This is a genomic window from Streptomyces sp. HSS9-12 (genome assembly GCF_054963655.1).
The window spans coordinates 57,672-145,053 of record NZ_JBUEGC010000008.1 but is presented as its reverse complement, the minus strand read 5'-3'; the positions used below and the strand labels follow the sequence as shown (position 1 = coordinate 145,053).

Genomic DNA, 87,382 nt, shown 5'->3' with positions numbered 1-87,382 from the left:
GACCGCGGCGGCCACGTCCGGGTCGAGCTCGTGCAGGGATTGGTTGAGAAGGGTCATCGGCGGTCTCCTTGTGTGGGGGCGCAGTGTGCGGCGTACGCGTCGGCGGACAGAGCGTCGGCGATGTCGACGCGCGGCTTGACCGGTCAACCGGCCGTGCCGCCAGGTGCTGGTGGGGCGTCAGTCGGTGCCGGTGCGGGCCAGTTGGGCGTCCGCGGTGAGCAGGCTGAGCCCCTCGAGCAGTGGGCGGCTCGCGGACACGCTGAGCTGCAGCCGGGCCGCGGCGACCGTGTTGCGCAGCAGCCACACGTCGGTGATCGGACCGACGCCGCCCGGCACCGGGGTGATCGCCTGAGCCTTCGCGGCGACCGACGGGAAGTCCAGGTCACCCACCAGGCAGACCCGGCCGGTCTCCGGGTCCATCACCGGATTGATACCGACGTCCACCGCGATCACACCGTCCTTGACGTGTTCGCCCTGCACCAGCCCAGGCACGCCGGTCGCCACGATGAGGATGTCGGCCATCCGAGTGTGCTGGTAGAGCAGGCCGGATGAGTAGCTGTGCACGTCGCAGGACAGGACGGTCGCGCCGCGCTCCATCGCCAGGGTCAGCGCGGGCTTGCCGACGTTGGCCGACCGCCCCACCACAACCACGTTGCTCCGCTGGTACACCTCCGCCGGGTCACGGCCCGACTCCAGGAGATGGCGGTCGAGCAGGTGGAACGCCGAGGCCGGGGTCGAAGGCACGAACCGGGGTCTGCCCAGGGCCAGCAGGCCGGCGTTGACCGGGTGCACCGCCTCGATGTCCTTGAGGGGGTCCAGCGCGCGGTAGAGCGCCGCCTCCGACACCTGCGGCGGGAGCGGGCGCAGGATCAGGATCCCGGACACGCGCGGATCCGCGTCCAGCTTGCCGACCGCCGAGATGGCGTCCGCCTCCGTGACCTCCGGCGGCAGATGCTCCCGTACGTAGTGGACCCCCAACTCCTCGGCCAGCCGCCGCACTCTGCGCTCGTAAGCGTGCGCCGGGTAGCTGTCCCCGGCGACCACCGTGGCCAGGCCTGGCCGTGCGCCCTGCGCCACCAGCGAACGCACCTCGGCGGTGAGGGAATCGTGGAGGTCGCGGGCATATCCGCGACCATCAATGACAGGTGCGCTCATGGTGTACTCCCCGTCGCTGTGGTCACCGCCTGGCGCGCCACCTCAAGACACCCCTCGGCGCGCTCCGTCCAGGTTGCGTCGAGCCCGCCCAGGTCGCGGTTGATCCACACGATCCGCGCGGCCGCCCGGGTCGCTCCTTCGGCCAGCAGGGCCCCCGCCTGCGCGTCACCGCTCAGCCGCGGGTTGCCCTCGACCGCGGCCCGTGCCGCCAAGGCCGCGATCGCGGCCGCCTTCTCGGCGATGCGCAGCGGGACCTCCGTGGCGGTCAGGACGGCCTGCCCGATCCGCTTCTGGCGGTCAGGGCTGCCCCGGGGCAGCCGCACCGCCTCGAGCACGGCGGCGTAGGCGACGCCGTCGGCATCGGCCAGCGAGAGCACCTCCGCGCGCAGCCGGTCGGCGTGCGCGGCGACCTCGCTTTGCGCGCCGTCGGAGAACCGGACGGCCATGGTGGCCAACGCGGCTGCCGCCCCCGCGGTGAGGGCGGCAGCCGCGCCCGCCGAAGGGGCGGACTTCCGGGCGGCCAGCGCGTCCAGGAATCCGGCGACCGTATCGTCGGCCAGTGCGGTCATGACAGACCGACGACGGCACCGGTCGGGTCGAGATCGATCCGGGACGCCGCGGGCGAGCTGCCCAGCCCCGGCATGGTGCGCATGTCGCCGCAGATGGGGTAGACGAAGCCGGCTCCGACGGACGCCCGTACCTCCCGCACCGGCAGAGTCCAGCCGGTCGGGGCGCCCTTGAGCTTCGGGTCGGAGGAGATCGACAGGTGCGTCTTGGCGATACAGACCGGCAAGTTGCCGAAGCCGGCCCGCTCGTAGGTGTCCAGCTGTTGCTGGGCGTGCGGCGAGTACTGCACGTTGGCCGCGCCGTATACCTTCGTCGCCACCGTCTCGATCTTCTCCCTCAACGTCGCCTCGTCGGGGTAGAGGAAGCGGAAGTCGGTGGGCTCCTCCGCGGCTTCCGCGACCGCCTCGGCCAGTTCGGCCGCACCCCGACCGCCCTCGGCGAAGTTGGTGCACACCGCGGCACGGGCCCCCATCTCCTCGGCGATCTCCCGGATGACGGCGTGCTCCGAGGCGTGGTCGTCCGGAAAGGCGTTGATCGCCACCACCGGCGACACCCCGTGCAGCCGGATGTTCTCGATCTGCTTGCGCAGGTTGGCCGCGCCCGCCGCGACGGCCTCGGGGTTCTCCTGCAGCAGTTCCGGCGGCAAGGGCCTGCCCGCGACGATGCGGTACTTGCCGGAGTGCGCCTTGAGGGCCCGGACCGTGGCCACCACGACCGCGGCATCGGGGGAGAGCCCCGACGCGCGGCACTTGATGTTGAAGAACCGCTCGGCGCCCATGTCGGCGCCGAATCCGGCCTCGGTGATCAGGAAGTCGCCCGCCCGGATGCCGATCCGGTCGGCGACCACGGAGGAGTTGCCGGTCGCGATGTTGCCGAACGGCCCGGCGTGCACCAGCACCGGCGTGTTCTCCAAGGTCTGCAACAAATTCGGCTTGATCGCCTCCCGCAGCAGCACGGCCATCGACCCGGCGGCCTCGAGTTGTTCGGCGGTCACCGGTGCGCCGCCCCGGTCGTAGCCGACCACGATCCGGCCGAGCCGCTCCCGCAGGTCTTCCAGCGAGGTGGTCATCGCCAGCGCCGCCATCACCTCCGAGGCGGCCGTGATGTCGAAACCGGTCTGCCGCGGTACGCCGTCACCCCGACCACCGAGGCCGACCAGGATGTTGCGCAGCGCGCGGTCGTTGACGTCGAGCACGCGGCGCCAGGTGATGTTGTGCTGGTCCAGGTCCAGTCGGTTGCCCTGGAATATGTGGTTGTCGATCACGGCGGCGAGCAGGTTGTGGGCCGCGGTGACGGCGTGCATGTCGCCGGTGAGATGCAGGTTGAGCAGCTCCATGGGCACGACCTGGCTGTAGCCGCCGCCCGCCGCGCCGCCCTTGATGCCGAACGTCGGCCCCATGGACGGCTGCCGGATGGCGACCGTGGCACGCTTGCCGATGTGCTTGAACCCCTGGCCGAGGCCGACCGTCGTGGTGGTCTTGCCCTCGCCGAGCGGGGTCGGGGTGATCGCGCTGACCACGACGTACTTGGCGCGCGGGGCGTCGGCGAGCTCGTCGATGGCGCCCAGCCCGATCTTCATGACGTCGCGTCCGTACGGTTCGAGGTGGTGCGCCGGAAGGCCCATGCTCTCTGCGATGTCGTCCAGCGGTTTGAGCGCGGCTCCGCGCGCGATGTCCAGGTCTGAGGGGAAAGGCATGCTGGTCTCCTCGGTCAGAGGGTGGGTGCGGTGGCGCAGCCGTCGATCCCGGCGCCGAACTCGGCGCCGGCGGCCAGGAGGGCATCGAAGAGGTACTGGCCGGACGAGCGTTCGCAGTGCAGCAGATAGCCGGGGACGCCGTCGTCGTCGAGGCGCACCACGTCGGTGACCACCTTCGCCACCGAGGTCCGGAAGGCAGCCCCGTCGGGGGTGATGTCGTCGGACAGATCGACCCCGCACACTTGGGCCAGCAGGTCTGCGCTGGCCTGTCCCGCCACGCGGATCATCGCGCGGCCGTGGGTGAGGTCGATGACGGAGACGAACTCGCCGCTCTCCTCGGCCAGTTTCCGTAGCCAGGTGAGCAGCTTGTCCTGGTTGCCGGGGGCACCCAGCACCAGCCACTCACCGGGGCCGGACCCGACGACCAGGTGGCCGTTCGTGTCCCGGGCGGCCCGCCCGAACTTGGTGCCGAGCTCGAACGCCAGCACGCCGTCGTGCGGCGCCCTGATCGCGATCTTGGACAGGAGGGTGTGGTCGGCGACGGTGAGCGGGGCGATGCTGCGCCGGGCGTCCACCGTCCAGTCGGAGATCGTGGTGACCTCGTCGCCGGGCGCGATCGGGCTCCTCGCCACCGGCGCGGCGTGCGGCCTGAGGCCGGAGGCCGGGGTGTCGACGTTCTGCCGGGTGCCCTCAGGGTCGACGTGTGCCAGGTGTTCGGTGACCCGTGCCGTGATGTCCTTGCCGCTCGGCAGACGGACCGTCAGTACGGAGCCAGGGGCGGCGAGATCGGCGTCGACCTGGCCCAGGCAGATGGACCTGCCGAGGGTCGGCGACATGCGGCTCGAGGTGATGCGGCCCCTGATCCGGCCGCCGTCGGAAATGATCTGGCTTGCCTCCGGCGGCACGATGCGGCCGTCTGTCGGCTGGATTCCGACCAGGCGGGTGCCGTCGCGGTCCTCGGCCTGCCACACCAGTTCCGGCTTGCCGACGAAGTCGTCCTTGTCGAGCTTGATCGCCCAGTCCAGGCCTGCGCTGTAGGCCTTGGTGAGGCCGTCGGTGTCCTGACCGACGATCAGGTGACCCTTCTCGAGGCGGAGGATGCGCTGCGCCTCCACGCCGAATGGCCGGACGCCGAGGTCCTTGCCCTGCTCCAGCAGCGCCTCCCAGACGTGCAGTCCATAGGAGGCCGGGACGTGCAGTTCGTAGGAAAGCTCCCCGGTGAATCCGATGCGCCACAGCACGCAGTCGTCCACGCCGGCAACCCGGCCGGTGCGCACCTGCATGTAGCCGAACGCCTCGGGGGAGAGGTCAACGCCCTCGGTCAGCCTGCCGACCAGTTCCCGCGACCGCGGTCCCGCCACGTTGATGCTGGCGTAGGCGGTGGTGACCGGAGTGACGTGCACCTGCCAGTCAGGCCGTTCGGTCTGCAGCCAGTTCTCCACCCATTCCCACACGGCCGCCGCGCCGGAGGACGTGGTGCTCATCAGGTAGTGGTCCTCGCCGAGCCGGCCGGTGACGCCGTCGTCGAAGACGACTCCGTCCTCGGCGCACATGACCCCGTACCGGACCTTGCCGATGCCCAGCTTCGACCACTTGTTGACGTACAGCAGGTTCAGCAGCTTCGGCACGTCGGGACCGCGCAGGTCCAGCTTGCCGATCGGCGTCACGTCGATGATGCCGACGCCCTCCCGGACCGTGCGGACCTCGGCGGCCGGGTCACCGTAGTGCTCCGGCCGGATCCACTGGCCGGCCACCAGCGGCTTGGCGTGGTGCTTCTCGTGCCACGGCTGCATGGGGGAGTGGCGCACCGGTTCGAAGATCCGGCCGGCCAGCGCGCCCAGCGTGACCGGCACGTACATCGGCCGCCACGTCGTCGTGCCGGTCTCGGCGATGGTGCGTCCGGTGGCCTCGGCGATCACCGCGATCGCGTTGATGGTCTCCAGCTTGCCCTGGACCGGGCCCATGGTGGCGGTGGTGTACCGCTTCGCCAGTTCGGAGGAGTCGTACCCCTCCCGGACCGCCATGTGGAGGTCCTTGGAGGAGACGTCCTCGGAATAGTCGACGATGCCGTGGGTCCGGCCGCGGAAGAGTTCCGGATGGGGGTGGACGGGCAACGACGGGATCGCCGTCGCCTGCGATTCCGGTTCGCGCACCACCGGGTGGCTGTTGCGGGCCGTGGGGACCGCCGCCAGGTGCGCCGCCCGGCTGCCCGCGGCTCGGCGGGCCGCTTCGGTGCCCACCAGTGTGGCGTGCTCGCACAGTTCGTCCAGTGTGCCGTCGCCCGCGAGGCCGCCGACCGCCATCACGTTGTCGCCCGCCGTGCCACCCGGCAGGAACCGGGCCGCGACCGGGTCGTACACCGGGCGGTCGCCGGCCATGTTCAGCAGCGAGGTCGGGGCGGTCCAGCCGGTAGCCGTGATGAGCAGGTCGGCGTTGACCTTGCGCCCGTCGGTCAGCTCGACGGCCTTGACCCGGCGCCTGCCGTGCACCCGCACCACGTCCGCTCCGGCGCGGGCGTCGGCGACGTGGACCACGTCCACGCCGGCCTGCCGGAGGTCCTCCACCGCCCCGTCGCCCGAGGAGTTGGCGGTGAGCACCACCGCCCGGTGCCCCGGCTTGACCGCGTAGAGATTGATCAGCCTGCGGGCCGCGGTGGACAGCATCACGCCCGGGGTGTCGTTGCCCTCGAACACATAGGGACGCTCGATCAGTCCACCCGCGACGACCAGCACGCGGGCGCGCGCTTTGATCAGACGCTCCGGTGCCCGGCCGTGATGGCGCTGGACCACGGCGATCCAGTTCTCGTCGTAGCGGCCCAGCACCGCGGAGTCGGTCAGCACCTCGATGTTCTCGCACGCCCTGACCTCGTTGACCAGGTCGGCCGCGGCGAGCGGGTTCTCCCACCTCAAGTGCCCGCCGAGGTGGTGCTCCTCCTCGACCAGCATGACCTTGGCGCCCGCGCGGGCGGCCGCGACGGCGGCGGCCATGCCCGCGGGCCCGCCGCCCGCGACGAGCACGTCCGGGTGGGCGTAGCGCTTGTCGCGATGGTCGTGCGGGGTGTCCGCCGAGATCTCACCCGCGTGCACGAAGCGGCGCAGAATCTTCTCGTAGGTGGGCCAGAGGAACTCCGGCTTCATGAAGGTCTTGTAGTAGAAGCCGGCGGACATGAAGCGTCCCGCGAGACCGTTGGCGGCCTTGAGGTCGAACTTCAGGGACGGCCAGGTGTCCTGGGAGCTGACCCGCATGCCGTCGGTGACCAGCCGGTGCGCGCCACGGACATTGGGCTCGTCGCCGACCTGCACCATGCAGCCGGGGTCGTGGTAGCTCGCGGTGAGCAGGCCGCGTGGCCGGTGGTACTTGAAGCTGCGGGAGAACACACTGTGGCCCGACGCGGCGAGTGCCGAGACGATCGTGTCGCCGGGATGGGCGGTGATCTCCTTGCCGTTGAAGGAAAAGCGCAGCGTGCGACTCCGGTCGATGACCTCGCCGCGCTGCGTGGCAAGGCGCATCCGGCCGGTACCGTTCACCGCTTTCGTGTGCTTCAGGCTCATCGCGTCTCTCCCACCGGAAGGGTCTGGTTGGTGCTGGTGTGACGGCAGACGCGGAAGAATCGTCTGCAGCCCGCGGTGTGGTACCAGCTCTCGTCGACCCAGCCGCAGGAGTTGCGCCGGAAGTACAGGTAGTGCCGCCATTCCTGAGGTGTCGTCGACGCGGTGTCCGGGCGGGGTGTGGACTCCCCGTGGTGCCGGAATTCGCTGACGTTGCGTGGGCCGCACCACGGGCACGGAAGCTGGATCATGGGGTGAACCCTTTCGTCTGCTCGATGTCCGGCGCGTCAGTGGCCGACCGCGGCCGCACCCTTTTCCCCGACCAGGCGGCCCGAGGTGAACCGATCGAGCCCGAAGGCGGCGATGATCTCCGGGGGGCGCTCGTCGGCGATGCAGTCGGCCATGGCCTCGCCCGCAACGGGCCCGGCCTTGAAGCCGTAGGTGCCCCAGCCGACGTCCACGTAGAAGCCTTCGACGGGCGTGGGACCCATGATCGGCGAGTAGTCGGGGGTCATGTCGCACAGACCGGCCCATTGCCGCAGCAGGCGCATCTTCGACACCGCGGGCATCAGCTCCAGCACGTGCCCCGCCAGACCTTCCGCGAAGTCGAGCGACCCGCGCATCGAGTACGAGGTGAACGGGTCGACGCTCGCGCCGAACACCAGCTCGCCGCGGTCGGTCTGGCTCACGTAGACGTGCAGGGTGCCGGAGACGACCACGGTGTCCAGGAAGGGCCGCACCGGCTCGGTCACCGCCGCCTGTAGCGGCGAGGTGGTGACCGGCATACCGACACCCGCCATGTCCGAGATCAGCGTCGACCAGCCCGCGGTGCAGTTAACGACCTTCCGGGTCGAGATACGGCCCCGGTTCGTGCGCACCCCGGTGACGCGATCGCCCTCGACGTCGATCCCGGTGACCTCGGTGTTCTGGTGCAGGTGCACGCCGTTGGCGTCGGCGGCGCGAGCGTATCCCCAGACGACGGCGTCGTGCCGGATGATGCCGCCCGGCGGGTGGTAGAGCGCGCCGAGGATGGGATAGCGGGTGTCCTCGGAGGTGTCCAGGAACGGCACCCGCTTCTTGATCTCGGCCGGGTCGATGACCTCCGAGTCGACGCCCTGGAGCTTGTTCACCTCCGCCCGCCAGTGCATGGTGCGCAGCGAGCTGTCGTTGTGCGCCAGCGTCATGTGGCCGCGCTGCGAGAACATCACGTTGAAGTTCAGGTCCGCGGCCAGGTGCTGGTAGAGCTGCAGCGAGCGGTCGTAGAAGCGAACGCCCTCCGGTGTGAGGTAGTTGGACCGCAGGATCGCGGTGTTCCTGCCGGAGCCCCCGCCACCCAGGTACCCCTTGTCCAGTACCGCCACGTTGGTGATGCCGTGGTTGGTGGCGAGGTAGTACGCGGTGGCGAGGCCGTGGATACCACCACCGATGATCACCACGTCGTAGCTCTGCTTGAGCGGATGGGTGCGCCAGACCTGCGGCCAGTCCGCATGGCCCAGGCCGTGGCGCAGGAGGCGCAACGCGGAGTAGCGCGCCGGTCGGATCTTGCGCTTGCGGTGGCCGTTCACTCCGCGTGAACCAGGACTTCCACCAGACATGAGACGACTCCCAGCTGATCGGCTTCGCTGCGTCGCGCCGGCGATACGCGAGCATCAGTCAGTGAGCGTCAGCCTACTGCTCTTGGTAAACGAAGTCCACTGTTGTGAAACAGTCAGCTGCTGGGAGTCACGGACTTGACGGCCAGGAACTGGACCGGCAGCGAGATCAGCTCGCCGGGGCCGTGCATGGCCTCGCCGACGAACTGGATGGCGTCGCCCGGCTCGAGCAGGTAGCGCGCACTGCCGTAGCAGTACTCCATCTTCCCGGAGAGCATGAAGATCAACTCGGTGCCCGCGTGCTGGTACAGGGGGAAGACCTCGGCGCGTTCCGTGAGCGTTACGAGGATGGGTTCGAGTGTGTCGTGCGGGGCGCGCAGGGTGCCCAGCAGCTGGTACCGGTGTCCGGGCCCGGAGCTCTTGTGGTGGACCTCCAGGCCGCTGCCTGCCTTGACGTACACCACGTCCTGCTCCTCGGACAGGCCCCGGAAGAACGCGGTGACCGGGACCGAGAGCGCCTCCGACAGGCGTGCCAGGGTGGCCAGGCTGGGTGAGGCCTGCATGTTCTCGATCTTGGAGAGCATGCCCTTGGACAGGCCGCTCTCCGCGGCGAGTTTGCCGACCGTCCAGCCGTTCATGAGCCGGAACTCGCGGAGCCGCTCGGCGATCACCGCGCTCAGCGCTGCCTCGAGGCCGGTCGCCTCCTCGAGGCCGGCGACGGCCGCGTTGTCGTTTTCTGTCATCGCGCTGCCATGCCCCTTGCCTCGGCGGTTATCGCTGTCCGGATCCCTCTCACTTTAGCCATGTCACGAGGGGTCCTGTGTCCCGTCTCTGCTGTGTTCCCGCAGGTCGGCCCGGTTCCGCCGAGGATCGTGGCCACCTCCTCCCGGCGGTGGGGCGGGCCGAGTTCGAACCCAAGGGCTTGTCTCTCCTGAGGATACGATGTTCACTGCCTGTGGACAGAGGGTGTTCTGCGTCGCAGCGTCCTGGCGGCTGAGGTCCCGGACAAGGAGACACTTCATGAGAACTGATCTCGAGACATTCCTCGCACAACCGGGCAGAGACGAGCTGATCGCCGACGTCCGGCGCCAGATCGACGAAGCGGGGGTCACATACATCTACCTGCAGTTCGTGTCGGTCACCGGCCGGATCATGGGGAAGGGTATTCCGGCCCGGCACTGGGAGCGCTTCGCTCACGACGGCTTCCAGCTCGTCTACGGCGCGACCGCCAACCTGTTCACCGATCGCCACGGCGACTACATCGGCTACGGCGCCGAATCCCGTGAGCTGGTCGGTATGCCCGATGTGGACAGCTTCTGCGTGCTGCCGTGGGACCGCCAGACCGCCCGGGTGTTCTGCACGCTCTTCCGCGGCAAGGAGGAGGACGTCGACCCCGGCGGCTACCTCACCTCCGACTGCCGCGGCAACCTGAAGCGGATCCACCAGAAGTTCGAGGCGGAGACCGGGCTGCATCTGCGGGTGGGCACCGAGCCGGAGATGATGTGGCTCAAGCTCAACCCGGACGGCACGCCGTCCGTGGAGGGCAAGACCAAGCCCTTCTGCTACCACATCGACCAGTTCGCCGAGCTGCAGCCGATCATCCACCGTGTGATCGAGTACGGTCAGGCCATGGGCCTGGACATGATCCAGGGCGACCACGAGGACGCGCCGGGCCAGCTCGAACTCAACTGGCAGTTCGACCGCGCCGAGCTCACTGCGGACCGGCTCACCACCTACCGGCAGATCTGCAAGCAGGTCGGGCGTGAGTTCGGTGCGTACCCCTGCTTCATGCCCAAGCCGTTCATGGGCGTGTCGGCCAACGGCTGTCACCACAACATCTCCCTCTGGGAGGGCGACACCAACGCGTTCCTGCCCGAGGGGGACAACCCCCGGATGCCGAGCAAGATCGGCCTGACGTCGATCGCCGGCATGCTGGAGCACCTGGACGCCCTGACCTGCCTGAGCTCGCCGACCGTGAACTCCTACCGGCGGCTGTGGGACACCGGGTTCTGGGCGCCGTTGTACGCGGACTGGGGTTTCCAGAACCGCACCACCGCGCTGCGGGTCAGCGCCCCCGACCGGTTCGAGTACCGGTCGGTCGACTCGTCGGTCAACCCCTATCTCTCGATGGCGGGCCTCATCGTGGCGATGCACGACGGCATCCGCCGCAACCTCGACCCGGGGCCGCCGGAGGAGCGCAACATCTACGAGGCGATGGCCCAGGGCAAGGAGGTCCGCAAGATCCCCATGACCCTCGGCGACGCCCTCCAGGCACTGCGAGCCGACGACGTCATCCGCAGCGCGCTGCCCGGTGAGATGTACACCGTGTTCGAGCACTACAAGCGCGATGAGTGGGAGCGCTTCTGCGCCGCCGTCACCGACTGGGATGTCAAGGAGTACCTCGACATCCTCCCCTGAACGCGGGTCCCGCGTGTGACGCGGGGAGAGAAAGGAGCATCAGCACGATGTGCGGTATCGCCGGCATCATCTATTCCAAGGGCACCGGGCCACTCGGCAGCGACATGGCCCGCATGCTGCAGGCCATGAAGCACCGCGGCCCGGACTCGACCGGGTACGCGGTCTACGGCGAGCCCGACGAACTGCTCGTGATGCGGTTCAAGCTCGCCGATCCCAACGACGGCAGCGACTTCTCCTACGGCGAGCGCCTGGCGCGCAGCAGGCGTGAAGTGGAGTCCCGGCTGGCCAAGTCCGGGGCCACGATCGAGCGGATCGACAGCGAATCGGAGTACGCCTACCGCGCGACCTTCCGCTACGAAGGCGAACTGAAGCCGCTCGCCGACTACGTCGAGGACGTCCCCGGCGCCGAGGTGCTGTCGCTGGGGCATTCCCTGGAGATCGTGAAGGATCTCGGGGACGCGCAGACGGTGTCCGCCCAGTACCGGCTGGACTCCTTCACCGGCACGCACGCCATCGGCCACGTCCGGATGGCGACCGAGTCCGATGTGGACATCGCGGGCGCCCACCCGTACTGGGCCTACCCGTTCTCCGACATCGCCGTGGTGCACAACGGCCAGCTGACCAACTATCACCAGTGGCGGCGTCGCCTCGAACGGCAAGGTCACCGGTTCCAGTCCGAATGCGACTCCGAGATCATCGCCGTGTACCTGGCCCAGAGCATGGCCGACGGGAAGCCGCTGGAGACGGCCATGAAGCAGAGCCTGGACGACCTGGACGGTGTCTTCACCTACCTGGTGGTCACCGACAACGCCCTCGGCATGGCCAAGGACGAGATGGCCGCGAAACCGCTCGTGCTCTACCAAGGCGACGACATGGTCGCGCTGGCGTCCGAGGAGGGCGCCATCCGTGCGGTGGTCAACCGCGAAATCGACACGTACGACCCGTACGAAGGGGAGGTGATGGTGTGGAGCAGGTGACGAAGGTGGAACCGACCGCTTCCGCCGAGCCCACGACCAGGCGCTACGACGTCCGCGGCCTTGCGGAGCCGGACGCCACCGCGCCGAAGACCGCTGTCATCACGGGTGGGACCGCGGACCTGGACGCCGCTGGCCTGTCGACCCGCCAGATCAACCTCGAACTGCGCAGGCTGCTGTTCGACGAGGGTGTCACCGATGTGACGGTACGCAATCCGGGGGCGCGCCACTCGATCGCGGTAGGGCTGCTCACCCGCTGCAAGCTGCGGATCGAGGGCAGCCTCGGGTACTTCGCGTGCGGCCTGATCGACGGGCCGGAGATCCACGTCACCGGCCGGGTCGGCTGGTCGGCGGCGGAGAACATGATGTCCGGCGTGGTCGTCGTCGACAAGAACGCCGGCTCGCTGACCGGTGCCGCCCTGCGCGGCGGCGATCTGGTGATCCGCGGACACGTCGGCGCGCGCACCGGGATCGACCAGAAGGGCGGCACCATCGTCGTCGGCGGCAACGCCGGCTCGATGACCGGGTTCATGATGCAGCGCGGACGTCAGATCATCTGCGGTGACGTAGGCCCCGGGATGGGTGACTCGATGTACGACGGGTCGATCTACGTCGGCGGCAAGGTCGCCTCGCTGGGCGTCGACTGCGTCGAGGCCGAGATGACCGAGGCCGACGAGGAACTCATCGACCGCAAATTCCGGAACTACCGGCTCGACCGTCCGGATCGTTTCCGCAAGTTCGTCTGCGGCCGCAAGTTGTGGAACTACGACAGCCTCGAACCCAACGAGCGGAAGCTCGTCCTCTAGCCCACATCGCGCGGACACAGGAGTTCACGGATGAGCACAACCAACGACGGAGCTTCGCAGCCACTCGGGCGCAGCCGGATCTTCACCCCCGAAGTGATCGGCGACATCCACACCAAGTCCGAGCTCGGCCGGTACCGGATGCGCGGATTCTCGATGTTCAAGCCGATCCCGCACTGGGACGAGCTCATGTTCATGCCGGGCACCCTGACCCGGTTCGTCATCGAGGGCTACCGCGAGAAGTGCACCACCAAGACCGTGCTCGGCGCCCGGTTCGCCAAGAAGCCGCTCGAGCTCGACATCCCCGTCTACATCACGGGTATGAGCTTCGGCGCGCTGTCGCTGGAAGCGAAGATGGCGCTGGCCAAGGGCGCGTCGATGGCCGGTACGGCGACGTGTTCCGGTGAGGGCGGAATGATCCCGCCCGAGCGCGACCTGTCCACCAAGTGGTACTACCAGGTCATCCAGTCCCGGTACGGCTTCAATCCGCACCACCTGATGCTGGCCGACGCGGTCGAGTTCTTCATCGGCCAGGGCTGCAAGGTGGGTCTGGGCGGCCATCTGATGGGCCAGAAGGTCACCGAGCAGGTCGCCGAGATGCGCTCGCTGCCGGCCGGTATCGACCAGCGCAGCCCCGCCCGGCACCCGGACTGGCTCGGCCCCGACGACCTCTCCCTGAAGATCCAGGAGATCCGGGAGGCCACCGACTACCAGGTGCCGATCCAGCTCAAGCTGGGCGCGTCCCGGGTGTACGACGACGTCCGGATGGCCGCCAAGTGCGGGCCCGACATCATCTATCTGGACGGCGCCGAAGGCGGCACCGGCGCAGGACCGCACATCGCCACCGAGGAGACCGGCATCCCGCTGATGGCGGCGATCCCTGAGGCGCGGCGCGCCCTGGAGGACGTCGGCCTGGCCGACGAGATCGACCTCGTGGTCGCGGGCGGCATCCGCAACGGCGGCGACATTGCCAAGGCCATCGCCCTGGGCGCCAAGGCCGTCGCCATCGGCCACTCCTCCCTGATGGCCCTGAACTGCAACAAGGAGATCCCCGGCGTCACCGACTACGAGGGCTCCCTCGGTGTGAAGGCAGGGCAGTGCTACCACTGCCACACCGGCCGCTGCCCGGTCGGCATCGCCACCCAGGACCCCGAACTGCGCAAACGGCTGCGGGTCGACGAGGCTGCCGAGCGCGTCTACAACTTCCTGCACACCCTCACCCTCGAAGTGCAGATGCTGGCCCGGGCCTGCGGCAAGACGGACATCCACAGCCTGGAGCCGGAGGACCTGTGCGCGCTGACCACCGAGGCAGCCGCGATGGCGCGAGTCCCCCTGGCCGGCACCAGCTATGTGCCGGGCGTGACCGAGGAACGCGCGCTGGGCGAGATCAGGAACCTGCTGGAGAAGCACGTGGTGAACGACGGATCGCTGGGTGGGCACGATGTCTGAGCGGATGAACGTCACCGAGCGGAAGTTGTCGGGCGGCAAGAGCATCGACACCGAGGAGCTCACCGGCCGTACCTTCCCGTACCAGTTCGACCGGTCCCTGGTTGAGGATGTCGATCTCGCCGAGGCGACGCCCGGTGACGACCTCAACTGGCTTGAGGACATCGAGTTGATGACCGAGGACGGTATTCCGGCCGTCTTCGACCGATACACCAACGCGTTCCTGAAGATCCACTTCGAGATCCCCGAGGGGCGCGAGGACGAGTACGCCCGCAAGGTGCTGATCAAGCATCTGCAAGAGGGCAACTCCTACGGAATCTGGCTCAAGCACCGGCACGCCAAGTACCGCCAGACGGAACTGGGGTCGTGGCTGGCCGAGTCGGCCACCGTGGGCGAGGACTGGAGCCCGCCCGTCCTGGAGGGCTGGCACAAGCCGCTGCACTGAGCACCGTCACGGACACCCCCGGCGCGGCGCCGCGCCGGGGGGCCGCTCCCACGCCTGATCGACCCCCGCCGACCGCGAAAGGGGACCTCGCATGTCCGGGACAACTCGAAGAACAACCACCTCCGCCGCACCTGTCCCCCCGGATGCCGGTCTGCGCAGGACGATCAGCTGGACCGGCGCCTTCTGGATCGCCAGCGGCGTCCCGGCACTGGTGCTGTTCTCCATCGGTTCCATCGCCGCCACCGTCGGCACCCCCTCGGTCCTGGTGTGGGTACTGGCCGTGACGTTCGGTCTGATTCAGAGCTTCACCTACGCCGAGATAGCCGGGATGTACCCGCAGAAGTCCGGTGGCGCCTCGGTTTACGGGGCCATGGCCTGGCTGCCCTATTCGAAGTTCATCGCGCCGGTGTCGGTGTGGTGCAACTGGCTGGCCTGGTCACCGGTGCTCACCATCGGCTCCGCGCTGGCAGCGGGCTACGTGCTTACGGCGCTCTTCCCCGCGGCCGCGGGGATCCACCACTGGTCGGTCACGCTCGCGGACCTCGGGTTCTTCAAGGACGGCCTGGAACTGCGGCTCAACGCCCAGTTCGTGATCGCGGCGGTCCTCCTGCTGATCGTGTTCGCCGTGCAGCACCGCGGCATCCTGGGCGCGGCGCGGGTGCAGGCCGTAGTGGGCGTCGCGGTGCTCGTACCGCTGCTGCTGGTGGGCATCGTGCCGCTGCTCACCGGCGATGTGGTGCGGCGCAACTTCGACCCGTTCGTCCCGCTGAACGGTGCGTGGGACCTGGACGGCTGGACCCTGCTCGCCGGCGGCCTCTTCCTCGCGGCCTGGTCGGCCTACGCCTTCGAGACGGCGGTCTGCTACACCAGCGAGCTGAAGGACCCCGGGCGCGACACCGTCAAGGCCATCGCGTCCGCAGGGCTGGTCTGCTTGGTCGTCTATGTCCTGGTGCCGCTGGCGTTCCAGGGGTCGCTCGGCGTCAAGCGGCTGCTGACCGGGCCCATCGTGGACGGCACGGGGGTGGGCGCCGCCATGGTCGACATGGTCGGCGGGGGCAGAGTGGTGGGCGGCCTGCTGACCGTCATGCTGATCCTCGCCCTGTTGCTGACCATCATGACCACCATGGCCGGGTCGTCACGGACGCTGTACCAGGGCGCGCGGGACGGCTGGCTCCCTCGCTACCTGGACAAGACCAACAAGCACGGCTCGCCCCACCGTGCCATGTGGACGGACCTGGCGTTCAACCTGGTGCTGCTGCTGATGAGCGACTACGTGTTCGTGCTCGCCGCGTCCAGCGTCTGCTACATGGTGTTCAACTTCCTCAATCTGAACGCGGGCTGGCTGCACCGCGTCGACAACGTGCACCTCGCCCGACCGTGGCGCGCACCCACGCTGCTCATCACGGCGGGCGGGGTCCTGGCCTTCGGCAACGCGCTCCTGCTCGGATGGGGCGCATCGGTCTGGGGTTCGGGAGCGCTCTGGAGCGGCCTGGTGTTCGCCGCCTTGGTCCTGCCCGTGTTCGCCTACCGCCACTACGTGCAGGACAAGGGCGTGTTCCCGGCTTCGTTGCACGAGCAGTCCGGCTCCGCCCGATCGCCGGTGGCGCAGGTGCGGCGGGCCGGGATCCGGCCGTATCTGGCGCTGGCCGGAGGGGTGACCATGGTCGCTCTGGGCCAGGTCCTTGCGCCGCTGGGCAGATGAACGCGGCCACACCGTCGTCCTGTTGGGAGGATCGATGGCTTGCCCGGCGACAGACAAGCACGTGCACAGGGAGAGGGGAGTACACCGTGAACGGAGACCAGGTGGAACAGGCCGAGATGGTCCGGGCGGTGGTCGCCGAACACCGGCACCAGCGGGGACCGCTGCTGGAGATCCTCCGGGAGGTCCAGGAGCGGCTCGGCTACCTTGACCGGGACGTGGTCCCGGTGCTGGCCGCCGAGCTGAACCTCTCGCGCGCCGAGGTCCACGGTGTGCTCACCTTCTACTCGGACTTCCGGTCGACGCCGCCGGGCGCGACGTCGATTCGCCTCTGCCGCGCCGAGGCGTGTCAGTCGGTCGGCGCCCAGCGCCTGATTGCTCGGGCAGAGCGGGTGCTCGGCGTGAAGGTGGGGGACACGACGCCCGACGGCGCAGTGACCCTGGAACACGTGTACTGCCTCGGCAACTGTGCGCTCGCGCCCGCCGCCCAAGTGAACGGGAAGACCGTGGGGCGGCTGGACGAGCAACAGCTGGACGGCATCCTGCGCGCCGGCCGCTCGGCTCCCCAGACAGCAGGAGGTGCGGCATGACCACCACGATCTATGTCCCACGGGACTCGGCGGCCGTCTCGGTCGGCGCCGACGAGGTCGCGACGGCTGTCGCGCGGGCCGCGGGGGAGCGGGCCAGGGTGGTACGCACCGGTTCCCGCGGCATGCTGTGGCTGGAACCGTTCGTCGAGGTGGCCACCGAGCGCGGCCGGGTGGGCTACGGCCCGGTGACGCCCGACGCCGTGCCGGACCTCATCGCCCACGGGCTGCTCGACGGCGCCGACCACCCGCTCTGTCAGGGCGTCGTGAACGACCATCCCTGGCTCCGCGCGCAGCACCGCCTGTGTTTCGCGCGAGTCGGGATCACCGACCCCTTGTCCACCGAGGACTACCTCGCACACGGTGGCCTGGTGGGATTGCGCAGGGCCTTGGAGCTTGACCCTGCGGACGTGGTCGAGGAGGTCGTCGCGTCGGGGCTTCGCGGTCGCGGCGGTGCAGGTTTCCCGACCGGCATCAAGTGGCGGACCGTCGCCCAGACCGACGCGGAGCTCAAGTTCGTCTGCTGCAACGCCGACGAAGGTGACAGCGGCACGTTCGCCGACCGGATGCTGATGGAGGGCGATCCGTTCGCCCTGATCGAGGGCATGCTCATCGCGGCCCACGCGGTCGGCGCGCGCGAGGGCTACGTGTACATCCGCTCCGAATACCCGGACGCGGTGGCGACGATGCGCCAGGCGATCGCCGCGGCGCAGGCGGCCGGCTGGCTCGGCGAGTGCGTGCTCGGCTCCGACCTGTCCTTCGACCTTCACGTCCGGGTGGGCGCGGGTGCGTACATCTGCGGCGAGGAAACCGCCATGCTGGAGAGCATCGAGGGCAAGCGCGGAATGGTGCGGGTGAAGCCGCCGATCCCCGCGATCACCGGGCTGTTCGGCAAACCCACCGCGGTCAACAACGTGCTGACCCTGGCCAGCGTCCCCGCGGTGCTGGCCGGTGGCGCCCGGGCGTATGCCGAGCTGGGCACGGGGCGGTCTCGGGGCACCCAGGTGTTCCAGCTGGCGGGCAACGTCGCCCGGGGCGGCGTCGTCGAGGCAGCGTTCGGGACGACGCTGCGCGAGCTGATCACGACCTTCGGCGGGGGAACCCGCAGCGGCAGACCGGTGCGCGCGGTCCAGGTCGGCGGACCGCTGGGCGCCTACCTGCCGGAGTCTCAGTTCGACCTGCCGCTGGACTACGAGGAGTTCGCAGCGGCAGGGGCGATGCTCGGGCATGGCGGGATCGTCGTGTTCGACGACACCGTCGACATGGCCGAGATGGCGCGCTTCGCGATGGAGTTCTGCGCCGATGAATCCTGTGGCAAGTGCACACCGTGCCGGGTGGGCGCGGTGCGAGGCGTCGAAGCGATCGACAAGATCGTCGGCGGCGAGGACCGCGACGGCAACCTCGCGCTGCTGAACGACCTTTGCGATCTGATGACCGATGCGTCGCTGTGCGCGATGGGCGGACTGACCCCCCAGCCGGTGCGCAGCGCCCTGCAGCACTTCCCAGACGACTTTGTCCGACAGGAGGAGGCGAAGCCATGAGTCTGCTGAGGGAACCGGATTTCGGCACCCCGGCCCGGCCCGGCCCCGCTACGGTGTCGGTGGAGATCGACGGGTTCGAGGTGCGGGTGCCGGAAGGCACGTCGATCATGCGGGCAGCGGTGACCGGTGGGATCGACGTCCCCAAGCTGTGCGCGACCGACCGCTTGGACGCCTTTGGCTCGTGCCGGCTGTGTCTGGTCGAGATCGACGGCCGCCCGGGCACGCCGGCGTCGTGCACGACGCCGGTCGCCGAGGGCATGAAGGTCCGTACCCAGACCGGGCGGCTCGCGAAGCTCCGTCAGGGTGTGATGGAGCTCTACATCTCCGACCATCCGCTTGACTGCCTCACGTGCTCGGCCAACGGCGACTGCGAGCTGCAGGACATGTCCGGTGTGGTCGGTCTGCGCCAGGTCCGCTACGGCTACGAGGGCGAGAACCACCTGTCGCTGGAGGCCGACCGCAGCAACCCGTATTTCGACTTCGATCCGTCGAAGTGCATCGCGTGTTCGCGCTGTGTCCGGGCCTGCGGGGAGGTCCAGGGCACCTTCGCGTTGACGATCGAGGGCCGCGGCTTCGAGTCCAAGGTGTCGGCCGGAGCGGGGGAGCTGTTCATGGACTCGGAATGCGTGTCCTGCGGGGCGTGTGTACAGGCCTGTCCGACCGCGACGCTGCAGGAGAAGTCGGTGGTGGACCTGGGGATGCCGACCCGCAGCGTCCGCACCACGTGCGCCTACTGCGGGGTGGGGTGTTCGTTCACCGCGGAGCTGCGCGGCGACGAACTGGTGCGTATGGTGCCTGCCAAGGACGGCGGCGCCAACGAGGGGCACTCCTGCGTCAAGGGCAGGTTCGCCTTCGGCTACGCCACCCATCCCGACCGGGTGCTCACCCCGATGGTCCGCGAGCGGATCACCGACGACTGGCGCCCGGTCGACTGGGAGACCGCGATCCGCACGGTCGCGGACGGGTTCCGGGCCATCCAGGAGGCCCACGGAGTGGGCGCGATCGGCGGGATCACCTCATCGCGCTGCACCAACGAAGAGGTGTACGTGGTGCAGAAGCTGGTGCGCGCCGCGTTCGGCAACAACAATGTGGACACCTGCGCCCGGGTGTGCCATTCCCCGACAGGGTACGGGCTCAAGCAGACCTTCGGCACGTCGGCGGGCACCCAGGACTTCCGGTCCGTCGGCGAGGCGGACGTGATTGTCGTGATCGGCGCCAACCCGACGGACGGACACCCGGTGTTCGCCTCGCGGATGAAGCGCAGGCTCCGGGAGGGCGCGCGGCTCGTCGTCATCGACCCGCGCCGGATCGACCTGGTCCGCTCACCCCACGTGGAGGCCGCGCACCACCTCCAGCTGAGGCCGGGCACGAACGTCGCGGTAATCAACGCGATGGCACATGTGACCGTCACCGAGGATCTGGTGGATCGGTCCTTCGTGGATTCCCGCTGTGAAGGCTTCGCCGAGTGGGCGGAGTTCATCGCGCGCGAGGAGAACAGCCCTGAGGCGACCGAGGAGATCACCGGTGTGCGGGCGGCCGAGCTGCGCGCGGCTGCCCGCCTCTACGCTACCGCCGGCAACTCGGCGATCTACTACGGACTCGGGGTCACCGAGCACAGTCAGGGGTCGAGCATGGTGATGGGCATGGCGAACCTCGCCATGGTCACCGGGAACATCGGCCGCGACGGCGTCGGAGTGAATCCCTTGCGCGGGCAGAACAACGTGCAGGGTTCTTGTGACATGGGATCGTTCCCCCATGAGCTGTCGGGGTATCAGCACGTGTCCGACGACGCCGTCCGGGAGGTCTTCGAGACCTTGTGGCACCGGCCCATCCTGCCGGATCCGGGCCTGCGGATCCCCAACATGTTCGACGCGGCGCTGGACGGCACCTTCCGTGGCCTGTTCGTCCAGGGCGAGGACCTCGCCCAGTCCGACCCCAACACCCGCCACGTCACTGCGGCGCTGGAGGCCATGGACCTGGTGGTCGTGCAGGACCTCTTCCTCAACGAGACGGCCAAGTTCGCGCACGTCTTCCTGCCCGGTACCTCCTTCTTGGAGAAGAACGGCACGTTCACCAATGCGGAACGGCGGATCAACCGGGTCCGGCCGGTCATCCGGCCCAAGACCGGCAAGGACGAGTGGCAGATCGTCTGCGAGATCGCCCAGGCGATGGGCTACGACATGTCCTATGCGCACCCGCGCGAGATCATGGACGAGATCGCCGCGGTCACGCCCACCTTCGCCGGGGTGTCCTTCGCCAAGCTGGACGAACGGGGGAGCGTACAGTGGCCGTGCAACGACGCGGCGCCGACCGGAACGCCGATCATGCACGTCGACGGATTCGTGCGCGGCAAGGGCAGGTTCGTGCCCACCCCGTACGTACCGACGAAGGAACGCAGCACCCGGAAGTACCCGTTGATCCTCACTACGGGCCGGATCCTGAGCCAGTACAACGTGGGTGCGCAGACCCGGCGGACCCGTAACGTGGTGTGGCATCCCGAAGATCTGCTGGAGATCCATCCGTACGATGCCGAAGTCAGGGGGATCAGCGAAGGGGACACGGTGGTCCTGTCCAGCCGGGTCGGCGAGACGACGCTGCACGCCACGATCACCGACCGGGTGCCGATGGGCGTGGTGTACACAACCTTCCACCACCCGGTGACCGGGGCGAACGTGGTGACGACGGAGAACTCGGACTGGGCCACGAACTGTCCCGAGTACAAGGTCACCGCGGTGCAGGTATCGGTGCGCCGACGGGCGGGAGATGGCGAACGGACGGCCGGGCGAACGGACGTGGCGGTCGGAGTGGAGTGATCGATGAGACAGGACACGTCACTGCGGTTGGCCTACGACATCGCGGCCCACTTCGCGCACTACCCGTTCCGCGATGCGGTGGCGGCGATCGCCGATCACATCGTGAAGTTCTGGGACCCCAGGATGCGGGCGCAACTGATCGAGCAGGCGGCACGCGCGGGCGGGCAGTGCGATGCGCGCGTACTCGGGGCCGCCACGCTCCTGCGGGACCACGCGGGGTGAGCAGCGCTGATGTGCGGGGCTCCGGAGACGATGTGGTCGTCTCCGGAGCCCTTTCTTTTCCTTGTGTGGCTTGAGGAATCGCTCATTTCCCGATCGCGCAAACTCAAGGCCGAGATGTAGCGGCGACGACCGGTCTCCCCTTAGGGTTTCATAAGAGTGAACAATGTTTCCTGATTCGGCATCACCCGGGCTGTTCGGTCGTTCGGGGAGACGCCGTGTAAGGAGTGGGTGCACATGCGTCATGGAATCGCACACCTTTTTGTTCCGGGGCCGACGAACGTCCCCGAGGTCGTACGGCGGGCGATGAACGTCCCGATGGAGGATCACCGGGCTCCGGACTTCCCGGAGCTGACGCTGCCGCTGTTCGAGAACCTCAAGACCTTGCTCGGATTGACGTCCGGCCGCGTGTTCCTCTACCCCGGCTCGGGCACCGCGGCCTGGGAAGCGGCCATCAGTAACACTCTGAACCGGGGCGACAAGGTCCTGATGTCCCGCTTCGGGCAGTTCTCCCAGCTGTGGGTCGAGATGGCGGAACGCCTCGGCCTCGACGTCATCTGCGTGGATGTCGAATGGGGTAGCGGCGTGCCGGTGCGCGACTATGAGTACCACCTGTCCAAGGACAGGTCCATCAAGGCCGTCTTCGTGACCCACAACGAAACCGCGACGGGCGTGGCCTCCGACGTCGCCGCCGTGCGCGAGGTCATGGACGCCCAGGGTTCCGATGCGTTGTTGTTCGTCGACGGGGTGTCCTCGATCGCCTCGATCGATTTCCGGCAGGACGCCTGGGGTGTCGACCTGGCGGTGACCGGTTCGCAGAAGGGCCTGATGCTGCCGGCGGGCCTGGCGGTACTCGGCGCCAGTGAAAAGGCGTTGGAGGCTTCGCGACATTCCACGATGGAGCGGTGCTACTTCGACTTCGTCGACATGATCAAGACGAACGACCTGGGGTACTTCCCGTACACCCCACCGGTTCCGTTGTTGCACGGCCTGCGGGCCTCGCTGGACCTGTTGTTCGCCGAGGGGCTGCCCGCGGTGTTCGCGCGGCATCACCGGCTGGCCGAAGGCGTGCGTCGCGGCGTGCACGCGCTCGGCCTCGAGCTGTGCGCCACTGGCCCGGAGTGGTACTCCGACACGGTCTCGGCGATCCGCGTGCCCGCCACCGTGGACGGTGCGGAGGTCTGCCGCATCGGCTACCAGCGCTATCGCACATCGTTCGGCGCAGGGCTGTCGCAAGTGGCCGGAAAGGTGTTCCGCATCGGTCATCTGGGCGACCTCAACGAGGTGATGTGCCTGTCCGCACTGGCCGCGGCGGAGATGTCGCTGGCCGATGCGGGAGCCGACATCGAGCTCGGTGCCGGCGTCGCCGCCGCGCAGGCGTACTACCGGACCGCCGACGTCCGGTCCGCCACTCCGCTCGACGCGGCTCACTCGCCCGCGCTGACCGGCCGGTGAGCGTCAGCGCTTCCATCCCCTCGCCGGCACACCACCGGCACCCGCAGTCGCGACCCGAGGAGTCACACCATGAGCCACACCCTCTACCCGCCGCGGCAGCCCCGGCTGCAGCGCAGCGAGCTGGCCGTGCCGGGATCGAACCCGAGCTTCATCGACAAGGCGGCGGACAGCGAGGCGGACTTCGTCTTCCTCGATCTTGAGGACGCCGTCGCGCCGCCGGAGAAGGAGCAGGCGCGCAAGAACGTCATCGAGGCGCTGTGTGACATCGACTGGGCTGCCAAGGGCAAGACCGTGTCGGTGCGCATCAACGGCCTCGACACCCACTACATGTACCGCGACGTCGTCGACGTGGTGGAGCAGGCGGGTGATCGGCTGCACACCGTCCTGGTGCCAAAAGTCGGTGTGCCCGCGGACCTCTACACCGTGGAGGTGCTGATCAGTCAGATCGAGCAGGCCAAGGGGTGGCCCGCCCGGATCGGGACCGAGGCGCTCATCGAGACGACGCTGGGCATGGCCAACGTCGAGGCCATCGCGGCCAGCGGCGGCCGCCTCGAAGCCCTGCACTTCGGCGTCGCCGACTACGCCGCCAGCCTCCGTGCACGAACGGTGAGCATCGGCGGCCTCAACCCGCACTACCCCGGGGACCAGTGGCACTTCGCGCTGTCCCAGATGATCGTCGCGTGCCGGGCCTACGGACTGCGGGCCATCGATGGGCCGTTCGGAGACTTTTCCGACCCCGACGGCTACCTCGACGGTGCCCGCCGGGCCGCTGCCCTCGGCGCGGAGGGCAAGTGGGCGATCCACCCCAGCCAGGTGGCCCTGGCCAACGAGGTCTTCACCCCGCCCGAGGCCGAGGTGGCCAAGGCGCGGCGCATCGTCGAGGAACTCCGCAAGGCCGAAGCGGAAGGCCGAGGGGCGGCGGCGCTGGACGGCAAGATGATCGACGCTGCGTCGGAGCGTATGGCGCGCGCCGTGATCACGGTGGACGACGCGATCCGGGCCGCGGCCGCCGCGAGGAGGTAAGGGCATGGACATCCACGAGTACCAGGCGAAGGAGCTGCTGGCCCGCTACGGCGTGCCGGTTCCGCGAGGCGGGCTGAGCTACAGCCCCGAGCAGGCTTCTTACCGGGCCACCGAGCTCGGGGGGACCCGGTGGGTCGTGAAGGCCCAGATCCACAGCGGCGGACGCGGCGAGGCGGGCGGGGTGAAGATCTGTCACTCCGACCGGGAGGTCGCCGAGGCGGCCAACGAACTGTTCGGCAGGCGACTGGTCACCCGGCAGGTTCCCCAGGGCAAGTGCGTGTACCGGGTGTACGTCGAAGAGGCCACGGAGATCAAGCGGGAGCTCTACTTCGGGATCGTGCTCGATCGCAGCACCGAGAAGATCACGGTGGTGGCCTCGGCCGAGGGCGGTATGGAGATCGAGGAACTGGCTGCCGAGAACCCGGAGGCACTGGTCCGGGTGACCGTCGAACCCGCTGCGGGATTCCTCGAGTTCCAGGCGCGCGAACTGGCCTTCGCCATCGGGCTCGCGCCGTCCCAGATCGCGAAGGCGAGCCAGCTGTTCCGGGCCGCGTACCGGGCGTTCCGCGACCTCGACGCCGCGATGCTCGAGATCAACCCGCTGGTGGTCACCGCGGACGAGGACCTGGTGGCGCTGGACGCCAAGATGTCCTTCGACGACAACGCCCTGTTCCGCAGGCCTGCCATCGCCGAACTGCGGGACCGCAGTCAGGAGGACCCCCGGGAGAGCCACGCCGCCGACCGCGGGCTCGCCTACGTCGGGCTCGACGGCGACATCGGCTGCATGATCAACGGAGCGGGCCTCGCCATGGCCACTCTGGACATGATCAAACTCGCGGGCGGTGAGCCGGCCAACTTCCTCGACATCGGCGGCGGTGCCTCACCGGAGCGGGTGTTCAAGGCCTTCCGCGCCGTCCTGCAGGACAGCAAGGTCAAGGTGGTGTTGGTGAACATCTTCGCCGGTATCAACCGGTGCGACTGGGTGGCCGAGGGCATCGTCGAGGCGTTCCGGAAGATCGACGTGCAGCTCCCCGTCGTGGTCCGGCTCGCCGGGACGCACGTCGAGGAGGGCAGGCGGATCCTCGCCGAATCCGGCCTGCCCATCGTCACCGCGGACACCCTTGCGGATGCGGCAGAACGTGCCGTCGAGGCCGAGATGGAATTCCGCGCCGCGGCCGGCGCGGGCGGATGAGGAAGGACGCAGCATGGCCATCCTGCTCACCGAGAAGACACGCGTCATCGTCCAGGGCATCACCGGCCGGATCGGACAGTTCCATACCGAGGAGATGCTCTCCTACGGGACCAACGTCGTCGGCGGGGTGACACCCGGGAAGGGCGGGACCACGGTGCATGGCTGCCCCGTGTTCGACACGGTCAAGGAGGCCGTCGCCGAGACCGGGGCGGAGGCGTCGATCGTGTTCGTCCCGCCCCCGTTCGCCGCCGACTCGATCATGGAGGCCGCCGACGCGGGCATCCGGCACTGCGTGTGCATCACCGACGGCATCCCCACCCAGGACATGATGCTGGTGAAGCGGTACATGCGGCGTTACCGGGATGTCGACCGGATGCGCCTGACCGGCCCGAACTGCGCGGGCACGATCAGTCCGGGCCGTGCGCTGCTCGGCATCATGCCCGGTCACATCTACCTGCCGGGTCGGATCGGGATCGTCGGCAGGAGCGGCACCCTCGGCTACGAGGCGGCTTCGCAGTTGAAGGCCCGCGGCTTGGGGGTGTCCACTTCGGTCGGCATCGGCGGGGACCCGGTCAACGGATCGTCCTTCCGGGACATCCTCGAACTGTTCGAGGACGATCCCGAGACCGACGCCGTCGTGATGGTCGGGGAAATCGGGGGACCTCAGGAGGCCGAGGGCGCCCGGTTCGTGGCCGATCACATGAGCAAGCCGGTGATCGCCTACATCGCCGGCCTCGCCGCACCGCGGGGCCGCAAGATGGGGCACGCGGGCGCGATCGTCTCGGCGGCAGGGGAATCGGCCCAGGAGAAGGTGGAGATCCTGACCGCGGCGGGTGTGACGGTGGCGCCCGACCCGTCCAGCATGGGCCGCACCGTCGCAGAGGTGCTTGAGGCGAGTGGCCGGCTGGCCAGGTCGGCCTGAGGCATGCCGGCATCTGAGTGAGCAAGGACTGGCGGAGGCGGAAGGTGTGTGATGAGCGAGCCCGTGATCGTCGTGACCAGGAGATGGCCCGGGGAAGTCGAGGAGGAACTGCGTAGCCGGTTCCCGTCGGTACGGCTGAACCGGCAGGACGAGCCCCTCGGGCCGGAGGGATTGCGCCGGGCGCTGAAGGAGGCCGACATCGTGCTGCCGACGGTGTCGGACCGGATGCCCGCTGAGTTGTTCCGGGGCGGAGTCCGTACGCGGTTCCTCGGCAACTTCGGCGTCGGCTACAACCACATCGACGTGGTCGCGGCGGCCGAAGCGGGGGTGGTGGTCACCAATACGCCCGGCGTGCTGACCGACGCCACCGCCGACACCGCCATGACCCTGCTGCTGATGGCCGCACGGCGCGCCGGCGAGGGGGAACGGGAGCTGCGGGCGGGGCGGTGGACCGGATGGCGCCCGACCCACATGATGGGTGCCGAGGTGACGGGAAAGACCCTGGGGATCCTTGGGATGGGTCGGATCGGTGCCGCGGTCGCCCGGCGGGCCCATTACGGGTTCGGCATGCGGGTGGTGTTCTACGACGCGCAGGAGCACCTTCCCGATCACGGCGTCGGCGAAGCGAAGCGGCTGGACACCATCGAGGAGGTCCTCGCCGCCGCCGACTTCGTCTCGCTGCACATGCCGGGCGGTGATGCCAACTACCACCTGATCAACGCCGCCCGCCTGCGCTGCATGAAACCCACCGCGATCCTGGTCAACGCCGCCCGCGGGGACGTCCTTGACCAGCAGGCGCTGATAACGGCGCTGCGGGAGGGGGTGATCGCGGGCGCTGCCCTCGACGTCTACGAGGGCGAGCCCGCGATTCCCAAGGAGCTGATCGCGCTGGAGAACGTCGTCCTTCTGCCCCACCTGGGCAGTGCGACGCTGGCCACCCGGACCGCGATGGGGATGCTGGTGCTGGAGAACCTTCAGGCATTCCTCGACGGCGAGGAACCGCCATGCCGCGTGAACTGACCGACTCCACTGCAAAGTCCGAAGCGGACTCCGTCGGTCCATGGCGGTCGGCCAGTTCACGAGCAGCTTCCTGAGCGGCCTGTTCGACACGACCGTCGTGCTTCGGACCGGAGGTGACGGCACCGCGACGTACGAACACGTCGCGGTGCCGTCACAGTGCCGTGTCCGGGCCGCATCAGCAGCCGCAGGCTGCGCAGTCCTGTTGGGGGGGGACGCCGTGGTGTCCGGCCCTGGGGAGGTATTCCACAAGGGAGAGTGGGCGCGGGGCCGGACGCCGTGGTGTCCGGCCCCGCTGTCACCACCGCCTGCGCCATCACGGTGGTCGTCGAGTGTCCGCTGCCCGCGCAGTACGGATCATTGTTCGGCCGCGTCGGCTCCTGTCGGCAGTGGAGGCTCGGCGCTGATGAGCTCCAGCTCCTCGTCCGTGAGCAACCGGGACCGGAGCAGGAAGCGCACACCCTTCGGCGCTTCCAGGGAGAATCCGCTGCCCCTGCCCGCGACCACGTCGACGGTGAGGTGGGTGTGCTGCCAGTACGCGTACTGGTCGGCGCTCATCCAGAACGGGGTGTCGCCGGCCAAGCGACCGAGCAGAACGTCCGAGGCGCCGACCCGGAAGTCGCCACGCGGATAGCACATGGGCGCGCTCCCGTCGCAGCACCCGCCGGACTGGTGGAACATCACCGGCCCGTGCTCTGCGGCCAGCCGTCGCACGAGGTCCTCGGCGGTCGCCGTGAGCTGGACACGTCTGGTGCGGGTGCTCATCAGAAGAATCCGAGCTTCTTCGCCGAGTAGCTGACCAGCAGGTTCTTGGTCTGCTGGTAGTGGTCGAGCATCATCTTGTGGGTCTCCCGCCCGATGCCGGACTTCTTGTAGCCGCCGAAGGCCGCGTGTGCCGGGTAGGCGTGGTAGCAGTTGGTCCACACGCGGCCGGCCTTGATCTCGCGACCGAGCCGGTAGGCGGTGTTGCCGTCACGGGTCCACACACCGGCGCCCAGGCCGTAGAGGGTGTCGTTGGCGATCTTCAGGGCCTCGTCGACCGAGTCGAAGGTGGTGACCGAGACCACCGGACCGAAGATTTCCTCCTGGAAGATCCGCATGTCGTTGGTGCCGCGGAAGATGGTGGGCTCGATGTAGTAGCCGCCCTCGAGGCCGGCCACGGTGCGCGGGTTGCCGCCGGCGAGGACCTCGGCGCCTTCCTTCTTGCCGATGTCGATGTAGGAGAGGATCTTCTCGTACTGGTCGTTGCTGGCCTGGGCGCCAACCATGGTGGCCGGGTCGAGCGGGTTGCCGCTGGTGATGGCCTTGGTGCGCTCGACGCAGCGGCTGATGAACTCGTCGTAGATCGAGGAGTGGACCAGTGCGCGGGAGGGACAGGTGCACACCTCGCCCTGGTTGAGGGCGAACATCACGAAGCCCTCGATGGCCTTGTCCAGGAAGTCGTCGTCGGCGGCCGCGACGTCCGGAAGGAAGATGTTCGGGCTCTTGCCGCCCAGCTCCAGGGTGACGGGGATGATGTTCTCGCTGGCGTACTGCATGATCAGCCGCCCGGTGGTGGTCTCGCCGGTGAAGGCCACCTTGGCGATGCGCGAACTGGACGCCAGCGGCTTGCCGGCCTCCACGCCGAATCCGTTGACGACGTTCAGCACGCCGGGCGGAAGCAGGTCGGCGATCAGCTCGACGACGAGCAGGAGGCTGACGGGGGTCTGCTCGGCGGGCTTGATGACCACGCAGTTGCCGGCGGCCAGCGCCGGGGCCAGCTTCCAGGCGGCCATCAGGATGGGGAAGTTCCACGGGATGATCTGGCCGACCACGCCGAGCGGCTCGTGGTAGTGGTACGCGACGGTGTCGGCGTCGATCTCGGCAATGCTGCCTTCCTGGGCGCGGACCACGCCGGCGAAGTAGCGGAAGTGGTCGATGGCCAGGGGAATGTCGGCGGCCAGTGTCTCGCGGACCGGCTTGCCGTTCTCCCATGTCTCGGCGACGGCGATCTTCTCGAGGTTCTCCTCGATCCGGTCGGCGATCTTGTTCAGGATGTTCGCCCGCTCGGTGGCCGAGGTCCGACCCCACTGACCGGCTGCGGCGTGGGCGGCGTCCAGGGCGAGTTCGATGTCGGCCGCCGTGGACCGGGCGACCTGGCAGAAGGCCTGTCCGGTCACCGGCGAGGTGTTGTCGAAGTACTGGCCCTCTACGGGGGCGGCCCAGTCGCCGCCGATGAAGTTGTCGTATCGCCGGGCGAAGCTGACGATGCTGCCCTCGGTTCCTGGCTGCGCGTACACCATTGCGGCTCTCCTCGGTGGATGCGAATGCTGTGACGCGACGGCTCAAGCCGTCGTGACCCAGGTCAACGTGGTCCGTCGAGGTTGGTGAAAGGTTGGCGCGCCCCGCTCCCGTGACTGCTGAGGGCTGTGGCACGCCGGACGACCAGGCCTTGCTCAGTCGCGCAGGGCGGTGTTCAGACGGCTGATCGCAATCGCGCGGCGAACGTCGACCGGGCCCAGAAGGCGCAGCGCGTGCTCGTGAATTTCCGCATCATACGGTGCGCGCTCGCCGTAGTGGATGGCGTGCTCCGGGTGGCTGCTGGCCAGTACGGCCTCCCGTATGGCGACCTCCAGGTGCTCGCGCCATTCCACGATTCTCGGCGCCTCCGACTGGGGCAACAGCGGGCCGCGGTAACGGCGAACGGCGGTTGTCGTGTCGCCGTTCCGCAACGCACGCAGTACGTCGACGGCATCGCAGGTGATCGGCGTGGTCAACGCGTACCTGCGGGTGGCGACACACCCCCCGAGGGCGCGCCGCAGATGCGACACTTCCGCTTTGAACGTTGAAGCCGTGACCGGTCGTTCGCCGTACAGTGCCTCGCGCAGCCGTTCCGGTGAGAAGCCTTCCGGTTCCAGCGCGAGCAGCGTCAGGATCTCCAGCTGGCGTGGCCGCAGACGCAGCGGCACGCCGTCGCGTACCGCCTCTTCGGTGCCGAGGCAGGTCAGCCGCAATTCGACCGGGTCCGCGTCCGACCTGTCGGGCAGGTCGGCGCGCAGCCGGGTTTCGATGGTGGACACCAGAGTGCGCACGGTGGACATGGCCAAGGGGTGCGAGCGGTCCCAGGTCGTGGAAAGGTCCAGTACACCCAGGATCCGTCCATTCGGGCCGTGGATAGGTGCGCAGTAGCAGACCCAGCCGTGCAGGGCCGCCACCAGGTGCTCGGCGGAGAACACGCTGCTGGGACGGCCGGTGCGCAACGCGAGGGACAGGGCGTTGGTGCCCATGGCCTCTTCGTCCCACCGTCCACCGGGCGCGAAGTTGACCTGTTCTGCCCGCCGCCGCATCGCTCTGTCGCCGCGTGTCCACAGGATCGTGCCGGACTCGTCGGTGATCGCGGTGATGAAGCCGGCGTCGTCGGCGATGCTGCGCAATTCGTCGGCGAGGTCGTCAATCGGTCGGCGCAGCGGTGAGCCGGACCAGCGATGGTGGACCGAGCCCCCGTCGGACACGGGGGCACTGTCCCGGCGCGGATCCACAGTGCTCAGGGAGCGGAGCCAGGACTCGGTCACCTCACGGCACAGGGTGCCACTGTCGGGTGATCGGCCGGTCGCTCTCAGCGCCGGCACCCAACGGGACCACTCATCCTCCAGCACAGCCCTTCGCTGCCGGAGGTCACCACGCACTGACATGGGCTTTCCCGACCTGGTTGTCGTTGAGCAGGGACAACCGTCAATCGTCTGCCAGGACGCGGCCAAGCGCACCTGACCGATTGGACAGGTCGGCCTGCCGGGAAGGACAGTGCCGTGCCCTGGCCCGTCCACCTAGGTTTTGTCCTCGGGTAACACCAGTATTATTACTGGCGGATGAAGCAGTGAAATCAACACCACGAGCAGATCGCAGACTTCACGGGCCCGGGAGGTCGCATGTCGCTACTGCCAGGCGCCGTGGTAACCAAAAGCAGTGAGCCGAGTGCTGACTGGAGTGGCGGCGAAGGCCACGGTGAGCTGGCGGGACCGCAGAAAGTCGACACCCGGGCTCTTCGCCAGCCAGCGTGCCTGGCCAAATTCCACGTGCCGGAGATCGTATTCGGCCCTGGCTCGCTGGCTGAGCTCGGTCACTGTGCGTTGCGGGTCGGCGGCCGACGACCGTTCCTCGTCACCGACCCCGGACTGATCGAGGCAGGCTGGGTGGATGAGGCGGTCGGTTACTTGCGCCTTGTCGGCCTGCGTCCTGTGGTGTGGCACGACATCACGCCCAATCCCAAGGGCCACGAGGTCGAAGCCGGTTTTCAGCGGTATGCGGAGAGCGGCAGCGACGTGATCATAGGGCTGGGCGGCGGTTCCTGTATCGATGCGGCCAAGGGCGTGGCGATCCTGGCCAGCAATGGCGGGCACATCCTCGACTACGAGGGCGTGGACCAGGTCGTGCAGCCCATCCCGCCCACCGTGATGGTGCCGTCCACCTCGGGCACCGGTGCCGACGTCTCCCAGTTCGCTGTCATCACCGACACGGCCGCGCACATCAAGATCAGTATTGTCAGCCGCACACTGGTGCCCGATATCTCGGTGATCGATCCACGCCTGCTCACCACCATGCCGGAGTGGCTGAACGCGGCCACCGGACTGGATGCGTTGACCCACGCGATCGAGGCGTTCGTCTCCCGGGCGCGCAACCCGCTGACAGACAACCACGCACTTCACGCCGTAAAGTTGATCATCGAAAACCTGGTGCACACCCAAGTGCGGCCGAAGGAGGTCAGCCCACGGCTTGCGATGGCACAAGGGTCGCTGGAGGCCGGCATGGCCTTCACCAACGCGATCCTCGGTGCGACGCACGCGATGAGCCATCAGGTCGGGGGCCTGCTGGATGCGCCGCACGGAGTGGTCAACGGCGTGCTGCTGCCGCACGTCATCCGCTTCAACGCCCAGGTCTGGCCGGAGCGGTTCGTTGCGTTGGGCGAAGCTGCCGGCATTCCGACCGCGGGCGTACCCAGCGAGGAAGTGGCCCTCGAACTCGCCGAGCTGGTTCGCGCATTGGCGGACGACGTCGGTGTCCCGAAGGGCCTGGGCAGCCTCGGGGTCGCAGAGGCTGATGTCCCCGGACTGGCGCGCACCGCGCTGAAGGACGCATGTATGGCCACCAATCCCCGGGATCTCGACGTGCAGGACGTCGCGACGCTGTTCCGCGAGGCCCTGTGAGACGATCCGAGATGAGTTCCCCTGGCCGAGACTCGCGAGCCGCCGCCGATCTGGGCGTGCTCACCGGCCTGCGTTCGGGGAAGCGGTCGTTCTACCCGGCCTACGTGCGCTCCACCGAACGGTTGGAGCGCACGGTGGAGGCACTCGACGGCATCTCCCGGGCCTTGGTTCGTACCGCGGAGGGTCCGCGTGCCCTGGTCGAGGCGGTGGTGCGGACGGCAGCCGAGCATCTGCACGCCCGCTGGCTGCTGCTGGCCGTGGCAGACGGCGCGTTGCGCGCAGCCCGACCGCGGTTCCTGCTGTTCGCCGACGACCTGTTCATCGACGACGAGACCAGACTGCCCGTTGAGGTACGTGAGCACCTGGACGTACTGCGCACCCGGCCGTGGGAGGTCGAGTCGTCGGTCGACGGAGACGGGTGTGTGCGAGCGCTTATGACCTTGGACGACGAGCCGGTCGGCGGGATCGCGGCCTGTCCCGGGGGCGCGCTGGAGGTGGCCGACACCGATCTGGCGATTCTGCGCGTGCTGGCCAACCAGGCTGCCGTGGCGCTGCACAACTCGTTCCTGTTTCACGCGGCCACCACGCTGCGTGGAAGGACCGAGGAGCTGTCCGAGGCGGCCGAGCGACAGGCCCGGGATCTGGCCGCGCGTAGCGCCGAGCTGGCCGAGACCCAGCAGCGGCTGCTCGAAGCGATGCAGAGGCAGGCATTGGACTACGAACGGCACCGGATCGCCCGCGAGTTGCACGACAGCGTCACCCAGTACGTGCTGAGCGCAGGGATGACCATCGAAGTGTGCCGGTCAGAGTTGGAGGCGCTGGGTGGGCAGGCCGGAGACATCGCCCAGCGGCTGACCTCGGCCAAGGACCTCAACCGGCAGGCCGTGGAGCGGCTACGCGCCGCGATCTACGCATTGCACCACACCTCGGAGGAGCCGCCAGGCCCACTGCCTGTGATGCTTGAGCGACTCTCCACGGTGCACCTGCCGACGGCCCTGGACGTACGGGTGCGGGTAGAGGGCAGCCCAGTGCCGCTCCCGCCACAGGCCGAACAGTCGATCCTGCGACTGACAGGGGAGGCTTTGTTCAACTCTGCCACGCACGGCAAAGCCGACCGAGCGCTGGTGCGGCTGCGATACCTGCCCGAGGCCGTGGTTTTGAGTGTGTCGGACGACGGCACCGGTGACCCGGCCCAACTGCGCCGCGCGCTGCAGCTGTCCCGGGCCACCGACCTGTCGGGACGCCACCGCGGGCTGGCGAACATGGTGGCCAGGGCGGAGGAGCTTGGCGGCGTCCTGTCCATCCACCGGTCGAGGATGGGTGGCATCCTGCTGCGGGTGGACATCCCGCTGCCGGTGGGCGTCGATCAGGAGGTGTCCGATGACCACTGAGCAGCAGACGACGGACCTCACCTCGCCCGTGCGTATCGTGCTGGTCGACGACCACGCGATCGTCCGGCACGGGCTGCGCTCGATCCTGGAGCGCGAGAGCGACCTGGAAGTCGTCGGTGAGGCGAGCACGGCTGACGAGGCGATGACGGTCACCGAGCGAACACGGCCGGCGATCGTGCTGTTGGACCTCAAGTTGTCCACGGGAGCCGATACCGAGGGTCTGAAGCTGTGCTCGACGCTCACGGAACGGCATCCGGGGCTGGCGGTGCTGGTGCTCACCACGTTCCTGGACGACTCCCTGGTGATGGAGGCGATCCACCACGGCGCGCGAGGTTACGTGGTCAAGGACGTGGACACCACCGAACTGCTGCGCTCGATCCGCGCGGTGGCTCGCAACGAGAGTGCCTTCGACTCGCGTTCGGCCGCCGCGATGGTGCGCTCGATGCGCGTTCAGCCCGAACAGCCCGCGTTCACCGCAAGGGAGTTGAAGGTGCTGGAACTGCTCGCCCACGGTCTGAGCAACCGGGTCATCGGCACCGAGCTGTACATCTCGGAGACCACGGTAAAGTTCCACGTTCGCAACATTATGCGCAAGCTGGACGCGAGCAGCCGGGCGGAAGTCGTCTACGAGGCCACCAAGCTGGGTGTGATCTGAGACGGAAAGCCGGGGCCGGTGACTGCCGGCCCCGGCTTTCCGTCAGGTCAGCCGCTTTGCGTCTCGCTGTTTCTTCTTCGGGATGGCGCAGGTCCAGGGACCGGGACCAAGAAGGGTCCGGGTTCAGTCGAGTTCGATGACGAGCCAGCCGCCGTGATACGAGGCGATGGAGAACCGGTGACCGGTACGGCCGCCCAGCGCGACGAGCTGATCGCGGTCGAAGCACCGTACGTGGCCGTAGGCCGCGGTCGGTTCGTCCTCGAAGGGCACGGCCACCACTACCCGCCGCCGGGCGAGCCGCAGAGCCTCCTGCACGACCGCGTCGCCGTGCGCAGGTTCCAGATGCTCCAGCACGTGGATGACCGTGACCGTGTCCACGGAGCTGTCCGGCAACGGCACCCGCGCCGCATCGCAGGCCAGCGTGTCCAGATGCAGGCCGCGTGCGCCGGCAACGGCGTCCAGGAGCCGCATGGTGCCGGGTGACAGGTCGGAGGCGATCACGGTGTTGAGCGGCCCTCCCCGGGCGTCGTCCGGTGGGGGCACCCCCGGTGAAGCCAAGGGGAGGAGCCCCATCTCGTTGCGCTCGGCGAGCATCAGGGGCAGGAAGCCGAAGCAGGAGCCCACGTCCAGCACCGTGCCGGGAGTCACCAGATCGAGGGTGCGGCGGTAGACGGGGGCGAATCCGGTGATCGAGGAGTGTGCCGCCGGCATGGGTGTCCGCCAGCACTCGCGGATCCGGGTCAGGGTGTTGTCGTAGAAGGTGGTCCAGGAGGCGAGGGCTCCATCCACGCAGGACCGCACCACCCCGGTGAAGACACGCTCGAAGATGTCCGGCCCCGACAGCCACCCGGGCGAGAACAGCTCTTCCGCGAGCAGTCCGGCCAGGTCGTTGTCCAGCTGGTCGAGGCGCAGCCAGTGGCCCACCTCCACCCGGCGGCCACGCCGGCGTAGACAGAAGTGGTCCGTCCGTACGATCGGGGCGGGGGCAGTGTCGCCGCCGGGTGGCTTCTCCCGAACGACGACGACCAGGTGATCCGTATACCGGCCGGGCGGGTTCGGCGCCAGCGGATCGATGCGGTGTGCCTCGAGCCCGAGGCTGGGAACTCTCATGACGCCGGCTCCGTGCGGTGGCGGGTGACAGTGCTCATCGTCCGGTCGCCTTCGCTGACATCCGATGGGCGGTGTGCTGCAGCCCGGCGAGGTCGGAGACCACATGGACCCGGTCGCAGAACTCCGCGTAGTGCGGTAGGTCGCAGGCGCCCAGCACCCACGAGTACCGGGGTTCCGGGGTCAGCCAGACGGTCTGTCTCACCCTGCGGCTGACCTCCTCGAACACAGCGGTCTTGGGGTCGTTGCCGTTGCCGCGGCCGTCGCCCAGTACCAGCAGCGTGGTCCGCCGGCCCAGGGCCGGGCTGTGCTCGGACAACAACAGCTCGAAGGTCCTGCCGTAGTCCGAGTTCGCGTCGGTGTCGAGCAGGCCGCCGGCCGGCAGCCCGTCGAAGACCAGCCCGAGTGCCCGCTCCAGAGGGTGCTCCACGAACAGTTCGGTGATCTCCATGGGCTCGTCGACGAAGGCGAAGGAGCGGACCTGGCCGAACAGGGACTGCAGGCCGTGCACCAGGTGCAGCGTGAAACGGGCGGTGGCGCGCACCGACAGCGAGACATCCACCAGGACCACCAGGCGTGGTCTGTCCTCCGCCCGGGTGACGGTGACCGGCCGGAACGGCACTCCGTCGTAGCGCATGTTCCTGCGCATGGTGCGGCCCGGGTGGACACGGCCGCGCGGTGTGGTGCGCTTGCGACTGGTCAACGCACCGTGCAGGGACCGGCCCACCCGGCGCAGCGCTTCCTCCAGCTGGTTCCGCTCGTCCTCGTCGACCGTTTCCGCCGGGGCACGCTCGACGACACGGGCGGACTCCACGGCCACCGACTGCAGTTCGGCCAGGCGGTCGAGATGGCGCTTCAGCAGCTCGGGCAAGTTCTCGATGACACCGGCCAGCTGCCGGCGCAGCGCGGACACCTCCGCATCGTCGAGCTCCTCGGAGGTGTCCGCGAGCCAGCCGAGCAGGGCGTCCTGCTGGGCGACGGTCAGTTCGGTGCCGATCCGGTGGCCGGTCTGCGCTGCGAGCTGCCCCGGGACCCCCGCGCCGTGCAGCCGCTCGGTCTCCAGCTGGACGGCCGGGGCGCTGCCCCGGCCGACGGCGCTGCCGTCCTTGGACAGAACGATCTCGTCGGTCATGGAAGCCAGATCGATCTTGTTGGCCTCCTGGTGCAGGTTGTACTGCTGGGCCAGGTCCTGTTGGTCGAAGAAGTCCCGGATGTCGGCCGGTTTGCCGTGGCTGTGTCCCTGCTGCGGGGTCTGCGACGGCTCTTCGGAGACGGCGAACGACTCCAGCTCCCCGGTGTCGCCGAGGTCGTCGTGCTCGTGGCTGTGGCCATGGCCGTCGGATGTCCCGTCCACCGGGCGCAGCGAGAAGAACGCGGTGAACAGGTCGTCGAACAGCGCGTCGTCACGCCGGTCCTTGACCAGCGTCATGCGCAACGCCTCGCGGAGCGTGTCCCGGTCGGTGAGGACACCCGGCTGGGCCGCCCCGCGCATCGCGTCCATGGCCTCGGACACGGACACCCGCATCCCGAACAGGCGCAGCAGGCGCACGAATCGGTGCAGGCTGCTCTCCACCCCGCCACCTCCTATTCGGACCTCGGCCGTCGAGAGACGGCTGCGAAGGCGCGGGCGCCCTGGCCGCTGCCGGTGGTGGGGCGCCGGGTCGGGCCGGGGCCGGGGGCGCCGTAGTAGCCGTCGTCGTGCCGGCCCTGTTCGTCCATGGCCGCTCGCACCGCCCGCCCGTCGGGTTCGTCGGCGGGCGCGTCCCGGTGCACGTGGCCCGGTCCGTGGCTGTGTCCGGGGCCGTGGCTGTGTCCCGGTCCGTGGCTGTGTCCCGGTCCGTGCTGGTGCCCGCCGGACTGCCCGTGGTGATGCCCGTGCCCATGGCCCGGCCCGGGAAGTACGCGGTTGGGGTCGACGAGGCGGGGCAGGACTTCCAGCGCACGGTTCATGTCGCGCTCGTACTTGAGAACGACGTTCGCCGTCTCGGCAAGCACCGCCGGGTCGAGCTCCTGGACGCCGAGCACGGCGAGGGTGCGGGCCCAGTCGATGGTCTCGGAGATGCTGGGGCTCTTGCGCAGCGGCAGCTCGCGCAGTCCGCGCACCACTTCCACCAGGCGGCGGGCAGCGGCCTCGGACAGCCCGGTGTCCTTGGAGCGCAGGATCTCCAACTCCCGCTCGGCGTCCGGGTAGTCCAGAAACAGGTGCAGGCAGCGACGCTTGAGCGCGGCGGACAGGTCGCGGGTGTTGTTGGAGGTCAGTACCACGTACGGCGGGATCTTCGCCGTATATGTGCCGATCTCCGGCACCGAGACCTGGTACTCGGCCAGGCACTCCAGCAGGACCGCTTCCAGGGCCTCGTCGGCGCGGTCGACCTCGTCGATCAGCAGCACCGCGGGCTGCTCGCCGCGGATCGCGTCCAGCAGCGGGCGCGGTGCGAGGAAGCGGTCGGAGAAGAACACGCTGTCCTGCTCACCGATGCGGTGCACTGCGTCTGCCAGGTCGGCTGCGTCGGCGGTGATGTCCCCGATCTTGTTTCGCAGCATCTGGGTGTACAGCAGCTGCTTGCCGTAGTCCCACTCGTAGAGCGCCTTGCTCTCGTCCTGGCCCTCGTAGCACTGCAGGCGCAGCAGTCGGCGGCCGGTGGCCGCGGCGAGGGTCTTGGCCAGTTCGGTCTTTCCGACGCCGGCAGGGCCTTCCAGCAGGACCGGCTTGTTCAGTCGGGACAACAGGAACACGGTGGTGGCGAGGCGGCGGTCGGCGATGTAGCCATGAGCGCTGAACCGCTCGATGACGTCGCCGACCGATCCGAACTCCTGCGGTGGCATGTCGTGGTGGTGAGATGCGTCGAGCACGGGTCCTCCGTCCGGGGGCACGGGGTGGGGACGACAAAGCCGTCCCCACCCGCGCGGATGTCGCTCAGCTGAGCAGGTCGTCCAAGTCGCCGGTCATGCAGTGCTCGACGACGGGCCGGACGGTGTCGAAAGTGCACTCCTTGGCGTTGCCCGGGGTGCAGGCGTCACCAAGGACGTGGTTGGTGATCCGGTCGACGTCGGCGGCATCACCCTTGATCACCGATGCCTGCTCGTAGAACTTCGTCGGGCCCCGGCCGAGCCGGTTCTTCGAGTAGCTGTCCTGCGTGACGTCGGTGAACTTCTCCGGGATGCCGACGTCGCGCAGCAGCCGGATGCCCGCCTCCAGAGCCGCCTCGGCGGCCTGGACCTTGGTCATCCCGTGCGTGTCGACGCCCATCGCCTCGGCGATGTCGGCGAACCGCTCGTAGTTCGCCGGCATGTTGAACGCCCACACCCGGGGCAGCGCGATGGCGTTGTTGAGGCCGTGGTGGGTGTCGTAGAAGGCACTGACCGCGTGGGAGATGGAGTGGATGATGCCCAGGCCACCGGAGTTGAACGCCTGCGCGGCGATGTACTGGGCGTACATCATGCCCTCGCGGCCGGCCAGGTCCTGGCCGTTCCACACGGCCTGCCTCAGGTGCTGCGCGGTCAGCCGGATGGCGTGCAGCGAGTTGCCCAGCGATGGCTGGAAGTTCAGCCGCGAGACGTATGGCTCCGAGGCGTGCGCGAGCACGTCGAAGCCGCACTGCGCGGTGTAGTCCAGGGGGCAGTCGTAGTAGAGCGTCGGGTCGTCGATGGCGAGCGATGCCACGGAGGCGTCGTCGAAGGCGACGTACTTGTGCGGGTTGTCGGGGTCGGTGGTGGTGTCGGTGATGACGTACGCCCAAGAGGTCTCCGAGCCGGTGCCGGCCGTGGTGGAAACCGCGATGTGCGGGGGGTTCTTCGGGTTCTCCGACTTGTTGAACCCTTCGAAGTCATTGACGCTCCGGCCGTCGTGAGCCACCGAGATCCGCGCGCCCTTGCACGCGTCGTGCGAGGACCCACCGCCGATCGACACGAACGAGTCGCACTTGTTCTCCTGGTACAGCGCCACGGCGTCCATGACGTTGTAGTCCTTGGGGTTCGACTCGACCTTGTCGTACACGACGACCTCGAGACCGTGGTACTTCATCGACTCGACGATCTTGTGCACGGTGTCGCTGCCGCGCAGTCCCGTCGTCATCACCAGGGTGCGACGGAAGCCGAGCTTCTTGGCCTCCGGGCCGATGAGCTCGTGGGCACCGGGGCCCATGAGGGCCCGGGGGAACGGGTGGAATTCCTTGATCGGGAAGGGCTTGAGAAGTTCGTCGACCTGCATGACCGAATCTGTCCTCTCCGCGCGGTGATCCGCGCCTACTGCGACGACCGCTCCCTTGCCGGTGACGCACGGTCCCGGGGGTGCAGGAACGCGCCGGAAGCTGGTGGCGTGATTCACCTTCAAGGAACCGGTGCGGCCGGGATACCGGCCGCATGGATGGCAGCTGGGCACGAACGGAGGGGAGGCCACCTGTCCGGTCGGACAGGTGGCCGACTGTGGCCTCCGGAGACGGTGGTGCCGCACCTGTCCGACCGGACAGGGCGAGGGCAGCCGAAAGCACGGTGGGACGGGGCCCGGCCCGCATCTAACGTCGAGTCCCGACCGGGCACCGCACTGTGCCCCGGGCTCACATCCCTCAACCCCCACCCCCGTTCCTGGAGGTTCGCCATGCACGACGACACCCGCACCATCGAGCAGGACCCGGAGACCGCCGGCGCCGTCGCGGCCGATGACCTGACCGAGGAGCTCCTCGTCGAAGAGGTCTCCATCGACGGCATGTGCGGCGTCTACTAGGGCCGCCGCGATGTCCTCCCCGTTCGATGCGACACAGCCCTACCGGCTGAACCCCTGCGTCGCGCTGCGTCCCGAGCCGTTCGGGGCGCTCGCGTACCACTTCGGCAATCGCCGGCTGTCCTTCCTGAAGGAACCGGAACTGGTCGAACTGGTCCGGGGACTGGACAGGCACCCCAGCGTCGGGGAAGCCCTGGCGGGCGTCCCCGACGTGCGGCGCGGGGCCTGGTTGCGCGCGTTGGCCTCGCTGGCCGCCACCGACATGATCATTCCTCAGCGAAGCGGAACCGGAGTGCGCTGATGCCCCCCCGTTACGACACCACACGTGCCGAGCGCGTGCCTCCCCTCGTCGAACAGTTCAAAGGAGGCCTGCACGCGCCGATCTGTCTGACCTGGGAGTGGACGTACGCGTGCAACCTTGCCTGCGCGCACTGCCTGTCCTCCTCCGGGCGGCGCGACCCCCTGGAGCTGTCCACCGGCGAGATCACATCGGTGATCGACGAACTGCAGCGGATGCAGGTGTTCTACGTCAATGTCGGCGGCGGCGAGCCGACGGTCCGCCCCGATTTCTGGGAGCTGCTGGACTACGCGATCGCCCACCAGGTGGGGGTGAAGTTCTCCACCAACGGTTTGCGGCTGAGTCCCCGGCGCGCGCAGCAGCTGGCAGCCACCGACTACGTCGATGTGCAGATCTCGCTCGACGGCGCGACGCGCGAGGTCAACGACGCGATCCGCGGCCCCGGCTCGTACGACATGGCGCTGCGGGCCATGGAGAACCTCGCCGCCGCCGGATTCGAGGAGTTCAAGATCTCCGTGGTGATGACCCGGCAGAACGTTTCACAGCTGGACGCCTTCGCCGCGATCGCCGACCGGTACGGGGCGCAACTGCGGATCACCCGGCTGCGGCCGTCCGGCCGTGGCGCGGACGTCTGGGACGAGCTGCACCCCACAGCCGACCAGCAGCGCGAGATCTACGCCTGGCTTGTCGACCACGGCGACCGGGTGCTCACCGGGGACTCCTTCTTCCACCTCAACGCACTGGGTTCGGCCCCGATACCGGGGCTCAACCTGTGCGGGGCAGGGCGTGTGGTCTGCCTGATCGACCCGGTCGGGGACGTGTACGCCTGCCCGTTCGCCATCCACGACGCGTTCAAGGCGGGCAACGTCCGCTCACCCGGCGGCTTCGAGCGGGTGTGGCAGGACTCCGAGCTCTTCGCCGACCTGCGTCGGCCCTCCTCCGGCGGCGCCTGCTCGGGTTGTTCGGCCTTCGATGCCTGCCAGGGCGGCTGCATGGCGGCGAAGTTCTTCACCGGCCTGCCGCTGGACGGCCCGGATCCGGAGTGCGTCAAGGGCCATGGTGCCGCCGCACTGTCCGCGGTGGACCGTACCCGGCTGCCACGCCAGGGCACCGACCACTCGCACCGGAAGGTCTCCCTGGGCATGCCCGCGATGCGGATCAGCCGTCCGGATCGCTTCTGCGACGAGAGCCCGCTGGCAGGCATGGAGCTGCGGTGAACAGCCGGACACGTGTACGGCCGAGCAGAGACAACGAGAGAGGATGGTCATGAGCGGATGGTTCGAGACGGTGGCCGAGGCCCAGCGGCGGGCCCAGCGGCGGCTGCCGAAGTCCGTCTACAGCGCGTTGCTCGCCGGTTCTGAGAAGGGTGTGTCCTACGACGACAACACCGAGGCGTTCGCGCAGTTGGGATTCGCTCCGCACGTGGCCGGCCTGTCGGCCAAGCGGGAGATGGCGACGACGGTCATGGGGGAGGAGATCTCGCTGCCTGTGATCATCTCCCCGACGGGAGTACAGGCGGTGCATCCCGACGGTGAGGTGGCGGTGGCTCGCGCGGCAGCGGCCCGCGGCACGGCGATCGGGCTCAGCTCGTTCGCGAGCAAGCCGCTGGCCGAGGTTGCTGCAGCCAATCCCCAGACGTTCTTCCAGATGTACTGGATGGGGACTCGGGAGGCGATGCTACGGCGTATGGAGCGCGCCCGCGCGACCGGCGCCAAAGGCCTGATCGTCACCCTCGACTGGTCCTTCTCCCACGGCCGGGACTGGGGCAGCCCCAAGATCCCCGAGCGTCTGGACCTCAAGGCGATGCTCCGGTTCGCTCCCGAGGGCCTGACCCGTCCGCGCTGGCTGCTCGATTTCGCCAAGTCCCGGCGGTTGCCGGACCTGACGGCGCCGAACCTTGTCGAGCCCGGTGAAGCGGCACCGACGTTCTTCGGAGCCTACGGCGAGTGGATGCAGACCCCGCCTCCGTCGTGGGAGGACATCGCGTGGCTGCGTGAGCAGTGGGGCGGCCCCTTCCTGCTCAAGGGCATCTGCCGGGTCGACGACGCGCGGCGGGCCGTCGATGCGGGTGTGAGCGCGATCTCGGTGTCCAACCACGGCGGCAACAACCTGGACGCAACGCCGGCGCCGATCCGTGTCCTGCCGGTCATCGCCGAGGCCGTGGGTCACCAGGTCGAGATCCTGCTCGACGGGGGCGTCCGCCGCGGCAGCGACGTGGTCAAGGCGCTGGCGCTCGGTGCGAGGGCGGTGATGATCGGGCGCGCGTACCTGTGGGGCCTGGCGGCGAACGGGCAGGCCGGGGTCGAGAACGTGCTGGACATCCTGCGCGGCGGCATCGACTCGGCCCTGTTGGGGCTGGGGCGCTCATCCGTCCACGAACTGACGACCGACGACGTGGTGATTCCGGGAGGATTCACCCGGGCGCTGGGAACCGTCTGAGATGGCAGTGACCACCCGGCTCGCGGACCTGGGCTGGCCGGACGTAGAGCGCCGCCGCCCCCTGGTCCTGCTGCCCCTCGGGTCTTGCGAACAGCATGGCCCGCACCTGCCGCTGGACACCGACGTCGCGGTGGCCTCAGCGGTCGCCGAGCGGGCTGCCGCGCGGCTGCGCGGCGAGGTGGATCTGGTCATCGCACCGGCACAGCCGTACGGGGCGAGCGGCGAGCACGAGGGTTTCCCGGGCACGGTGTCCATCGGCCACGCCGCGCTGCGACCGCTGATCACGGAGATCGGCCGCTCGATGCTGCGCTGGGCGGACCGCCTGCTGGTGGTGAACGGGCACGGGGGCAACCTGACGAGCCTGATCGAGGCGGTGACCGGGCTGCGTGGCGAGAGCCGGGATGTGGCGTGGTGGCCGTGTGTCCCGCGCGGAGCCGACGCCCACGCAGGCCGGGCCGAGACCTCCATCATGCTGCGGCTGCGGCACGAGGCCGTACGCAGCGAACGGGCCGTCGCCGGACCGACCGAGCCCATCCACCAACTGCTGGACCGGTTGATCACCGACTCCGTCCACGGGGTCAGCCGGTCCGGCGTCCTCGGCGACCCCGCCGGGGCCTGCGCGAGCGAAGGCGAACGGCTCCTCGGCCAGATGGCGGGCCGCCTCGTCGACGACATCCGTGCGTGGCGGGTCTCCAGGCAGGGCCGGCTCGGCGTGCCGGAGAACCAGCCCACCCCCGAGGAGGCCGGGCGATGACCGCGCGGCGGGTCGCCGTCGTCACCGGCGCAGCCCGGGGCATCGGGGCCGCGACCGTACGGCGACTGGCCCGAGACGGCTGGGCCGTGGTCGCGGTGGACCGCTGCGCCGACGACCCGGACGTGCCCTACCCCCTGGCCCGCCCCCGCCAACTGGAAGCACTGGCCCAGGAATACCCTCTGGTCCGCACCATCCACGCGGACGTACGGGACGCCCGCGCCCTGAAGAGGGCAGTGGAGGCGGCCGAGTCCGAATTCGGCGGTCTGGACGCGGCCGTCGGAGCAGCAGCGGTGATGCTCGGCGGAGGCCCGGTGTGGGAGCAGTCCGATACCCAGTGGCGAACCCTGCTCGACGTGGACGTCATGGGGGTGGCCAACCTCGCGAGCGCCGCAGTACCCGCCCTGCTCCGCAGGCCGCAGCCCCGCCACGGCCGGTTCGTCGCCCTCGCCTCGGCCGCCGCGCACCGCGGGCTGTGGGGGCTCGGGGCCTACTGCGCGGCCAAGCACGCCGTGGTCGGTCTGGTGCGCGCCCTGGCCTGCGACCTGCAGGGAACCGGGGTGAACGCGGTCGCCGTGTCGCCCGGTTCCACCCGGACGGACATGTTGCGCGCCACAGCCGACCTCTACCACCTGACCGATGCGGGACAACTGGCCGAGCACCAGCTCGTACGGCGGCTGCTGGAACCTGACGAGGTGGCCGCCGTCGTGGCCTTCGCGTGCTCCGAGGCGGCTGCCGTGGTCACCGGCTCGGTGCTCCAGGCGGACGGGGGGTTCACCGGATGACCACCCCGCCCGCGCTCGCGTCACCTCCCAAGACCCGGCTGCCGGACGGCTTCGGCGTCGAACTCGCCGCGGATCTGCACCGGTCGCATGACGGACGGCTGATGCTGGGCGGCTCTCCGCCGCGGCTGCTGCGGCTGGGTGCCGCGGCCGCCCGGTTGCTGGAGGACGGCCGGCTGACCGTCACGGACCCGGCGAGTGCCGGGCTCGCCCGTCGGCTCCTGGATGCCGGCGTGGCCCACCCGCGCCCCGCCCTTCCCCCGGTCGGCGGCACCACGATCGTGATCCCTGTGCGGGACCGGGCCGGGCAACTGGACCGGTTGTTGAAGGGCCTGCGCACTGACCCCCAGACCGCGGACCTGCCGGTGCTGGTGGTGGACGACGGCTCGGAAGACCCGGCTGCGTTGACGCGGGTGGCCGGCCGGCACGGTGCCCGGCTGCTCGTCCACCCGCACAACCTGGGTCCGGCAGCAGCCCGCAACACCGGGCTGAGCCACGCCCGAACTGAGTACGTGGCGTTCTGCGACTCCGATGTACTGCCCGAAACTGGTTGGCTCACACCCCTGTTGGCACAGTTCGCCGACCCGGCGGTGGCCCTCGCCGCCCCGCGAGTGGTCGCGCTGCCCGTCAGCAGACCGCGGCGCCTGGACCGGTACGAGGAGCTCCGCTCGCCGCTGGACATGGGCGTACGGGAGGGACCGGTCGTGCCGCTGTCCGCACTCGCCTACGTGCCGAGTGCGACCCTCGTGGTCCGCCGGTCCGCCGTCGGTGCCGGCTTCGTCCCCGACATGCGCGTCGCGGAGGACGTCGACCTCTGCATGCGCCTGCACACTGCCGGCTGGCGGCTGCGCTACGTGCCAAGTTCCCGCGTGGGGCACCAGCACCGCACGAGACTGTGCAGCTGGCTCGCCCAGCGGGCCGGCTACGGCACCGGCGCCGCCGACCTGGCGCTACGGCACCCCGGGCAGGTGCCGCCGCTGTACGCTGCGCCCTGGTCGCTGACCGCCTGCGCGCTGCTCCTGCGCGGCCGGCCCGGCTCGGCGGCCCTGGCAGCGGCCTTGGCCGCGATGGCCGCCGGACGGCTGGCGCGGCGCATGCCCGATGCTGACGCTCCGGTCCGGGCGGCGGCGCGGCTGTCGCTCGCCGCGCTGCGCGGCACCGCCGAACAGCTTCTGCGCTGTGCCACCCGACATCACTGGCCGGTCGCGGTGGCCGCTGCCGCCGCGAGCCGCCGTGCCCGGTACGTACTGATCGTGGCGGCCCTGGCCGAGGGGCTGGCCGACCACTGCCGTTCGGGCAGCTCGCTGGGTCCGTTCACGCATGCGGCGATCCGCCGCCTGGACGACCTTGCCTACGGCTGGGGCGTGTGGCAGGGCGCAGTGCGCCGTAGGACCGCTGCACCGTTGATCCCGCGCATCGCATTTTCCACCAAAGGCCACCGTGCCCGGGCCGGTGCACGTCTCTCGCGGCGCAGACCGTCCGCACCAACCTCCCACCAACCTTCCTCGGCCACCGTGAGGACCCCGTAGAGGGCTCACGTTCTGCCCTTCTGTCCCGACACCCGCCCTGCCGAAACCCCTGCACCCATCGGAGGCTCCCGCATGACCCTGCGCCCGGATCACCACGCCGCTGACGAGAATCCGCTCACCGCACGGGGCGGCGCGGCCGGACTGCCTGAGCAGGCAGTGGCCGACCGCATGGCGTTCTGGGCGGAACAAGCCGGACGACTGCACTGGGAGACCAAGTGGACCCAGGTTCTGGACTGGTCCGAGGCGCCGTTCGCCCGGTGGTTCGTGGGCGGAAAACTGAACGTGGCCTACAACTGCGTCGACCGCCATGTGGAGGACGGTTACGGCGATCAGGTCGCCTTCCACTGGGAGGGCGAGCCGGGTGACACCCGGACGATCACCTACGCGGACCTCAAGCGTGAGGTCTGCAAGACGGCCAACGCCCTGCTCTCGCTCGGTCTGACCGCCGGTGACCGGGTCGCCATCCAGCTGCCGATGATTCCCGAAGCGGTCTTCGCCATGCTGGCCTGCGCCCGGCTCGGCCTCCCGCACAGCGTGGTGTTCGGCGGGTTCTCCCCGGCCGCGCTGCAGTCGCGGATCGAGGACGCCGAGGCCAAGCTGCTGATCACCTCGGACGGCCAGTCCCGCCGGGGCAAGGCGGTGCCGATGAAGGCCGGCACCGACGAAGCGACGAAGAACACCCCCAGCATCGAACACGTGCTGGTGGTCAGGCGCACGAACACCGACGTGCCCTGGACGCCAGGCCGCGACATCTGGTGGCACGAACTGGTGGGCCCCCAATCCGAGGAACACCAGCCGGAGGCCTTCGACGCCGAACACCCGCTCTTCATTCTGTACACCTCGGGAACCACGGGCAGGCCCAAGGGCATCCTGCACACCTCAGGCGGCTACCTGACCCAGGCCTCCCACAGCCACCGCACCGTCTTCGGCCATCGGGCCGGAGAGGACGTGTACTGGTGCACCGCCGACATCGGCTGGATCACCGGGCACTCGTACATCGTGTACGGGCCGCTGGCCAACCGCGCGACCTCGGTGATGTACGAGGGCACGCCGGACACCCCGCACAAAGGTCGTCACTTCGAGATCGTGCAGAAGTACCGGGTCTCGATCTACTACACCGCCCCGACCTTGATCCGGACCTTCATGAAGTGGGGCGATGACATCCCCGCGCGCTACGACCTGTCCTCCCTCAGGGTGCTCGGCAGCGTCGGCGAGCCGATCAACCCCCAGGCGTGGCTGTGGTACCGGGAGCACATCGGCGGCAACCGCACGCCGATCGTGGACACCTGGTGGCAGACCGAAACCGGCGCGATCATGATCTCGCCTCTGCCCGAAGGGACCACGGCGAAGCCCGGCTCGGCGCAGACACCACTGCCCGGTATCTCCGTCAAGGTGGTCGACGACCAGGGCAACGAAGTCGGCAAGGGCAGCGACGGGTATCTCGTCCTGGACCAACCTTGGCCGTCCATGCTGCGCGGCATCTGGGGCGACGAGGAACGGTACCGGGAAACTTACTGGTCCCGTTTCGCCCAGCACGGCTACTACTTCGCCGGCGACGGCGCGCGGTACGACGACGACGGAGACATCTGGTTGCTCGGCCGGGTGGACGACGTCATGAACGTTTCCGGGCACCGGATCTCCACCGCAGAGGTCGAATCGGCCCTTGCCTCGCATCCCACGGTCGCGGAAGCCGCGGTGGTCGGCGCCACCGACGCGACAACCGGGCAGGCCATCGTCGCCTTCGTCATCCTCCGTGGCAACGTCGCACACAGCGAGCCCCAGGGCGCCGACACCATCGCCACGCTGCGCGAGCACGTGGCACAGGAAATCGGGCCAATCGCCAAGCCTCGTCAGATCTTGGCCGTTCCGGAGCTCCCCAAGACCCGCTCCGGCAAGATCATGCGTCGGCTGCTGCGCGATGTGGCGGAGCACCGCGAGATCGGTGATGTCACTACCCTGGCCGACTCCTCCGTGATGGACCTGATCAACGCGGGACTGACCAGCCGGTCCCAGTAAGCCAGTTGAGCGAAAACCCGGTAGAACCGCAGCCCTGGCCCCCTGGTCCAGCTCACCGACTGGCCGGCCGCTGAACTGGCACCCCAGGTCGATGTCCATACCATCCTGCCCAGCCCGACTTTGAACGTCGGGACCTACCAGGCAGGGGTGGTTCGCCGATGCGCTGGCCGATCTCCAGGCACGCCGCGGTCACCCCGCTCGCGGCCCGGCACTGGTGTTGGCCGAGGGACTCACCCGCCCACCGCACGCTGCTTGATCGGGGACGAGGGCGAGGACCCCGCGAATCCGAAGCACGGCGACACCCGACCTCCCTGAACGCCGTATTGACGCGTCCACGATGCGTTGCGAACGGAAGGCTCTTATCCGCTATGCGACTTGTTCTCATCGGTCCTCCTGGGGCAGGCAAGGGCACCCAGGCAGCCATACTCAGCAAACAGCTCGACGTCCCTCACGTTTCCACCGGCGATTTGTTTCGCGGACACATCAGCCGGCAGACATCACTTGGTCGGGACGCCAAGCGGTATCTCGACGCAGGTGAACTCGTGCCCGATCACGTCACGGGCGACATGGTTCGTCAGCGGCTGGCGGAGGCCGATGCGGAGCAGGGCTTCTTGCTCGACGGTTTCCCGCGCACCGTGCAACAGGCAGACGCACTCTCGGCCATGCTGGCCGATGCGGGTTGGGGGCTCGATGCGGTACTGGAGTTGACCGCTCCCGAGGACATTGTGGTAGCACGGTTGCTGAGCCGTGGCCGATCGGATGATACGGAGGAGGTCATCCGGCACCGGCAGCTGGTCTATCGCAACCAGACCGCCCCTCTCCTCGCGTACTACGCCGACAACCTACTGACGATTCACGCCGTCGGACCTGTCGAGGAGATCGCTGGGCGGGCGTTGGAGGCTCTCGGGGTGATTCCCTGAGTCTCCGGTTTCCCAAGCGGGCGGGGCTGTAAATCGTTCGGCTCTGTCTCAATCAGCGTGCCGAGACGTTGTCGTTGAGGAATCGCTTGATCATCGACGCCGCTTCGTCCAGTGCGCTTTCGAGGAGAAAGTGACCGCCGTCCAGCAGGTGCACTTCCGCTTTCGGATTGTCGCGGGTGAAGGCGCGCGCGCCGTCCGGGCCGAAGATCGGATCGTTTCGGCCCCATACGGCGAGCAGCGGTGGCTGGTGGTTGCGGAAGTACTCATGGACGCGCGGGTACAGGGGGCTGTTGGTGGCGTAGTCCCGAAAGAGTTTGAGCTGGATGAGGTCGTTGCCGGGGCGGGAGACCAGTTGGAAGTCGTGGTGCCAGGTGTCCGGGCTGACCACGTCCTCGTCGGCCACTCCATGGACGTACTGCCACCTGATCAGGTCGAGCGACAGGGCCTGGCGGACGGTTTCCTCGTTCTTGGGGTTCTGGTCCTGCTGGTACGCCCACACGGGCTGCCAGAAGTCTTCGACGAAGCCCTCGTCGTAGGCATTGCCGTTCTGGCTCACGATGGCGGTGATGGCCTCGGGGTTGCGCAGGGCCAGGCGCCAGCCGATGGGGGCGCCGTAGTCCTGGACGTACAGGGCATACCGGCTGACGCCAAGGTGGTCCAGCAGGGCCGCGGTCAGGTCGGTGAGGGCATCGAAGGTGTAGTCGAAGTCGTCGACGCCCGGCGCGTCGGAGAAGCCGAAACCCAGGTGGTCGGGCGCGATGACGTGGTACTCGTCCGCCAGGCGCGGCAGGAGGTCGCGGAACATGAAGGAGCTGGTGGGGAAGCCGTGCAGAAGCACCATGGCGGGGGCATCCACGGGACCGGCCTCCCGGTAGAAGAGCCGGCGCCCCTGGATATCGGCGGACCGGTGGTGCACCTGCGGCATCGCTTGCCCCTTCCGGATTATTTTTGTTGGCGATCATCCGGCAGATACCAGCGGTAGGGAGCGGCCAGTTCGGTGATGGCCGGTTCTGGGCCCCAGGAGCCGGGTGCATATGGCTGCGGTGGCGGAGGAGACTCCAGAAGAGGGACGGAAGCCTCCCAGATGCGCTCGATGCCGTCAGACCGGGTGAACAGCGACTGGTCTCCCAGCATGGCGTCGAGGATCAATCGTTCGTAGCCCTCGAGTCCGTATGCCTGGCAGAAGGAGTCCGCGTAGCAGAACGTCATCCTTGCCGGCTCGAGACGCACGGCGGGGCCGGGCTCCTTTGCGAGGAAGTCGGCGGCGATCCATCCGGGGTCCCCGAAGTCGATCACGATCTTGTTACCCTGGTCCTCTGTCTGCCTGGGGAGCTCGGTACGAAACATCCTCAGGGGCGGCTCACGGAGGCCAAGGGTGATCACCTCGCGGTGCTGCTCGAGGTTCTTGCCGGAGCGGAGATGGAAAGGCACCCCGGACCATCGCCAGTTGTCCACCTCCAGGCGCAGTGCGGCGAATGTCTCGGTCTGCGAATCCGGTGCCACACCAGGCTCGTCGCGGTAACCCTCGTACTGGCCGCGTACGACGTGAGCGGGTTCGATGGGGCGTAGCGCCTCGAAGACCTTTGCCTTCTCATCCCGCAACGGCTGGGCGTCGAGCGTGACGGGTGGTTCCATGGCCACGATCCCGAGCACCTGGATCAGATGTGTCACGATCATGTCCCGGAAGGCGCCGGTGCCCTCATAGAATTGGGCGCGACCCTCGATCCCGATCGATTCCGGCACGTCGATCTGCACATGGCTGATGTGATTGCGGTTCCAGATGGGCTCGAACAGGCCGTTGGCAAAGCGGAGGGCGAGAATGTTGTCCACCGACTCCTTGCCCAGGAAGTGATCGATGCGGAACACCTGGGACTCGTCGAGGACAGCGTGGATGGTCTCGTTGAGCGTTCGCGCCGACGCGAGATCGGTGCCGAAGGGCTTCTCGACGATCACCTTGGAGTTCTCTGCCAGGCCGGTGTCGCCGAGCATGCCGATGACGGACCCGAACGCGGGTGGTGGAACGGCCAGATGGAACAGCTTGTGCGCCCGCCCTCCAAGGCCGTCCTCGGCGGCCCGCACCGCCGCGAGCAGCGGCTGGGGGTCCTCTGGGCCGGCGGCGGCGAAGGACAGCGAGGCCTCGAAGGACTGCCACGCCTGTCCGGACGGCTCGGACAGCCCGAAGGTGGCGACGGCGTCGTGCGCGTGTTTACGGAACGCATCGTCGCTGAGTGCGAACTGAGACGGTGTCGAGCCCACGATGCGGTAGCCGTTCGGAAGGAGCCCCGCCTGGGCGAGGTGGAACAGCCCAGGCAGCAGTTTGCGCTTCGCGAGGTCCCCGGTGGCGCCGAAGAGTACGATCACGTGGTCGTCCGGGCGTATCACTGCCGACTCATCTTCTCGGCGTGGCCGCCGAACTCGCTCCGCATGGCGGACAGGACCCTGTCGGCGAACTCGCCAAGGCCCCGGGATTCGAATCGCTCAGTGAGCGCAGTGGTGATGACGCCGGCGGGTACGCCTTCGTCGACGGCTGCGAGTGCCGTCCACCGGCCCTCGCCGGAGTCGGAGACGCGTCCGGTGAATTCCTCCAAGTGCGGTGACCGGGCCAGGGCGTCCGCGGTCAGATCGACAAGCCAGGATTCCACGACCGAGCCGCGGCGCCATACTTCGGCGACTTCGCCGACATCGATCTCGTACTGGTAGGCCTCGGCTGAGTCCTTCGGCGATCGCGGCCATCATCCCGTACTCGATCCCGTTGTGGACCATCTTGACAAAGTGCCCGGCGCCGTTCGGGCCGCAGTGGAGATAGCCGTCGGGCGCGGTTCCGGTGGTCCGCGTTCTGCTCGGTGTCGGTTCCGCGGAGCCGGCACCGGGCGCGATGGTCCGGAAGATCGGGTCGAGCCGGGTGACGGGCTCCGGCTCGCCGCCGATCATGAGGCAGTAGCCACGTTCCAGGCCCCAGATACCGCCTGAGGTCCCGCAGTCCAGGTAGTGGATCCGGCCGGGAGCAAGCTGTTTGGCACGGGTGATGTCGTCCCGGTAGTACGAGTTCCCGCCGTCGATGACCGCGTCGTCCGGATCGAGGAGTTCGCTGAGTTGGTCGAGGATCGGCTGCACAACGGCGGCGGGCAGCATGAGCCAGACGGCCCGGGGCCGCTCCAGCTTTGCCACGAAGTCCTCGAGTGAGCCGGCGCCGACGGCGCCCTCGCCTTCCAGTCCTTTCACTGCGCTTTCGTTGAGGTCGTAGACCACACAGTGATGGCCGTCGCGCATGAGTCTGCGGACGAGGTTGGCTCCCATCCGGCCGAGCCCGATCATGCCGAGCTGCATCGGGGTTTCAGTTGCCATGGCTGTTTCTCCCGTGGGACGGGCCTAGCGTTTCAGACAACAGGGTCACGTTCACCGGCACGCCCGAGGCAATGCTCTCGGTGATCGCCGGGAGCCCTTCGGCAGTGCCGGGGATCTTGATGAACAGGTTGCTCCCCCCCCCGGGCCCCGATTCCTCGGGCGAACCAGTCGTAGACGCCGTCGGGGATGTGGAAGTCGGCGTCCGGCGGTATGCCGAGGGAGCGCTTGGTCGCCCTGACCCCCTCCGCCCCGAACGGCGCCCCGTGTGCTTTCGGTGAGTCCTCCAGAGGAGAGCCGTAGCCGATGTGGCTGTGCACCAGGATCAGGGTGGGACGCCCGGTCTCGGCTCGGAACGTGCGGAAGGCGCGGCTCACCTGATCGAGGTCATTGGCGTCGGCTACGGTGGTCACATTCCAGCCATAGGCCAGGAACCGGGCGGCGACGTCTTCGGTGAAGGTGATGTCGGTGTGACCCTCGATCGTCACACGGTTGGAATCATAGATCCAGCAGAGGTTGGACAGCTGCAGGTGCCCGCCCAGCGAAGCGGCCTCCGAGGAGATGCCCTCCATCATGCAGCCGTCCCCGGCGAGCGCGTACACGTCGAAATCGAAAAGCGTGAGGTCGCCACGGTTGAACCGCGCCGCCAACCACTGGCCGGCGATGGCCATACCGACGGAGGTGGCGACTCCCTGGCCGAGCGGACCCGTGGTCGTCTCGACGCCGCTCGTCCACCGGTACTCGGGGTGGCCAGGGCAGCGCGAGTCGAGTTGCCGGAACGACTTCAGGTCATCGAGTGTGACCGACGGGCGGCCCAGCACCTCGTAGTCGGGATCGACCGCGCGGACGCCGGTCAGGTGCAGCAGCGACCAAAGCAAAGCGGAGGCGTGACCTTCGGAGAGCACGAAGCGGTCGCGGTTCGGCCAGATCGGATCGGCGGGGTCAAAGCGCAGGAACCTCTGCCACAGCGTGTAGGCGACCGGTGCCATGCCCATGGGAGTCCCGGGGTGCCCGGAACGGGCCTTTTGGATTGCGTCCAGGCACAATCCGCGAATCGTGTTCACCGACAGCGTGTCGAGGTTGATCATCGCTCCGCCGCCTTCGTGCTTTCGACGGATGTTCTCCACTGGTGCACTGCGTCGGCGAGCCTGGCCCAGGAGGCCGGAGTAAAGCCCCGGCCGCGCGATCAGGCAGGTCACCGATTCGGGAGGACCGCCATACCAGGCAGATGCTTTGCTTGGCCGAGCGCGGGTCATCTCGCTCACCCGCTCTTATCAGCCTAGGTTGGCCGGGACCCACCCTCAACTCCTGACGGAATCCTGCCATCTCATCCCGGCATTCCGTTACCGAACCACATCCGCGTGACCCGCCAACGCATTCACGCGCCGGGCCGGAGACTGCCGGCCGGCTGCGGCAGCGCGCAGAGCAGCGGTGGTCCACCGTCGTCGCCCACCACACGTGCGCCGACGACGCCATCAACTCCAGGTCATGCTGTCCGCCGCGCGCCGGGCTGTCCGTTCAGTGGGGGCGCTCAGGGCGGCGCCCTGGCGGTTGGGTGGGTTCTGGCAAGGCAGTTGGCGGCTTGACCGCGCGAGTCTGCGGGGTGCCGCGGGATACTGTCACGGGCTCCCCGCAGTGCCGGATCTGCATCGGTTCTCCAGCCACCAGGACGTACGAGGCCTGGGAGTCGGTGATCTCGACCCGTAGGCACCGCTGCCGTGCTTGCACCGAGAAGGCGAGCCGGCTGAGCTTCTCGGGCAGCCTGGGGGCGAAATGCAGGGTTCCCTCGCGGTAGCGCATGCCCCCGAAACCCGCGACCAGCGCGATCCAGGAGCCAGCCACGGAGGCGATGTGCAGGCCGTCGCGGGTGTTTCTCTCCAGATCGTCCAAGTCCATCAGCGCGGCTTCACTCAAGTAATCGTAGGCCAGGCGCAGATGGCCGACCTCGGCGGCCATGACGGCTTGGACGCACGCCGACAAGGAGGAGTCACGGACCGTGAGCGGCTCATAGTAGGCGAAGTTCCGAGCCTTGTGGTCCTCTTCGAAGGCGTCGCTCCGCAGGTACATCGCCAGCACAAGGTCCGCCTGTTTGACGACCTGCTTCCGGTACAGCTCGAAGTATGGAAAGTGCAGCAACAGCGGGTAGTGCTCGGGCCGGGTGTTGGCGAAATCCCAGACCTGGTGGCGGGTGAAGCCCGCTGACTGCTCGTGGATGCCCAGCGCGCTGTTGTACGGGACGCTCATCGCCTTGGCGGCATCCCGCCAGGCGGTGGTCTCCTCCGCGTCGACGCCGAGAGCCGTGGCTTGCTCCGGGTGGCGCTCGGATGCGTCGGCGGCGGCCCGCAGGTTCGTCTGGGCCATGAGATTGGTGTAGACGTTGTCGTCCGCGAGCGCGCTGTACTCGTCCGGTCCGGTGACGCCATCGATGTGGAAGCGGCCGTGGGAATCGTGGTGGCCGAGGGAGTGCCACAAGCGGGCCGTCTCCACCAGCAGCTCCACACCGGTCTCGCGCTCGCAGTCCTCGTCGCCGGTGGCCGAGACGTAGCCCACGACGGCATCGGCGATGTCGGCGTTGATGTGGAAGGCCGCAGTCCCGGCCGGCCAGTAGCCAGAGCATTCCGCTCCGTCAATGGTGCGCCACGCGAAGGTCGCGCCCTTGAGACCCAGCTGGCGGGCGCGGGCGCGCGCCGCCGGCAGGGTGTCCTGGCGCCAGCGCAGCGCGTCGGCGACGCAGCGCGGATGGGTGAAGGTGAGCAGTGGCAGGACGAAGGTCTCGGTGTCCCAGAAGGCGTGCCCGTCGTATCCGGAGCCGGTCAGACCCTTGGCTGGGATCGCCCGCTGCTCGGCCCGGGCAGCGGCCTGCAGCACGTGGAAGAGCGCGAAGCGGACGGCCTGCTGGATCTCCGCGTCGCCGTCGACCTCGACATCCGCGTGTCCCCAGAAGTCGTCCAGGAACGCTCGCTGCTGATTGACGAGCCTCTGCCAGCCGGTGCCGCGCGCACCGGCGAGCGCGGCCTCCGCCTGATCCCGCAGGGCCGGCAGCGAGCGCACCCCGGACCAGCCGTAGGAGACCAGCTTCTCCAGCCGGAGCGTCTCGCCAGGCTTGAGGTCGGTGATGACGGTGAGCCGACCGACGTCGTCCCCACTCTCGCTGGAGGTCTGCGTGGACGCCGGGCCCTGCACGACGTGGTCGGCTGCAACCGCGATCCGCAGGTTGCTTCCGGCAGTGCAGTGCACAAGGCGCAGCCGCATACCCTCCGCGTGGTGCTCCTCGGACCGTAGCGGTGACTCCAGCGCGGCAGCGACCCGGGGGTCGCCGCTGAGCTCGGGCAACGGCTCGTTGGCGACGAGTTCCGACTGGATGACGAGTCCTACCTCGTCGTCCAGCGGCTCCACCTCGTAGACGATCGCGGCGATGGCCCGATGCGTGAAGGAGACCAGGCGGGTGGAGCGCACGCGGACGGTCTTGCCCGCCGGCGAGGTCCACTCGCACACGCGGTGCAGAAGCCCGCTGCGCAGATCGAGCACTCGTTCATGGGTGCGGAGGCGACCGTAGCGCAGGTCGAACTGCTCGTCATCGACCAGGAGGCGGATGAGCTTTCCGTTGGTGACGTTGATGACCGTCTGGCCGGACTCCGGATAGCCGTATCCCGCCTCCGCGTACGGCAGCGGATGCAGCTCGTACACGCCGTTGAGGTACGAGCCGGGCAGGCCGTGCGGCTCGCCCTCCTCGAGATTGCCTCGCCATCCGATGTGTCCGTTGGACAAGGCGAAGACCGATTCGCTCTGCGCCAGGACGTCCCAGTCGAGCCCGGTCTCGCGCACGCGCCAGGGCTCGACCACGTAGGCGGAATGGGTGATCACGTTCTGTCCTCCAGCAACTCGGCGAGGTCCTGCACGACGATGTCGGCACCGTGCCGACGTAGCGCGTCCGCCTGGCCGACGCGGTCAACGCCCACCACGTATCCGAAGCGGCCCGCCCGGCCGGCATCCATGCCGGCCAGGGCGTCCTCGAAGACGGCCGCTGCCTCCGGTTCGACGTCGAGGTCGTGTGCGGCCTCGAGGAAGGTCTCGGGGTGTGGCTTGCCGGGAAGCTTGCGCTCGGCGGCGACCACGCCGTCGATCCGCACATCGAACTGCTTCTCCATGCCGACCGAGACCAGGATGTCGTGGCAGTTGGCGCTGGAGGAGACGACCGCCGTGCTGAGCTTGGCCGCACGTACTGCCTCGATGTAACGGACGGACCCCGGGTAAGCCTCGACGCCCTGCGTGTGGATCTTCTCCAGCAGCAGGGTGTTCTTGCGGTTGCCCAGGCCGTGCACGGTGTCCAGCTCCGGAGGGTCGTCGTCGGCTCCCTCAGGAAGCTCGATGCCGCGCGAGGCCAGGAAGGCCCGTACACCGTCGGCGCGCGGGCGCCCATCGACGTACTCGTCGTAATCGGCGACCGCGTCGAACGGCCGGAAGCCGGGTCCCTCCCGGCGCAGCAGGAAGTCGTCGAAGGTCTGCTTCCAGGCGGCGGCGTGAACGACCGCGGTCTTGGTCAGCACCCCATCCAGATCGAACAGGCAGGCTTGCATAGCGTCCGGAAGACCCATCTTTGTCATAGCTTGCGAGTGCCCGCTCACTCACCCCCCCATCCCCACCAGTCCACAAACAGCAAAATGACGGGGCGATACGCCGCACGCTGCTCCCGCCGGCGGTGTTCGCCGTATGCCGCCTCGGGGGCCGTCCAGCGACGGTCACGCACCCGCGGCCTGCGCCTGGACGAGGCGGTGGCTGATCACCGAGGAGGCGGCCTTGGTGCTCTTGGTGTCGCATCGATGGACCGGCACAACACTCGGGCTACCGATGGCACCCGTTCTGCTTCCCGCTCGTCCCGCAAGGACGGTACTCCCCGTAGCCCGAGTGAACGATCGGCCGCCGCCTGATCAGGGCACCCGTCCGCTCAAAAGAGACCGTGCCACGGAGGTCCTCGACCGTCGGTGGTTGCGCGTGGACGGCTACGTGCGAGCAGCTTGCGGCTCGTCGGCTCGCACGATGGTGGCGAGCACGTCGTTGAAGGCTTCGGTTGAGGTGGGGTGGTTGTAAACGGCGTCGCGGAGTTCGGCGGCTTTGACGCCGTGCCGCATGGCGAGCGCGACGGTGTTGATGATTTCCTGCGCGTCGACGCTGAGCAGGGCGGCGCCGAAGATCTCGTCGGTGTCGGCGTCGATGACGAACTTCATGACTCCGCGGGTGTCCTCGACGATGTACGCGCGGGGCATCGCGATGATGTCAGCGACGGGCTGGCTGGCGATCTTCACTCGATGACCGGCCGCGCGGGCCTCCTTCTCGGCACCTCCGTAAGTCCCACGGCAGCACCAACACTTCGAGGCCGCAACTTGCGCCGCTGGGCATCGACGTCGGTCCCGGCCCCGGGCCCGGCTGGCGTCCGGGCCACGCTCTTGCTGCCCGTGCCGTCGCTGAGGCAAGCGGCGCCGCGTCGGTCCGTCCAGCGTCCCCTCCAGGTAGTCGGTGACCAGCTCGACGAACTCCTTGCAGGTCAGCTCCTGGGTGCCGGTCACCGTACTTCCATCGCGGCAGAACCGAAGTACTCCTCGACGGCGGCCCGTAGCCTCGCCCTGGCCCGGTGAAGCAGGACCCGCTGGTTGACCTCTGTGACTTCCAGCATCCGGCAGGTCTGGTCCGCTGTGTAGCCGTTGATGTCCCGCAGTTCGATCACTGCGCACTGCCGGGGCGGCAGTCGGCGCAGCTCTGCGGCGAGCAGGTGTCGCGTCTCCCGGGTCAGCACCTCGCTCTCAGGAGTGGGCTGCCAGCGCCGCGGGAACACCTGCCAGTAGTCGGGCCACTGGTTGTCAGGCCCTCGGAAGCGGCCAGGGTCGAGCGGACTGCGGGCATCTGCGTCGAGATCAGCCGTGGGTACCGTCCGGTGTTCGCGGGAGCCGCAGGTCTTGGCCTTGTTCAGCAGAATGTGGAAGACCCAGGTCCGCAGTGAGGACTGCTGCTCGAAGCGGTGCAGGCCACGCAGCACCGCAAGCCAAGTCTCCTGGACGACGTCTTCCGCCGACTGGACCGTGGTCACATGCGTCCTCGCCACGCGAAGCATCTGCGGCGACCAGGAGTCCATCAGCAAGGCGAACGTGTCCTCGTCGCCGTCCAGGAGCCGCTGGACGATCACCGTTTCGCCGGCGACATCGGTGACCACGCGACCACCTCCTGCGGTCCCGTCCCACCGATCGACCCCTGGTGACCCGGCCGATGGCGGAACAGCCGCGTGCCTCGGGACCTCTCGCCCCACGCTACCCGCGGCTCTCTGTCGCGTCCTGTCGTGATCAAGGCCCGGAGTGTGTGAGCGGCGGCGTAACGCTTGTCCCGCGTCGGGTGACTACAGGAGAGCCGATTCGTACGCGAGGAGCCGACATGGACGACGTAGACGTGATTGTGGTCGGGGCGGGGCGGGGCCCGCTGGAGAGACCGCGGCCGGCCGGTGTGCCGACAACGGCCTGACGGTGGCTGTGGTAAAGCTGCGGCACGCGGTCCCCTCCTTCCCGACGGTCAGCGAGGTGTGGCTGCACCTGCTGGAGGAGTACGGCGTGTAGGGGGTGCCTGCGGTGCCGGATGTGTCCCTCGTCAACCTCTTCGCCGTCGTCCTGATCGCGCTGCTGGCTCCGCTGCTGCTCGGCCTCGCTCCCCGGGTGCGCATCCCGGCGGTGGTGCTGGAGATCGCCGCGGGCATCGCCTTCGGCCCTGCCGGTCTCGGCTGGATCCGGGTCGATCTGCCGGTCCAGATCGTGGCCCTCCTCGGTCTGGCATTTCTGCTGTTCCTGGCCGGTCTGGAGATCGATGTGCACCGGCTGCGGGGACGCCTGCTGGGATACGCGCTGCTCGGTTACGTGGTCACGCTCGTCCTCGGCACGGCCGCCGGGGTGTCCTTCCGCCTGACCGGGTGGGTACAAAGCCCGCTGCTGATCGCGGTAGCCCTCTCGGCCACATCGCTGGGACTGGTCGTTCCGGTCCTCAAAGACGCCGGCCATACGGACAGCGAGGTGGGGCAGACCACGATCGCGGCCTCCTCGGTGGCGGAGTTCAGCGCGGTGGTGCTGCTGTCGCTGCTCTTCTCCACCTCGGGCGGCAGCACCGGCGCCCGCGTTGTGCTGCTGATCGCCTTCGCCGCCCTGGTGGCCGTCTCCGCACTGGTCGTGGTGCTGGCGGACCGCTCGATGCGGCTCAGTGACGTGCTGCTGCGCCTGCAGGACACCACCGCCCAGATCCGGGTCCGGGCGGCGGTCGTACTGCTCGTCGGGTTCGCAGCGCTGGCCGAGAGGTTCGGTCTGGAGAGCATCCTCGGGGCGTTCATGGCCGGTGCGGTCATCGGCCTGGTGGACCGGGACTCCGCCACCCACCCACACTTCCGCACCAAGCTGGAAGCCATCGGATACGGCTTTCTGATTCCGGTGTTCTTCGTCGCCAGCGGCCTGCGCCTGGATCTTCGCGGGCTGGCTGAAAGCCCCTCGGCACTCCTGCGGGTTCCGCTGTTCCTGCTGGCCCTGCTGGTCGTACGCGGCGCCCCGGCACTGCTGTACCGGCGCTCGCTGGGGAGCCGGTCCTCGCTGGCCGCGGGGCTGCTGCAGGCCACCTCTCTGCCGCTCCTCGTCACGGCTGCGCAGATCGGAGTCGCGGTGGGGCTGATGAGTCCTGTCACCGCCGCCGCCCTGGTCTGTGCCGGGCTGCTGTCCGTTCTGCTGTTCCCCGCGGTCGCGCTGGCGGTGCTACGCGGATGCGAACAGGCACCACCCACACGGTCGGAGAAGCGCCCATCGGGTATGGGCGAGGCCACGTGAGGGCCGCCCCCGGTGGGGCCGCTGGTATGACGCAGTCCACGGGCCGCCCCGCTCTGCTGTCGGATCACGGCTGGCCGATCTCGACGAAGACTTTGATCGCTCCACGGGTACGGCGCGGCTGCCAGACCTTGAGCCGGCGCTGGATCTCGTACGCCTCCAGGATGCCCTTCTCCGCGACGCTGGTCGGTTCCAGCAGTACCGCCACATGCTGCAGGCCCTGCGGGATGCGGATGAGGTAGCGCGGCTCCTCGACGTAGTACTCGGTCAGGAAGCCGTGGACCCGGCTGATGCCGTGCTCGTAGTAGGCGTCGTCGGTGGTCATGTCCGGGGTGTCGATCAGGTCGTACAGGCTGCTGCCTGCCCGCCGCACCCGGGCCACGACATGGTCGCCGGGTTTGAACTCGGTGACGGCGCCGCCGACCTCCTCCACGATGCCGAGACTTTCATGGCCGGTGATCAGGACGTCGTAACCGTCGGGTGCGGCGCCGTACTCGCCGGCGTGGATCTCCTTGTCGGTGCCGTCGAGGCCCAGGCGCAGGAGGCGCACCAGTGCCGCCTGCAGCTGGCGCCCAATTGCCGGCCGTCGGGCCGACGGCAGCCGCAACGCCGGTAGAGACGACCGCGCTCGGGAGGACAAGGAGCCATGATGCTCACCTCCGGTGGGGCAGTGCGCGGCTCCACGGTGGCCCGGCCAGCACTGGCGTACCGGGGCCCGCTGCGGGTGCTGCGGCCCGACCTGCCCGAGACACTGGAGCCGCTCGTACTGCATCTGCTGCGCAAGGCGCCCGAGAAGCGGCCCACCGACACGCAGGAGGTGTACGAGCGGCTGCTGCCGTTCCTCCCTCCGGCCGGTAAGGACCCGTCCCCGGCCGAGGCCGGATCCGTCGGCGCACCCGACCCGACCGGCGTGTTCCGCCACCCGTACGCCCCCCGCGCCCGTACCCAGGCGCCCGCGGTCGCCGACCCGCCGCCCTCGCACAGCCCGGCAACCGCGCAGCCGTTGCCCGTCCCCGCCCAGTTGCGTGAGGACATCAAGGCGGCGTACGCGCACTCCGACGATCTGCTGGACGAGGAACGCTTCGCGCAGGCGGCCGAGGTTCCCGGTGAGGTCATCGATACGCGCCGTACGCGGGGCGCGTACAGCCGGAGAGCAACCGCTGGCGCGAGCCGCACGACGTGGCCCTCTGTCAGTCGGCTGTGAGCAGGTCCGTGAGGACGGCCGCGGGGTCGCTGTCGGCGTGGCCGGTGGGCCACCAGTGTCCGTCCTGCTTGCGGTACGGGTACCAGCGGCCGTCGCGGCCGTAACGGAGCTGGGCGTCCTGGCCGACGATCGTCCACCGGTTGCGGGTGGTGCGCAGGGCCGGCGGGTTCTCGCCCTCCCAGGCGGCCTCCAACTGCCGGCGGGCGCGAACGAGGTCGTCGGGGGCGGGGGTGAAGTCCTCCTCAAGTACGGCGAGTCCTTCGGCACCGCCGTACCGCCAGGCCCGTACCGCCTTGGCGAGGACGTGCGGCGGGCGGCCGGAGGCGTGGCACAGGCGCATGAAGGCGTGGATGCCGGGGTCGGTGGCTGCCCAGCGCACCGTGTCGTGCCACTCCGACAGCTTCAGCGGCTGTGGTGCGGGTGGCCTTGTCCCGGGGCAGAGGGCTTCGGTATACCCGCGCAGGGCGCGGGCGGCGGCGTCGGCGGCGAGGAGTACCAAGGCCTCGGGGTCGATGCCGGGCGCCGGGGCGGTGCTGCCGGTCAGTACCGGGACCGGGCCGGGGCGCTCGGGCGCTGGGGGAAGTGGCGGTGGGGCGGGGAGCCCGGAGCGGGCGCGGGCGAAGGCGTCGCGGGCGAGGAGGCCCTCGGGTTTTCGGCCGGCCGGAGTGGTCGCTGTGGCACCGTGCTCGGCGTTGCGCTGTTGCAGGTCTTCGAGGAGCTCGGCCTCCGCCCGGCCGCGTACGAGAAACAGTGCGAAGGGGGTGGTGTCCAGCAGCCGGGCGAACTGGTAGCACACGGCGGCGGCGTGCTTGCAGGGATGGCCCCAGTCGGGGCAGGAGCAGGAGTAGTTGAACTCGTGCGGGCGGGGGAGGAGTCCGGCGTTCGCCTGCCGGGCCGCATCGGCGACCGCCTCGGGCAGCTCCCGGTCCAGCAGGGCCGCGATCTGCCCGGCCTGAGCGGCGATGGCCTCCAGCAGCCGGTCCCACGCGGCGTCGTCGAGGACCGGCAGGGCCACCTCTGTGCGGTACGGGGTGCGGCGGCTGCCGCTGACCCGGGCCTCGATCCGCCCCGGGGTGACGGTCATCGCGCCTACGGCGCCGGAGCGGGCATAGGTGCGGCCGCGCTGCAGGCGGCCGGTGCCCGCGCCGGGGGACTCCAGCGCGCGCACCCATGCGTTGCCCCACCAGGTATGCGCGAACGACCGGCTGCCGAGGCGCGGTTCGAGTGCCGGCACGGTCAGGGTACGGGTGCCTGCGGTGGTGCGGCGGGGGCTCATCGACTGCTCCGGTGCAGGGCGACCAGGTCGGCAAGCTCATCGTCGGACAGCTCGGTCAGGGCGGCCTCGCCGGAGCCGAGCACGGCATCCGCCAGCCCCTTCTTCCGCTTCATCAGCTCGGCGATGCGCTCCTCCACCGTGCCCTCACTGATGAGCCGGTGGACCTGGACAGGCCGGGTCTGGCCGATGCGGTATGCGCGGTCGGTGGCCTGGTCCTCGACGGCCGGGTTCCACCAGCGGTCGTAGTGGATGACATGACCGGCGCGGGTGAGGTTCAGCCCCGTCCCCGCAGCCTTCAACGACAGCAGGAAGACGGGGACTTCGCCGCTCTGGAAGCGGTGGACCATCTCCTCGCGGCGGGCGACCGGCGTCGAGCCGGAGAGCAGCTGGACTCCCACGCCCCGGGTGGCAAGGTGGGTCTCGAGCAGGCGCGCCATCCGCACGTACTGGGTGAACAGCAGCACCGAACCGTCTTCGGCGAGGATCGTGTCGAGGAGTTCGTCCAGCAGCTCCAGCTTCCCGGAGCGGCCGGGGAGCTTCCCACCGCGCTCCTTGAGGAACTGGGCCGGGTGATTGCAGATCTGCTTCAGACCGGTGAGCAGCTTGAGGACCATCCCGTGGCGGGCAATGCCCTTGGCCTCGCGGATCGTGGTCATCGACTCGCGTACGACCGCCTCGTAGAGGGAGACCTGTTCACGGGTGAGGGAGACGGTCCGGTCGGTCTCTGTCTTGGGCGGAAGCTCCGGGGCGATGCCCGGGTCGGACTTCCTGCGGCGCAGGAGGAAGGGCCGTACGAGACGGCTCAACCGGTCTGCGGCCACGCGGGCCGCATCCGTGTCGTCCTGCCAGGCGGCGGACTCGGCGGCGCGGGCGTAGCGGTCGCGGAAGGACTTGAGCGAGCCGAGCAGGCCGGGGGTGGTCCAGTCGAGCAGAGCCCACAGCTCGGACAGGTTGTTCTCGACCGGGGTGCCGGAGAGCGCCACGCGGGCGGCCGACGGGATGGTGCGCAGCGCTTTGGCGGTGGCGGCGGCCGGGTTCTTGACGTGCTGCGCCTCGTCGGCGACCACGAGGGACCAGGGGCCGGCGGCGGCGAGGTCGGCGGCGTCGCGGCGCATCGTGCCGTACGTGGTGAGCACGATTTCGCCGTCGACCAGGTCGTCGAGATCGCGGCCCTCGCCGTGGTGGCGGCGCACGGGGGTACCGGGGGCGAACCGCCCGGTCTCCTGCGCCCAGTTGCCGAGGAGGGAGGCGGGACAGACGACGAGAGCCGGACCAGCGGTGGCGGGGTCGGTCTGCCGGTGGAGGTGGAGAGCGATGAGGGTGATGGTCTTGCCCAGGCCCATGTCGTCGGCGAGGCAGCCGCCGAGGCCGAGCGAGGTCATCCGGTGCAGCCAGTTCAGGCCGCGCAGTTGGTACCCCCGCAGGGTGGCCGACAGCGCGGCGGGCTGGGCCACGCGCGCGTGCCCCTCGCCCTCTGGGTCGGCGAGGCTGTCGCGCAAGGCGGCGAGCCGGCCCGTGGGCCGGACCGGGACTTCTTCGCCGTCGACCTCAAGGGTGCCGGTGAGGGCGGCGGTCAGCCCTTCGAAGGCGGTGAGTTCGCGCCTGCGGTCCCGGGCTTTGCGTACGAGGTCGGGGTCGGCCAGCACCCACTGGTCACGCAGCCGTACGACGGGGCGGTGGGCCTCGGCGAGCGCGTCGAGCTCCTCCTCGGTCAGCTCGCGATCGCCGATGGCCAGCTGCCAGCGGAAGTTCAGCAGCTGCTCAGGCGAGAAGAAGGCAGGGACATCGCGTTCCTGCTGCTCCGGGGGCTCGACGACGGCCCGGGTGGTCAGCTGCTTGGCGAGGGACTTGGGCCAGTGCACCGCGATCCCGGCCGCGCCGAGCCTTGTCGCGGCGTCGCCGAGAAGCGCGGTGGTTTCGTCGTCGGTGAGCTCCAGCTCGTCGGGGACGGCCTGTTCGAGGAGGCGGGCGAGGGGTTCCCACACGCGGGCCGCGCGGCGCAGGGTGAGCAGCGCGTCGACGCGGGTACGGGGGCCGAACGCCTCGCCGGCCGCCCCTGCCCAGACGGCACCGGCGTCGGCGACGAGGGTGGGGTCGGCGAGGCTGTGCAGCTGGACGACGGCGCGGAAGGGTGCGCTCTCCCAGTCGTCGGGCTCGTCGTACGGCACGTCCGCGTCGTACGCCTCCTCGTACTCGGCCAGGTCCGGCAGCTCCAGGCGCAGCGAGACGCGCACGCCCGCGTCCAGCCCGGCGGAGAGCTCCGAGGCCCAGTCGCGCAGCTCCGGCACGTACTGGGGTTCGGCGACCGCGTACGGGGCTCCGCCCGCGACGTACCGCGCGGCCGGGGTGCGCGGCAGGGCGTCGGCGACCGCGTCGAGAAACGCACGCAGCAGTCTGTACGGCTCGTGGACGCGCAGCGGTGTGGCGCCGGGGAGGGGAACGGCATGGGCCTCGGGCGGCATCGCATCTGCCAGCGCCTGCACCCACCGCACGTCCTCGGGGTCGAGCGGACCGAGCCGCCAGGCGTCGATGCCCTCAGCGCTGAGCCCCGGAATCAGCCGCCCGCGGGCGGCGAGCCGCAGCCCGTACAGCGCGGCGGTGCGCCACGCGGTGGTGGCGGGGGAGGCGTCGTCCGGGCGACATCGGGTAAGGACCGGCAGTGCCTCGGCGACGGGCAGCACGACCGCCTTGACGGTGTGGCGGCGCACGCCGACGCCGTGTGGGCGGATCACGGTCAGCTCCTCGAGCGGGCCCGCGTCGTCCGGGAGCTGTCCGCCGGCCGGTGGGTGGAAGGCGACGCGCCCGGCACGCGGCGGGTCGCACGGCAGGAACACCGCGATGCAGGCGGCGAGTGTGCGCACCGTGTCCGGTGGCATCGGCACTCGCGACCCGCCGCCCTGTCCGCTGGGACCCATGCTGTGTTGCCACCGCCTTGCTCGCATGTCTGCCGCGGTTCACCCTATCGGCCGAGCAGGCGGCTTCCGGCCCGTTCGCCTGAGGACTGAGTTCCTAACGGGCGTCAAGTCGGTCGTGGTGGTCCCGGGCTTGGCTTCGTGAGGTGGTGGCAGACGGGCCGGCGCCGCGACCGCATCCCACGCACCGCCACATCCGTCGCCGTGCCGGCCGCCTCACCACCGGTACCTCTCTCGCCCCGCCCCGCCCCGCTCCGCCACCGCTGACCTGGAAGCTGCGATCGCCGCCGGCTCGCGTCTCCCATCCCGGTCGGCACCGCCCCCGTCCCGCAGGGCTGGATCGCCATGGCCCGTCGAGTCACGTCTCGGGCTCGCCCTCGGACGCGGAGCTGAGTTCTGCGTGGACGGTGATCACGCCGTCGACGGCCTGGCACAGCCGCACCACGACCGGGATCATGCTCTCGTTCGGGACGGTGCCGCGGAGGGTCACCACTCCATCAACCGCGGTGACATGCACAGCGTCCTCGGCGATCATCAGGGTCCGCTCGAGCACATCGTGTGTGATCTCATCGTGGATCGCGGTGTCATGGCGAAGGAACACCCGCATCAGGTCGGCACGGCTCACGATGCCGATGAGCCGGCCGGTCTCGTCGATCACGGGGAGCCGCTTGACCTTGTTGCGTTCCATGGCCCGAGCGGCTTCAACGATGCTCCAGTCGGCCCGTGCCGTGATGACCGGGCTCGTCATCAGCCCGGCGGCAGTCTCCGCCTCGGTCCTGGCGAGGGCGTTCGGGGTCAGCCACAACGGTGGGGCGTGCCCTCCCGGTTCCGGCTGGGCCGCCATATGGCGCATCAGGTCCGTCTCGGAGACCACGCCCACCGGGCAGTGTTGGTCGTCCACCACGGGGACCGCGGAGACATCGCTGTCAGTGAGCAGGGCCGCCACGGCCTTGAAGGGTGTATCGGGGCGGGCGCACACGACCTCATGGGTCATCACGTCACGCACGGTGCGGTGCTGCATCGTCGTCATCCCTCCTCACCGTCGGTTTCCCACGGTTCCATCGCGGCAGGTCCGCCCGCCGGGCCGTCGGGATCTGCTCGACCCAGGCGGCACAGGTCGGCGAGGCCTGCGTCTGCGCAAGACGGTAAGACGGTTGAACCAGTTCCGAGCCGGCTCGGTCACCGCCTCGAGCGTGCCGCGTTCCTCGAAGAGGTGGGCGGCGTGCCGGGAACGGCCGTGCGCATGCTCGGGCCCTGCCGCGGGGTGGCTGCTACCCCTTCCACTGTGACTCCTGTGGCCGCAACCTGCAGCGGACCGAGGCGGCCACCGGCGTGGTCCGGTGGTTTTTCTCCCCGCGATGACGGGGACGGGCCCGCGGTCCCAGATGCGAGTGGACCGTTACGACAATGAAATGGACATCGAGGGCACGCTGTACGAAGGAGCAGAGCCCGAGGCGGCAGTGGCCAGTGCACGAGACGTCATGCACGTGGGACGAGTAGGAGGCGAGCATCAGACGCTGTCCGCTGCGCGGTGTATGCGGTAACTCCGAGGAGCTTTCATGGAGACACGCACCGTCAACATTCGGTCGGAGGGGCCGGTGGTGGTGGGCACGGATGGCTCGGCCGAGGCCGAGCAAGCGGTGGTGTGGGCGGCTGAGGAGGCCGCTGTCCGAAACCAACCCCTCCGCATCGTGCACGCCACTGAGATCGACGCCTGGCCGGTCCATCTGCCCGCCGCTGCCGTCGAGCCCATTCTCGAGAAGGCGCGCAGGCTGGTGGACGAGGCGGCGGAGCATGTCTCCCATCAGGTGCCCGGCCTGCAGGTCAGCACCACGATCAGCCGGGACCCGGCCCCGGCGGCTCTGCTGCGGGCGGCCGGGGAGGATGGGACGATCGTCGTCGGCAGCCGGGGCCTCGGCGGATTCTCCGCACTTCTGGTGGGCTCGGTGGGGCTGAAGGTGGCGAGCCGTGCCAGTACACCGGTGGTCGTGGTACGGGGTACCGACCGGCGGCCGACAGGAAGCGTCGTGGTCGGGGTCAAGGACGAAGCGGATCTTGACGCGGTCCGCTTCGCGGCCGATACAGCCAGGCGAAGGAAGGCGTCATTGCGCCTGCTGAGCGCGTGGACGGTCTTCCAATACGCCGAAAGCATGGTCCCCGTGGTCGAATCCGTGCGTACGGTCGCGGAGGCAGAGGCCACGGCAAGCACGCGCCTCATCGATTCCGTTCGTGAGGAGTACCCGGACGTCACGGTGACCGGGGACGTCGTGAAGGTTCCCTCACCGGCCGGAGCCCTGGTCGAGGCGTCCTCCCATGCCGATCTCCTCGTCATGGGCGCCCGCAGGCCCACGCATGCGGTGGGCCTACCACTCGGCCGCGTTACGCACGCCGTGCTGCACCATGCCCACTGCCCGGTGGCCATCGTCCCGCGAGGGTGACCCGGCCGCAGGCGGCGTAGAGGCGGCAGGCCACTACGAGGTACCCACCGTTGGCCTTGCCGCTGATCCAGGCACGCCTGAAACAGCTCTTTCCCCGGCCATGACGGCTCTCCGGAAGACCCTGCTGGGTACTACCGGGCGGCCGGCTGACCGGCGGCGCGGACCGTGACGGCCGTGGAGAGCCCTGGCTTCGTAAGGGCCGCCGAGGAATTGGCTACGGCTCGATGTCGAGCACGTCGCGCACAGGGCGGCGGGGTGTTCCGGGGCCCCGCGGACCGTATCCGAGACGCAGCACCATTTGCACGTAGCCCACCCCGGCGGACATCGGGTCGCGCAGTGGCCAGCGCAGATCAGGCCATTCGAGCGCTTGGGAGACGAACGAGCTGGACAGGTCCTTGAGCGTTGCTGTCAGCAGGACGCGCTCCATTGCCTGCCCCGCACGCAGCCAGTCTTCCGGCCGGTCGCGGGCCGTGCACAGCAAGGCCAGCTGAGGGGAGCTCTCGAACTCGGCGGCACCGCGATCGGCCACCGCTCGACGGCCGGCGAAATCGCGCATGGGGGCCTTTCCGCCGCGCTTCCGGGGCCCGAAGGCGTACTCGGGTACCCCGTCCGGTGCCGAGGCTGTCTCGACCACGCCGATGCGGGTCCAACGGAGCAAGTCCTCGTAGTTGCCACGGTCGAAAAGGTTGCGCGCCTCGCCCTCCTGGGACAGCTCGGTCATCCACCGCAGATGCCAGGGGGTGGGGAACTCCAGCTGTGCTCCTTCCAGATAGGCGGCACCGCGAAGGGCGTTCTGCACATCGGTGGGTATCCCTGTTTCCGCGAACGGATAGCGGCTGGTGTGCCGACTGTGCACCGCCGGGTGCAGCCGGCCGAGACTGCTCTCTGGGCTCGCGAGGCCGGTGAGCTGCACCGTGGCGAGCAGTGTCGGGTCGGAGGGGTCGGGGAGCAGCCGCGTCGCCGGGTGCCAGCCTCCGTGGGCCGCGGCCACGCGCAGGTTCAGCAGGGCCGCGCCGCAGCCGAGGTGGAGAGCACGGGCTTCGGGGTCGGCGTGCGGCATGACGCGTTCGAGATCCGCGCGAAGGTGGAAGGTGCGGCTGTTGCGGAAGTACTGGAAGTGCCACGGCTGCGCGTTGTGCATGGACGGGGCGGCCGCAGCGTCCTTGACCAAGGCCGTCACGGTCTTGTCGTCGACTGTTCGGGCGGGCACCGGAGCCTCCCTGCGGAGCTGTCGGACCTCCTGTACGGGTACGTCTCCACGATGGTCTGGCAGGACGCCGCCATGGCATGGGCCGAACGTCCCTGCCCGGCCGCCGACCGGTGCAATCGTCGCGGAAGGGGCGCGGCTCCCGGGCCGGTCGTTCCCGTCCTTCGGGTGAAGCTCCGTGGCATCCGGCCGCCGTGCTTGTGATCGCCATGAGTAACCGGGTCACCCTGAGTACTGGCGGACTCCTCCGCGGAGGAGCGCCGCAGGCCCGCAGATGTCAGATCCCGGTGGCTGAGAGGCGAGGAGAATCTCATGGAAATGCCCGTCGTGAACGAGTGCTCGGTGGAGTCATGCGCGTACAACCGGGAGCGGGAGTGCCATGCGATGGCCATCACCGTCGGTGATTCCCGCCACGCGCACTGCGACACCTACTTCACCGCCCCGCGCAAGGGCGGGGATCCAGCCGCTGTCGCTCATGTCGGTGCCTGCAAGATGGCCGATTGCAGACACAACAACAACTTCGAATGCCAGGCCCCGGGTATCGCTGTGGGCCCCCGGGAAGATATGGCGGACTGCCTGACCTATAGCCCTCGTTAGCCCTGACGGGCCGCACCGGGCAGTGCCGGTGCCCTGATACGGCAGTAGCGCCACCCGGAGTGCCATGCAAAAGCCGGCGAGGCGCCCCCTGGGCTCAAGCCGTCGGGCCGACGAGCTCGGACAGGACGTCTTCCATGGTGACGAAGCCGAGCACGGTGCCCTTGTCGCCGGTGACGGCAGCCAGGTGTGTACCGTCAGCGCGCATCGCGGTAAGGGTGTCGTCGAGCGGGGTGTCGATCTCGACGCGGGTCACGGCGTGTAGCGCGTTACGGGGGAACGGCTTGTGGCGTTCGGTGATGCCGAGGGCATCCTTGATGTGCAGGTAGCCCAGGACAACGCTGCCAGGCCCGAGGACCGGAAGCCGGGAGTAGCCCGCCGAGGTGGCCGCTCGCTCCAACTGGGCCGGGGTGATGGTGTGGTCGACAGTAACCATGCGGTTCAGCGGGACAAGGATCTCGCCGACCGGGCGGGTGCCCAGCTCCAGGGCGTCGCGCAGCCGTTCGCCATCGGCGGGGTCCAGCAGGCCTGCCTGGCTGGAGTCGGCGACGAGACGGGCGAGTTCGTCATCGGTGAAGACGGACTCGACCCTGTCCTTCGGCTCCACTTTCAGCAGGCGCAGCAGGGCGTTGGCGAAGGCGTTGATGGCGAACACGATCGGGCGCAGGGCTCGGGTGAGGGCGACCAGGGGCGGTCCGAGCAGCAGCGCGGTCGGCACCGGTGCGGCCAATGCGATGTTCTTGGGCACCATCTCACCGATGAGCATGTGCAGATAGGTCGCCAGGGTGAGCGCGATGACGAAGCTGATCGGGTGCACCAGGGCGTGCGGGACGTGGACGGCCTCGAAGGCGGGCTCCAGCAGGTGGGCGATGGACGGTTCGGCGACAGCCCCGAGGACCAGCGACGAGACCGTGATGCCGAGTTGCGCGGTGGCCAGCATGGCGGACAGGTGCTCGATGCCCCACAGGGTGATCTTCGCGCGTGTGTTGCCGGCCTGTGCGCTCGGTTCGATCTGGCTGCGTCGCACCGAGATCACGGCGAACTCTCCGCCGACGAAGAAGGCATTGGTCAGCAGGGTCAGTGCGCCGATGATCAGCTGCACGGTGGTCATCGGGCGTCCTCCTGCTCAGCCGGGGCAGCCATGGGGGCGGTGAGGCTGACCCGGTCTGCGCGGTGGTGGTCGACGTCAAGGACGGTGAGGGCCCAGCCGTCGAGGTGCACGGTGTCGCCCTCCTCCGGGATCCGTTCCAGGCGGGTGGCGATCAGACCGGCCAGGGTCTCGTAGGGTCCCTCCGGGGCGGCTAGGCCGATGGTCTCGAGCTGGTCGAGGCGGATGCTGCCGTCGGCCTCCCAGCTGGCGCGGCCGTCGTCGGCCGCGGGTGCGGGCAGCAGATCAGGGGCTTCGAGCGGGTCGTGTTCGTCTCGGACCTCGCCGATCACCTCTTCGACGATGTCCTCCACGGTCGCCACCCCGGCTGTGCCGCCGTACTCGTCGATGACCACGGCCATGGTGCGTTCGGCACGCAGGCGCTGCAGCAGGGTGTCGACGGGCAGGCTGTCGGGCACCCGCAGCGGCGGGGTGGTCAGGTCGGTGACGGGGGTGGTGGGGCGCTTGTCCTCCGCCAGCGCCAGGACGTCGCGGATGTGGACGGTGCCGATCACCTCGTCCAGGCTGTCGCGGTAGACCGGGAAGCGGGAAAGTCCTGTGGCGTAGGTGAGGTTGGCGGTATCCGCGGCCGTGGCGTGAGCTTCGAGAGCTTGCACGTCCACGCGCGGGGTCATGACGTTCTGGGCAGTCAGCTCGCTTAGGTGCAGGGTGCGCACGAACAGCTCGGCCTGGTCCTGCTCGATCGCGCCCTGGGCGGCGGAGTGCCGGGCGAGCGCCACGAGCTCCTCCGGGGTGCGGGCGCCGGCCAGCTCTTCGGCCGGCTCAAGGCCGAAGCGCCGTACGAAGCGGTTGGCGGTGTTGTTCAGATGCCGGATGAACGGAGTGAAGGCGGCGGTGAAGCCGCGCTGGGGGCCCGCCACCACCTTGGCAACGGCCAACGGGTGCGAGATGGCCCAGTTCTTCGGCACCAGTTCCCCGACCACCATGAGCATGACGGTGGAGACCGCGACCCCGAGCACGGTGGCCGCCGAGAGCGCGGCCGAGCCCAGGCCGATGGCTTGCAGCGGGTCCTTCAGCAGCGCCGCCAGTGAGGGTTCGGCGAGCATGCCGATCACCAGTGAGGTCACGGTGATGCCCAGCTGGGCGCCGGAGAGCTGGAAGGTCAGCCGGCGGACCGCCTTCAGCGCGCTGTCTGCACCGCGCTCGCCGGCTTGGGCGGCGCGTTCCAGTTCACCGCGTTCGACCGTGGTCAGGGAGAACTCCACAGCCACGAAGACCGCGCATGCCAGGGTGAGCGACAAAGCCAGGAGAAGCAGCAGGATTTCGGTCACCGCGCCAACCCCGTCTCGTGACTCAGCGGCTGGCGGGTTATGACACGGGTGGTACTGACAGGTTCACCCATTGCGGGCCTGCTGCTCCTTCATCTTGGAGGACCGGACAGGTCCTCATACGTGCTCGCAGGGAAGGGAAGTCTCCCCGACTCCATGGTAAAGAATATGTAAAGCGCGCTCGTCGAGTGGCCTTCACCAACTCGGTTGGGCGCGTCTTTTCGGACATTCCCCTACCGAGCGCCGGGATGTGACCCCGGTGGGGGGCGCCGCGCCTATGCTTCTACATGTTTGTAGAGCAGCGCGAGGGGCGGCCGTATGTTCCCGGCCGCCGTTCGTTCGGGGAACATCCCGCCGGGAGGGCGCGGCACGATGAACGGTGATCGAGAGGCCGATGTGACCGGCGATGGGCCAACGCGCCGCCGGCCGAACCGGTTCCTCACGGTGCGTCATGGCAGCCTGCATCCTCGCCTCGCGTCCGCCTCGTTCGGACCGTCCTGGAAGCCAGGCGGCCGAATACGCCGGCCGGGCAGCGCAGCGCGCACCGTTACGCACTTACAACCCTGGGAGGGCACAGATGGCTTCGATTGACCTGGAGAAGGTGCTGGACAAGGCGTGGGCCGACAAGCCGCTGCCGGAGGTCCTGGCTGCCCCGATTGCCGCGCTGAAGGGAGTCTCCGACCGTGACGGCGAGCTGCTCAAGGAGGCGTTCGGCGTCACCACGGTCGCAGACCTGGCCGAGCTGAAGTACGTCCGCTGGGCCCAGGCCCTGGCCGCGCTGGACGCGGCCAAGTAACCACAACTGGCGCGGTTCTGCTGCACGCAGCAACGCGCACTCGGATACACGTACATGAAGGAGTGAACGCCCGATGGTGTTCAAACGGCTGCTTGGCTCGCTCGGTGTGGGCGGGCCCACGGTGGACACGGTCCTCGACCCGGGCGCGGCCCTGCCCGGCGGCAGCCTGACAGGCCAGGTCCACCTCAAGGGCGGCAACGCCGACTTCGACATCGAGCACATCACCCTCGAACTCGTCGCTCACGTCGAGGCTGAGCACGAGGGCGGGGAAAGCCACGGCGCCGTCGTCTTCGACCGGTTCACCGTCGTCGGTGGCTTCCGCCTCGCCGAGAACGAGCAGCGCAGTGTCCCGTTCAGCGTCATGCTGCCGTGGGAGACCCCGGTCACCGAGCTGTACGGTCAGCCGCTGGGCATCGTGCTCGGTGTGCGCACCGAACTGGCGGTGGCCGGCGCGAAGGACAAGGGCGACCTCGATCCGCTGGCGGTGCGCCCGCTGCAGGTCCAGGAGGCAATCCTGGAGGCCTTCGGGCAGCTGGGGTTCGGCTTCAAGTCCGCCGACCTCGAACTGGGCCGCATCGGCGGCACCGGCCAGCAGCTGCCCTTCTACCAGGAGATCGAGCTCTCCCCGTCGCCGCGGTATGCGCACCAGGTCAACGAGATCGAGGTGACCTTCCTCGCCAATCCCGGCGGCATGGAGGTGGTACTGGAGGCCGACAAGCGCGGCGGCTTCTTCTCCTCCGGCCACGACGCGCTCACCCGCTTCACCGTCTCCCACGACGGCGTCGGACACCAGGACTGGAACGCAGTGGTCGACGGCTGGGTCCGCCAGCTGGTCGAGCACCACGCGGCCCACCGGGCGCACGGCTCCTACGGACACGGCGATCCGTACGCGGGCCACGGCCACTATGGCGGATCCCATGGCCACGACGACCACCATGGCGGCCACCACCGCTCCGGACCCGGCATGGGCACCGCCATCGCCGCAGGTGCGGCCGGCCTCGCCGTCGGAGTCGCCGGCGGGCTGGTGGCCGCCGAAGTCGTCGATGAGGTCGGCGACTTCTTCGAAGGCGAGGAGGAGGACGAGGGCTGAGCCCTTGAGCACACCCCACTGACTTCTGCACAGCTGCGGAGGACCGGGCCGACAGGCCCGGGCCTCCTGCCGAGACCCGGAGTGAACATGGCCCTGTGGGACCGCATCAAAGAGTCCGCCGCCACGATGCAAACGCAGCTCGTGGCCAAGAAGAACGACCTGAAAAGCGGCGCGTTCCGCGACGCCAGCATGGCGATGTGCGCGCTGGTGGCCGCCGCCGACGGCAGCATCGACCCGTCCGAGCGGCAGCGGGTCGCCCAGCTCATCTCCACCAACGAGGTGCTGCAGAACTTCCCCGCCGAAGACCTCCGGCGCCGCTTCGAGGACAACCTCGCCAAGCTGACCGCCGACTTCGACTTCGGCAAGGTCGGCATCCTGCAGGAAATCGCCAAGGCTAAAAAGAAGCCCGCCGAGGCCCGCGCCGTCATCCAGATCGGCATCGTCATCGGCGGCGCAGACGGAGACTTCGACAAAACCGAGCAGGCCGTCGTCCGCGAGGCCTGCTACGCACTCGACCTGCCACCGCACGAGTTCGACCTGTAGACCCCGCCCCCTCTCCCGCCTGGGGTGTGCCGGATGCACCCGCCCGCCCCAGGCGCTCGGGTCACAGTGGTGTGGCCGCCTTCAGCACAAAGAACAGCGTGACCGCCGAGTTCGCCGACGACAGCGCCGAGAACATCGTTCCCGCCGCAGCGGTCCAAGCCGCAAGCCCCACCGTGGTGAAGGCCGATGGCCACGTGCGAGCAGCGGGCGCCGGGCCCAGCAGGGCCGCCACCCGGCGCGGCACCGGCCCCGGAGCCGCGAAATGGGCCAGCGTCGCCGCCGGGGCGCCGCTGGAGACCAGCGCGGCCTTACCGACCGCCCGGGCCATCACCCGCCGACTGCCGATCATGCCGGCCGCCGCCTCGTCCGCCCACCGCTCGACGGTGTAGGCCACCGCAGTGCGCAGCGGGCGCAAGAACGGGTTCGCCCGCGCCGCCAACTGCACCAGCAGCAACAAGCGGTGGTGCCGGCATGCGAGATGGGCCCGCTCGTGGGCGAACAGCGCCCGCCGCTCCGCCCCTTCCAGGCAGGACAGCATCGCTGTGGACACCACCACCCTCCCCCGCCTGCCGGGCAGCGCGTAGGCGTACGGCACCTCGTCAGGCAGCACCGCCACTGGCGTATCGGGCAGGCCCACCAGTGCCCGTCCGACCCGGCGCCGCACCCGGTGATGCCGCCACAACGTCCTCGAACACGCCGCGAGCACGGCGAGCAGGGCTGGGATGGCGGCCTGGCCCGCGACCTCGTCGTACGGCACCGCCTCGCGCACCTCCTCATCCGACCAGCCATCCGGCAGCGGATTCCCAGGCAGTTGCGCGGTGCCCACCACCATCAACAAGGCCAGGCACACCGTGCTGCACACCGCCAGCACCCCGGCCACCACGGACAACAGCAACGTCGCGGTTCGCGGATGCAGATGCTGCTCGGCCAGCCGCGCTACCGGCCACGCCGTCAACGGCAGCACCAGCGGCAGGAAGACGAAGACCCCCATGGCCCGTTAGTCCTCCGGCTCCTTGGCCCGCTCCAGCAGCTCCCGCAGCAGCCGCTCATCCCCCGGCGGCAGCGCCGTCACGAACCGGGCCAGCACCGCCTCCCTGTCGCTCTCCCCATCCAGCACACGCCGCATCCGCAACGCTGCCAGCCCCGCCTCATCAGCAGCCGGGATCCACACGAACGACCGGCCCGCTTTCTCCCGCATCACCGCGCCCTTGGCCAGCAGCCGCGTCAGGATGGTGATCACCGTGGTGTAGGCAAGGGAGCCGCCGAGCCGTTCCTGCACCCACGCCGCACTCGCCGGCTCCGGTGCCGCCCCCAGCGCCGCCAGCACCTCCGCCTCCAGCTCACCCTGGCCACGCCGCCGCACACGCCTCTGGTCCCTCACCCCGTCTCCCTCCAGTGACGGCACGCCCTGCCGCCCCGCGGCCGGCGGTTCATCGTAGCCAGCCACCACGAAGGCACCCTAGCCCGTGACTTCTACAGTGCTGTAGATTCGCGGCGTCGCCCCCGGGGCCCAGTTCGGCGCCCCCGTCTCCTGCTGGAGGAGTCCTGCCCGATGTTCGGCCTCAGCGAACTCGCCCTCCTGCTCATCGTTGTCATCGTCCTGATCGGCGCCAGGAAACTCCCCGAACTGGCCCGCTCCGCGGGCAAGGCGGCCCGGATCCTCAAGAGCGAGGCCGGAGCCATGAAGTCCGGCAGCGATCAGGCCAAGGCCGACCAGACCGCCCCGCGTACGATCCAGGCCGCCCCCGGCGATGTCATCAGCTCGCCCACCGTGACCGACCCGGGTAAGGGCTCTGCACAGAACTGACCGGGCACATTTTCCCTCGAACCCGGCCGCAGGCCCTGACGCATGTAGCGGCACCGCCTTGCCCAGGTGGTGGGGACTCCAGGAACGGCGAGAAGACCAGCTTGGTGCAAGCCGCTGGAGGCCCAGCAGGCCTCAGCCTGTCCCCCGGCCTATCGTGGAAACCGACCCGCCGCCGCAGGCGGCCACCCGCTCCCCGAAGGGGGCCGTGCCGGTGCCACCTCTCGATTCGCAGACCATCACGGCCCTCGTCAAAGACGCTACGGCCGCCCCGTCCATGCACAACGCCCAGCCGTGGACGTTCCGCTTCTCCCGCGGTAGTGAGACCTTCCAACTCAGGGCCGACCTTGAGCGTGCCATGCCGCACACCGACCCCACGACACGGGGCCTGCACATCGGCGGTGGCGCGGCGTTGTTCAATCTGCGTGTCGCCGCCGCCCATGCGGGGTGGGAGGCGGAAACCCGGCTGCTGCCCGAACGTGGGGACCCGCAGCTGCTCGCGACGGTGCGACTGACCGAGCCCGTGCACCTCGAGGGCGACCTCATCCCCCTGTACGGGGCGATCCACCGCCGCCACACCAGCCGCCACCCGTTCACCGAGGAGCGGATACCCGAAGCCGTACGCGATGCACTGTGTGGCGCTGCCCGTCTGGAAGGAGCGCGGTTGGTCTTCCCCGCTGCCTGGCATGTGCAGTCGCTGCTGGACCTCGTCCACGACGCCGAGGGGCGCGACGCCCTGGACCCCGAAAGCTCCAATGAGCTGTACCGCTGGACACATGCCGGCACCGGGACATCCGAGACGGCGACGGAGGGAATCCCCGAGTACGCTTTCGGCCCCCGCAAACGGGACGGCAAGGCCCCGGTACGCGACTTCGCAGGCAGGCGCGCCGTACCCGGCCGCGATACGGCCACCTTCGAGACAAGGCCCCAGTTGGCCCTCTTGGGCACCCCCGACGACCAGCCACATGACTGGTTGCGAGCGGGCCAGGCCTTGGAGCGCGTTCTACTGCAGGCCACCGCGGACGGGCTGGCCACCTCCCTCACATCCCACGCCCTGGAATGGCCCGAGCTTCGCTGGGCCGTCCGCGATCCGCAGTCGGCGATGGGATACGTGCAGATGGTCTTGCGCCTTGGGTACGGCCCTGCGGGCACCGCGACACCACGGCGCCCGGTGGAGGACGTGCTCAGCATCGAGCCCTGATGGCAACGCGGAAAGGATCTCGACCGGGTGGAGCTGTCCTCGGACGGACATCGCTCCGACCGCGACGACGGACCGTTGTGCCTGCTCTCCGTAGGCCTCCGGGAGGCTCGCGAGATGCCGAACGGCGGCTCGGACGCACGACGGACATCGCGGGTGCTCCGCCGAGCCTGCACCGTGACATGCCCTGACTCGCCCTGAAAGCGAACAGGAATCCGGTCGATCCTGGATGTGGCGCCGCGCTGGAGACGAGAGGTCAAGATGGCGGAACGGCCAGTACACGCGCTGCTCGCGGATGGCACGACGGTACGGATACGGAACGCCACGCCGGGCGATGAGGCTGCCGTGCTGCGACTGTACGAGAAGATGTCGCCGGAGCACCTCCGGATGCGGTTCTTCTCGGTGAGCCGCCGCTCGGCGCAGCAGGCAGCCGACCGCATGTGCGCCCCGGACCGGGCCGGATACCGGGCCTTGCTGGCCGAGGCAGGCGACCAGATCGTCGGCCTCGCCGAATACGACGCGGGACCGGTTGCACCGCGCGGGCATGAGGCGGGTACCGCCGATGTCGCGCTCGCCGTGGCCGAGGGCTGGCATCACCGTGGCGTCGGCACCCTCCTCCTGGAACACCTGGTCGACGCTGCCCGCGAGGACGGCATCAGCGCCTTCACCGCTGACGCACTGGCCGAGAATTACGCAGTGCTCAAGGTCTTCTCCGACCTCGGTCTGAGCGTCACCCGCCGCCTCGAGGGCCCCGAGGTCCACTGCACGGTTCTGCTCACCGGGGACGAGCACTACCTGTCTGCGGTGGACACCCGGGGCAGCAGCGCCGACGTGGCCAGCCTGCGTCCGCTGCTTCGCCCGCACTGTGTGGCCGTGGTCGGCGCGGGCCGCAGGCAAGGCTCCGTCGGCCGGGCGATCCTGCGGAACCTCCGTACGGGAGGGTTCACCGGCCTCCTGCGCGCCGTGAACCCCCATGCCCACGCCATCGAGCGAGAGCCCTGCCATCTCTCCATCGCCGACGTGTCACCCGTGCCAGACCTGGCCGTTCTCGCCGTCCCTCCGCCGGCCGTGCCTCAGGTGGCCCAGGAGTGCGGGCAACGAGGCGTACGGGCACTGCTGGTGGTGACCTCCGGGCTGGACGCCCGCCAGGGAGCGGACCTGCTGGCGACCTGTCGCCAGTACGGGATGCGCCTGGTCGGCCCCAACTGCCTCGGCATCGCCAACACCGAACCGGCAGTACGCATGGACGCCACCTTCGCCGCAGGGCGGCCGCTGTCCGGCACGGCGGGAGTCGCCGTGCAGTCCGGCGGCGTCGGAATCGCCCTCCTCGACGGACTGTCGCGCCTGGGAATCGGCGTGTCCACCTTCGTGTCCCTGGGCGACAAGTACGACGTCAGCGGCAATGACATGGTGCAGTGGTGGGAGAGCGACGGGGTGACCGATCTGGCGCTGCTGCATCTGGAGTCGTTCGGCAATCCCCGGGCGTTCTCCCGTACCGCCCGGCGCGTCGCCCGGCGGATACCGGTCCTGACCGTCGACGCCGGCCGCTCGGAGGCGGGCCGCCGCGCCGCCGCCTCGCACACGGCAGCCGCCGCCACGCCCACCATGACCCGCCAGGCGCTCTTCACCCAGGCCGGGATCATCGCCACCCGCTCCATCGGCGAACTCCTCGACACGGCCGCTCTGCTGCACTCCCAGCCGTTGCCGGCCGGTCGTTCCGTTGCGGTCGTCAGCAACGCGGGTGGCGCCGGTGTACTGGCCGCCGACGCATGCTCCGAGGCCGGCCTGACCGTCCCTCCACTCGGCGAAGATCTTGCGGCGGAGTTGCTGAAGCTGCTGCCCGCTGGAGCCGGTGCGGACAACCCCGTCGACACCACCGCTGCCGTCTCCGAGGAGCAACTAAGGGCGTGTGTGAACCTGCTCGCGGGAGGTGATGCCCCCGGCCGGGGGCCGGAGAGGGACGGAGACTCGCGGGCCGGTCCCATCGACGCCGTCCTGGTGGTGCTGGTTCCCACCGCACTCGCGTCGGCGACCGGTGACCGTCTCAGCCGAGCCCTCACCTGGGCTGCCGGTCCACGGTCCCGGACGGTCGCGGCCGTCCTGCTGGGCCAGCCCTCGGGGGTGGAACTGCTGCCCGCCGAGGACGGGGCCGTACCGTCGTACTCCGACCCGCAGGCCGCGGCCCGCGCCCTGGCGAACGCTGCCGCCCACGGGCGGTGGCGTGCCCAGCCACCCGGCACCGTGCCGGAACTGCGCGGCGTCGACCCCCGGGGTGCCGCGGCCATCGTCGCCCATTACCTTGCCGAGCATCCCGAAGGCGGCTGGCTCGAACCGCGCACCTGCGCCGACCTTCTCGGCTGCTACCGCATTCCACAACTGCCCTGGGCCTGGGCCGAGGACGAGGACGCCGCCGTCGTGACGGCGGCCCGGCTCGCCGGAGCCGACGGACGCGTGGTCCTCAAGGCCCATTGGCCCGGCCTGCTGCACAAGAGCGAACAGCACGCGGTTCACCTCGATCTCCAAGGCGAGTCGCAGGTGCGGGCCGCTCACCGGGACCTGGTGACCCGTTTCGGCGACCGGCTTTCCGGGGTGGTCGTCCAGCCCATGGCCCAGCGCGGTCCGGAACTGGTCGCCGGGGTGGTCCAGGACGAGGTGTTCGGCCCGCTGGTGCTGTTCGGGCTCGGCGGCACCGCCACCGAACTCCTCGCCGATCACGCCGCCCGGCTGGCGCCGCTCACCGACCGGGACGTCGATGCCCTGATCACCTCCCCGCGCTGTGCGCCGCTGCTCTTCGGCTATCGCGGCGAGGCGCCCGCTGACCTGGAAAAGCTCGAACAGCTGCTGCTGAGGCTCTCCCGGATGGCATGCGACCTGCCGCAGCTCGCGGAAGCCGAACTGAACCCGGTTGTGGCACGGCCGGACGGCGTCACCGCCCTCGATGTCCGGGTACGGCTGCTTCCCCGCCAATCACACGACCCCTACCTGCGCCGGCTGCGCTGACCGGACCAGGCGTGCTGATCCTCACCGCACGGCCCCGCCGCTCTGGTGGCCTCCTGCCAACCTCCCCGAAGGCGCGTCGCCGGCGGGCTGATGAGTGCCTGTTCCTGAAGCCGTCCTGCCAATGTGCCGATGGCAATCAATCAGACTCAGCTCCGGATCGCCTTCTCGGCTGTGGTCAGGATGAATGCTCGCCCAGGCCGGCGAGGACGCTGACGGTGACGCAGAGCGATGAACCGTCTCGGCCGTGATCCGCCGGCCGTTTGCTGGGCCGGGTTTGGGCTGGGCTGGGCTGCCGGTAGGGTGTATGGAACGCGTCAGGGGATGGCGCGGGGTGTGCCGGGAAGTCTGGTCGGCGTCTTTGAGGGGCCGTAGTGGCCCGTTGCCGAGGTCCCGGAGGTTCACCGCATCATGGCTGCCGCCCCGCGTTCCCGTCCGCCGTTTCTTGGTCTTCTTCCGCTTCCCGAGCGGCAGGCTGTTGCCGGGGCCCTGCGGACGGAGACGGTCGGTGGCCTGGTGCTCCTGGCCGCGGCCGTGGTGGCGCTGGTTTGGGCCAACAGCCCGTGGAGCGGCAGCTACGAGACGGTACGGGACTTCCACTTCGGTATCGCGGCCCTCGGCCTGGACCTGAGCGTCGGGCACTGGACCGCCGACGGGCTGCTGACGGTGTTCTTCCTGGTCGCCGGAATCGAACTCAAACGCGAACTGGTCATCGGCGAGCTCCGCAAACCCGCGACCGCCGCACTGCCCATGATCGCGGCCATCTGCGGCATGGTCGTCCCCGCCGCCCTCTACGCCCTGACCGTCGGTGTCGCAGGCGGCAGCATGAGGGGATGGGCGGTGCCGATGGCGACCGACATCGCCTTCGCCCTCGCGGTCCTGGCCGTGATCTCCACCCACCTGCCGACGGCCCTGCGGGCCTTCCTGCTGACCTTGGCAGTGGTCGACGATCTCGGCGCCATCCTCGTCATCGCCGTCTTCTTCACCTCCGACCTCAACCTGTTCGCGTTGCTGGGGGCCTTGGCGGGACTGGTCGTCTTCTACCTCCTGCAGAGGTTCCGGGTGCGGGGCTGGTGGTGGTACGTGCCGCTCGGCATCGCCATCTGGGCGCTGATGTACAACGGCGGCGTGCACGCCACGGTCGCCGGCGTCGCGATGGCCCTGCTGCTGCGCACCGCCAGGGACGAGGGGGAGAGCGAGTCGCCGGCTGAGCGGACCGAGCACGTGCTGCGGCCGCTGTCCGCAGGTGTCGCCGTGCCGCTGTTCGCCCTCTTCGCCGCCGGCGTCAGCGTCTCCGGCGACGCCCTGGGCCAGGTCTTCACCTCCCCGGAGCCGCTGGGCGTGGTCATCGGCCTGGTCGCCGGGAAAGCGTTGGGTATCTTCGCCGGCACCTTCCTGGCTGCCCGCTTCACCCGGGCCCAGCTCAATCCCGAGCTGGCCTGGGCCGACGTATTCGGGCTGGCCACCTTGGCAGGCATGGGATTCACGGTCGCCCTGCTCATCGGGGAACTTGCCTTCCCCGGCACTGCCACCGGCGAGCACGTCAAGGCCGCCGTCCTGATCGGCTCCCTGGTCTCAGCCGTGCTTGCGGCGGTGCTTCTGCGCCGCCGTAACAGGGTGTACCGGCGTCTGTCCGAGGAAGAGAACCTGGACACGGATGCAGACGGCATACCCGACGTCTACCAGGGCCGTCAGCAGCCAGATGCCTCAACTTCCCCTCCCGGTCGGCAGGACGGGCGCAGCTGATGGGCAGGCGGGGAGGCGACACCTCTTGCGCCCATGGTCATCGTCGCCGACCGGCCACCGCAGGCCGGGCCCGAGCCCGTCGACCGCCGACAACTCCGGCCACGCCTCCGGCCACGCCAGGAGGCTGCGGCTTACGACACCGCTTCGGGAGGCATCAGGATCAGGCACTTTGAGCGCGGCGCGGGGCGACCCGTACGGCTGTGACCTTGTATTCGGGGCAGGACGTTGCCGTGTCCGCGTGTTCGGAGGTGAGGCGGTTGACCCCGCTGGCCGGGAAGTGGAAGGAGCAGAAGACCTGGCCAGGGGCTGTGTAGCCGCCGATCCGGGCAGTGAGCCGGGCGCGGCCGTGGCGGCTTTCCACGGTGACCGGTTCGCCGTCGGTCAGCTTGTACCGGGCGGCGTCGGAGGGGTGAAGGTCGAGGAAGTCCTCCGGGTCCAGGCGGAGGTTGTCGCCGCGCCGGGTCATGCTGCCGGAGTTGTAGTGGGCCCAGCGTCGCCCGGTGACCAGGATCATCGGGTAGTCGTCGTCGGGCTGTTCGCCGGGTGGGAGATACGGGACGGCGGCCAGGTGGGCCCGCCCGTCGGCGGTGGCGAACCGGTCGCGGTAGAGCGTGGCCTCGCCAGGGCGATCGGGGTCCCGGCAGGGCCACGGGATCGCGCCCTCACGGTCCAGGCGCTGGTGCGAGAGTCCGGCGAAGACGGGGGTGATGCGTGCGCACTCGGCGAGCGCGTCGGCCGGGGTGGGGCAGCCGAGGTCGACGCCCAGGGCGGAGGCGACCGCGTGCAGGGCCTCGAAGTCGCTGCGGGCCTCGCCCGGTGGCCGCACCGCGGGGCGCACCCGCTGGAATCGACGGTCGAAGTTGACGAAGGTGCCGTCCTTCTCCAGCCAGGATGTTGCGGGCAGGACGACGTCGGCACGGCGGGCGGTCTCGGACAGGAACAGCTCGTTGCAGATGACCAGAGGGCAGGCGTCCAGGGCCTCGGCCACCCGGTTGCTGTCGGGGTCGGTGGCGCACACGTCCTCGCCGATGACCCACAGCGCCCGCAGGTCTCCGGCCCGCGCCGCCGCGAACATCTCGGGGATGCGCAGCCCTGGGCGGGCGGGTACCGGCACGCCCCAGACGGCCTCGGCGCGGGCCCGTACCGCGGGGTCGGTGACCTTTCCGTACCCGGGCAGGGTGTCGGGCAGTGCGCCCATGTCGGAGGCCCCTTGGACGTTGTTCTGTCCGCGCAGGGGGTTGACGCCGCAGCCGCGGTCGGTGCCGACCGCTCCGCGCAGGATTGCCAGGTTGGCCAGGGAGCGGACGCCGTCGGTGCCGTGCAGATGCTCGGTGACGCCGAGGCCGTAGACGATGGCCGGGCGTTCGGCCCTTCCGTAGAGCCGGGCGGCTTTGACCATGTCTTCGGCGGGCACGCCGGTGATGTCCGCCACGCGCTCGGGCGGGTAGTCGGCGAGCAGAGCGGTGAGTTCGGGCAGCCCGCCGGCCCGCTCGCGCAGGAACGCCTCGTCCACCAGGCCCTCGGACAGCATGACGTGGGCGATTCCATGGCAGAGGGCGACGTTGGTGCCGGGGCGTGGCCGCAGATGGACATCGGCGTGCAGTGCGAGTCCGACCGCGCGTGGATCGGCGACGATCAGCCGCGTACCGCGCAGAACGCGGTGGAGCAGCCGTGCGCCGACGACCGGGTGGGCCTCGATGGGGTTGGCGCCGACCACCAGCAGGCAGTCGGCCCGCTCCACGTCATCGAAGGTGTCCGTGCCGCCGGCCAGGCCGAAGGAGGCGGTCAGTCCGGACGCGGACGGGGAGTGGCACAGCCGAGAGCAGTTGTCGATGCTGTTGGTGCCGATCGCGAGGCGCATGAACTTCTGGAACAGGTAGTTCTCCTCGTTGGTGGCGCGTGCGGAGGAGATCGCGGCCACCGCCTCCGGGCCGCCCTCCGCGATCGCCGCCCGCAGACCCCGTGCGATGTGGTCGAGGGCCTGCGCCCAGCTCACCGGTTCAAGGCGCCCGTCCCGCCGCAGCAGAGGACGGGTCAGACGTTCCGGTGAGCGGAGGTAGCCGCGCGCGAACCGGCCCTTGACGCACGCGTGTCCGCGGTTGACCGGGCCGTCCCGGTCCGGCAGCACCGCGGCGATCTCGCCGTCCCGGGTGACGACGTCCAGCGAGCAGCCGACGCCGCAGTAGCCGCAGGTGGTACGGGTCACGGCGGCATCCGGGCGGTGGGCGGAGGTCAGCCCGCGCCCGGGGGCGGGCTCGGTGATCGCCCCCGTGGGGCAGGTGTCCACACAGCCCCCGCAGGCCACGCAGTCGGACTCGGCCCACGGGCCACCGGTGCCGGGCGCGACCACGGTGTCGGCGCCCCGGCCCACCAGGGTGAGCGCGAAGGTGCCCTGCACCTCGGCGCACATCCGAACGCACCGCCCACAGGCGATGCACAGGTCCCGGTCGAGATGCACATACGGATGGGAGTCGTCACGGCCTCCGCCCCCGGCGCCCTGGGCCACCTCGGACCCGATACCCAGCGACCGGCAGACGCGCGCCAGTTCACTGCCCTCGGCGTCCAGGGCGTCAAGAGCACGGGGCGGCAAGGCGGAGACGATGACCTCCACCGCCTCACGCCGCAGCGCCCGCAAGTCGTCGGCGGCCGTCTCGACCGCGGCCCCCGCGACGGCCGGAGTGACACACGACGCGATGACCTTCCCGTCGGCCCGCACCAGACACGCACGGCAGGATCCAGCGGGGCTGAACCGGTCGTCGTAGCACAGCGTGGGCAGCTCGATCCCCGCCGCACGCACCGCCATCAGCAGCGAAGCACCATCCGGCACAGTGACGGCCGAGCCGTCGACCTCGACTCCGATCACTGCGCCCACCCCGCCATCCGGTCTCCGTAAGCGCGGGCGAGACTCCGTACCGCGGGCGGGATCCGACGTCCGAAGGCGCACAGGCTCGCCTCGGCCAGGACGTGCAGCAGGCGCCCGTACTCCTCTCCCGGCGGCACACCGGCGGATGCCATCTCCAGTCCCCGGCGCGAACCGACACGGCAGGGCGAGCACGCGCCGCAGCTCTCGGCCTCGGCGAATCCCCAGATGTGCCGCAGCACATCCTCCGGCGCCACGCGCTGGTCGAACGCGACCAGTCCGGCGTGGCCGAGCGCAGCGCCTCGAGCCGCGAGGGCGGTTTCGGTCAGCGGCACATCCAGCGCGTCAGCGGCCAGGAAGCCGCCGAGCGGCCCGCCGACCTGAACAACCGTCAGCTCGGCACCGTCTTTGAGACCACCGCCCAGCTCGGTGACGATCCGCCGCACCGGCGTGCCGAGTTCGACCTCGTACGCGCCGGGCCGCGCGAACCGCTCCGACAGGCAGACCAGCTTGGTCCCGGTCTCGGCCGGCGTGCCGCGCCGGGCGTAGGCAGCTCCGCCACGGCTGACGATCCAGGGGACGGCCGAGAGCGTCTCCACGTTGTTGACCACGGTCGGCGCATCCCACAGACCGCGCTCGGTCGGGTACGGCGGGCGCGGCCGTGCGCAGCCCCGGCCTCCTTCCAGTCCCGCGATCAGCGCCGTCTCCTCGCCGGCCACGTAGGACCCGGCGCCTGAGACGACCCGTACGTCCAGATCCGTGGAAGTGCCGTGCACCCCTTTTCCGAAGTAGCCCTCGGCATACGCCTGTCGGACGGCCTCGCGCATGCGGGAAAGGGCCTGCGGATACTCGGAGCGGACCAGCACCACGCCCTGCCGGGCACCGCAGGCGAAGCAGGCAAGGGCCAGTCCTTCCAGCACTCTTGCGGGGTCGCGCTCCATCAGCAGCCGGTCGGCGTATGAACCCGGGTCGCCCTCGTCCCCGTTGACCACGACGACAGTGCCGGGGGCGCGGCCCGCCGCAGCCCACTTCGCGGCCACCCGGAAACCCGCGCCGCCACGGCCCCGCAGCCCGGCGGCGGCCACCTCCTCCTGCACCTGATCAGGGCTGCCGTCGGTCACCGTCCGCGGCCACACCTGCCAGGCCGGTTCACCGGACACCACACCGCCCAGCAGGACCGGGTCACCGGTGTCGTCGGCCGCCGGAATCTCTGGCGCCCGCGGCTGTTCCCGCCCCGCCAGCTGAGCGGCCAGCGTCGGCCCCGTGCAGGGCGTGTCACCGTCGAGAGCGGCGGGTCCGGTGTAGCAGTACCCGAGGCAGCGGACTGTTTGGAGCGATGTCTCCCCGTCCGGCGTGACTGTATCGGCGGCGACGCCCAACTCCCGCTCCACCTCGGGAAGATGTCGGCCGGCCTCCGCGGCGAAGCAGGCCGCGGCCGCGCAGACCCGTACGTGGCGGCGACCGTGCGGCACGGCGAGATCCGCGTAGTAGGCCGCCGGGCCAAGCCCCGCGGCAGCCGGCAGGCCCATCCGCCGGGCGATGTCGGGGGCCCAGGCCTCGGGGCTGTCCGTCGTCCCCGCCCGGGCTGCGGCCAGTGTTTCTACGAGCTGCCCTCCGGGCCGCCCGTGCCGGTCGGCCAGGGCCCGGAAGGCATCGAAGGGCTCGGAAGCGCCGACGGTGGTCATGTCTCCATCGTGGAGGTGATCACATGGGGCCGCATCCGGGGACCGGCGCCCGTGGCTGTCGTGGTGGGCCGTTCGGACGCACGGCGATGGCAGCGCGCCGACAGCCGGGCAAGCTCCCCGTGGACGCGAAACACCATGACGCGGAGCACGGCGCGGCAATCGGATACGGCGGCCTGCGCGCGAAGGGTGGGCGGCTCACCGCCGTACCGGCCATGCTGGTCACGTCGGCCGGTCGGCGAGGGAGGCGAGCACGGTGCCTGACAGGAAGCGGACCAGGGGCGATACATCGAAGATCAGCGCGTCGGCGGACGAGGACAGGCCCGACCTCCTGCCGACGGCCGTCTACCGGCGAGAGCTGTCCCGTCTGCAGATTGAGCTGGTGAAACTCCAGGAGTGGGTACGGGCCGAAGGCAAGCGGCTCGTCGTGGTCTTCGAAGGACGCGACGCCGCCGGCAAGGGCGGCACCATCCAACGGGTTACCGAGCGTCTCAATCCCCGTGTCGCGCAGATCGTCGC

General features: G+C 69.5%; 72 protein-coding genes and 1 pseudogene (1 of these 73 running past the window's edge). 39 read left to right on the top strand and 34 right to left on the bottom strand.

Features of this window, described 5'->3' with window-relative positions:
* Window positions 1–177: 177 nt before the first annotated feature.
* The 7 genes from ACY34J_RS06755 to ACY34J_RS06725 form a co-directional block, all read right to left on the bottom strand.
* Window positions 178–1,155 (bottom strand): bifunctional 5,10-methylenetetrahydrofolate dehydrogenase/5,10-methenyltetrahydrofolate cyclohydrolase, encoded by a 978-nt coding sequence (locus tag ACY34J_RS06755; protein WP_462725727.1) that lies wholly within the window; start codon window positions 1,153–1,155, stop codon window positions 178–180.
* On the bottom strand, window positions 1,152–1,724 hold the full coding sequence (locus tag ACY34J_RS06750; protein ID WP_462725726.1) for a cyclodeaminase/cyclohydrolase family protein: 573 nt from the start codon (window positions 1,722–1,724) through the stop codon (window positions 1,152–1,154). Before ACY34J_RS06750 ends, ACY34J_RS06755 begins: the two co-directional genes overlap by 4 nt.
* Window positions 1,721–3,418 (bottom strand): formate--tetrahydrofolate ligase, encoded by a 1,698-nt coding sequence (locus ACY34J_RS06745; protein WP_462725725.1) that lies wholly within the window; start codon window positions 3,416–3,418, stop codon window positions 1,721–1,723. The genes ACY34J_RS06750 and ACY34J_RS06745 overlap by 4 nt, the downstream gene beginning before the upstream one ends.
* 14 nt (window positions 3,419–3,432) lie before the next feature.
* On the bottom strand, window positions 3,433–6,969 hold the full coding sequence (locus ACY34J_RS06740; RefSeq protein WP_462725724.1) for a 2Fe-2S iron-sulfur cluster-binding protein: 3,537 nt from the start codon (window positions 6,967–6,969) through the stop codon (window positions 3,433–3,435).
* Window positions 6,966–7,217, bottom strand: coding sequence for a sarcosine oxidase subunit delta (locus ACY34J_RS06735; protein ID WP_462725723.1), 252 nt, complete (start codon window positions 7,215–7,217; stop codon window positions 6,966–6,968). The genes ACY34J_RS06740 and ACY34J_RS06735 overlap by 4 nt, the downstream gene beginning before the upstream one ends.
* A gap of 36 nt (window positions 7,218–7,253) precedes the next feature.
* The gene (locus ACY34J_RS06730) at window positions 7,254–8,483 is read right to left on the bottom strand and encodes an FAD-dependent oxidoreductase (protein WP_462725731.1); all 1,230 of its coding nucleotides are present in this window, start codon (window positions 8,481–8,483) and stop codon (window positions 7,254–7,256) included.
* Between the two features lie 191 nt (window positions 8,484–8,674).
* Window positions 8,675–9,301, bottom strand: coding sequence for a helix-turn-helix domain-containing protein (locus ACY34J_RS06725; RefSeq protein ID WP_462725722.1), 627 nt, complete (start codon window positions 9,299–9,301; stop codon window positions 8,675–8,677).
* 277 nt (window positions 9,302–9,578) lie between these two features.
* Here ACY34J_RS06725 and ACY34J_RS06720 point away from each other — a divergent pair, with 277 nt between their 5' ends.
* The 15 genes from ACY34J_RS06720 (at window position 9,579) to ACY34J_RS06650 (ending at window position 27,115) form a co-directional block, all read left to right on the top strand.
* A complete protein-coding gene (locus ACY34J_RS06720; RefSeq protein ID WP_462725721.1) occupies window positions 9,579–10,976 on the top strand; it encodes a glutamine synthetase family protein in 1,398 nt (465 codons plus the stop codon).
* Window positions 10,977–11,023: 47 nt separating this feature from the next.
* Window positions 11,024–11,953, top strand: a complete 930-nt coding sequence (locus ACY34J_RS06715; RefSeq protein WP_462725720.1) for a class II glutamine amidotransferase — start codon at window positions 11,024–11,026, stop codon at window positions 11,951–11,953.
* Window positions 11,941–12,756 carry a GltB/FmdC/FwdC-like GXGXG domain-containing protein gene (locus ACY34J_RS06710; protein ID WP_462725719.1) on the top strand — a complete coding sequence of 272 codons (816 nt, stop codon included), beginning with the start codon at window positions 11,941–11,943 and terminating at the stop codon, window positions 12,754–12,756. The genes ACY34J_RS06715 and ACY34J_RS06710 overlap by 13 nt, the downstream gene beginning before the upstream one ends.
* A 30-nt stretch (window positions 12,757–12,786) precedes the next feature.
* The gene (locus ACY34J_RS06705; RefSeq protein WP_462725718.1) at window positions 12,787–14,202 is read left to right on the top strand and encodes an FMN-binding glutamate synthase family protein; all 1,416 of its coding nucleotides are present in this window, start codon (window positions 12,787–12,789) and stop codon (window positions 14,200–14,202) included.
* Entirely contained in the window at window positions 14,195–14,644 is a 450-nt protein-coding gene (locus ACY34J_RS06700) for a hypothetical protein (RefSeq protein WP_462725717.1), read from the top strand. Before ACY34J_RS06705 ends, ACY34J_RS06700 begins: the two co-directional genes overlap by 8 nt.
* Before the next feature lie 91 nt (window positions 14,645–14,735).
* Window positions 14,736–16,346: an APC family permease gene (locus ACY34J_RS06695; RefSeq protein ID WP_462725716.1), complete on the top strand. Its 1,611-nt coding sequence runs from the start codon at window positions 14,736–14,738 to the stop codon at window positions 16,344–16,346.
* A gap of 86 nt (window positions 16,347–16,432) precedes the next feature.
* The gene (locus ACY34J_RS06690; protein WP_462725715.1) at window positions 16,433–16,933 is read left to right on the top strand and encodes a formate dehydrogenase subunit gamma; all 501 of its coding nucleotides are present in this window, start codon (window positions 16,433–16,435) and stop codon (window positions 16,931–16,933) included.
* Window positions 16,930–18,471 carry a formate dehydrogenase beta subunit gene (locus ACY34J_RS06685; RefSeq protein ID WP_462725714.1) on the top strand — a complete coding sequence of 514 codons (1,542 nt, stop codon included), beginning with the start codon at window positions 16,930–16,932 and terminating at the stop codon, window positions 18,469–18,471. Before ACY34J_RS06690 ends, ACY34J_RS06685 begins: the two co-directional genes overlap by 4 nt.
* On the top strand, window positions 18,468–21,284 hold the full coding sequence (gene fdhF, locus ACY34J_RS06680; protein WP_462725713.1) for a formate dehydrogenase subunit alpha: 2,817 nt from the start codon (window positions 18,468–18,470) through the stop codon (window positions 21,282–21,284). The genes ACY34J_RS06685 and fdhF (ACY34J_RS06680) overlap by 4 nt, the downstream gene beginning before the upstream one ends.
* 3 nt (window positions 21,285–21,287) lie before the next feature.
* Complete coding sequence (locus ACY34J_RS06675; protein WP_462725712.1) at window positions 21,288–21,506, top strand: formate dehydrogenase subunit delta; 219 nt, start codon at window positions 21,288–21,290, stop codon at window positions 21,504–21,506.
* A 234-nt stretch (window positions 21,507–21,740) separates the two neighbouring features.
* On the top strand, window positions 21,741–22,958 hold the full coding sequence (locus ACY34J_RS06670; protein ID WP_462725711.1) for a pyridoxal-phosphate-dependent aminotransferase family protein: 1,218 nt from the start codon (window positions 21,741–21,743) through the stop codon (window positions 22,956–22,958).
* A gap of 69 nt (window positions 22,959–23,027) precedes the next feature.
* On the top strand, window positions 23,028–23,981 hold the full coding sequence (locus ACY34J_RS06665; RefSeq protein ID WP_462725710.1) for an HpcH/HpaI aldolase/citrate lyase family protein: 954 nt from the start codon (window positions 23,028–23,030) through the stop codon (window positions 23,979–23,981).
* Window positions 23,982–23,985: 4 nt separating this feature from the next.
* Entirely contained in the window at window positions 23,986–25,173 is a 1,188-nt protein-coding gene (locus ACY34J_RS06660; RefSeq protein WP_462725709.1) for a malate--CoA ligase subunit beta, read from the top strand.
* Between the two features lie 13 nt (window positions 25,174–25,186).
* Window positions 25,187–26,095, top strand: coding sequence for a succinate--CoA ligase subunit alpha (sucD, locus tag ACY34J_RS06655; RefSeq protein WP_462725708.1), 909 nt, complete (start codon window positions 25,187–25,189; stop codon window positions 26,093–26,095).
* 51 nt (window positions 26,096–26,146) lie between these two features.
* Window positions 26,147–27,115: a 2-hydroxyacid dehydrogenase gene (locus ACY34J_RS06650; protein WP_462725707.1), complete on the top strand. Its 969-nt coding sequence runs from the start codon at window positions 26,147–26,149 to the stop codon at window positions 27,113–27,115.
* 354 nt (window positions 27,116–27,469) lie between these two features.
* Here ACY34J_RS06650 and ACY34J_RS06645 read toward each other — a convergent pair whose 3' ends face one another.
* The 3 genes from ACY34J_RS06645 to ACY34J_RS06635 form a co-directional block, all read right to left on the bottom strand.
* A complete protein-coding gene (locus ACY34J_RS06645; RefSeq protein WP_462725706.1) occupies window positions 27,470–27,877 on the bottom strand; it encodes a DUF779 domain-containing protein in 408 nt (135 codons plus the stop codon).
* The gene (gene adh / locus ACY34J_RS06640) at window positions 27,877–29,394 is read right to left on the bottom strand and encodes an aldehyde dehydrogenase (protein WP_462725705.1); all 1,518 of its coding nucleotides are present in this window, start codon (window positions 29,392–29,394) and stop codon (window positions 27,877–27,879) included. Before adh ends, ACY34J_RS06645 begins: the two co-directional genes overlap by 1 nt.
* A gap of 153 nt (window positions 29,395–29,547) precedes the next feature.
* Window positions 29,548–30,603: a GAF domain-containing protein gene (locus tag ACY34J_RS06635; RefSeq protein ID WP_462725704.1), complete on the bottom strand. Its 1,056-nt coding sequence runs from the start codon at window positions 30,601–30,603 to the stop codon at window positions 29,548–29,550.
* 414 nt (window positions 30,604–31,017) lie between these two features.
* Here ACY34J_RS06635 and ACY34J_RS06630 point away from each other — a divergent pair, with 414 nt between their 5' ends.
* From ACY34J_RS06630 to ACY34J_RS06620, 3 genes are read left to right on the top strand one after another with little or no spacing between them, the layout of a single operon-like run.
* The gene (locus tag ACY34J_RS06630) at window positions 31,018–32,292 is read left to right on the top strand and encodes an iron-containing alcohol dehydrogenase (RefSeq protein ID WP_462725703.1); all 1,275 of its coding nucleotides are present in this window, start codon (window positions 31,018–31,020) and stop codon (window positions 32,290–32,292) included.
* 11 nt (window positions 32,293–32,303) lie between these two features.
* Complete coding sequence (locus ACY34J_RS06625; protein ID WP_462725702.1) at window positions 32,304–33,683, top strand: MadS family sensor histidine kinase; 1,380 nt, start codon at window positions 32,304–32,306, stop codon at window positions 33,681–33,683.
* Window positions 33,673–34,338, top strand: a complete 666-nt coding sequence (locus tag ACY34J_RS06620; protein ID WP_462725701.1) for a MadR family response regulator transcription factor — start codon at window positions 33,673–33,675, stop codon at window positions 34,336–34,338. Before ACY34J_RS06625 ends, ACY34J_RS06620 begins: the two co-directional genes overlap by 11 nt.
* A gap of 123 nt (window positions 34,339–34,461) precedes the next feature.
* Here the strand turns inward: ACY34J_RS06620 and ACY34J_RS06615 are convergent, their stop codons facing one another.
* The 4 genes from ACY34J_RS06615 to mdo all read right to left on the bottom strand — a co-directional run bounded on the left by ACY34J_RS06615 (window position 34,462) and on the right by mdo (window position 39,655).
* Window positions 34,462–35,448 (bottom strand): methyltransferase domain-containing protein, encoded by a 987-nt coding sequence (locus ACY34J_RS06615; protein ID WP_462725700.1) that lies wholly within the window; start codon window positions 35,446–35,448, stop codon window positions 34,462–34,464.
* Window positions 35,449–35,482: 34 nt separating this feature from the next.
* On the bottom strand, window positions 35,483–37,018 hold the full coding sequence (locus tag ACY34J_RS06610) for a VWA domain-containing protein (protein ID WP_462725699.1): 1,536 nt from the start codon (window positions 37,016–37,018) through the stop codon (window positions 35,483–35,485).
* A gap of 11 nt (window positions 37,019–37,029) precedes the next feature.
* Window positions 37,030–38,298, bottom strand: coding sequence for an AAA family ATPase (locus ACY34J_RS06605; RefSeq protein ID WP_462725698.1), 1,269 nt, complete (start codon window positions 38,296–38,298; stop codon window positions 37,030–37,032).
* Window positions 38,299–38,362: 64 nt separating this feature from the next.
* Window positions 38,363–39,655 carry an NDMA-dependent methanol dehydrogenase gene (gene mdo, locus ACY34J_RS06600; RefSeq protein WP_462725697.1) on the bottom strand — a complete coding sequence of 431 codons (1,293 nt, stop codon included), beginning with the start codon at window positions 39,653–39,655 and terminating at the stop codon, window positions 38,363–38,365.
* 387 nt (window positions 39,656–40,042) lie between these two features.
* Between mdo and mftA the strand changes: the two genes are divergently transcribed.
* From mftA to ACY34J_RS06555, 9 genes are all read left to right on the top strand, one after another.
* The gene (gene mftA, locus ACY34J_RS06595) at window positions 40,043–40,168 is read left to right on the top strand and encodes a mycofactocin precursor MftA (protein WP_462725696.1); all 126 of its coding nucleotides are present in this window, start codon (window positions 40,043–40,045) and stop codon (window positions 40,166–40,168) included.
* A gap of 10 nt (window positions 40,169–40,178) precedes the next feature.
* A complete protein-coding gene (gene mftB, locus ACY34J_RS06590; protein ID WP_462725695.1) occupies window positions 40,179–40,466 on the top strand; it encodes a mycofactocin biosynthesis chaperone MftB in 288 nt (95 codons plus the stop codon).
* Window positions 40,466–41,680, top strand: a complete 1,215-nt coding sequence (gene mftC / locus ACY34J_RS06585; protein ID WP_462725694.1) for a mycofactocin radical SAM maturase — start codon at window positions 40,466–40,468, stop codon at window positions 41,678–41,680. Before mftB ends, mftC begins: the two co-directional genes overlap by 1 nt.
* A 49-nt stretch (window positions 41,681–41,729) precedes the next feature.
* Window positions 41,730–42,902, top strand: a complete 1,173-nt coding sequence (mftD, locus tag ACY34J_RS06580; RefSeq protein WP_462725693.1) for a pre-mycofactocin synthase MftD — start codon at window positions 41,730–41,732, stop codon at window positions 42,900–42,902.
* A 1-nt stretch (window position 42,903) separates the two neighbouring features.
* Window positions 42,904–43,656 (top strand): mycofactocin biosynthesis peptidyl-dipeptidase MftE, encoded by a 753-nt coding sequence (gene mftE / locus ACY34J_RS06575; RefSeq protein WP_462725692.1) that lies wholly within the window; start codon window positions 42,904–42,906, stop codon window positions 43,654–43,656.
* A complete protein-coding gene (locus tag ACY34J_RS06570) occupies window positions 43,653–44,438 on the top strand; it encodes a mycofactocin-coupled SDR family oxidoreductase (protein ID WP_462725691.1) in 786 nt (261 codons plus the stop codon). The genes mftE and ACY34J_RS06570 overlap by 4 nt, the downstream gene beginning before the upstream one ends.
* Window positions 44,435–45,964 carry a mycofactocin biosynthesis glycosyltransferase MftF gene (gene mftF, locus ACY34J_RS06565; protein ID WP_462725690.1) on the top strand — a complete coding sequence of 510 codons (1,530 nt, stop codon included), beginning with the start codon at window positions 44,435–44,437 and terminating at the stop codon, window positions 45,962–45,964. Before ACY34J_RS06570 ends, mftF begins: the two co-directional genes overlap by 4 nt.
* Window positions 45,965–46,036: 72 nt before the next feature.
* The gene (acs, locus tag ACY34J_RS06560; RefSeq protein WP_462725689.1) at window positions 46,037–47,980 is read left to right on the top strand and encodes an acetate--CoA ligase; all 1,944 of its coding nucleotides are present in this window, start codon (window positions 46,037–46,039) and stop codon (window positions 47,978–47,980) included.
* A 368-nt stretch (window positions 47,981–48,348) separates the two neighbouring features.
* Window positions 48,349–48,900: an adenylate kinase gene (locus ACY34J_RS06555; RefSeq protein WP_462725688.1), complete on the top strand. Its 552-nt coding sequence runs from the start codon at window positions 48,349–48,351 to the stop codon at window positions 48,898–48,900.
* A gap of 52 nt (window positions 48,901–48,952) precedes the next feature.
* Here the strand turns inward: ACY34J_RS06555 and ACY34J_RS06550 are convergent, their stop codons facing one another.
* The 9 genes and pseudogenes from ACY34J_RS06550 to ACY34J_RS06510 form a co-directional block, all read right to left on the bottom strand.
* Window positions 48,953–49,825: an alpha/beta fold hydrolase gene (locus ACY34J_RS06550; protein ID WP_462725687.1), complete on the bottom strand. Its 873-nt coding sequence runs from the start codon at window positions 49,823–49,825 to the stop codon at window positions 48,953–48,955.
* 17 nt (window positions 49,826–49,842) lie between these two features.
* Window positions 49,843–51,282: a glucose-6-phosphate dehydrogenase gene (gene zwf / locus ACY34J_RS06545; RefSeq protein ID WP_462761941.1), complete on the bottom strand. Its 1,440-nt coding sequence runs from the start codon at window positions 51,280–51,282 to the stop codon at window positions 49,843–49,845.
* A 96-nt stretch (window positions 51,283–51,378) separates the two neighbouring features.
* Window positions 51,379–52,245, bottom strand: a complete 867-nt coding sequence (locus ACY34J_RS06540) for an NADP-dependent phosphogluconate dehydrogenase (protein ID WP_462725686.1) — start codon at window positions 52,243–52,245, stop codon at window positions 51,379–51,381.
* Entirely contained in the window at window positions 52,235–52,360 is a 126-nt protein-coding gene (locus ACY34J_RS06535) for a hypothetical protein (RefSeq protein ID WP_462725729.1), read from the bottom strand. The genes ACY34J_RS06540 and ACY34J_RS06535 overlap by 11 nt, the downstream gene beginning before the upstream one ends.
* A 49-nt stretch (window positions 52,361–52,409) precedes the next feature.
* A pseudogene (locus tag ACY34J_RS06530) lies at window positions 52,410–53,330 on the bottom strand (transketolase family protein); the annotation flags it as partial.
* Window positions 53,331–53,760: 430 nt separating this feature from the next.
* On the bottom strand, window positions 53,761–56,106 hold the full coding sequence (locus tag ACY34J_RS06525; RefSeq protein ID WP_462725685.1) for a glycoside hydrolase family 65 protein: 2,346 nt from the start codon (window positions 56,104–56,106) through the stop codon (window positions 53,761–53,763).
* Entirely contained in the window at window positions 56,103–56,846 is a 744-nt protein-coding gene (locus ACY34J_RS06520) for a beta-phosphoglucomutase family hydrolase (protein ID WP_462725684.1), read from the bottom strand. Before ACY34J_RS06520 ends, ACY34J_RS06525 begins: the two co-directional genes overlap by 4 nt.
* Window positions 56,847–57,242: 396 nt before the next feature.
* Window positions 57,243–57,806 (bottom strand): zf-HC2 domain-containing protein, encoded by a 564-nt coding sequence (locus ACY34J_RS06515; protein ID WP_462725683.1) that lies wholly within the window; start codon window positions 57,804–57,806, stop codon window positions 57,243–57,245.
* On the bottom strand, window positions 57,803–58,447 hold the full coding sequence (locus ACY34J_RS06510) for an RNA polymerase sigma factor (protein WP_462725682.1): 645 nt from the start codon (window positions 58,445–58,447) through the stop codon (window positions 57,803–57,805). The genes ACY34J_RS06515 and ACY34J_RS06510 overlap by 4 nt, the downstream gene beginning before the upstream one ends.
* 406 nt (window positions 58,448–58,853) lie before the next feature.
* Here ACY34J_RS06510 and ACY34J_RS06505 point away from each other — a divergent pair, with 406 nt between their 5' ends.
* Window positions 58,854–60,083 carry a cation:proton antiporter gene (locus tag ACY34J_RS06505; protein WP_462725681.1) on the top strand — a complete coding sequence of 410 codons (1,230 nt, stop codon included), beginning with the start codon at window positions 58,854–58,856 and terminating at the stop codon, window positions 60,081–60,083.
* Window positions 60,084–60,147: 64 nt separating this feature from the next.
* On the opposite strand, the gene ACY34J_RS06500 is transcribed toward ACY34J_RS06505, so the two are convergent.
* Window positions 60,148–60,630 carry an alcohol dehydrogenase catalytic domain-containing protein gene (locus ACY34J_RS06500; RefSeq protein ID WP_462725680.1) on the bottom strand — a complete coding sequence of 161 codons (483 nt, stop codon included), beginning with the start codon at window positions 60,628–60,630 and terminating at the stop codon, window positions 60,148–60,150.
* A gap of 96 nt (window positions 60,631–60,726) precedes the next feature.
* Between ACY34J_RS06500 and ACY34J_RS06495 the strand changes: the two genes are divergently transcribed.
* On the top strand, window positions 60,727–61,284 hold the full coding sequence (locus ACY34J_RS06495; RefSeq protein ID WP_462725679.1) for a serine/threonine-protein kinase: 558 nt from the start codon (window positions 60,727–60,729) through the stop codon (window positions 61,282–61,284).
* Here ACY34J_RS06495 and ACY34J_RS06490 read toward each other — a convergent pair.
* From ACY34J_RS06490 to ACY34J_RS06480, 3 genes are all read right to left on the bottom strand, one after another.
* Window positions 61,271–62,560, bottom strand: coding sequence for an SWIM zinc finger family protein (locus ACY34J_RS06490; RefSeq protein WP_462725678.1), 1,290 nt, complete (start codon window positions 62,558–62,560; stop codon window positions 61,271–61,273). The two genes, ACY34J_RS06495 and ACY34J_RS06490, sit on opposite strands and share 14 nt — an antisense overlap.
* Complete coding sequence (locus ACY34J_RS06485; RefSeq protein ID WP_462725677.1) at window positions 62,557–65,475, bottom strand: DEAD/DEAH box helicase; 2,919 nt, start codon at window positions 65,473–65,475, stop codon at window positions 62,557–62,559. The genes ACY34J_RS06490 and ACY34J_RS06485 overlap by 4 nt, the downstream gene beginning before the upstream one ends.
* Window positions 65,476–65,830: 355 nt before the next feature.
* The gene (locus ACY34J_RS06480) at window positions 65,831–66,502 is read right to left on the bottom strand and encodes a CBS domain-containing protein (protein ID WP_462725676.1); all 672 of its coding nucleotides are present in this window, start codon (window positions 66,500–66,502) and stop codon (window positions 65,831–65,833) included.
* Between the two features lie 529 nt (window positions 66,503–67,031).
* Here ACY34J_RS06480 and ACY34J_RS06475 point away from each other — a divergent pair.
* Complete coding sequence (locus ACY34J_RS06475; RefSeq protein WP_462725675.1) at window positions 67,032–67,910, top strand: universal stress protein; 879 nt, start codon at window positions 67,032–67,034, stop codon at window positions 67,908–67,910.
* A gap of 214 nt (window positions 67,911–68,124) precedes the next feature.
* Here ACY34J_RS06475 and ACY34J_RS06470 read toward each other — a convergent pair whose 3' ends face one another.
* The gene (locus ACY34J_RS06470) at window positions 68,125–69,120 is read right to left on the bottom strand and encodes an Acg family FMN-binding oxidoreductase (RefSeq protein WP_462725674.1); all 996 of its coding nucleotides are present in this window, start codon (window positions 69,118–69,120) and stop codon (window positions 68,125–68,127) included.
* A 309-nt stretch (window positions 69,121–69,429) separates the two neighbouring features.
* Here ACY34J_RS06470 and ACY34J_RS06465 point away from each other — a divergent pair, with 309 nt between their 5' ends.
* Complete coding sequence (locus tag ACY34J_RS06465) at window positions 69,430–69,714, top strand: DUF1540 domain-containing protein (protein WP_462725673.1); 285 nt, start codon at window positions 69,430–69,432, stop codon at window positions 69,712–69,714.
* Between the two features lie 94 nt (window positions 69,715–69,808).
* On the opposite strand, the gene ACY34J_RS06460 is transcribed toward ACY34J_RS06465, so the two are convergent.
* Together ACY34J_RS06460 and ACY34J_RS06455 are read right to left on the bottom strand one after the other, a co-directional pair.
* Window positions 69,809–70,822, bottom strand: coding sequence for a hemolysin family protein (locus ACY34J_RS06460; protein ID WP_462725672.1), 1,014 nt, complete (start codon window positions 70,820–70,822; stop codon window positions 69,809–69,811).
* Window positions 70,819–72,150: a hemolysin family protein gene (locus tag ACY34J_RS06455; RefSeq protein WP_462725671.1), complete on the bottom strand. Its 1,332-nt coding sequence runs from the start codon at window positions 72,148–72,150 to the stop codon at window positions 70,819–70,821. The genes ACY34J_RS06460 and ACY34J_RS06455 overlap by 4 nt, the downstream gene beginning before the upstream one ends.
* Before the next feature lie 574 nt (window positions 72,151–72,724).
* Here ACY34J_RS06455 and ACY34J_RS06450 point away from each other — a divergent pair.
* From ACY34J_RS06450 to ACY34J_RS06440, 3 genes are all read left to right on the top strand, one after another.
* A complete protein-coding gene (locus ACY34J_RS06450) occupies window positions 72,725–72,943 on the top strand; it encodes a hypothetical protein (RefSeq protein WP_462725670.1) in 219 nt (72 codons plus the stop codon).
* A gap of 73 nt (window positions 72,944–73,016) precedes the next feature.
* Entirely contained in the window at window positions 73,017–74,033 is a 1,017-nt protein-coding gene (locus tag ACY34J_RS06445) for a sporulation protein (protein ID WP_462725669.1), read from the top strand.
* 87 nt (window positions 74,034–74,120) lie between these two features.
* Window positions 74,121–74,576 carry a tellurite resistance TerB family protein gene (locus ACY34J_RS06440; RefSeq protein ID WP_462725668.1) on the top strand — a complete coding sequence of 152 codons (456 nt, stop codon included), beginning with the start codon at window positions 74,121–74,123 and terminating at the stop codon, window positions 74,574–74,576.
* A gap of 61 nt (window positions 74,577–74,637) precedes the next feature.
* On the opposite strand, the gene ACY34J_RS06435 is transcribed toward ACY34J_RS06440, so the two are convergent.
* On the bottom strand, window positions 74,638–75,567 hold the full coding sequence (locus ACY34J_RS06435; RefSeq protein WP_462725667.1) for a M56 family metallopeptidase: 930 nt from the start codon (window positions 75,565–75,567) through the stop codon (window positions 74,638–74,640).
* Between the two features lie 6 nt (window positions 75,568–75,573).
* Window positions 75,574–75,957, bottom strand: a complete 384-nt coding sequence (locus tag ACY34J_RS06430) for a BlaI/MecI/CopY family transcriptional regulator (RefSeq protein WP_462725666.1) — start codon at window positions 75,955–75,957, stop codon at window positions 75,574–75,576.
* 171 nt (window positions 75,958–76,128) lie between these two features.
* Here ACY34J_RS06430 and ACY34J_RS06425 point away from each other — a divergent pair, with 171 nt between their 5' ends.
* The 4 genes from ACY34J_RS06425 to nhaA all read left to right on the top strand — a co-directional run bounded on the left by ACY34J_RS06425 (window position 76,129) and on the right by nhaA (window position 82,321).
* On the top strand, window positions 76,129–76,383 hold the full coding sequence (locus ACY34J_RS06425; RefSeq protein WP_462725665.1) for a twin-arginine translocase TatA/TatE family subunit: 255 nt from the start codon (window positions 76,129–76,131) through the stop codon (window positions 76,381–76,383).
* Between the two features lie 205 nt (window positions 76,384–76,588).
* The gene (locus ACY34J_RS06420; RefSeq protein WP_462725664.1) at window positions 76,589–77,581 is read left to right on the top strand and encodes an Acg family FMN-binding oxidoreductase; all 993 of its coding nucleotides are present in this window, start codon (window positions 76,589–76,591) and stop codon (window positions 77,579–77,581) included.
* A 258-nt stretch (window positions 77,582–77,839) separates the two neighbouring features.
* Window positions 77,840–80,578, top strand: a complete 2,739-nt coding sequence (locus ACY34J_RS06415; protein WP_462725663.1) for a bifunctional acetate--CoA ligase family protein/GNAT family N-acetyltransferase — start codon at window positions 77,840–77,842, stop codon at window positions 80,576–80,578.
* 408 nt (window positions 80,579–80,986) lie between these two features.
* A complete protein-coding gene (gene nhaA, locus ACY34J_RS06410) occupies window positions 80,987–82,321 on the top strand; it encodes a Na+/H+ antiporter NhaA (protein ID WP_462725662.1) in 1,335 nt (444 codons plus the stop codon).
* A gap of 160 nt (window positions 82,322–82,481) precedes the next feature.
* Here nhaA and fdhF (ACY34J_RS06405) read toward each other — a convergent pair whose 3' ends face one another.
* Both fdhF (ACY34J_RS06405) and ACY34J_RS06400 read right to left on the bottom strand, forming a co-directional pair.
* Entirely contained in the window at window positions 82,482–85,184 is a 2,703-nt protein-coding gene (fdhF, locus tag ACY34J_RS06405; protein WP_462725661.1) for a formate dehydrogenase subunit alpha, read from the bottom strand.
* Window positions 85,181–86,866, bottom strand: coding sequence for an NAD(P)H-dependent oxidoreductase subunit E (locus ACY34J_RS06400; protein ID WP_462725660.1), 1,686 nt, complete (start codon window positions 86,864–86,866; stop codon window positions 85,181–85,183). Before ACY34J_RS06400 ends, fdhF (ACY34J_RS06405) begins: the two co-directional genes overlap by 4 nt.
* Window positions 86,867–87,158: 292 nt before the next feature.
* Here ACY34J_RS06400 and ppk2 point away from each other — a divergent pair, with 292 nt between their 5' ends.
* Window positions 87,159–87,382, top strand: partial view of a polyphosphate kinase 2 gene (ppk2, locus tag ACY34J_RS06395; RefSeq protein ID WP_462725728.1) — the 5' portion only. 616 nt of this gene lie beyond the right edge of the window; only the first 224 of its 840 coding nucleotides appear in the window; it begins with the start codon at window positions 87,159–87,161; its stop codon lies off the right edge, out of view.

Bases quoted from the DNA above. Each gene is read 5' to 3' on its own strand.
- acs (WP_462725689.1), top strand. From the start codon at position 46,037: ATGACCCTGCGCCCGGATCACCACGCCGCTGACGAGAATCCGCTCACC.
- ACY34J_RS06440 (WP_462725668.1), top strand. From the start codon at position 74,121: ATGGCCCTGTGGGACCGCATCAAAGAGTCCGCCGCCACGATGCAAACG.
- ACY34J_RS06415 (WP_462725663.1), top strand. From the start codon at position 77,840: ATGGCGGAACGGCCAGTACACGCGCTGCTCGCGGATGGCACGACGGTA.
- ACY34J_RS06675 (WP_462725712.1), top strand. From the start codon at position 21,288: ATGAGACAGGACACGTCACTGCGGTTGGCCTACGACATCGCGGCCCAC.
- ACY34J_RS06740 (WP_462725724.1), bottom strand. From the start codon at position 6,969: ATGAGCCTGAAGCACACGAAAGCGGTGAACGGTACCGGCCGGATGCGC.
- ACY34J_RS06540 (WP_462725686.1), bottom strand. From the start codon at position 52,245: ATGGCAACTGAAACCCCGATGCAGCTCGGCATGATCGGGCTCGGCCGG.
- adh (WP_462725705.1), bottom strand. From the start codon at position 29,394: ATGGTGTACGCGCAGCCAGGAACCGAGGGCAGCATCGTCAGCTTCGCC.
- ACY34J_RS06620 (WP_462725701.1), top strand. From the start codon at position 33,673: ATGACCACTGAGCAGCAGACGACGGACCTCACCTCGCCCGTGCGTATC.
- ACY34J_RS06460 (WP_462725672.1), bottom strand. From the start codon at position 70,822: ATGACCACCGTGCAGCTGATCATCGGCGCACTGACCCTGCTGACCAAT.
- ACY34J_RS06705 (WP_462725718.1), top strand. From the start codon at position 12,787: ATGAGCACAACCAACGACGGAGCTTCGCAGCCACTCGGGCGCAGCCGG.
- ACY34J_RS06685 (WP_462725714.1), top strand. From the start codon at position 16,930: ATGACCACCACGATCTATGTCCCACGGGACTCGGCGGCCGTCTCGGTC.
- mftA (WP_462725696.1), top strand. From the start codon at position 40,043: ATGCACGACGACACCCGCACCATCGAGCAGGACCCGGAGACCGCCGGC.
- nhaA (WP_462725662.1), top strand. From the start codon at position 80,987: ATGGCTGCCGCCCCGCGTTCCCGTCCGCCGTTTCTTGGTCTTCTTCCG.
- sucD (WP_462725708.1), top strand. From the start codon at position 25,187: ATGGCCATCCTGCTCACCGAGAAGACACGCGTCATCGTCCAGGGCATC.
- ACY34J_RS06750 (WP_462725726.1), bottom strand. From the start codon at position 1,724: ATGACCGCACTGGCCGACGATACGGTCGCCGGATTCCTGGACGCGCTG.
- ACY34J_RS06630 (WP_462725703.1), top strand. From the start codon at position 31,018: ATGTCGCTACTGCCAGGCGCCGTGGTAACCAAAAGCAGTGAGCCGAGT.
- ACY34J_RS06665 (WP_462725710.1), top strand. From the start codon at position 23,028: ATGAGCCACACCCTCTACCCGCCGCGGCAGCCCCGGCTGCAGCGCAGC.
- ACY34J_RS06725 (WP_462725722.1), bottom strand. From the start codon at position 9,301: ATGACAGAAAACGACAACGCGGCCGTCGCCGGCCTCGAGGAGGCGACC.
- ACY34J_RS06670 (WP_462725711.1), top strand. From the start codon at position 21,741: ATGCGTCATGGAATCGCACACCTTTTTGTTCCGGGGCCGACGAACGTC.
- ACY34J_RS06570 (WP_462725691.1), top strand. From the start codon at position 43,653: ATGACCGCGCGGCGGGTCGCCGTCGTCACCGGCGCAGCCCGGGGCATC.
- ACY34J_RS06520 (WP_462725684.1), bottom strand. From the start codon at position 56,846: ATGACAAAGATGGGTCTTCCGGACGCTATGCAAGCCTGCCTGTTCGAT.
- ACY34J_RS06645 (WP_462725706.1), bottom strand. From the start codon at position 27,877: ATGAGCACCCGCACCAGACGTGTCCAGCTCACGGCGACCGCCGAGGAC.
- mftB (WP_462725695.1), top strand. From the start codon at position 40,179: ATGTCCTCCCCGTTCGATGCGACACAGCCCTACCGGCTGAACCCCTGC.
- mftE (WP_462725692.1), top strand. From the start codon at position 42,904: ATGGCAGTGACCACCCGGCTCGCGGACCTGGGCTGGCCGGACGTAGAG.
- ACY34J_RS06745 (WP_462725725.1), bottom strand. From the start codon at position 3,418: ATGCCTTTCCCCTCAGACCTGGACATCGCGCGCGGAGCCGCGCTCAAA.
- ACY34J_RS06475 (WP_462725675.1), top strand. From the start codon at position 67,032: ATGGAGACACGCACCGTCAACATTCGGTCGGAGGGGCCGGTGGTGGTG.
- ACY34J_RS06435 (WP_462725667.1), bottom strand. From the start codon at position 75,567: ATGGGGGTCTTCGTCTTCCTGCCGCTGGTGCTGCCGTTGACGGCGTGG.
- fdhF (WP_462725713.1), top strand. From the start codon at position 18,468: ATGAGTCTGCTGAGGGAACCGGATTTCGGCACCCCGGCCCGGCCCGGC.
- ACY34J_RS06450 (WP_462725670.1), top strand. From the start codon at position 72,725: ATGGCTTCGATTGACCTGGAGAAGGTGCTGGACAAGGCGTGGGCCGAC.
- mftF (WP_462725690.1), top strand. From the start codon at position 44,435: ATGACCACCCCGCCCGCGCTCGCGTCACCTCCCAAGACCCGGCTGCCG.
- ACY34J_RS06625 (WP_462725702.1), top strand. From the start codon at position 32,304: ATGAGTTCCCCTGGCCGAGACTCGCGAGCCGCCGCCGATCTGGGCGTG.
- ACY34J_RS06660 (WP_462725709.1), top strand. From the start codon at position 23,986: ATGGACATCCACGAGTACCAGGCGAAGGAGCTGCTGGCCCGCTACGGC.
- ACY34J_RS06425 (WP_462725665.1), top strand. From the start codon at position 76,129: ATGTTCGGCCTCAGCGAACTCGCCCTCCTGCTCATCGTTGTCATCGTC.
- ACY34J_RS06615 (WP_462725700.1), bottom strand. From the start codon at position 35,448: ATGAGAGTTCCCAGCCTCGGGCTCGAGGCACACCGCATCGATCCGCTG.
- mftC (WP_462725694.1), top strand. From the start codon at position 40,466: ATGCCCCCCCGTTACGACACCACACGTGCCGAGCGCGTGCCTCCCCTC.
- ACY34J_RS06495 (WP_462725679.1), top strand. From the start codon at position 60,727: ATGATGCTCACCTCCGGTGGGGCAGTGCGCGGCTCCACGGTGGCCCGG.
- ACY34J_RS06700 (WP_462725717.1), top strand. From the start codon at position 14,195: ATGTCTGAGCGGATGAACGTCACCGAGCGGAAGTTGTCGGGCGGCAAG.
- ACY34J_RS06480 (WP_462725676.1), bottom strand. From the start codon at position 66,502: ATGACGACGATGCAGCACCGCACCGTGCGTGACGTGATGACCCATGAG.
- ACY34J_RS06735 (WP_462725723.1), bottom strand. From the start codon at position 7,217: ATGATCCAGCTTCCGTGCCCGTGGTGCGGCCCACGCAACGTCAGCGAA.
- ACY34J_RS06695 (WP_462725716.1), top strand. From the start codon at position 14,736: ATGTCCGGGACAACTCGAAGAACAACCACCTCCGCCGCACCTGTCCCC.
- ACY34J_RS06485 (WP_462725677.1), bottom strand. From the start codon at position 65,475: ATGGGTCCCAGCGGACAGGGCGGCGGGTCGCGAGTGCCGATGCCACCG.
- mdo (WP_462725697.1), bottom strand. From the start codon at position 39,655: ATGCAGGTCGACGAACTTCTCAAGCCCTTCCCGATCAAGGAATTCCAC.
- ACY34J_RS06550 (WP_462725687.1), bottom strand. From the start codon at position 49,825: ATGCCGCAGGTGCACCACCGGTCCGCCGATATCCAGGGGCGCCGGCTC.
- ACY34J_RS06490 (WP_462725678.1), bottom strand. From the start codon at position 62,560: ATGAGCCCCCGCCGCACCACCGCAGGCACCCGTACCCTGACCGTGCCG.
- ACY34J_RS06650 (WP_462725707.1), top strand. From the start codon at position 26,147: ATGAGCGAGCCCGTGATCGTCGTGACCAGGAGATGGCCCGGGGAAGTC.
- ACY34J_RS06400 (WP_462725660.1), bottom strand. From the start codon at position 86,866: ATGACCACCGTCGGCGCTTCCGAGCCCTTCGATGCCTTCCGGGCCCTG.
- ACY34J_RS06755 (WP_462725727.1), bottom strand. From the start codon at position 1,155: ATGAGCGCACCTGTCATTGATGGTCGCGGATATGCCCGCGACCTCCAC.
- ACY34J_RS06445 (WP_462725669.1), top strand. From the start codon at position 73,017: ATGGTGTTCAAACGGCTGCTTGGCTCGCTCGGTGTGGGCGGGCCCACG.
- mftD (WP_462725693.1), top strand. From the start codon at position 41,730: ATGAGCGGATGGTTCGAGACGGTGGCCGAGGCCCAGCGGCGGGCCCAG.
- ACY34J_RS06465 (WP_462725673.1), top strand. From the start codon at position 69,430: ATGGAAATGCCCGTCGTGAACGAGTGCTCGGTGGAGTCATGCGCGTAC.
- ACY34J_RS06555 (WP_462725688.1), top strand. From the start codon at position 48,349: ATGCGACTTGTTCTCATCGGTCCTCCTGGGGCAGGCAAGGGCACCCAG.
- ACY34J_RS06720 (WP_462725721.1), top strand. From the start codon at position 9,579: ATGAGAACTGATCTCGAGACATTCCTCGCACAACCGGGCAGAGACGAG.
- ACY34J_RS06715 (WP_462725720.1), top strand. From the start codon at position 11,024: ATGTGCGGTATCGCCGGCATCATCTATTCCAAGGGCACCGGGCCACTC.